At 43.1% G+C, this 115,343-nt stretch carries 112 protein-coding genes and 1 pseudogene (2 of these 113 only partly in view); 26 read left to right on the top strand and 87 right to left on the bottom strand.

The window, feature by feature from the left end; all coding sequences use genetic code 11:
* From nrdD to FOC72_RS10985, 14 genes are all read right to left on the bottom strand, one after another.
* Window positions 1-2,100, bottom strand: partial view of an anaerobic ribonucleoside-triphosphate reductase gene (gene nrdD / locus FOC72_RS11050; protein ID WP_002894061.1) — the 5' portion only. 96 nt of this gene lie to the left of the window's left edge; the window shows 2,100 of its 2,196 coding nt (coding positions 1-2,100); its start codon is at window positions 2,098-2,100; its stop codon lies off the left edge, out of view.
* 222 nt (window positions 2,101-2,322) lie between these two features.
* Window positions 2,323-3,870: a hypothetical protein gene (locus FOC72_RS11045; RefSeq protein WP_002894063.1), complete on the bottom strand. Its 1,548-nt coding sequence runs from the start codon at window positions 3,868-3,870 to the stop codon at window positions 2,323-2,325.
* Between the two features lie 38 nt (window positions 3,871-3,908).
* Window positions 3,909-4,052, bottom strand: coding sequence for a hypothetical protein (locus FOC72_RS11040; RefSeq protein ID WP_002894066.1), 144 nt, complete (start codon window positions 4,050-4,052; stop codon window positions 3,909-3,911).
* A 130-nt stretch (window positions 4,053-4,182) separates the two neighbouring features.
* Window positions 4,183-5,718: a cardiolipin synthase gene (gene cls / locus FOC72_RS11035; protein ID WP_002894068.1), complete on the bottom strand. Its 1,536-nt coding sequence runs from the start codon at window positions 5,716-5,718 to the stop codon at window positions 4,183-4,185.
* Between the two features lie 194 nt (window positions 5,719-5,912).
* Window positions 5,913-6,392, bottom strand: a complete 480-nt coding sequence (locus tag FOC72_RS11030; protein WP_002894070.1) for an SP_0198 family lipoprotein — start codon at window positions 6,390-6,392, stop codon at window positions 5,913-5,915.
* Window positions 6,393-6,449: 57 nt separating this feature from the next.
* The gene (locus FOC72_RS11025; protein WP_002894072.1) at window positions 6,450-7,682 is read right to left on the bottom strand and encodes a bifunctional folylpolyglutamate synthase/dihydrofolate synthase; all 1,233 of its coding nucleotides are present in this window, start codon (window positions 7,680-7,682) and stop codon (window positions 6,450-6,452) included.
* Window positions 7,683-7,862: 180 nt separating this feature from the next.
* Complete coding sequence (locus FOC72_RS11020) at window positions 7,863-8,174, bottom strand: DUF1292 domain-containing protein (protein ID WP_002894073.1); 312 nt, start codon at window positions 8,172-8,174, stop codon at window positions 7,863-7,865.
* 24 nt (window positions 8,175-8,198) lie between these two features.
* Complete coding sequence (gene ruvX / locus FOC72_RS11015; protein WP_002894074.1) at window positions 8,199-8,618, bottom strand: Holliday junction resolvase RuvX; 420 nt, start codon at window positions 8,616-8,618, stop codon at window positions 8,199-8,201.
* The gene (locus tag FOC72_RS11010) at window positions 8,618-8,884 is read right to left on the bottom strand and encodes an IreB family regulatory phosphoprotein (RefSeq protein WP_002894075.1); all 267 of its coding nucleotides are present in this window, start codon (window positions 8,882-8,884) and stop codon (window positions 8,618-8,620) included. The genes ruvX and FOC72_RS11010 overlap by 1 nt, the downstream gene beginning before the upstream one ends.
* A gap of 178 nt (window positions 8,885-9,062) precedes the next feature.
* Window positions 9,063-9,605 carry a hypothetical protein gene (locus FOC72_RS11005; protein ID WP_002894076.1) on the bottom strand — a complete coding sequence of 181 codons (543 nt, stop codon included), beginning with the start codon at window positions 9,603-9,605 and terminating at the stop codon, window positions 9,063-9,065.
* 105 nt (window positions 9,606-9,710) lie between these two features.
* Window positions 9,711-10,283 carry an SP0191 family lipoprotein gene (locus FOC72_RS11000; RefSeq protein WP_002894077.1) on the bottom strand — a complete coding sequence of 191 codons (573 nt, stop codon included), beginning with the start codon at window positions 10,281-10,283 and terminating at the stop codon, window positions 9,711-9,713.
* Between the two features lie 135 nt (window positions 10,284-10,418).
* Window positions 10,419-10,817, bottom strand: coding sequence for a transcriptional regulator Spx (spx, locus tag FOC72_RS10995; protein ID WP_002894078.1), 399 nt, complete (start codon window positions 10,815-10,817; stop codon window positions 10,419-10,421).
* A gap of 85 nt (window positions 10,818-10,902) precedes the next feature.
* Window positions 10,903-12,051 (bottom strand): recombinase RecA, encoded by a 1,149-nt coding sequence (gene recA / locus FOC72_RS10990; RefSeq protein ID WP_002894079.1) that lies wholly within the window; start codon window positions 12,049-12,051, stop codon window positions 10,903-10,905.
* Window positions 12,052-12,108: 57 nt separating this feature from the next.
* A complete protein-coding gene (locus FOC72_RS10985; protein WP_032914005.1) occupies window positions 12,109-13,365 on the bottom strand; it encodes a competence/damage-inducible protein A in 1,257 nt (418 codons plus the stop codon).
* 270 nt (window positions 13,366-13,635) lie between these two features.
* Between FOC72_RS10985 and FOC72_RS10980 the strand changes: the two genes are divergently transcribed.
* Window positions 13,636-14,046: a helix-turn-helix domain-containing protein gene (locus FOC72_RS10980; protein ID WP_002894082.1), complete on the top strand. Its 411-nt coding sequence runs from the start codon at window positions 13,636-13,638 to the stop codon at window positions 14,044-14,046.
* 766 nt (window positions 14,047-14,812) lie between these two features.
* On the opposite strand, the gene FOC72_RS10975 is transcribed toward FOC72_RS10980, so the two are convergent.
* The 4 genes from FOC72_RS10975 to FOC72_RS10960 all read right to left on the bottom strand — a co-directional run bounded on the left by FOC72_RS10975 (window position 14,813) and on the right by FOC72_RS10960 (window position 18,312).
* On the bottom strand, window positions 14,813-15,304 hold the full coding sequence (locus FOC72_RS10975) for a hypothetical protein (protein ID WP_002894087.1): 492 nt from the start codon (window positions 15,302-15,304) through the stop codon (window positions 14,813-14,815).
* Window positions 15,301-15,924 carry an ATP-binding cassette domain-containing protein gene (locus FOC72_RS10970; RefSeq protein WP_002894088.1) on the bottom strand — a complete coding sequence of 208 codons (624 nt, stop codon included), beginning with the start codon at window positions 15,922-15,924 and terminating at the stop codon, window positions 15,301-15,303. The genes FOC72_RS10975 and FOC72_RS10970 overlap by 4 nt, the downstream gene beginning before the upstream one ends.
* Window positions 15,924-17,906: a bacteriocin-associated integral membrane family protein gene (locus FOC72_RS10965; protein ID WP_002894089.1), complete on the bottom strand. Its 1,983-nt coding sequence runs from the start codon at window positions 17,904-17,906 to the stop codon at window positions 15,924-15,926. Before FOC72_RS10965 ends, FOC72_RS10970 begins: the two co-directional genes overlap by 1 nt.
* Window positions 17,907-17,973: 67 nt before the next feature.
* Complete coding sequence (locus FOC72_RS10960) at window positions 17,974-18,312, bottom strand: hypothetical protein (RefSeq protein WP_002894090.1); 339 nt, start codon at window positions 18,310-18,312, stop codon at window positions 17,974-17,976.
* 389 nt (window positions 18,313-18,701) lie between these two features.
* Here FOC72_RS10960 and FOC72_RS10955 point away from each other — a divergent pair, with 389 nt between their 5' ends.
* Window positions 18,702-19,550, top strand: coding sequence for a helix-turn-helix domain-containing protein (locus FOC72_RS10955; RefSeq protein WP_002894091.1), 849 nt, complete (start codon window positions 18,702-18,704; stop codon window positions 19,548-19,550).
* Window positions 19,551-19,559: 9 nt separating this feature from the next.
* On the opposite strand, the gene FOC72_RS10950 is transcribed toward FOC72_RS10955, so the two are convergent.
* Complete coding sequence (locus FOC72_RS10950; protein ID WP_002894092.1) at window positions 19,560-20,132, bottom strand: DNA-3-methyladenine glycosylase I; 573 nt, start codon at window positions 20,130-20,132, stop codon at window positions 19,560-19,562.
* Window positions 20,133-20,141: 9 nt separating this feature from the next.
* A complete protein-coding gene (ruvA, locus tag FOC72_RS10945; protein ID WP_032914006.1) occupies window positions 20,142-20,732 on the bottom strand; it encodes a Holliday junction branch migration protein RuvA in 591 nt (196 codons plus the stop codon).
* A 169-nt stretch (window positions 20,733-20,901) separates the two neighbouring features.
* On the opposite strand from ruvA, the gene FOC72_RS10940 reads away from it, so the two are divergent.
* On the top strand, window positions 20,902-21,408 hold the full coding sequence (locus FOC72_RS10940; RefSeq protein WP_032914287.1) for a helix-turn-helix domain-containing protein: 507 nt from the start codon (window positions 20,902-20,904) through the stop codon (window positions 21,406-21,408).
* A complete protein-coding gene (locus FOC72_RS10935) occupies window positions 21,392-21,913 on the top strand; it encodes an RDD family protein (protein WP_002894097.1) in 522 nt (173 codons plus the stop codon). The genes FOC72_RS10940 and FOC72_RS10935 overlap by 17 nt, the downstream gene beginning before the upstream one ends.
* A gap of 35 nt (window positions 21,914-21,948) precedes the next feature.
* On the opposite strand, the gene mutL is transcribed toward FOC72_RS10935, so the two are convergent.
* The gene (mutL, locus tag FOC72_RS10930) at window positions 21,949-23,892 is read right to left on the bottom strand and encodes a DNA mismatch repair endonuclease MutL (RefSeq protein ID WP_032914008.1); all 1,944 of its coding nucleotides are present in this window, start codon (window positions 23,890-23,892) and stop codon (window positions 21,949-21,951) included.
* 184 nt (window positions 23,893-24,076) lie between these two features.
* On the opposite strand from mutL, the gene FOC72_RS10925 reads away from it, so the two are divergent.
* Complete coding sequence (locus FOC72_RS10925) at window positions 24,077-24,517, top strand: LytTR family DNA-binding domain-containing protein (RefSeq protein ID WP_002894100.1); 441 nt, start codon at window positions 24,077-24,079, stop codon at window positions 24,515-24,517.
* Complete coding sequence (locus FOC72_RS10920) at window positions 24,514-24,984, top strand: DUF3021 family protein (protein ID WP_002894101.1); 471 nt, start codon at window positions 24,514-24,516, stop codon at window positions 24,982-24,984. The genes FOC72_RS10925 and FOC72_RS10920 overlap by 4 nt, the downstream gene beginning before the upstream one ends.
* 48 nt (window positions 24,985-25,032) lie before the next feature.
* On the opposite strand, the gene mutS is transcribed toward FOC72_RS10920, so the two are convergent.
* Both mutS and argR read right to left on the bottom strand, forming a co-directional pair.
* The gene (mutS, locus tag FOC72_RS10915) at window positions 25,033-27,582 is read right to left on the bottom strand and encodes a DNA mismatch repair protein MutS (protein WP_002894103.1); all 2,550 of its coding nucleotides are present in this window, start codon (window positions 27,580-27,582) and stop codon (window positions 25,033-25,035) included.
* Between the two features lie 78 nt (window positions 27,583-27,660).
* A complete protein-coding gene (gene argR, locus FOC72_RS10910) occupies window positions 27,661-28,098 on the bottom strand; it encodes an arginine repressor (RefSeq protein WP_002894105.1) in 438 nt (145 codons plus the stop codon).
* A 300-nt stretch (window positions 28,099-28,398) separates the two neighbouring features.
* On the opposite strand from argR, the gene argS reads away from it, so the two are divergent.
* Window positions 28,399-30,087 (top strand): arginine--tRNA ligase, encoded by a 1,689-nt coding sequence (gene argS / locus FOC72_RS10905; protein WP_002894109.1) that lies wholly within the window; start codon window positions 28,399-28,401, stop codon window positions 30,085-30,087.
* 31 nt (window positions 30,088-30,118) lie between these two features.
* Here the strand turns inward: argS and nrdI are convergent, their stop codons facing one another.
* From nrdI to malQ, 4 genes are all read right to left on the bottom strand, one after another.
* Window positions 30,119-30,607 (bottom strand): class Ib ribonucleoside-diphosphate reductase assembly flavoprotein NrdI, encoded by a 489-nt coding sequence (gene nrdI, locus FOC72_RS10900; RefSeq protein WP_002894111.1) that lies wholly within the window; start codon window positions 30,605-30,607, stop codon window positions 30,119-30,121.
* 62 nt (window positions 30,608-30,669) lie between these two features.
* Window positions 30,670-31,188 carry an ABC transporter permease gene (locus tag FOC72_RS10895; protein ID WP_002894113.1) on the bottom strand — a complete coding sequence of 173 codons (519 nt, stop codon included), beginning with the start codon at window positions 31,186-31,188 and terminating at the stop codon, window positions 30,670-30,672.
* Between the two features lie 181 nt (window positions 31,189-31,369).
* Complete coding sequence (gene glgP, locus FOC72_RS10890; RefSeq protein WP_002894115.1) at window positions 31,370-33,631, bottom strand: glycogen/starch/alpha-glucan family phosphorylase; 2,262 nt, start codon at window positions 33,629-33,631, stop codon at window positions 31,370-31,372.
* Between the two features lie 33 nt (window positions 33,632-33,664).
* Window positions 33,665-35,176: a 4-alpha-glucanotransferase gene (malQ, locus tag FOC72_RS10885; RefSeq protein ID WP_002894118.1), complete on the bottom strand. Its 1,512-nt coding sequence runs from the start codon at window positions 35,174-35,176 to the stop codon at window positions 33,665-33,667.
* A 435-nt stretch (window positions 35,177-35,611) separates the two neighbouring features.
* On the opposite strand from malQ, the gene FOC72_RS10880 reads away from it, so the two are divergent.
* On the top strand, window positions 35,612-36,595 hold the full coding sequence (locus FOC72_RS10880) for a LacI family DNA-binding transcriptional regulator (protein WP_002894119.1): 984 nt from the start codon (window positions 35,612-35,614) through the stop codon (window positions 36,593-36,595).
* Between the two features lie 117 nt (window positions 36,596-36,712).
* Complete coding sequence (pulA, locus tag FOC72_RS10875) at window positions 36,713-38,791, top strand: type I pullulanase (protein WP_002894121.1); 2,079 nt, start codon at window positions 36,713-36,715, stop codon at window positions 38,789-38,791.
* Between the two features lie 35 nt (window positions 38,792-38,826).
* On the opposite strand, the gene FOC72_RS10870 is transcribed toward pulA, so the two are convergent.
* From FOC72_RS10870 to hisS, 17 genes are all read right to left on the bottom strand, one after another.
* Entirely contained in the window at window positions 38,827-39,762 is a 936-nt protein-coding gene (locus FOC72_RS10870; RefSeq protein WP_002894123.1) for a YitT family protein, read from the bottom strand.
* Window positions 39,749-41,503 carry an aspartate--tRNA ligase gene (gene aspS, locus FOC72_RS10865; RefSeq protein ID WP_002894125.1) on the bottom strand — a complete coding sequence of 585 codons (1,755 nt, stop codon included), beginning with the start codon at window positions 41,501-41,503 and terminating at the stop codon, window positions 39,749-39,751. The genes FOC72_RS10870 and aspS overlap by 14 nt, the downstream gene beginning before the upstream one ends.
* Before the next feature lie 169 nt (window positions 41,504-41,672).
* Window positions 41,673-41,885, bottom strand: coding sequence for a hypothetical protein (locus tag FOC72_RS10860; protein WP_002894127.1), 213 nt, complete (start codon window positions 41,883-41,885; stop codon window positions 41,673-41,675).
* Between the two features lie 150 nt (window positions 41,886-42,035).
* Window positions 42,036-42,923, bottom strand: a complete 888-nt coding sequence (gene ifs, locus FOC72_RS10855) for an NAD glycohydrolase inhibitor (RefSeq protein WP_002894129.1) — start codon at window positions 42,921-42,923, stop codon at window positions 42,036-42,038.
* Entirely contained in the window at window positions 42,924-45,524 is a 2,601-nt protein-coding gene (locus tag FOC72_RS11595) for an NAD(+) nucleosidase (RefSeq protein WP_002894131.1), read from the bottom strand.
* Complete coding sequence (locus FOC72_RS10845; protein ID WP_002894132.1) at window positions 45,521-45,964, bottom strand: hypothetical protein; 444 nt, start codon at window positions 45,962-45,964, stop codon at window positions 45,521-45,523. Before FOC72_RS10845 ends, FOC72_RS11595 begins: the two co-directional genes overlap by 4 nt.
* 1 nt (window position 45,965) lies before the next feature.
* Complete coding sequence (locus FOC72_RS10840) at window positions 45,966-46,628, bottom strand: hypothetical protein (RefSeq protein WP_002894133.1); 663 nt, start codon at window positions 46,626-46,628, stop codon at window positions 45,966-45,968.
* Window positions 46,625-46,957, bottom strand: a complete 333-nt coding sequence (locus FOC72_RS10835) for a hypothetical protein (RefSeq protein ID WP_002894134.1) — start codon at window positions 46,955-46,957, stop codon at window positions 46,625-46,627. The genes FOC72_RS10840 and FOC72_RS10835 overlap by 4 nt, the downstream gene beginning before the upstream one ends.
* Window positions 46,958-46,975: 18 nt before the next feature.
* Window positions 46,976-47,359 (bottom strand): hypothetical protein, encoded by a 384-nt coding sequence (locus tag FOC72_RS10830; RefSeq protein ID WP_002894135.1) that lies wholly within the window; start codon window positions 47,357-47,359, stop codon window positions 46,976-46,978.
* A 16-nt stretch (window positions 47,360-47,375) separates the two neighbouring features.
* The gene (locus FOC72_RS10825; RefSeq protein WP_002894136.1) at window positions 47,376-48,017 is read right to left on the bottom strand and encodes a hypothetical protein; all 642 of its coding nucleotides are present in this window, start codon (window positions 48,015-48,017) and stop codon (window positions 47,376-47,378) included.
* A 25-nt stretch (window positions 48,018-48,042) separates the two neighbouring features.
* Entirely contained in the window at window positions 48,043-52,458 is a 4,416-nt protein-coding gene (gene essC, locus FOC72_RS10820) for a type VII secretion protein EssC (RefSeq protein ID WP_002894137.1), read from the bottom strand.
* 2 nt (window positions 52,459-52,460) lie between these two features.
* A complete protein-coding gene (essB, locus tag FOC72_RS10815) occupies window positions 52,461-53,720 on the bottom strand; it encodes a type VII secretion protein EssB (protein ID WP_080557377.1) in 1,260 nt (419 codons plus the stop codon).
* 1 nt (window position 53,721) lies between these two features.
* Entirely contained in the window at window positions 53,722-53,961 is a 240-nt protein-coding gene (locus FOC72_RS10810) for an EsaB/YukD family protein (RefSeq protein ID WP_002894139.1), read from the bottom strand.
* A gap of 1 nt (window position 53,962) precedes the next feature.
* Window positions 53,963-54,421 carry a type VII secretion protein EssA gene (essA, locus tag FOC72_RS10805; protein ID WP_002894141.1) on the bottom strand — a complete coding sequence of 153 codons (459 nt, stop codon included), beginning with the start codon at window positions 54,419-54,421 and terminating at the stop codon, window positions 53,963-53,965.
* A 6-nt stretch (window positions 54,422-54,427) separates the two neighbouring features.
* Window positions 54,428-57,430, bottom strand: a complete 3,003-nt coding sequence (gene esaA / locus FOC72_RS10800; RefSeq protein WP_032914012.1) for a type VII secretion protein EsaA — start codon at window positions 57,428-57,430, stop codon at window positions 54,428-54,430.
* 223 nt (window positions 57,431-57,653) lie between these two features.
* Window positions 57,654-57,941 carry a WXG100 family type VII secretion target gene (locus FOC72_RS10795; protein ID WP_032913686.1) on the bottom strand — a complete coding sequence of 96 codons (288 nt, stop codon included), beginning with the start codon at window positions 57,939-57,941 and terminating at the stop codon, window positions 57,654-57,656.
* 167 nt (window positions 57,942-58,108) lie between these two features.
* Complete coding sequence (gene hisS / locus FOC72_RS10790) at window positions 58,109-59,389, bottom strand: histidine--tRNA ligase (protein ID WP_002894145.1); 1,281 nt, start codon at window positions 59,387-59,389, stop codon at window positions 58,109-58,111.
* A 180-nt stretch (window positions 59,390-59,569) separates the two neighbouring features.
* On the opposite strand from hisS, the gene FOC72_RS10785 reads away from it, so the two are divergent.
* A complete protein-coding gene (locus FOC72_RS10785) occupies window positions 59,570-59,911 on the top strand; it encodes a metal-sulfur cluster assembly factor (protein WP_002894146.1) in 342 nt (113 codons plus the stop codon).
* Between the two features lie 82 nt (window positions 59,912-59,993).
* Here FOC72_RS10785 and ilvD read toward each other — a convergent pair whose 3' ends face one another.
* Window positions 59,994-61,697 (bottom strand): dihydroxy-acid dehydratase, encoded by a 1,704-nt coding sequence (gene ilvD / locus FOC72_RS10780; protein WP_032913747.1) that lies wholly within the window; start codon window positions 61,695-61,697, stop codon window positions 59,994-59,996.
* Window positions 61,698-61,985: 288 nt separating this feature from the next.
* Here ilvD and rpmF point away from each other — a divergent pair, with 288 nt between their 5' ends.
* Window positions 61,986-62,168, top strand: a complete 183-nt coding sequence (rpmF, locus tag FOC72_RS10775) for a 50S ribosomal protein L32 (protein WP_002894148.1) — start codon at window positions 61,986-61,988, stop codon at window positions 62,166-62,168.
* Window positions 62,169-62,183: 15 nt separating this feature from the next.
* Window positions 62,184-62,333, top strand: a complete 150-nt coding sequence (gene rpmG / locus FOC72_RS10770; RefSeq protein ID WP_001265622.1) for a 50S ribosomal protein L33 — start codon at window positions 62,184-62,186, stop codon at window positions 62,331-62,333.
* A gap of 90 nt (window positions 62,334-62,423) precedes the next feature.
* Here rpmG and FOC72_RS11590 read toward each other — a convergent pair whose 3' ends face one another.
* Window positions 62,424-62,597, bottom strand: a complete 174-nt coding sequence (locus FOC72_RS11590) for a hypothetical protein (protein WP_002894150.1) — start codon at window positions 62,595-62,597, stop codon at window positions 62,424-62,426.
* Window positions 62,598-62,625: 28 nt separating this feature from the next.
* On the opposite strand from FOC72_RS11590, the gene FOC72_RS10765 reads away from it, so the two are divergent.
* On the top strand, window positions 62,626-63,240 hold the full coding sequence (locus FOC72_RS10765; protein ID WP_002905604.1) for a CadD family cadmium resistance transporter: 615 nt from the start codon (window positions 62,626-62,628) through the stop codon (window positions 63,238-63,240).
* A gap of 11 nt (window positions 63,241-63,251) precedes the next feature.
* A complete protein-coding gene (cadX, locus tag FOC72_RS10760; protein WP_032913687.1) occupies window positions 63,252-63,590 on the top strand; it encodes a Cd(II)/Zn(II)-sensing metalloregulatory transcriptional regulator CadX in 339 nt (112 codons plus the stop codon).
* Window positions 63,591-63,901: 311 nt separating this feature from the next.
* Here cadX and FOC72_RS10755 read toward each other — a convergent pair whose 3' ends face one another.
* The 24 genes from FOC72_RS10755 to FOC72_RS10640 all read right to left on the bottom strand — a co-directional run bounded on the left by FOC72_RS10755 (window position 63,902) and on the right by FOC72_RS10640 (window position 89,224).
* Window positions 63,902-64,453, bottom strand: coding sequence for an ATP-binding protein (locus FOC72_RS10755; RefSeq protein ID WP_002894152.1), 552 nt, complete (start codon window positions 64,451-64,453; stop codon window positions 63,902-63,904).
* 116 nt (window positions 64,454-64,569) lie between these two features.
* On the bottom strand, window positions 64,570-64,794 hold the full coding sequence (locus FOC72_RS10750; protein WP_002894155.1) for a helix-turn-helix transcriptional regulator: 225 nt from the start codon (window positions 64,792-64,794) through the stop codon (window positions 64,570-64,572).
* A gap of 2 nt (window positions 64,795-64,796) precedes the next feature.
* Window positions 64,797-65,393 carry a hypothetical protein gene (locus tag FOC72_RS10745; RefSeq protein ID WP_002894158.1) on the bottom strand — a complete coding sequence of 199 codons (597 nt, stop codon included), beginning with the start codon at window positions 65,391-65,393 and terminating at the stop codon, window positions 64,797-64,799.
* 197 nt (window positions 65,394-65,590) lie between these two features.
* Entirely contained in the window at window positions 65,591-66,625 is a 1,035-nt protein-coding gene (locus tag FOC72_RS10740) for a SepM family pheromone-processing serine protease (RefSeq protein ID WP_002894161.1), read from the bottom strand.
* Window positions 66,626-66,676: 51 nt separating this feature from the next.
* Window positions 66,677-67,567, bottom strand: a complete 891-nt coding sequence (locus tag FOC72_RS10735) for a hypothetical protein (RefSeq protein WP_002894163.1) — start codon at window positions 67,565-67,567, stop codon at window positions 66,677-66,679.
* A 48-nt stretch (window positions 67,568-67,615) separates the two neighbouring features.
* Window positions 67,616-68,500 carry a hypothetical protein gene (locus FOC72_RS10730; protein WP_002894166.1) on the bottom strand — a complete coding sequence of 295 codons (885 nt, stop codon included), beginning with the start codon at window positions 68,498-68,500 and terminating at the stop codon, window positions 67,616-67,618.
* Window positions 68,501-68,690: 190 nt separating this feature from the next.
* Window positions 68,691-69,290: a glucosaminidase domain-containing protein gene (locus FOC72_RS10725; protein WP_002894168.1), complete on the bottom strand. Its 600-nt coding sequence runs from the start codon at window positions 69,288-69,290 to the stop codon at window positions 68,691-68,693.
* A 35-nt stretch (window positions 69,291-69,325) separates the two neighbouring features.
* Entirely contained in the window at window positions 69,326-70,138 is an 813-nt protein-coding gene (locus tag FOC72_RS10720) for a prepilin peptidase (protein WP_002894169.1), read from the bottom strand.
* Entirely contained in the window at window positions 70,135-71,199 is a 1,065-nt protein-coding gene (locus FOC72_RS10715) for a VanW family protein (protein ID WP_002894171.1), read from the bottom strand. Before FOC72_RS10715 ends, FOC72_RS10720 begins: the two co-directional genes overlap by 4 nt.
* A gap of 7 nt (window positions 71,200-71,206) precedes the next feature.
* On the bottom strand, window positions 71,207-72,295 hold the full coding sequence (locus tag FOC72_RS10710) for a PRC-barrel domain-containing protein (RefSeq protein ID WP_002894173.1): 1,089 nt from the start codon (window positions 72,293-72,295) through the stop codon (window positions 71,207-71,209).
* A gap of 55 nt (window positions 72,296-72,350) precedes the next feature.
* Window positions 72,351-74,051 (bottom strand): SSA_2305 family type IV pilus system protein, encoded by a 1,701-nt coding sequence (locus tag FOC72_RS10705; protein WP_420794750.1) that lies wholly within the window; start codon window positions 74,049-74,051, stop codon window positions 72,351-72,353.
* Window positions 74,052-74,339: 288 nt separating this feature from the next.
* A complete protein-coding gene (locus tag FOC72_RS10700; protein ID WP_002894176.1) occupies window positions 74,340-75,926 on the bottom strand; it encodes a hypothetical protein in 1,587 nt (528 codons plus the stop codon).
* Window positions 75,910-76,491 (bottom strand): PilN domain-containing protein, encoded by a 582-nt coding sequence (locus tag FOC72_RS10695; protein WP_002894178.1) that lies wholly within the window; start codon window positions 76,489-76,491, stop codon window positions 75,910-75,912. Before FOC72_RS10695 ends, FOC72_RS10700 begins: the two co-directional genes overlap by 17 nt.
* The gene (pilM, locus tag FOC72_RS10690) at window positions 76,491-77,903 is read right to left on the bottom strand and encodes a pilus assembly protein PilM (protein WP_002894179.1); all 1,413 of its coding nucleotides are present in this window, start codon (window positions 77,901-77,903) and stop codon (window positions 76,491-76,493) included. The genes FOC72_RS10695 and pilM overlap by 1 nt, the downstream gene beginning before the upstream one ends.
* 40 nt (window positions 77,904-77,943) lie before the next feature.
* Entirely contained in the window at window positions 77,944-79,407 is a 1,464-nt protein-coding gene (locus FOC72_RS10685) for a type II secretion system protein (protein ID WP_002894181.1), read from the bottom strand.
* Between the two features lie 12 nt (window positions 79,408-79,419).
* On the bottom strand, window positions 79,420-80,796 hold the full coding sequence (locus FOC72_RS10680) for a VWA domain-containing protein (protein ID WP_002894183.1): 1,377 nt from the start codon (window positions 80,794-80,796) through the stop codon (window positions 79,420-79,422).
* A 17-nt stretch (window positions 80,797-80,813) separates the two neighbouring features.
* Window positions 80,814-81,308, bottom strand: a complete 495-nt coding sequence (locus FOC72_RS10675; protein ID WP_002894185.1) for a hypothetical protein — start codon at window positions 81,306-81,308, stop codon at window positions 80,814-80,816.
* Between the two features lie 132 nt (window positions 81,309-81,440).
* On the bottom strand, window positions 81,441-81,932 hold the full coding sequence (locus tag FOC72_RS10670; protein WP_002894187.1) for a prepilin-type N-terminal cleavage/methylation domain-containing protein: 492 nt from the start codon (window positions 81,930-81,932) through the stop codon (window positions 81,441-81,443).
* A 72-nt stretch (window positions 81,933-82,004) separates the two neighbouring features.
* Window positions 82,005-82,463 carry a type II secretion system protein gene (locus FOC72_RS10665; RefSeq protein ID WP_002894189.1) on the bottom strand — a complete coding sequence of 153 codons (459 nt, stop codon included), beginning with the start codon at window positions 82,461-82,463 and terminating at the stop codon, window positions 82,005-82,007.
* 141 nt (window positions 82,464-82,604) lie between these two features.
* Window positions 82,605-83,114: a prepilin-type N-terminal cleavage/methylation domain-containing protein gene (locus FOC72_RS10660; protein ID WP_002894190.1), complete on the bottom strand. Its 510-nt coding sequence runs from the start codon at window positions 83,112-83,114 to the stop codon at window positions 82,605-82,607.
* A 121-nt stretch (window positions 83,115-83,235) separates the two neighbouring features.
* Window positions 83,236-84,462 (bottom strand): type II secretion system F family protein, encoded by a 1,227-nt coding sequence (locus tag FOC72_RS10655; protein WP_002894191.1) that lies wholly within the window; start codon window positions 84,460-84,462, stop codon window positions 83,236-83,238.
* Between the two features lie 3 nt (window positions 84,463-84,465).
* Complete coding sequence (locus tag FOC72_RS10650) at window positions 84,466-85,530, bottom strand: type IV pilus twitching motility protein PilT (RefSeq protein ID WP_002894192.1); 1,065 nt, start codon at window positions 85,528-85,530, stop codon at window positions 84,466-84,468.
* Between the two features lies 1 nt (window position 85,531).
* Window positions 85,532-87,214, bottom strand: coding sequence for a GspE/PulE family protein (locus tag FOC72_RS10645; RefSeq protein WP_002894193.1), 1,683 nt, complete (start codon window positions 87,212-87,214; stop codon window positions 85,532-85,534).
* Window positions 87,215-88,336: 1,122 nt separating this feature from the next.
* Complete coding sequence (locus FOC72_RS10640; RefSeq protein WP_002894194.1) at window positions 88,337-89,224, bottom strand: cation diffusion facilitator family transporter; 888 nt, start codon at window positions 89,222-89,224, stop codon at window positions 88,337-88,339.
* A 169-nt stretch (window positions 89,225-89,393) separates the two neighbouring features.
* Between FOC72_RS10640 and FOC72_RS10635 the strand changes: the two genes are divergently transcribed.
* Window positions 89,394-89,915, top strand: coding sequence for a TetR/AcrR family transcriptional regulator (locus tag FOC72_RS10635; RefSeq protein WP_002894195.1), 522 nt, complete (start codon window positions 89,394-89,396; stop codon window positions 89,913-89,915).
* Window positions 89,916-89,953: 38 nt separating this feature from the next.
* A complete protein-coding gene (locus FOC72_RS10630) occupies window positions 89,954-91,120 on the top strand; it encodes a CynX/NimT family MFS transporter (RefSeq protein WP_002894196.1) in 1,167 nt (388 codons plus the stop codon).
* 148 nt (window positions 91,121-91,268) lie between these two features.
* Here the strand turns inward: FOC72_RS10630 and FOC72_RS10625 are convergent, their stop codons facing one another.
* The gene (locus tag FOC72_RS10625) at window positions 91,269-91,850 is read right to left on the bottom strand and encodes a DNA-3-methyladenine glycosylase (protein ID WP_032914017.1); all 582 of its coding nucleotides are present in this window, start codon (window positions 91,848-91,850) and stop codon (window positions 91,269-91,271) included.
* Between the two features lie 280 nt (window positions 91,851-92,130).
* On the opposite strand from FOC72_RS10625, the gene FOC72_RS10620 reads away from it, so the two are divergent.
* From FOC72_RS10620 to FOC72_RS10610, 3 genes are all read left to right on the top strand, one after another.
* Window positions 92,131-92,526 (top strand): hypothetical protein, encoded by a 396-nt coding sequence (locus FOC72_RS10620; protein WP_002894198.1) that lies wholly within the window; start codon window positions 92,131-92,133, stop codon window positions 92,524-92,526.
* A 162-nt stretch (window positions 92,527-92,688) separates the two neighbouring features.
* Window positions 92,689-93,435 (top strand): DeoR/GlpR family DNA-binding transcription regulator, encoded by a 747-nt coding sequence (locus FOC72_RS10615; RefSeq protein ID WP_002894199.1) that lies wholly within the window; start codon window positions 92,689-92,691, stop codon window positions 93,433-93,435.
* Between the two features lie 32 nt (window positions 93,436-93,467).
* Window positions 93,468-94,295 carry a Cof-type HAD-IIB family hydrolase gene (locus FOC72_RS10610; protein ID WP_002894200.1) on the top strand — a complete coding sequence of 276 codons (828 nt, stop codon included), beginning with the start codon at window positions 93,468-93,470 and terminating at the stop codon, window positions 94,293-94,295.
* A 30-nt stretch (window positions 94,296-94,325) separates the two neighbouring features.
* Here FOC72_RS10610 and FOC72_RS10605 read toward each other — a convergent pair whose 3' ends face one another.
* From FOC72_RS10605 to FOC72_RS10580, 6 genes are read right to left on the bottom strand one after another with little or no spacing between them, the layout of a single operon-like run.
* Window positions 94,326-94,811 carry a GNAT family N-acetyltransferase gene (locus FOC72_RS10605; RefSeq protein ID WP_002894201.1) on the bottom strand — a complete coding sequence of 162 codons (486 nt, stop codon included), beginning with the start codon at window positions 94,809-94,811 and terminating at the stop codon, window positions 94,326-94,328.
* Between the two features lie 40 nt (window positions 94,812-94,851).
* Entirely contained in the window at window positions 94,852-96,120 is a 1,269-nt protein-coding gene (dltD, locus tag FOC72_RS10600) for a D-alanyl-lipoteichoic acid biosynthesis protein DltD (RefSeq protein ID WP_002894203.1), read from the bottom strand.
* A complete protein-coding gene (gene dltC, locus FOC72_RS10595) occupies window positions 96,113-96,352 on the bottom strand; it encodes a D-alanine--poly(phosphoribitol) ligase subunit DltC (RefSeq protein WP_002894204.1) in 240 nt (79 codons plus the stop codon). The genes dltD and dltC overlap by 8 nt, the downstream gene beginning before the upstream one ends.
* 19 nt (window positions 96,353-96,371) lie before the next feature.
* A complete protein-coding gene (gene dltB, locus FOC72_RS10590; protein ID WP_002894206.1) occupies window positions 96,372-97,616 on the bottom strand; it encodes a D-alanyl-lipoteichoic acid biosynthesis protein DltB in 1,245 nt (414 codons plus the stop codon).
* Window positions 97,613-99,163, bottom strand: a complete 1,551-nt coding sequence (gene dltA, locus FOC72_RS10585) for a D-alanine--poly(phosphoribitol) ligase subunit DltA (protein WP_174606305.1) — start codon at window positions 99,161-99,163, stop codon at window positions 97,613-97,615. The genes dltB and dltA overlap by 4 nt, the downstream gene beginning before the upstream one ends.
* A 19-nt stretch (window positions 99,164-99,182) precedes the next feature.
* A complete protein-coding gene (locus tag FOC72_RS10580) occupies window positions 99,183-99,314 on the bottom strand; it encodes a teichoic acid D-Ala incorporation-associated protein DltX (RefSeq protein ID WP_002894209.1) in 132 nt (43 codons plus the stop codon).
* A gap of 258 nt (window positions 99,315-99,572) precedes the next feature.
* On the opposite strand from FOC72_RS10580, the gene FOC72_RS10575 reads away from it, so the two are divergent.
* From FOC72_RS10575 to FOC72_RS10555, 5 genes are all read left to right on the top strand, one after another.
* On the top strand, window positions 99,573-99,911 hold the full coding sequence (locus tag FOC72_RS10575) for a PadR family transcriptional regulator (protein ID WP_002931639.1): 339 nt from the start codon (window positions 99,573-99,575) through the stop codon (window positions 99,909-99,911).
* Window positions 99,886-100,485 (top strand): DUF1700 domain-containing protein, encoded by a 600-nt coding sequence (locus FOC72_RS10570; RefSeq protein ID WP_002894213.1) that lies wholly within the window; start codon window positions 99,886-99,888, stop codon window positions 100,483-100,485. The genes FOC72_RS10575 and FOC72_RS10570 overlap by 26 nt, the downstream gene beginning before the upstream one ends.
* On the top strand, window positions 100,478-101,518 hold the full coding sequence (locus tag FOC72_RS10565; RefSeq protein ID WP_002894214.1) for a DUF4097 family beta strand repeat-containing protein: 1,041 nt from the start codon (window positions 100,478-100,480) through the stop codon (window positions 101,516-101,518). Before FOC72_RS10570 ends, FOC72_RS10565 begins: the two co-directional genes overlap by 8 nt.
* Before the next feature lie 144 nt (window positions 101,519-101,662).
* Window positions 101,663-102,616 (top strand): S66 family peptidase, encoded by a 954-nt coding sequence (locus FOC72_RS10560; RefSeq protein ID WP_002894216.1) that lies wholly within the window; start codon window positions 101,663-101,665, stop codon window positions 102,614-102,616.
* Window positions 102,609-103,262: an HAD family hydrolase gene (locus tag FOC72_RS10555; RefSeq protein ID WP_002894217.1), complete on the top strand. Its 654-nt coding sequence runs from the start codon at window positions 102,609-102,611 to the stop codon at window positions 103,260-103,262. Before FOC72_RS10560 ends, FOC72_RS10555 begins: the two co-directional genes overlap by 8 nt.
* An 83-nt stretch (window positions 103,263-103,345) precedes the next feature.
* Here the strand turns inward: FOC72_RS10555 and FOC72_RS10550 are convergent, their stop codons facing one another.
* The 3 genes from FOC72_RS10550 to FOC72_RS10540 all read right to left on the bottom strand — a co-directional run bounded on the left by FOC72_RS10550 (window position 103,346) and on the right by FOC72_RS10540 (window position 107,951).
* Window positions 103,346-104,605, bottom strand: a complete 1,260-nt coding sequence (locus FOC72_RS10550; protein ID WP_032914022.1) for a carbohydrate-binding domain-containing protein — start codon at window positions 104,603-104,605, stop codon at window positions 103,346-103,348.
* Between the two features lie 19 nt (window positions 104,606-104,624).
* Window positions 104,625-105,338: a polyphosphate polymerase domain-containing protein gene (locus FOC72_RS10545; RefSeq protein ID WP_002894219.1), complete on the bottom strand. Its 714-nt coding sequence runs from the start codon at window positions 105,336-105,338 to the stop codon at window positions 104,625-104,627.
* A 189-nt stretch (window positions 105,339-105,527) separates the two neighbouring features.
* Window positions 105,528-107,951: a YhgE/Pip domain-containing protein gene (locus FOC72_RS10540; RefSeq protein ID WP_002894220.1), complete on the bottom strand. Its 2,424-nt coding sequence runs from the start codon at window positions 107,949-107,951 to the stop codon at window positions 105,528-105,530.
* A 283-nt stretch (window positions 107,952-108,234) separates the two neighbouring features.
* Here FOC72_RS10540 and FOC72_RS11690 point away from each other — a divergent pair.
* Both FOC72_RS11690 and FOC72_RS10525 read left to right on the top strand, forming a co-directional pair.
* Window positions 108,235-108,560: pseudogene (locus tag FOC72_RS11690) on the top strand (DUF4947 domain-containing protein).
* Window positions 108,561-108,792: 232 nt separating this feature from the next.
* A complete protein-coding gene (locus FOC72_RS10525) occupies window positions 108,793-109,323 on the top strand; it encodes a TetR/AcrR family transcriptional regulator (RefSeq protein WP_002894223.1) in 531 nt (176 codons plus the stop codon).
* A 103-nt stretch (window positions 109,324-109,426) separates the two neighbouring features.
* Here FOC72_RS10525 and FOC72_RS10520 read toward each other — a convergent pair whose 3' ends face one another.
* From FOC72_RS10520 to FOC72_RS10490, 7 genes are all read right to left on the bottom strand, one after another.
* Window positions 109,427-110,371, bottom strand: a complete 945-nt coding sequence (locus FOC72_RS10520; RefSeq protein WP_002894224.1) for a 3-oxoacyl-[acyl-carrier-protein] synthase III C-terminal domain-containing protein — start codon at window positions 110,369-110,371, stop codon at window positions 109,427-109,429.
* Window positions 110,372-110,471: 100 nt separating this feature from the next.
* The gene (locus FOC72_RS10515) at window positions 110,472-111,731 is read right to left on the bottom strand and encodes a F390 synthetase-related protein (protein WP_002894225.1); all 1,260 of its coding nucleotides are present in this window, start codon (window positions 111,729-111,731) and stop codon (window positions 110,472-110,474) included.
* On the bottom strand, window positions 111,700-112,527 hold the full coding sequence (locus tag FOC72_RS10510) for an MBL fold metallo-hydrolase (protein ID WP_002894227.1): 828 nt from the start codon (window positions 112,525-112,527) through the stop codon (window positions 111,700-111,702). The genes FOC72_RS10515 and FOC72_RS10510 overlap by 32 nt, the downstream gene beginning before the upstream one ends.
* On the bottom strand, window positions 112,502-113,533 hold the full coding sequence (locus tag FOC72_RS10505) for an NAD-dependent epimerase/dehydratase family protein (protein WP_002894229.1): 1,032 nt from the start codon (window positions 113,531-113,533) through the stop codon (window positions 112,502-112,504). Before FOC72_RS10505 ends, FOC72_RS10510 begins: the two co-directional genes overlap by 26 nt.
* Before the next feature lie 198 nt (window positions 113,534-113,731).
* Window positions 113,732-114,343, bottom strand: coding sequence for a 30S ribosomal protein S4 (gene rpsD / locus FOC72_RS10500; protein WP_002899562.1), 612 nt, complete (start codon window positions 114,341-114,343; stop codon window positions 113,732-113,734).
* Between the two features lie 262 nt (window positions 114,344-114,605).
* Window positions 114,606-115,328 (bottom strand): ABC transporter ATP-binding protein, encoded by a 723-nt coding sequence (locus tag FOC72_RS10495; RefSeq protein WP_002894233.1) that lies wholly within the window; start codon window positions 115,326-115,328, stop codon window positions 114,606-114,608.
* Window positions 115,328-115,343 carry the 3' end of an ABC transporter substrate-binding protein gene (locus FOC72_RS10490; RefSeq protein ID WP_032914025.1) on the bottom strand. 983 nt of this gene lie beyond the right edge of the window, so only the last 16 of its 999 coding nucleotides appear in the window; the start codon falls outside the window, past its right edge; it ends in the stop codon at window positions 115,328-115,330. The genes FOC72_RS10495 and FOC72_RS10490 overlap by 1 nt, the downstream gene beginning before the upstream one ends.

Genomic DNA, 115,343 nt, shown 5'->3' with positions numbered 1-115,343 from the left:
ATTTCCTAAGTAACCGCAGGTCCGCTTGACCACATCGACCATCTTGGGATCGCTGTTGCCGCAGTTTGGACAGGTGAAGCCCCGCTCGGTCGGCGTGAAATCTCCCTCAAAGTTACACTTGTAACAGCGGTCAATTGGCGTATTTGTTCCTAAGTAACCAACTCGGTCATAAGCATAGTCCCAGACAGCTTCCAACGCTTTTGGATTTTGTTGCAGAACAGGGTATTCACAGTAATGGATAAAGCCACCTGAGGCCCCCACTTCAGGATAAATCTTCTCAAAGTCCAGCTTTTCAAAAGGCGTTGGATTCTTACGCACATCGTAGTGGAAGGAGTTCGTATAATATTCCTTGTCAGTAATATCCGGAACGACCCCAAACTTCTCTGTATCCAAGCGACAGAAACGGTCAGTCAGACTTTCAGATGGCGTCGAGTAAACAGAGAAATGATAGTCATACTGCTCGGACCACTCTTCCACCCGGCGCTTCATATCTTTGACAATGGCAACTGTAAAGTCCTTGGCTTCAGGATTGGTCTCCCAATTACCGCCATAAAAGACTGCTGCCACTTCATACAGGCCGATATAGCCTAGGGACACCGTTGCACGACGGTGAGTAAAGAGCTGGTCTACCTGATCATACTTGCCCAAGCGTTGGCCAAAAGCCCCATACTGATAAAGAATCGGTGCATTGGCTGGACTGGCTTCCTTGGTCCGCTCCACACGGTAGACCAAAGCATCTTCAGCGATATTCATCCGCTCGTTAAAAAGTTCCCAGAATTTATCCAAATCCCCCTCGGATTCAAGGGCAATCCGTGGCAGATTGACAGTAACGACACCTAGATTCATACGGCCGGAGTTGACTTCCTGGCCATTTTCATCCTTCCAGCCTTGTAGGAAAGAACGGCAGCCCATCGGTACCTTGAACGATCCAGTTAAGTCGATAATCTTGTCATAGGAAAGCACATCTGGATACATGCGCTTAGTGGCACACTCCAGAGCCAGTTCTTTGATGTCATAGTTAGGCGTTCCCGGCTCGAGATTGAGCCCACGCTTAAGGGTGAAAATCAGCTTAGGGAAAATTGCTGTGCGGTGCTCACTTCCCAGTCCCTTGATACGGATATTGAGAATGGCCTTCTGAATTTCCCGCTCAAAACGATTGGTTCCCAGACCAAAGCCTAGCGAAGTAAAAGGAGTCTGACCATTAGAGGTAAAGAGAGTATTAATCTCATACTCTAGCGACTGCATGGCATCGTAGATGTCCTTCTTGGTCTTTGCCCAGGCGTATTCTTCCTGCTTATCCGGCAAAACCCATTGCTCCGCATCCTTGAGATGCTTTTGATAATTAAGCTCAGCATAGGGCGCCAAGACCTCGTCAATCCGATCGGCCGAACAGCCACCGTACTGGCTGGAAGCTACATTGGCAATAATCTGCGAGATTTGCGCTGTCGCAGTCTGAATAGACTTGGGACTCTCTACTTCTGCATTCCCAATCTTGAAGCCATTTTTCAGCATGCCGTCAAAGTCAATTAGACAGCAGTTAGTCATAGGCGTATAAGGGCTGTAGTCCAAATCATGGTAGTGGATATCCCCCTTCTGGTGGGCGTTGGCCACATGAGGCGGCAGCATCTTAAGGCCGATGGATTTGCCAACAATCCCAGCTGTCAAATCCCGCTGGGTATTGAAAACATCGCTGTCCTTATTGGCATTCTCATTGACCACCGTGCGATCTTTGTTGAGGAGCTTGTCAATGGTAAAGTTGATATCAGTCGCTTTTGAACGCTCAAAATCCCGTTGGGTGCGGTAAGTGATGTAGTTCTCTGCAATGGCATATTCCTTGGCATTCAAAAGCTCATGCTCAACGATGTTCTGAATCTCATAGATTTTGACATACTTAGCGAAGCGACTGCTGATTTCTGCCACAATGCGGTCTGTGATAGCTTCCAGCTTGGCTTCCAGCATCGGATTCAACGGACCGACTTCCTGAGCTGCCCGCACCATAGCCTTATAAATCTTTGACACATCAAAAGCCACTCTGCGGCCATCCCGCTTCTCCACATAAATCGCCGGAGCAGTTTCAAACTTCTCTTCCCTTAAAATCATCACGAACACATCCTTTTCTCTGCCCTTAGGACAAATCAAGTCTCTTTAAACCTATCGCTTGCTAAGAAATTTCCAAGAAATCTCCGACAGCAGTTCATCCAAAGAACAGTATTTTATAAATAAGTCGATACAAGACTCATTATAGCACGTTAAAATTAAAAATCAATATGTTGTGGCAAAAAAGTTATTTTTTCTTTTTATACACAACATATTGATTTTTTACTACTTAAGTTGATAAAGCTTGAAATGGTCGAGTTTGAGGTCAGATTCCTTATAATTTTTGGAAATTAGCTGTTTCACATCCGACAGCAGTTTGACATCATTGTTAACCAAAATATACTTGGGCTGACTGTTTTCCAGTCCATTCTGAAGACCCAAACGATTTTCAGCCGTTCCCACATACAAAGTTGGAGACAAGAGAGAAACAGCAGATAGACGGCCGCTCTTTTGATACAGACTAGCCGAGTTATCCCATGCATAGATGGTATCCCCATCCTTGGTCTTTTCCTTAATATACTGAGCCGCTTCACTTCTTTCAGCAGATACACCGCTGGAAAGGATATACTCATTCACCAAAGGATAGCCAATCAGATAGAAAATGGCTACGAGCGGCAGAAAGAACTGGCCTGAGAGATAGGAAGTCCACATCGTAGGACGACGGCGATCCCGGCGATGACGCCCTGGTGCCTGCTGCTTGCCTTTATTGAACCACAAAGCAAAAAGAATCATGGCAAAAGGTAGGGCAGGAAGCAGTTGATAACTGCCCTGATCTGGCAGGATAAAAGCCGCAAAGACAGTAATGAAGAGCCCTAGCAGACCGATAAAGCGCAAGACGCGCAGGCTGGTTGCTTGCCCCTTTTCCCTTGAAAAGAGATTGGCACCCAAAGCAGAAATAAAACCTAGACCAACCGTCAGCAAGCCATAATAAATCAAATTAGAAAGGCTATGACTGCCAATCAAGCTGATGGAATCCCAAGCATAGGTCACCTGACTGATAGCCTGACCAAAGGTTTGATTGGCAACAGTAAAGTAGCCGATAGGATAAAAAATCACTGAGAAGCCAAAGAGACCAGCTAAAAGCTGATAGACGCCTCGAGCCGCACGCTTGGCTGCGATATTGTAGACCAAAAGTACCAGAGCAGTCAAAGAATAGAAGACTAGGCTGGAAACCGGATCAATCATAAAAGCAAGAGCTCCAAAAGCTCCATAGACAATGAACTTTTCATCCTTGATTGAATCCTGCAAATAGCGCACCAAAAAAGATAGATTCCAAAAAATAAAGGGCAGAACAAAAATACTAGAGTAAAGACCGCCAAATCCAAGGGCAAAGACTAGCAGGTAAAAGAGCAGCAAGAGGCTGCGTGATAGATCCTGTTTAGGCTGCAAGAGCACCAAGGTCTTGTGCAGGAAAAGTCCAGCCAGCCACAGAGCCAGCGTCTGAAAGACCATCCACAAAAGCTGTCCAAAAGCCAGACTGCTGGTCCAAGCCATCAGATAGTAAAGCAGACCACTGGTCCCATATATTTGCGAATAAGGCACCTGCCCCTGAGTCATGGCCCAGCCGGCATAGAGATTCTGACTTTGTAAATTCGTTGCTAGATTGGTCAAAAAAGGATTGACCACACTCAGCAAGCTGATAGCCAAACTACATAAGAGAGTCAAAAAATAGGGCGTCGGCTCTGGCTTAGTAATTTTTTGCTCAGACCTTTCAGCCCTAGTCAGCTGCTCCTCTGAAACCTCTAAAACTTTTTCTTCCGTTGTATCATGCATATAAAATATTCTCCTTGATATCAGTCCCATCTAGTATATCAAATTCCTGTCCTCCTGTCAGCTTTCTCTTGACCCTTCTTCTGAGCATTATAGCTTCTAGCCAGCTCCTCCAGTTCCCGAAAACAGCGATATTCTCTCGTTTCATAGGCAAGTGGCTGACTGGAAATTTCCTCCATTGTCATCTTAAAAAATTCCTTTATTTTTTACATTCGTAAAAACAGAGCAAAAATCCATCCCTATATAAAAGCAAAAATCTGAGACTTCTGCCTCAGACTTTCTGTATATTTCTGCAGAATTTGCCCACATCTGGCATTAGAGCATAGGGGCAAAGAGCTGCATGATTTCTTTGATAAGGCGACGATACCAGCTGCTATCGAGATTTTCAGGAAGAATTTCCTCAGAAGCCTCAAAAATGGCTTCAAAATCTTCCTTGATAGCTGGAATACTCTCCGTATGGTACATCAGGACTGCATTTTCATAATGATGCACTAGACTGCGGTAATCAAAGTTAATCGTCCCTACCACGGCAAATTCATCATCGGCCACCACATTCTTGCTGTGGATAAACCCTGGCGTGTACTCAAAAATCTTAACCCCCGCTTCCATCAGATCCGGATAGGCTCCGCGGGTAACAATCTGAATCAGTTTCTTGTCCGGAATGAAAGGAGTCACGATGCGGACATCCACTCCCCGCATAGCAGCATTCTTGATATCCTCCGTCAGGTCATAGTCAATGATCAGATAAGGCGTGGTAATGTAGACATAGTCCGTAGCCTGACTGATGATATTTTGATAGACTGTTTTGCCAACCTGACCCTTATAAATAGGCTTAGGCCCGCTGCCATAGGGAATGTAAAGCCCTTTGCCTCCGACAGCTTTATTTTCCAGATGGTACTTGTCAAAGTCTGTGATTTCCCCGCGGTTGATGTACCAGTTCATGAGAAAGAGCCGCGTCAGAGCCTTGACTGCCCGACCTTCCAAGCGCACACCACCATCTTTCCAGTGGCCAAAACGGACGATATGATTGATATACTCGTCAGCCAGATTGATACCGCCAGTGTAGCCGACTTGACCGTCAATGACCAAAATCTTGCGGTGGTCACGGTTGTTATAGGATACCGTCATCCGCGGAATCACCTTGTTAAACTTATAAGCCTCGATGCCCATCTTGCGCAGCTTACGCGTATAATCACCAGGCAAAGTGGCCATGCAGCCAATATCATCATAGAGCAGCTTGACTTCAACGCCCTGCGCAGCTTTTTCGACCAAGATTTCCAGAACACTGTCCCACATCAGCCCTTCATCGATGATATAAAATTCCAGAAAAATGAATTTCTCAGCAGCCCGCAGATCAGCCAGCATGGACTCAAACATCTCCTCACCGATGGGAAAATAGCGAGAAGCTGTACCGTCATAGACATCCGCATTATTGTCCATACTCAGCAGCGACTTAATAATACCATAGGCCGACTTGTTTTCTTTTTTCAGCTGGACACGGAGATCATAGCTATTGTCCTCTCGAAATTTCATGGAGTCCATATTTTCCAGCTGAATCATTTCCTTTTTAGACAGCCGCCGCTCGCCAAACATCAGATAGAGTAGGAAACCAAAGACCGGCACCACGGCAATCAAAAGCCAGGTGACCTTGCTCTCAGGCGGCATATTGCGGTTGACAATCGCTAAAATAGTTCCGATATACAAGAAAACAATCATCGCCACCGACAGCCAGTTGGGTGCAATCCCATTAAAATAGAAGAACGCAACAAAGACAAAGGCTAGCTCCAGCAGCATAATAATGATGCTGAAACCGTATTTTGACATTAATAAGCGGAATTTCCTGAAAGTCATACACTCTCCTATCTCATTGCATATATTCTAGTATATCAGTAAAACTGCCTTAAAACAACGTTTATATCAATGCAAATCGTATTTCTAGCTGATGAAAAATCAAGAACAGCATTTGAACACCGATATCCTCAAAATTTCAATACAAGATTACAACTGATAAAAGGAAAAGCCCTATTTAAGACAGGGCTCTTTCATCATTGTTTTGTAAAGACCAGTGTGTCGTCATCATAAGGCTCTTGGGAAAGGTCCTCGATTGTCAGCTGATTGCCCTCAATGCGATAGCGTTTGACGTCATCCCCAATGATCATGGTCTGGTTGGTAGTATCAATCTGAACCTGTTCAATCTCCTGCTCACCATCCGCCTCAACCTTGGTCAGCTGGCCAGTGGTGCCTGAAATCTGCAAGGTCAGCTGATCACCTTCATGACTTGTATGGTAGCTGCCATCCAGCTCGCCATTGGCTGCTTGCTCGGAAGAGGAGGCTGAAGCAGATGAGCTACTATTGGCCGCACTAGACGTGCTAGCTACTGACGAAGACTCTGCTGGCTTGCTAGAAGCGGCTGACTGAGACTGAGAGGAAGGTGCCGTCTGGTTCTGATTAGAACCGCAAGCTGTCAAGGCCAAAACAGCCGCAGCAGTTAGACCCGAAAAGATTAACTTTTTAGAAATTGCCATAGTATTCTCCTTTTTCTTCTGTCTTTATTGTACCAAAGCAAGACTCTGGCGGTCAATTTATAAACTTGTCAAATAAGCTCTGACTTCCGCAATAAAATAGAGGGACCCCGTAATGAAAAGCAGCTGATTATCGTTTTGCCTCTCCTTAAAATTCTGAATAAACTGCCTATAATCCTCTATGTAGAAGAAGCCTTCCACTTCAGCTTGACCAAGGGAATCTCCATCAGAAAAGGAAGTAACCGTCAACTGAACATCTGGCAGAGCCTCTCGCAGATAAGCCAGCATAGCGCTATAGTCCTTACGTTTGAGAGCACCGAAAAGAAGCAGGCACTCTTTGTCATTCTGGCTCTGGATAAACTCTACTAACCTTTCCAGCGCAGGAAGATTATGGGCCCCATCAAGATAAATACCTGGGCTGGCTTCTTCCAAGCGCCCTGCCCAGCGAGTCTCCTGCAAGGCTGTCCGAATCTTAGCAGAATCTATTTCCCACCCCTGCTGCTGCATGAAGAGCAGGAAAGCCTGCAAAGCCAGCGCTGCATTTTCCTCCTGATAGCCTCCCTTGAGTCCCAGTTCAAGATTGGATAGGGTCCTAGTCGAATTGGAAAAAGTCTGATTCGTCAGAGAAAAATCGCGACCATACTGATAGAGTTCTATTCCTAGCTCCTGAGCTCTCTGCTCACAAACCAATCGCGCTTCCTCTGGCAGCGGCCCGATGACCGCTGGTCGTCCCGGCTTGAAAATCCCTGCCTTTTGCTCCGCAATCGCCGTCAAGCTCCTTCCCAGAGTCTCCTGATGGTCCAAGCCCACGGAGCTGATGGCCGCAATATCTCCCGTAATGACATTAGTCGTGTCCAAGAGTCCGCCGATTCCCACCTCAATCAGGGCTATGTCCACTTCCTGCTCCTTGAAATAGAGAAAGGCAATCAAGGTCAGAATTTCAAAATAGGACAACTGGTCATGACTTTTGAGCAGTTCTTGCTCCATCTTTTGCACCTCTTGACCCAGACGGATAAAATCAGCTGGAGCAATCGGTTGACCGTTAATACAAATCCGATCGTGAATACTAATCATGTGAGGCGAAGTAAAACTTCCTGTCTTGCGACCATGCTCCGCAAACAGCCGACGCATGAAAGCAATAGTAGAACCTTTGCCATTTGTACCCGTTACATGAATCGTTGGAAAACTCTGCTCAGGATTTCCCAAAAGAGCTACAGCCCGCTGCATCCGCCCTAGACCCGAACGAAAGTTTAGACCAATTCGGCTGTTCAGCCATTCTTCAATTTCATTCATTTTTTTACCTAAAAAAGAGCAGCGAAGCAGAACTCAAATCTGAATTGCAACTCGCTCCTCTTTCTAATGTTTATGATATGAGATGGAAAATAACCAAGCCTTGGCTACTTCCTTCCTCTGTCAAGTTTAGCTAGCATCTCGCCTGCGCTTGTCTTTTTTAGAAACGAGGCTAGGCCAATCTTACTCTTCCATAAAGCTGTTGAAGACTTCTTCAATCATATCCCATTCAGCATCTGAGTCCTCTGGGATTGGCTGCAGGTCGCCTTCTGTACCATCTTCATTTTCGGTAAAGGAATAAGCTTGAATCTCTACTTCACCATTCTCATCTTCTTCCGCATTGGCCGGAATCAAAAGAACATAATTCTTGCCAAACTCTTCCTTGCCGTCAATGGTCAAAAGAATTTCAAATAAAGTTTCGTTCCCTTGCTCGTCAACCAAGGTGATTAATTCGCGCTCTTCATGCTCGTGGTCATGGTTATGATCATGTGTCATACTAGTGTCTCCTTCATTTCTTTTCTAAAAATTTCGATCCAGATAATTCTGCAAAATCAGCTGCGCCGCCAGCTTATCAATAACTTTCTTACGCTTGCTGCGGCTAATGTCCGCCTGCTCCACCAGCATGCGCTCAGCAGCCACCGTCGTCAGACGCTCATCCTGATAGTCAACCGGCAGACCAAACAGCTCAGAAACCCGCTGGCCATAAGCCTGACTGGCCTCCACTCGAGGCCCGCTGGTATTGTTCATGTTCTTAGGCAGGCCAATAACAAACTTATCAACCTTGTACTCTTTCACCAGCTCGCCCAAGCGCTCTAAGCCGAATTCGCCCTTTTCTTCATGAATCGGAATAATCTCCAGTCCTTGAGCCGTAAAACCAAGAGGATCACTAATGGCAACCCCAACCGTTTTCGAGCCCACATCTAATCCCATAATTCTCATTAGAGATCGACGCCTTGTCCTTTCAAATAATAACGAACCAACTCCTCAACAATCTCATCGCGCTCGTATTTGCGGATTTGATTGCGAGCATTGTTATAGCGAGGTACGTACGCAGGATCGCCACTGAGTACGTATCCCACGATTTGATTGATTGGATTGTATCCTTTTTCATTGAGCGACTTGTAGACATCGGTCAAAGTCTCGCTAATTTCCTTTTTATTTGAATCATCGAGATTAAAACGTACTGTTTCATCTGTAAATCCCACAATTACACCCTCTTTCTTTAGAATATCCCTATTATAGCATAATTATAGGCTTTTCACAAATTTAATTCACCTGAATTCTCCCTAATTTTTCAATAAACTTCAGCTAATATTTATCCAAAGTCTGACTCTGAAATCCAGCAAAAATCCAGCTCTCTTCAGAGAACTGGATGGAAACTTCCTAATTTGAAGCGGGCACTTCCACGCCGTCGCTTCCCTTAAACTTATTCAGCAATTCTTCTGGAGTCAGGGTCTCGATTTGCTCAAACAGCTGCGCGTAGTTTGGAAGCTTTTTGGCTGCTTCGTAGTCTAGATTCTCCGGATCGATAGTCATCTCCAGAGAAATCTCTTCCGCTGTCATATCTGTTTTCAAATCAAGACCGGTGATATTCACCGCCTCTTTCAGCCCCAGTGCTTCCTCGATCAAAGACAGCATTTCCTTCTTTACAGTGGAAACATCCTGTTTTGACAGAGCTTCCTTGATGTTGTCAGGAATAGCCTTGCTGACATGTAGGACAACCTTATCATACTTCTGTCCGCTGTAGCTGACTGTTAAGATTCTGGTTTCTTTTCCATGTTCTAATTGCTTCTCAGTTTTATAGGACTTAGTGACAATATCTCCTTTTCCAGCCCCTCCCTGTGAGGATGAACTGTTATTTGACTGCTGACTGCAAGCTGTTAAGATTGCCAAAGCTGCCAGCAAAAAGACAATTAATTTTCTCATGTCTTATCTCCTTCAATATTGAGCTGATTTTATCATATCATTATAAAATCGGCGCTGTCAAACTGATTGTCACTCTGTCATTAAAATGTAATAAAAAAGAGCAGCTTATTTCTGCTCTTCTGCTCCATTCATCAGGAGATTGTTGATATATTCTTCTGGCGTCAGCTTAATCATTTCTTTGAGCTTGAGATTTTGAAAATAAGGCATAGCCGCTGCTTTTTCGATATCCAGACTCTCAAAGTCATAGGTAGAAGTCATTTTCAGCTCGTTCTCATTCAAAATTGTCACTGAACCGCTAAAGCCTTGAAGTCCACGAGCCTGCACATAGTCTGCATCCTGCTCCAGTGACTCATTGAGAGACTTCTGCGCTTCCTCCAGCCCCATCTGCTTGATGGCTTCTTTCATCTCATCATCAGTCGCAGTCAGCCTTTCAATAACCAAGCGTTTAAAATGCTCTCCCTGATAAGTCACTGTCTGGCTCTGCTGGTTTCCTCGTTCATCCTTTGGAAAAACAAGTGTCCGAGTAATCACTTCCTGCTGCTTGGCATTATCAATGATAGGCAGATTATTGCTGATTTCTTTCTTGTCAGCCGCATTCGAATTTGTCTCTGTCTTTTTATGTCCACAGCCTGCTAACAACGCCACACTCAATCCCAGTCCTAATAAAATTTTCTTCATCTTCCATCCTCCTCAGAGATATTGTATCACAGTTCTGCTCCTTGTCAATCCATCCAGTCGCCAAAGCCCTCTATCAACCGGAACAAAAAGAAGAGCCGAGATTCTCTTCCCGACTCTTTCAGTTATATTCAAAGATTAGAGAGCTGCCCGCAGACGAGCTTCTGCATTTTCAACATTACGAACAGAACGTGGCAGAAAAGCACGGATATCATCTTCTTTGTAACCAACTTGGAGACGTTTATCATCCACTAAAATGGGACTTTTCAAAATACGCGGGGTCTCCATGATGATGTCAAGAACTTCGTTGACACTTAATTCCTCAATGTCAACACCCAAACCTTTAGCATAGCGGTTTTTTGATGAAACAATGCTCGCGATACCATTTTCTGTTTTGGTTAAAATATCCAGAAGTTCCTCTTTGGTGATGCCTTCTTTGCCTAAATTTTGTTCTTTATAAGTTAATTGATGAGCGTTTAGCCAGGTTTTTGCTTTTTTACAACTAGTACAACTTGAGACAGTATAGATTGTGATCATGTAAGTACTCCTTTCGCTACACGATACTAATATCGTAGTCTATTATATCACAAAAACCATCGGTCTTGCGACCTATTTTGCAAAATTACTCTTCAATTTCGATGGCATCGTCCAAATCCAGAGTCACTTCTTCCATCGTTTCCACAGGGCTTTCAGCCTTGCTGCCAACCACTTCTGCCAAGTCATCGCCTTCAATCAAACCATAGCGTACACGAACCTGGCGGTCAATTTCGTCAAAGACTTCTGGATGATCAGCCAAGTACTTCTTAGCATTTTCAGATCCTTGACCAATCTTTTCATCATTGTAGGAGTACCAAGCACCCGCTTTTTTGATGATATCCAAATCAGTCGCAATCTTAATCAACTCACCTGTCTTAGAAATACCTTCTCCGTACATGATTTCCACGAAGGCTTCTTTGAATGGCGGAGCTACCTTATTTTTAACAACCTTGATCTTGGTTTCTTTACCAACATTAGTATCCTTCTCATCGCCAGTTCCCTTGATTTGAGTATTACCACGGACATCCAGACGGACAGAAGCATAGAACTTCAGTGCACGGCCACCTGGTGTTGTTTCAGGATTACCAAACATTACGCCAACTTTTTCGCGCAGCTGGTTAATGAAAATTGCAATCGTCTTCGTTTTGTTGATAGAAGCAGACAGCTTGCGCATAGCCTGACTCATCATCCGAGCCTGCAAACCTACATGGCTGTCACCGATATCGCCATCGATTTCTGCACGCGGTACAAGGGCTGCAACTGAGTCCACAACCACCAAGTCCACCGCACCTGAGTCAATCAGCTTACCAGCAATTTCCAGTCCCTGTTCTCCAGAATCAGGTTGAGACAGCAGCAACTCATCAATATTAACACCCAGAGCAGCCGCGTATGACGGATCCAAAGCATGCTCAGCATCGATAAAGGCTGCGATACCACCTTCTTTTTGCGCTTGAGCAACGGCGTGAAGAGCAACTGTTGTCTTACCAGAAGACTCCGGACCGTAAATTTCAATAATCCGTCCCTTAGGGTAACCACCAGCACCAAGGGCAATATCCAAGGCCAAAGAGCCTGAACTCATGACTTGAACCTTTTGCTCTGCCCGTTCGCCAAGACGCATAATGGCTCCCTTACCAAAGTCCTTTTCAATGTTTTTCAAGGCATTATCCAAGGCTTTTTGGCGCTCATCGCCGAATTTCTTTGAGATTTCGTCTAATTTTTTTTGTTTCTTTGCCATTTATTTCTCCTGTTTTTTCTAAAATGTCTTTTGGCCATCTGTTAATTATACCAAAATTCAGCTATTTAATAAAGTTTTTCGTACTAGGTTGAAGGCGTGCAGAACAGCAATTTTCCGCACATCACGACGACTGCGTCCAGCAATATTGACCTTAATAGTTTCCGTTCCTGAAGCACTAGCTAAACCGATAAAAACGGTCCCTGCAGGATGATCTTCCAGTGAATCTGGGCCTGCCACACCTGTCAAACTGACAGCTAAGTCGCTTTCGGTCAGCTTTCTAGCCTGCTCTGCCATTTTCCCTGCCGTAAAAGCTGAAACAACTCCATGCTCCTCCAAGTCTCCCAACGGAATATCCAGCATCCGGCTCTTTTCCTCCATGCTGTAGGTGACAAAGCCACCTGAAAAAATGGAAGAGGCTCCAGCAAAATCAGCCAAGGTCGCTTGAAAGAGGCCTGCTGTCAGACTCTCCGCCGCCGAAATCGTCTTCCCTTGACTCTTCAGCAACTCAAAAGCCACCTGTGCCAAGGAATTGTCATCGCCGTAACCATAGAAAATCTCTGACAAGGGCTGTCCCTCAAAAGTCTTATATGCCAAAATTTCCTTTTCCACAGCCTCAAACTTGGTGTCAGCTTCTGCCTGACTCAGGGCCTTGGTGGACAGTCGCAGGGTAACCTCTCCCGTCTTTGCATAAGGAGCAATAGTGGGGTCACTCTGCTGCTCAATCATCTCTGACAAAATAGTCACTAGCTGACTCTCGCCAATACCAAAGAATCGCAGCACCCGTGAATACAGTTTCTGACCTGTGGATAAGAGGGGAACCAGCTCATTATTGACCATAGGTTTAAGCTCGCTAGGCGGGCCAGGCAGAACTACATAGGTCACTCCGTCTGCTTCTAACAAGCCTCCGACAGCTAAGCCGGTCGCATTTGGTAACGGCGTCGAGCCTCCGACTAGCTGGGCCTGACGCTCATTATTGGGAGTTCGAGCATAATCCGGTCGACTAGCAAAAAAGCGATCCAGCTTTTCCACAGCCTGTGAGTCAAAATTGAGCTCGCGCCCTAAGAACTTAGCCAAGGTCTGCTTGGTCAAATCATCTTCCGTAGGCCCCAAGCCTCCTGTCAGGATAATCAGATTACTGCGCCTTTGGGCAATTTCCAAAACAGAGAGGAGACGATTTTCATTGTCCCCCACTGCTGTTTGAAAATAGACATCAATCCCCAGACTCGCCAGTTTTTCAGATAAAAATTGGGCATTGGTATTGACAATCTGACCCGTCAGAATCTCGGTGCCCACAGCAATAATTTCTGCTTTCATAGAACCTCCTACCTTACTATTCGGAATTGGCTTTATTTTATCACAAAAAATCTTAAAAAAGTTGATTTTCATTTCAGGAAATAAAAAGAACTGTCAAGCTCCTTGACAAACTTGTCAACATGCTGTGGAAAACTTTTAAGAATGACTGATGTTATGCAGAATAACTGGATTGTTAGGAAAATGCTATTGGCAAATGGTTTCATTATTTTTATAATAAAGATGAAAAAAGGAAATCCTCTAAATATTTTTATTTAAAGAAAGGAGATCACCATGAAAATTTCACAAGTTCTCAAAGGCATTCGTCAACAAAATCAACTCACTCAGGAGACTTTGGCAGAAAGGCTCAAGGTTTCCCGCTCTGCCATTGCCCGCTGGGAAAGCGAAAAAGGTATCCCTGATATTGGAAATCTCATCGCTATCAGTCGGGAGTTTGATATCAGTCTGGACACACTCATCAAGGAGGATGAGCGCTTGGAGAAAAAGGTTATCGAAGACAGCAAGGCCAAGAAATGGCACTATTTGGTCATTTTCTACCTCTTCTCCGCTTTGGTTGAAATTGCCATCTTTGCCTATTTACACCATATCTTTATGGCTGGCTTCCTCATTTCCACTCTCTTTATGCTTTTCTTCGAGCTGCGCATCTTTATCAAGGAAAAGATTTGGATGCAGAAGGATAAATAAACAAAATTCCTTGGATGTTAGAAAACCAAGGAATTTTTTCTATGAAATAAGAAACAGAGTCACCCTATTATGAGACATATGAAAGAGAGCAGGCAAGCAAAGATTGCGTTCGCTTTTTACATATAAGATAGCAAAGAAAATTTCACTAGAAAATCGGCAAATTGTTTGACTCAATTCTGTTAAAAAGAGATGTCTAAAATGTAAAGTCGCAAAGAAAAAGAGGAAAGTAAAACTGCAATCACCTTGTTCAGATACTTACCAAAAAAATTAAACATGATAGAATGCTGAATGTTTTTACATAGACATTAGACAAACTTCCTTGCCATAAAACAAAAAGCAACCAAGAAAAGATTCCTGCACCTAAGAGAATGGTCGCATCCAACCAAAGAGAACGCTTAAAGTCCCGATCAAAGAGCCCTAGACTACGCTGAACCATGGCTTTTTTGATATAAAGCATCTTGACTGCAAAAAAGAGGACTGCAAAAACGAAGAATAGAGTCCAAATTGCCAGAGAACGTAAATTCATAAAAAGAAAATTAACAGGTACTAGATACCAAGGAAGATCCGCACCTGAATAACTAACTCCAAGCTGCTGCATTTCAGTTTCTAACTCCGCTGGTAACCCTTTAACATATCCGACTCCTTTTTACTAAATTTGTATCAAATATCTTCCTGATTAGTATGAAAAAATCCGATAAAGCAATCATTTGTATTTCAAAAATTTATTGGAACTTTTGTCTTTATGCGTTTGTCGTGTCATCATAAATTATTTTTTAAACGCTTCGTATAGTTTTTTATAGAACTCTTTCTTTTCTTTTTTTTGATTATTAAACTCTTTTTTGCCGTAATCAAAATTCGCTACTGAAAATCCCTTGCCATCATCAGAAAAAGTGAAGAATTCTATCCCAATCAATTTATTATTTTTAGCATCTACTACAGTAGTTCCTAAATTATTGTTAAATTGTTTAACTTCTTCTTCACTAACCCCAAACCCCATAGCAGTGCCATCTGCAATAATATTTGAAAACACTTCTTCTGAAGATGCTACTTCTTTGACAGATATTAGATAGACAGCATCTTCTGTTTCTACTTGCCTTACCTTATCCCATCTTTCGGTATCATTCGAAGAGATTGTATAGACTGTTAAATCCACCGAAGGTTTATTGGAATTTTCTTTTTTAATCACTTGTTTGCCAATTAAGACGATTGCGAGTATTCCAATGACTAGTAGCAAACTAATATAAATTTTCTTTTTCATGCCTGACTTCCTATATCTTTTATATCAATGATAACATCAACTTTACTATATACAGCTGGATCATGCGTTGCTATAATAACATAATTATTCTTGGCTGCTTCACTCAATAATAAGTTGATGATTTCATTCCCAATCTCACTATCCAAGGCTCCTGTAGGTTCATCCGCTAAAATAATTTTACGCGGTTTCATTAACATTCTTGCAATAGCTACACGCTGAGCTTGTCCCCCAGACAATTCATATATTTTATGTTTTAAATAGTCCGTAGAAAGGCCTACTTTTTCAAGTATCTCAGATATAATCTTTTTGTCTTTATTGAGGAGTTTTAAATTATCATATACTGTTTTGTTTTCTATCAAAGAATAATTTTGGAATACATACCCAATAGTATTTTTAAAATAGGTTCTTTCTTTGGTTTTCCAAATATCCTGTTTATCAACTAACACTTTTCCACTGTCAATTTTTTCTAGCCTTCCTATAATGTTTAGCAAGGTACTTTTACCTGAACCCGAACCGCCAATCAAGGCGTAGCTTTTCCCAGCTTCAAAGGTTAAATTTAAATCTGTAAATATTTCTTTTGAGCCATATTTTTTTGTAACATTCACAATTTCAATTGTCATTAGTCATCCCCTTTTAGAATTTGAGTGTATCTATCAGATAATTTTCTGAAACTTATTATTATTGACATCATTAAAACCGTTAAAGAAGCAAGACCAATATACAATAACTCTATTTGTCCTGTCATGATAAATGTCAATAAGATAACCATTATAATCGTTATCATAAAATATTTTAGACTTGAAATGGCCATACCTGTTTTCGATAGGCCTAAAATGATTTTTTTGACATAGTCATTCTGTTTTAAGGCAACAAACATTTGAGCATATTGATAAATGAGTAGAAATACAATTCCACAAATAATTATTTGCAGTATTTTTGAAAGGAGAATTTGGTGCTCTAAAGATTGAATATTAAGTTTCACAGTTTGGTAAACCTCGACTGGATTGATTGAAAAATTCAAACTAGCACTCAAATCGTTGATGTCCTTAATTGCTTCTGGACTAAAAAGTGAGTTATATATGATATTGCTTGCCAAAATAAAATCGTTAGTTTCTACCATTTTATCAGTATCTAATACAACCACTATATTACTCTTACTATTTGTCACACTTTCCAAAGGTAGATTATCTTTATTTTCAGGGACACTACTGCCATTTTCATTGAAATAGAAAAATTCTTGCCCATCAGGAATGACTTGCACCGTAAGATCATCTTTTGTATAGTTTGTACCAGTAAATTGTTCTGCTACAACCGTATTCTCGATTGATGCCTTATTCTCTTTAAATTTATTAGGAATATAGATGGTTGCTATTTTATTATCTAAAATACGATAGTTTGTTCCATTAACTTTATTTTGTACCTTAGCACCTGTTTGATTGATATAAACCAGCTCTTTATTAACCTCTGGATTCGTTATCCCATCACTTTTTAATTGCTTAGAAAAATCTTCTGTAACATGAGAAGTTTTCATAAAATCTGGAACATAGGCTGAAGATGATTTGATATATATAAAATCCAGTTTTTTTAAGGCTTTAGCAATCTCTATATACTTAGCTCCTGAGTCATTTGCTTCTTCTCCATTAGTAACAGATTCATTTTCAATACCCAAAAACTCTAGTCTTTTCCAATCTTTTACTGCACTCCATGGTTCTAAATGCTTTATCTGTATATTTATCTTTGATTGACTAGCCTTTGTTTCCCGTAAAAAGACTCCTGAAACAACTATTATGCTAGAAATAACCGCAAGCCATACGATAAAAATGAGGCTGTTTTTGGCCTTATTTTTTATAATTTCAATAGGTTTTTCAACCTTGATAGTCAACCAAAATAGAACAAAGGTGATAGCATCAATAATTTGAAAAATTATAAAATTGGTTAGAAGTAGAGAGAAGAATAACTTGGAACTATAGGTGAAGAGACCACTCCCCAGAAAAGAGCCATAGAAAACCATCAATAAAGCAACTATAATCAGCTCAAAAGTAACAGAAATTAAATAATCCTTTTTTAGGTTATATACAGGCAATCCTAAAGAACGTCGTATCACTCCTTCTTTAATCTGTCTCGCTCTAACAACAAATAAAACAACTAATAAGGTTAAGTAAATTGAAATCATTAACAAAAATCTTAAAGAGCCAGTAAATTGTATCATTCCTCCCATATACCAAGGGTAAGCCATATATACTACTTGCAGACCTGTAGACGTAAGTTTTTTTAAACCATTTGAATCTATTTCCCCTAGAGTATAGTACATCCCTGTTATCGGTATAGACTTTAATTGTTCATGGCTGGCATCATCAAGATTTATATAAGTCAACTGTCCTGAATTCTGAACCACCGGCTTGTATATTTTAACTTTTTTCTCTTCTGATAGGCCACTAATCATTTGATATATTTCTTCATTAGAAAGATTGCTTTTCCCTTGAATGGAGAAGGCACCATCAATTGGTAAAGGTATTGGTTTTTGAGTATCACTAATACTAACCAGACCAATGGCAGCAATTAAGCAAAAAAAGAGTCCTATAACACCTAATTTTAATTTCATAAGCTCCTACCTATATTATAAAAGACCCTATAATATTATTGGGTCTTCCAACTTTCATAAACTATTGTTAAAATTTAAAGTAGTTCCAATGTGCATTTAATCGAACATCATTCCAACTTTTTGTTGAACTTGACATTGCCCATCCATATTTTTGAGAATCAGATGACTTAACAGTTCCCCAAAGATTAGTTATCGAAGATTTTGAACCAATATTATTCGGAGATTTAACATAGTAATTAGAATAACCATAGTTATCATTCACACCATAATTCCATTCATCAATAATCGGATATGGGGCTGGATATGCTACTTCTGCACTAACGATACTAGTCATAGTAGTTAGCCCAAAACCTAAAGAAACTGTAGCTAATAAAGCTAATGTTTTATTTTTAATTCTTATTTTCATAACTACACTCCTATATTGAATATTTTATAGTTTTTAGAGAATATTTTACCTTTCCAATTTATAGCTTAGCTAGTCACAATCAACGACCCCATTGGTCTCACCTTCTTTAATTTTATAGATTCTAATTTTTAAATATATATATAATTAATCTTTGCCTACTTTTTTGAATTATTTAGTCCATTGGACTCGCCCCTTTCCTATGCTATTTACTTTACCACCATGACCACCACCATGGAAATACACTTGTAGTAATTATTGACATTACTGCCAGTAAAATTAAATTGTACACTATTTTTTTCACATTTGCTCTCCTTTTTATTTCATGATATACTATTTTAAAATATTTTTTCAAAATGTAGCTTTTAGTAACATTTTAAAAAGGAGTTCTTATGCGTTGGGATTATGGAAAAATCTATAAAGAAATTAGGAAATCAAAAGGGTTGACTCAAGAAGAAATTTGTGGAGATTTTTTAGCTCGCTCAACTTTGGCACGAATTGAAAGCGGGCAAGTTGTGCCAAAGTTCGATACCATGATTTTTTTACTTCGCCAGATAGATATGACACTAGAAGAATTTAAATACATTTGTGATTATTATCAACCTAGTCAGAGACAAAAAATTTTAAATTCTCTTTATAACCAAGGTGAGTCTATTGTAGGGACGAAAAGCTTGTTACGATTAAAGAGAGAATGCGAGGCATATCTATATAAACATTCCGATATTCCGATTAAACATGCTTTAGATAGCATCAATATTACTATTCATCTGAGACAAAATGGAATTTCTGAGACAAAAGAAATTAATGCTACTACCAATAAAATTTGGGCGTATTTAGAGAAACAGGACACTTGGTATGAAAGTGATTTTCGACTTCTTTCTACTATCCTTTATTTCTTCCCTTTAGAAAATATCAAACAATTTACCCAAAAGATTTTAAATAGCATAAAAAAATACAAATCATTTCGCTATGGGAATAATGTACAAATCGGACTCTTAGTCAACCTTTCTACCATCTATCTTTATAATGGATTAAAGAGAGAATGCGCTGAAATTACTAAGTACATTTACGATTTGTCAAAAAAAGAAAAACGTTATGATTCCCTGGGACTTTCACAGATTCGACTTGGAATTTGCAAAAATGATAACGAATTAATAAAAAAAGGGATTGCCCTACTACAACTTGCCGATGAAAAAGAGCTAGTAAAATCGCTAAAAGAAGAAATTGAAAAATACCGCTGAGAGTCTTTCTCAAACGGTATTTTTATGTGGATTGAAATCACAATCATTTTCATGGTCATTGATAAGGCCAGCTGCTTCTAGGAATGAATAGACACAAACAGGACCGACAAATTTGAATCCTTGCTTTTTCATCGCTTTAGACATGGTTTCTGACAGCTCTGTCTTAGCTGGCGCTTCCTTGTAGTCCAAAATTTCATTGTCAATCGTTTTGAAGTCTACAAAAGACCAGATATAGTCACTAAAAGAGCCAAACTGCTTTTGAACAGCCAAAAAAGCTTGGGCATTAGCCCTAGTTGCATAAATCTTCATCTTGTTACGGATAATGTTGGGATTATCCAACAAACCATCCAGATCTGCATCTGTCATCTGAGCAATTTTCTGGGCATCATAGAAATGAAAAGCTTCCCGAAAAGCCTGACGTTTATTCAGAATGGTCTCCCAAGAAAGTCCAGCCTGATAGGTCTCCATGCAGAGCAATTCAAATAACTTCTGATCATCGTGAAGGGGCTCGCCCCACTCCTCATCATGATAGGCCACATACAAGGGGTTGTTCATTTTTACCCAGCCGCAGCGTTTGGTCATAGCTTTCTCCTATTTCACCAACATCTTGAGAGCTGACTTGATATAGTTTTCTGCTGTATCCGTCGTTCCCTCAAAGAATTTCTTGATTTTCTTAAGTTCAGCAGCCTTGTACCCCAGAGCCAGCATGGCTTCCATAGCTTCTTCCAGCTCCTGATTATCCACAGTCTGGACGGGTGCCTTGCTTTCTGCCAGACCATCCGCCGCCACTACCTTGCCTTCTAAGTCCAGCACCATCTGCTGGGCTGTTTTCTTACCAATCTTAGGAAACTTGGTCAGGTAGGTGATGTTTTTCTGCTCAATGGCTTGCACTAAGCCAGCATTATCATCCGCCGCAATAATAGCCAGGGCAGACACTGGCCCAATACCTGAGACTGAAATCAAGCTGAGAAAGAGTTGCTTCTCCTCCTCAGTCGCAAAGCCGTAAAGGAGCTCCGCATCTTCTCTCACCACCTGGTGCACATAGACCTTAGCTTCCTGATGAAGCTGCCCTGAGTAAGCATAAGGGTTGGCCACATGAAGAATATAGCCGATAGAGTTGACTTCCAATACGATGTATTTGGCTGTTATTTTACTGATGATTCCTTTAAAATATTCGTACATAATCTTCCTTCTTTTTGTATCATTTTGCCTATCTAGTATATCATATTTTCTGCCTGGAAACTGCAAACAGAAGTGCAACCAGCGGTTGACAAAATGTACAGGAAGCTGTATTCTCAAGATAACTAAAAGCTGTTAGGATAGAGTTAGCAAAGAAAAGGAGGCTGCGATGATGAAACTCGCTGATAAATTATTTGAACTAAGAAAAGAAAAAGGCTGGTCACAAGAAAAGCTAGCTGAACAAATCAATGTCTCTCGCCAGAGCATTTCCAAGTGGGAGTCTGGCCAAGCGCTGCCAGAACTCGAAAAAATTGTAGAGCTGAGCAAGATTTTCCAAGTGACGACAGATTATCTGCTTTTAGAAGACAGCAACAAGCCGGAAATAAAACCCGTCCTCTCGGAAGATGAAAAAGATCGCTACTACAAAGAAGTGAAATCTTATGGCTTCTGGCAGGTTCTGTATATTTTTGTATCAGCCTTGGCTATTTTTCTCTTTTTCGCAGGTTCTAGCTTTCCAGCAAAATTCACTGCTCTAGTCTGGTTGACCTTCTTCCTCTTAATCGCATCCACAATGGCTATTAACAAGGCGCTAAAGATTAAGAAAAAGTATTTGGACAAGGTTATAGGCCTTGATGAGGATTCTAAGAAAGAAGGTGCTCAAGATGAAACTAAAAACTGACAATCCCATACCTGTCAAAACGCGTCTGAAAGAGCTGCTTGGAGACTGGCTCTTCATCTTGGGCTATCTCATTGCTCTTTTTTTACTGGCTATGGGCTTTTACAATCTGGTTCTAGGAGGCATTCCTGCATTCACTGAAGCTCAGAGCCAACTTCTGGCTTTTTCTAGCTCCGTCCTGCCTCTAACTATCATCTTTGCTTGGCTAGACTATAGAAAAGGAAGTTTTGGCAAGCGTTGGGCAGGTTTACAGTTGGTTTACAAACATAGGAGACTTTCCCACAGCCTTTTGCGCTCTGCTATCAAGTTTTTCCCTTGGCAACTGGGACATATGGGAGCTATCCGTAATGCTTATCAAGCAGATACCCTGTCAATTATCTTGTCAACTTCAGCAGGTATTCTCTTCTTGATCTTTCTGCTGATGGGACTACTTCGCAAGGACAAACGCCATCCAGCTGATTTGCTTGCTGGAACGCAAGTTCAGCTCAAAAATTCAAAACAGCTCTAGTTCTATGACTAGGGCTGTTTGATCTTCTATAGAGTTTAGTATTTCCCCAACTCCCGCAGGCTAGTATGATTTTCCTGAATGCGGCGAAACATTTTTTCCATATCCGACTTGGTAAAATTGACTAAGACCGGTCGGCCGTGTGGGCAGTTGTAAGGATTGTCACACTGGGACAGCTGAAAGAGCAAGTCACGCGCAGAGTAGTCATCCAGACTGTGATTGGCCTTGATGGAGCGTTTGCAGCTCATCATAATGGCCAGCTCTGCTCGATATTTCTTGATAGAAACTTCCTTGGTCAGGAGAAGCATATCACACATCTCATAGATACCTGCTTCAATCTCCTCTTCCTTGAACCAAATGGGATGCTCACGGAGGATAAACTGATTGGCTCCGTACTCCTCTAAAAAGATGCCAGCATCTTCTAACAGCTCCATCCGCTGCTTGATCCGCAGTATATCGTCCGCTGGAAATTCAAAGATATAGGGCACTAAGAGCTGCTGCTGGCTATTGTCCACATCTCCAATCTTCTCCCGATAATACTCATACTTGACCCGCTCCTGGGCAGCATGCTGGTCAATAATGTAAAGACCACCCTTGCCCTGAGCAAAGAGATAAGTGCCATGCATCTGGCCGAAATATTCTAACTCTGGGAAGCTTGACTTCTCTTCCTGCTCCAACTTATCCACAGCCCGCTCCAGACTGACCTGATCAAGCTCTGGATGGTCTAGTTGGTCATAGCTAACTGGCTTTCTCTCTGCAAATTTGACCGAAGTTGGTTGTGGCTCTGCTTTTTCATTTGTCGCTTCATGAATAGGCTCCGCTGATTCTTCGAAGGATAGCTGCTGCTCGGCCACCTGTGGCTTGAGGAAGAAGTCATTCTGCTCCTTATCGTAGTAGAGGCGATTTTCTTTCAGCGGGAGGCTGGTCTGTTCGGGCTTAGTCGCACGCTTAACAGTTGATTTGGCTAGATTTTCCAAAGCATCCGGGATAAGATCCTGCTCCTTGAGACTGGTTGCAATAGCTTGCGAAATCAAGGCCATGAGTTCCCGCTCTTTAGAAATTCGCACCTCTTGCTTGGTCGGATGGACATTGACATCGGCCAGATAGGGGTCAATCTGAATATTGATGACCGCGAGTGGAAAGCGACCTACCATAAGCTTGCTGCCGTAGCCGTCCAAAATAGCGCGATTGAGCAGGAAATTCTTAATGTAGCGGCCGTTGATGAGAATGGTAATATAATTCCGATTCGCACGAGTCAGCTCAGGCAAACTGACATAGCCACTCACTTCAAAATCCAAATCCGATGCAGAGATTTCCACCATTTTCTTAGCTGTTGCCAAACCATAGATTCCTGCAATAGCCTGACGCAGATTACCACTGCCGGCAGTCCGTGTCATTTCGCGGCCGTCACTGATAAGGGTGAAAGCCACTTCCGGATGGGCCAGACTAAGCCGATTAATCACATCAACGATATGGGACAGCTCAGCCTGCTGGCTCTTCATATACTTGAGCCGGGCTGGAGTATTGAAGAAGAGATCTTCAATCTTGATTTTCGTTCCCACTGGACTGCTGGTAGGCTCATGCTCTTCAATCTCACCGCCTTGGGCAACTAGCAGGGTTCCGTGCTGGCCGGCTTCAGTCGCTGTCTCAATGGTGAAACGCGAAACAGAAGCAATGGAAGGAATGGCCTCACCACGAAAACCCAGTGTCCGAATCCGAAAGAGATCCGCTTGTTTCTTGATTTTACTGGTAGCATGGCGGCGAAGTGCCAGAGGGACATCTTCGTGGTCTATGCCTTCACCATTATCCGTTACCTGGATAGTCTTGAGTCCAGCCTCCTCTATTTCGATGGTAATCTGACTTGCACCCGCATCAATTGAATTTTCCACTAGCTCCTTGACCACGCTGCTAGGCCGCTCAATGACTTCACCGGCCGCAATCTGATTGGCTAGAATTTCTGGAAGTTCGATAATTTTTGACATCTTTTTCTCCGTATTTGTTCTGCTATCTATTATAACACATTGGGCTCTTTCTATCAGAAGGGAACCTTTTCTCAACTACTCTGCTCACAAGCCAAACCATATAGACACAAATAGCTGCCACATAGACAAAAGGGCTTGTTTTCGCTGCCAAGTTGCGGTTTAATAAAGGTGAAAGGAGGAAGTTATGAAAGTTAAGCTAAGAATCGATTCTCAAGTCACCGAAGACTCCGTCAGCATTGAGGCTCGCCTCATGACAGAAAGCATTCAGGAATTGGTCCACTTTGCTCAACATCTAGGCAAAGAAGACAAGATTCATGTCAAGAAAGAAGACGAAATCTATCTGCTGAACGCTAAGGAAATCCACCGAATCTATACAGAAAATCGCCAGGTTCAGGTTCGAACAGCAAAAGACAGCTATCGAGCTCAACAAGCTCTTTATCAATTGCTGCAGGTCCTGCCGGAGTATTTCCTGCAGATTTCTCAGTCAGAGATTATCAACAGCCGGCAAATCAGCCATCTCAAGCTGACTCCAAATGGCCTCATTCAAATATTTCTGAAAAACGGCGATCAGACTTACTCGTCCCGCCGCTATCTCAAATCCATTAAAGAAAGGTTGAAATTATGAAAACTCGTCTTAAAGAACTCTTTTTCGGAGGGATTGGAGGGATTTTCATCGGTCTCTTCTTCTCCATGATTGTTTCTTATTTTTACAATCCAGCTTATCTACCGCTGCACCCTCGCTCTCCTACCGGCCACTTCTTTTTGAGCCAGCATGTCCATGTTTCCCTCATCATGCTCTACTGCCTGCTTATCTGGTTTATCATGGGAGCTATTTTCAGATGGAGCGGAAGCTTCTTCCAAAGAGACTGGAGCATCCTGCGCTCCGTCGTTAGCCACTATGGTGTGATGATTCTGACCTTTGCACTTTTGGCTAATCTAGCTGGATTTTTCCCAAGAGAAAAAATACTTAGCCTGACACTAACTGCCGTCGGGGAATTCACCCTCATCTATCTAATTATTTCAGGTGCCATCTACTACCGCACTTACCGCAACATTCAAAAAATCAATAGCGGTTTGTCTAGAAAATCGTGAGAAATAAAAAGAGCAGACTTGTGAAATTAGCAAGTCTGCTCTTTGTTTTTACAACTTCTTCTTGAGCTCGGCCACTGCTGCCATGACTTCCAGGGGAGTCATATTGTAGATGTCCAAGTCTCGGAGTTCAGTCAGGATTGGATTTTCCGTTCCTTCTGCGAAAAGAGACATCTGCTCCGCCACTTGTGACTGCTTCGGTCTGGATGCAGCAGGAAGCTCTGAGCCTAGTCCTGTATCCTGACTCTCCAAATGGCTCAAAATGTTGTCCGCCCGCTCCAGTAATTTCTCAGGAAGTCCGGCAATCTTCGCCACATGGATTCCGTACGACTTGTCAGCCGGACCAGGCTCAATCTTATGCAGGAAAGTCACCTGTCCGTCCTTTTCCAATGTTGCCACATGGACATTTTCCAAATGCTCCAAGCTATTCTCTAAGGCTGTCAGCTCATGATAGTGGGTAGCAAAGAGGGTCTTGGCTCCAGTATAATGATGAATATGCTCAATAATAGCCTGAGCCAGCGCCATCCCATCGTAAGTCGCTGTCCCACGGCCCAGCTCATCAAAGAGAATGAGCGAACGCTCGCTGGCCTGTCGAATGGCCCGATTGGCCTCCATCATCTCCACCATAAAGGTGGACTGGCCAGATACCAAATCATCCGCAGCACCGATACGAGTGAAAATCGCATCGAATAGCGGCAGACTGGCAGACTGAGCAGGCACATAAGAGCCCATTTGTGCCATAATGACGATGATAGCCAGCTGGCGCATATAAGTCGATTTCCCGCTCATATTCGGCCCGGTAATCAGCTGGATGTCCGTTTCCTGGTCCAGCAGAATACTATTTGGAATGTAGCTTTGGGCACCCATGACCTTTTCCACAACAGCATGCCGACCTTTTTCAATCTGCAGACAGCGCTCTGCAGTAAAGACGGGGCGCACCAAATGTAGTTGCTCTGCTACCGCAGCAAAGCTCTGCAGGACATCTACAGCTGCCAGCGTTTGTGCCAAGGCCTGCAAGCGCTGGATGTATTTGCCAGCTTCCTCGCGAATCCGCATGAAAATCTCGTATTCCAAATTAGCAGATTTTTCACGCGCCTCCAACATCTCTCCCTCAATCCGGGCCAGCTCCTCCGTTCCGAAACGCTCCGAATTTTTCAGGGTCGCCTTGCGGAAGAAATGACTGGGCACATGAGCCAGCTGAGAATTGGTCACATGGAAATAGTAACCATCTTTTTTATTATAATCAATCTTCAAATTGCTGATGCCACTGTTAGCACGTTCTTTGACTTCCAGCTCCGCAATCCATCCAGTCCCCTCCCTCAGCACAAGCCGATACTGATCCAAGGTTTCATCAAAACCGGTCTGAATGATATTGCCCTCAGTGATGATATGGGGTGCATCCGGCGAAATGGCCGAGCTAATCAAGCCCGCCAACTCTGAAATAGGATCCAAACCCTCAATCAAACGAGCTAGATGCGGGCTGCCGATTCCTTGCAAGATAGCCTTAATCTGAGGCACATTGCCCAATGTTGCTGCCAACTGCAGCAGATCCTTGGGATTGGTCTTGCCAAAAGACACCCGACTAGCCAACCGCTCGATATCATAGACTCCCTTGAGGCTCTCCGTCAAATCACTCCGCTCAAAGAAATGATCCAGAAAAACCTCGACGACATTCTGCCGCTGGCTAATTCGCGCTTCATCAATCAGCGGACGCTGGATCCAAGAGCGCAGCATGCGGCCGCCCATGGCCGTCTTAGTCTCGTCCATCAGCCAATAAAGACTGCCGTGCTTCTTGCCCGAGCGAGCATTTTCTGTCAAATCCAGACTCGCCTTGGTGGCATAGTCCATTTGCAGAAAGTCCTTGATTTCATAATGCTGAGCCTTCTTTAAATGGCTGAGCTCCCTCATCTGGGTCCGGTGCACATACTCCAGCAATTTCCCCGCTGCCTGACGTTCCATCGGAGACAGTTCCTCTCCCAGCAGCTGGACATCATCCAAGGCCGTCTGTACATAGGACAGTAAAAGGTTCATCTGCCCAGCCAAGACCTGCTCTTCAGCTTCTGGCAAGGCATAGCCCAGCACCACTTCCCTAGCCTTCAAATTACGGATTTCCCCGCAGACCAAGGCAAAGTCCTCTAGACTGGTCACCTGAAACTCACCGGTCACCAAATCCATATAAGCCAGACCATAGAGGCCATCTGAGTAATCCAGAGCCACCAGAAAGTTATTGGCAGAGTCCGGCTTACTGGAGTCCACCACCGTCCCCGGAGTGATAACCTGAACAACCTCCCGCTTAACAACTCCCTTGGCTTCCTTGGGATCTTCCATCTGCTCCGCAATCGCTACCTTATAGCCTGACTCGACCAAAACATCAATATACTGCTGTGCCGAATGATAAGGAACTCCGGCCATGGGAATGGGATTTTCTGCATTTTTATTTCGGCTAGTGAGAGAAATCTCTAAAATCTGGGCGGCATTGACCGCATCATCATAAAACAACTCATAGAAATCCCCCATCCGAAAGAGCAAGAAAGCATCTGGATAGTCCTTTTTGATATCCAAATACTGCTGCATGCCTGGCGATAACTTTTCTACTGCCATCTCTATCCTTTCTAAAAACAAACGAGGTCAGGACATCCGTCTCAAACCTCTCCATTTTTCCTGAAAAAACTGTGACTCTTACATCACTTCCTGTATTTGCTCTTCAATCTCCTGAGCAGCCGCCTGATCCCGGCAAACCACTAAAAGAGTATTGGCACCCGCAACGGTTCCCAGAATACGGCTATCAAACGAGTTATCCACAACATTGGCCAGCACTGTTGCCTCTCCCAGGCCCGTACGAAGAACCAGACTAAACTCTGCCCTGGCTACACTCTCCACATGCTTGGCTAAAAACTCTATAAAATCAATCTCTTCAGTCTCATGCGCCAAAACATAATAAGTCAGCCCCTTCTTCTTAACCTTGGTCAGGCCAATTTCACGAAGGTCACGCGACAGGGTAGTCTGCGTCACATAAATCCCTTGCGCTTCCAGACGATCCTGAATCTCCTTTTGCGTTCCTAGCTTTTCCTCCTTAATCATCGTTTTGACTAACTGATGACGGTCATTCTTTCTCATTTTTACCTCATTATTGAATATTTAGAAGCTGCATTCATGAAGAATACTCCATCCGATGAAAAACTGCTTCTCCATCAATCTAGGCAAAGATTTGCAGGAATACTGAGAATAAACAAAAAACTTTAACCAAGAGTGTCAGAGAAGGAAGCATTTAGATGGAAAACTCATCTATAAATACAGGTTCTTATCCCTCTTATTATATCAGAAAAATTCCTATTAGCCCAAAAATTATTCCCAAAAAAATTGAAGATTCCTTGAAAAATGTGATAAAATAATAACAAAAGACACAAAGGAGCAAATATGGATAACAAACAGTTGATTGCCGGCGAATTGGCCAAGGTTATTGACAGCCTTGATCAAGACACTATTTTAAATTTATTGGAGCAGCCAAAGAGCTCTGAACTTGGCGATATCGCCTTCCCAGCCTTTTCTCTGGCAAAGACTGAGCGCAAAGCTCCTCAAATCATCGCTGCTGATATCGCTGAAAAGATTGATACAGCGCATTTTGATAAAGTCGTTGCGACTGGTCCTTATGTCAACTTTTTCCTCAGCAAGGCTGAAATTTCTGGCCAAGTCATCAAAGAAGTCATCAAAGACGGAGCTGACTACGGCCAGCAGAACGAAGGAAATAATCAGAATATCACCATTGACCTGTCCAGTCCAAACATTGCCAAGCCTTTCTCAGTCGGCCACTTGCGCTCTACTGTTATCGGTGATGCTCTTTCCAACATCTTCCGCAAGATTGGCTACAACACCATCAAAATCAACCACTTGGGAGACTGGGGCAAACAGTTTGGCCTCTTGATGGTAGCTTATAAGAAGTGGGGAAGCCAGGAAGCTGTTGAAGCCAACCCTATTGACGAGCTCCTCAAACTCTACGTGCGTATCAATGCCGAGATTGAAAACGACCCATCTCTGGATGAAGAAGGCCGCCTTTGGTTCAAGAAGCTGGAAGATGGCGACCCAGAAGCAACTGAGCTCTGGCAATGGTTCCGCGACGAAAGTCTGACAGAATTCAACCGTATCTACGAACTCCTAGGTGTCGAGTTTGACAGTCTAAATGGTGAAGCTTTTTACAATGACAAGATGGACGAAGGGATTCAAATCCTTGAAGACAAGGGTCTCCTGCAGGAATCAAAAGGAGCTAGCATTGTAGACTTGGAAGACTTTAACCTTCCGCCTGCTATGATTAAAAAATCAGACGGTGCTACCCTCTACATCACACGGGATATTGCAACAGCCATCTACCGGGCTCGCACATACAACTTTGTCAAAAATGTCTATGTTGTAGGTCAAGAGCAGGCCAACCACTTTAGACAGCTCAAGGCCGTTCTGAAAAAGATGGGCTTTGACTGGAGCGACGACATGATTCACGTTGACTTCGGTCTAGTGACTAAGAACCGTCAAAAACTGTCTACACGTAAAGGAAACATCATCCTCCTCGAACCAACTCTGCTGGAAGCTATCAGCCGGGCTAAGAGCCAGATTGAAGCTAAAAACCCAGATTTGGAAAACAAGGAAGCTGTTGCTCGCGCAGTTGGAGTCGGAGCGGTTAAGTTCTACGACCTCAAAACCGACCGTCGCAATGGTTACGACTTTGATTTGGAAGCCATGGTTTCTTTCGAGGGAGAAACAGGTCCTTACATCCAGTATGCTTATGCTCGTATCCAGTCTATCCTGCGCAAGGCTAACTTCCATCCAGATGCAAAGGCTACGTACAGCCTAAACGATCCAGAAAGCTGGGAAATTATCAAGCTGCTCCAAGACTTCGGCCGTGTTGTCAAGCGTGCTGCTGATAACTATGAGCCATCTCTGATTGCCAAATACGCTATTAGCTTGGCTCAAGCCTTTAACAAATACTATGCACACACGCGGATTCTGGATGAAAGCCCTGAGCGCGACAGCCGTCTGGCTCTCAGCTACTCAACAGCTGTTGTCCTCAAAGAAGCTCTGCGTTTGCTGGGAGTAGAAGCCCCAGAAAAGATGTAAGCTTGATTTAGAACATCAAAAAACGAAAACCTCACTGGTTTTCGTTTTTTTCAATATGATAGAGCTCCTCAATAATCCCCGCAACTTTCTTAATGTCTCCCAACATGCCACGCATTTCAAAATCAGCCAAAACCGGAAATCCGAAGCGCTCTGAATATTGCTTGGCGGTCAGACAATATTGGTTGTTAAAGTTACGATTGCCACTGCCAATGACCCCCAAACACTTGCTGGCATTCTGACCATAGGCAATAAAGTCCCCTACATCGGTTGTCAGAATTTCTACATCGCCATTGTCCACACCATTGCCACCCTCCAGATAAGTCGGCAAAAAAGCGATAAAAGGATTGTCCATTTCAAAAAAGGGCTGCCCTTCCTTTACCATGTCTTTGATATGAATCTTCTCTACTTCTAGGCTTGGATGCTGCTCCAGCAAATAGTCTGTCAGCCGACGGACGAAACTCTCTGTATTGCCGCTCAGGCTGATGTAAACCAAGGAAACCTTTGTCATTTTACTCTCCATTCTAAAAAATAACAGATATTGCTTCTTAAAATTGTAAGCACTTATCTGTTATTTGTCAAATATTATTCGCTTGCAGCTAGTTCCGCTTTTTCAGCCTCTTTCTGCTGCTGAATTAACTTAAAGATGACGATGGAAAGATAAATTAAACTGATAACAAAGCCAAGCACTGTTCCTAAAAGAAGACTGTTTGAATGCGTTGCAACGTTCTCAGGGCTTGTAAATACCTTGCCAACAATCCCTTTCGATGAAATATAGACGTAAACCTGAGATAGCAAACTGACTAGTATATAAACGATATAGCTAATATTAGCCATCTGCAGATTTTTTCTAACCAAAAAGACGATAGATGCTATTAACAGAGCCGTCATAACGAAAAAAATCAGCATATTCATTCCATTGCGAAGAAATTCAAAATAAAGTTTATTAAACTGATTTGTCTGATCACTTAACTCTTTTGAGAAACCGATTTGTGTATAATCTACCTCAGAAAACTTTGAGAAAAAACGGCTCCATACTCCCAGTAAAGTTCCGATTGCTGACAAGACCAGCAAAACATAAAGATAAATTGGTTTCTTTTTCATGAACGCCTCCTGTAAAGAAATATTTTCACTTATTATACACCGAAAAGAAAAAGCTGACAAGACCAAGAGGCTTTCATCTTTTCAGAAGCCCACACAATAGCTAAATCCTTATTCATATCTTCGATTAAAAAATCAAAGCCGAAACACTGCTGTCTCGGCTTTTGTTTTGATTTAAAGAATATTAGCTATTCAAGTGCCATACTTCTTCTTCGTATTGAGCGATAGTACGGTCAGATGAGAAGAAGCCAGCTTTAGCGATATTGACGATGACTTTGTCCATCCAAGCATCGCGGTCTTCGTAGTCCGCCAGCATGCGCTCTTTCACTTGGATATAGTCTTCCAGATCCAGCAAGGTCATGAACCAGTCCTTGCTAATCAGCTCATTGTAAAGACGTTCCAAGCGTTCAGCTTTACCGACTGCCAATACTTCATCGCTGACGATAAAGTCAACCAATGGCTTGATAGCTTCGCGCGCATAGTACTCACTAGACTTGTAAGCAGATTTTGCGTAGAGGTCAATAACAGTCTCAGAATCTTCACCGAAGATGTAGATGTTGTCTTCGCCGACCAGCTCTGCAATCTCAACGTTCGCTCCGTCCATAGTACCAAGAGTCAAAGCACCGTTAAGCATGAACTTCATGTTACCAGTACCAGATGCTTCCTTAGAAGCCAGGGAAATCTGCTCAGAAATGTCACCAGCTGCAATCAAGAAGCTAGATGCTGTAACGTTGTAGTTTTCTACCATAACTACTTGCAGATGTGGAGCCACTTTAGGGTCATTAGCAATCACTTCTGACAAGCAAAGAATGAGGTGGATGATGTCCTGTGCAATTGTGTAAGCAGGAGCAGCCTTACCACCGAAGAAGACAGTGATTGGACGAGCAGGGATGTTACCAGCCTTGATGTCCAGATACTTGTGGATAACGTACAGAGCGTTCATTTGTTGGCGCTTGTACTCATGCAGACGCTTGATTTGGATATCAAAGATAGAGTCTGGATTGATTTCCACACCTTGGGCTTCCTTCAAGTGACGAGCCAATTTACGCTTGTTGTGAGCCTTAATGCCTTCCAATTTTTCTTTAACATTTGCAGCGCCAGTGAATTCCAACAAGCCTTCGAGCTTAGTTGCGTCATGGTGCCAGTCGCGACCCAGCAACTCATCCAGATAATGAGACAGACGTGGGTTGGCATGCATGAGCCAGCGGCGGAAAGTAATACCGTTGGTCTTGTTATTGAATTTTTCAGGGTAGATATCGTAGAAGGCTTTGAGCTCAGAGTTTTTTAGGATTTCTGTATGCAGAGCAGCAACCCCATTGACACTGTATCCGTAGTGGATATCCATGTGAGCCATGTGCACACGATCGTCTTCATCAATGATTTGCACTGCTGGATCTGCGTATTTAGCTTTAACGCGCTTGTCAAGCTCTTTGATGATTGGTACCAGGTGCGGTACTACTTCTTTCAAGAATTCCAGAGGCCATTTTTCAAGAGCTTCTGCCAGAATTGTGTGGTTCGTATAAGCAGTCATCTTCTGTACGATGGCAATTGCTTCATCCAGATCCAAACCACGCTCAGTCAAGAGACGAATCATTTCTGGGATAACCAGAGATGGGTGGGTATCATTGATTTGGATGACAGCATAGTCTGCCAAGTCGTGCAGGTTGCTGCCTTTTTCAATCGCTTCGTCAATAATCAGCTGAGCACCATTTGAAACCATAAAGTACTGCTGGAAGATACGGAGCAATTCCCCTTGCTTGTCACTATCATCTGGATAGAGGAAGAGGGTCAAGTTGCGAGCGATATCTGTCTTATCAAAGTCAATACCGTCTGTGATGATATCTGCATCCACTGAGTCCAAATCAAAGAGACGAAGACGGTTCTTAGTTTCTGTCTTGTAGCCTGGCACATCAATATCATAAAGAGTAGATGTCAGAGTGAAGTGAGCAAATGGCACTTGGTAGCTGCGGCTAGAGCGAACCAACCAGTTTTGCTCAGTCAGCCAGAAGTTAGGAATAGTTGTCTGTTCGTTGTTTTTCAAAACCTGTTGGAAAAGACCGAAATGGTAGTTCAGTCCTACACCATCACCATTGAGACCAAGTGTCGCAATAGAGTCCAAGAAGCAGGCAGCCAGACGGCCCAAGCCTCCGTTACCCAGAGACGGCTCCAACTCAACTTCTTCTACTTCGATCAAGTCTTTACCAGCATCTGCCAACTCTTGCTTCACATCATCGTAAAGTCCAAGATTGATCAAGTTGTTAGACAAGAGTTTACCAATCAGGAACTCTGCTGAGATATAGTAGAGTTTTTTCTTACCAGTGTTGACTGGCTTTTGAGCGCTGGCTAATTTAGTGTAGTTCAAAAGAGCCAGGTAGAGTTCTTCGTTGCTGCAATCAGCAAGATTTTTTGAATAAGTATTTTTGATATAAGTTTGTAAGTTTGACATGATTAATCCCTTCAAGCCTGATTCGGCTGTTCTTTATTCGTTAATTAAATCGGTATTCATACGACGGTAAGTCTTGGTCAAGCTGTAAAGCTCACCTTCGACGATTGGATTCAGCTCTTCAGCTGTCATCCGCCAAGTCCAGTTGCCGCCAATTGTGGATGGATAGTTCATCCGTGCCGCACTGTCTAATTCCAGCAGGTCTTGCATGGTCGCAATGGCCATAAAGCTGACTGAAGCAAAGATTGTACGCAGCATTGCATGAGGTACTGTTTCGTACTCCTTACGGTTGGTGTACTGTGCCATGTACTGGCGAGTAGCGTCGTCAATCTCATCCTTGTACCAGCCCAGAACAGTATTGTTATCATGGGTTCCGGTATACATAACTGAGTTGTTTGGCGCCAGATGCGGGCTGTCGATGCTTTCATCATCAGGATTGAAGGCAAATTGCAAGATCTTCATTCCTGGGAAACCAGTGCGCTCGCGCAGCTCGATCACTTCGTCCGTCATAAAGCCTAGGTCTTCTGCGATGATATTCAAATCACCCAAGGCTTCCTTAACCGCTGCAAAGAGCTTGTAGTCAGGACCTTTGACCCACTTACCAGAAGCAGATGTTTCTGAGCCAGCAGGTACTTCCCAGTAAGACTCAAAGCCGCGGAAGTGGTCGATACGGACAATGTCGTAAATCTTGAAGCTTTCACGCAGACGCTCAATCCACCAAGCATAACCATCCTTATCCATAGCTTCCCAGTCATAGATAGGGTTGCCCCAAAGCTGGCCAGTTTCTGAAAATTCATCTGGCGGACAGCCTGCCACACAAGTCGGCTTACCAACAGCATCTGTCTTAAAGAAGTGCGGCTGTGCCCACACATCAGCACTATCAGCTGCCACATAGATTGGCATATCTCCGACAATCTCGATGTGATGTTCATTAGCATAGGCTTTTAATCTTAACCACTGCTTAAAGAAGAGATACTGGGTTACACGATGATAAGTTAGCTTGTCAGCCAGCTTCTCACGGTATGAAGCGAGGCTAGCAGCCTCACGGCGGCGGATAGCTTCATCCGGCCACTCTGTCCAAGCTAGATTATCAAAATGCTCTTTGATAGCCATGTACTCAGCGAAAACTTCCAGCCAAGCTGCATTTTGCTTCACAAAGTTCTCATAGTCAGGCAGATCGCCTGCTTTCAAGAAGCGAGCTACTGCTTTTTCCATGATTGGACGGCGAGCATCGAAAATCTTTGCATAATCCACTTTTCTAGGATCATCTCCGAAATCAGCTCCCTTAACATCTACCTCGTTCAGCAAACCTTCTTCTATCAGAATATCAAAATCGATAAAGTAGGTATTTCCCGCAAAAGCAGAGAAAGACTGATAAGGAGAGTCACCATAACTGGTCGTTCCCAGTGGCAAAATCTGCCAATAGCGCTGCTTGGTGCGAACCAAGAAGTCTACAAAATCATAAGCACTTTGGCCAAAAGATCCGATACCGTACTTGCCCGGAAGGGATGAAATGTGCATGAGCACGCCGCTTTGACGTTTTTTCATTTTGTCACCTCGTTATTTTTCCTCTACGCCTTTTCATTTTTACTTAATGCAAACGTTTGCGTCGACTTGATTATAACCTATTTTTTTTTTAAGTGCAAGGGGTTTTTGAGATTTTTTTCAATTTATTGGTTAATGGATATAATGCTCTTTTAGGACTCTCCTACTGCCCCAATTGTTTACCATTTTTCTCTTCTTGCAAGCGTTCTCTTTTTGTGTTAAAATGTTCTTACAAACAGAAAACGTTTGCGTTTACTGAGAAACTGCTTTATACTTGCTTTTTCAACCATAATAGTTAGGCAAAATCACTGATTATGATAGCCATTTTGGGCATAGGTTTGCATGACTCATAGAAAGCAAGTGCTTCTACTAGTGGGTTTAAAATAGTTGATGTTATAGAAAGGATTTCCAGCAAATGCAGGCCTTTAGGAGGTTTTTATGCGAGTTACTATCAAAGAAGTCGCAAAACTAGCAGGCGTGTCACCCTCTACTGTGACCCGCGTCGTGCAAAACAAATCAACCATCAGTGAAGAAACCAAAAAACGGGTCCGTGCTGCTATGAAGGAACTGGACTATCATCCCAATCTCAATGCCAGAAGTCTGGTCAGCCAATCCAGCCAGGTCATCGGCTTGGTCCTGCCGGACGACTCAGATGTCTTCTATCAAAACCCTTTCTTCCCAACTGTATTGCGGGGGATTTCTCAAATCGCTTCTGACTATGACTATGCCATCCAGATCAGTACTGGGCAAGATGAAGAGCACCGCTTGGAAAATCTGAAGCAGATGATTTTGGGCAAGCGAGTTGACGGACTGATCTTCCTTTATTCTAAGCAGGACGATCCTTTGGTCGACTTTGCAGTCAGAAACAACTTTCCTTTCCTTATCCTAGGGAAAGCTGTCTCACCTTTCATCTCTCTAGTGGACAACGACAATATCAAGGCTGGCTATGACGCAACCAGATATTTCCTTGACAAGGGCTATCAGAAAATTGCCTTTCTGGCTGGGAATAAGGAGCTGGTTGTTTCTCAAGATCGTTACACAGGCTACAAGCAAGCCCTGAATGAAGCAGAACGGCCTTTGGATGAACGCATTATCAAATTTGCCTTCGGTTTCCTTCTGGAAGACAACAGTTACAAGATTATGGAGGAGCTGCCGCTAGATGAGATTGAAGCCATCGTGACCTCTGATACCTTGGTAGCAGAAGGAGCCCTGCACTATCTCAAAGATCAGGACTACCATATTCCCATTATCACCTTTGATTCTCTCAAACCACGGATTGATGTGGATGCTTATATCGATATCAATGCCCTTGAGCTTGGGAAAGAATCCTTCCGGACCCTCTTCCAAATCATCAAGGACAATAAAGAAGACAAGCAAATCTGCTATCGCCAGTTGATCCCGCATAGCATCAGCACTCGCTAATCCGAGTGCTTTTGCTCATTTATCAACGATTCACAGAACGGCCTTGTCCCAACCCAGGGCAGAGCCCAAACTCAAAACAATTACACGAAGAGAAACCGACAAAGAAAGAGGAAAAACATGGCCTTTCGTATTTTTCAAGCCTATTTAGATGACGAAAACATCATCACCATCGAACTGGAAAAGAGCTTTGAAGCCTACTCCATCCATTTTACACTGGAAGACAAGCACAGCTCCAGCCCTTTAACCATCAAAAACATCAACAATCAGGAAGAGCGAATTATCTACACCGTGTCGGCTAATGAGCCCATTGACCTGACGCAGTCCTACAAGGTCTATGACCAAGACCGCAATCATACCGACCTACAGTACCGACATATCGTGAAAAAGCCTACTTTCGATGAGATTTTTGACTATGCAGGCGACGATTTGGGAGCTCAATACAGTCCCCAAGCCACCGACTTCAGACTCTGGGCGCCGATTTCCGAAAAAGTCCTCCTGCATCTGAAAGACCAGGTCCACCATCTCAAACGTCTGGATAAGGGAGTCTGGCATACCCGGATTGAGGGAGATTTAGAGGGAGCCTCCTATTCTTATCTCCATAAGATCAATGGCAAGTGGGTAGAAGTCCATGATCCCTACGCCCTATCCTCAGATGTTAATTCGGGCAACAGCTATGTCATTAATCTAGACAAGATTAAAAAGCCTATCAAACGAGCAAAAACACAGTTGAATCCGACAGAAGCCGTCATTTATGAAATGAGCGTCCGCGATTTCTCTATGCAGAAAGAAGCTGGCTTCTCCTATCCCGGGAAGTTTGCCTCGCTGAGCGAATCTCCAGTCGTTCACGGCCAGAAGTTCGGTCTGGACTATCTGAAAGAGCTGGGTATCAGCCATGTGCAGCTCATGCCCGTCTATGACTTTGGCAGCGTTGATGAAAAGCATCCAGAGCTCGTCTACAACTGGGGCTACGATCCTGTCCAGTACAATGTCCCAGACGGCAGTTTTGCCAGCGATCCGCGAGACCCTTATGCCCGCATCAGAGAGTTGCAGGCGGCCATTTCTGCCTACCACAATGCTGATATCAGCGTCATCATGGATGTGGTCTACAATCATGTCTATGATGCCAACAGCTATGCTTTTGAAAAAATCGTGCCCGGCTATTTTTTCCGTCTCAATGACATGGGCTACCGGACCAACGGAACTTTCTGCGGCAATGATGTAGCCAGTGAGAAGGCTATGGTCCACCGCTATATCAAGCAGTCGGTCAAACAATGGGTCAGCCTCTATGGCTTTGACGGTTTCCGCTTTGATCTGATGGGGATTTTAGATATCCAAACCATGCAGCAAATAGCCGACGAGCTCAAGGCGCTCTATCCTAACATCTATCTCTATGGTGAAGGCTGGCAGATGGATACTGGACTGGCAAGTGAGCATTTGGCTCATCAGTACAATGCTGCCCAGCTTCCGGATTATGGGTTTTTCAGCGACCATTTTCGCGACAGTCTCAAGCAGACCATCGCCCAAGGCCGGCAAATCGAGAGCAAGACTCCTGCCAGTCAGCTTGAAAATGTCCTGACAGCCAATGTCGGCCTAAAAGGCGAGGCTCACTTCATAGCGCCCCAGCAGGCTATTAATTATGTGGAGTGCCATGATAATGCAACGGTTTTTGACTACTTTGATATCGTCAACCCTGCTATCACCTTGCGGGATCGGCTGGCCAATTCGCGGCTGGCTCTCCATCTCGTTCTGCTGGCCCAGGGCGTACCCTTTATCCACAGCGGTCAGGAATTTTTCCGGACTAAAAATCTGATTGACAACACCTACAATATGCCTGACGAAATCAATAAACTAGACTGGCTGCGCTCCCTGCATTACAAAGAGGATATTGCTTTTCTTAAAAAGCTGATTGCCTTTCGCAGGGCACACCCGCTACTGCATCTAAAGACCAGCACCGCTATCAAGCAAGCCTGTCAGGTCAACTGGCTGACAGACAGTTTATTGGAGTACAAAATTCAAGACAGGAAAGAGAGCATGACCATTGTCATCAACTTTGGCAACCAAGAGGCTGACTACGAAAATAAAAACAAGCAAAGATTGCATCTCCAGTATCCAGCCATTGATGTCCAAAAACCAATTGCACCGCTAGCTGACAATTACAGCCTAGCTGGCAAGCAGTTGATTGTTTTGAAATCATAAAAAAAGAGACTAGGTCTCTTTTTTTTGTGTACTATTCACTCCTCCACAAAAAGTCCCAAGATATGGACATTGTCTGCAACGGAGACAAAGGCAGCTGGGTCTGTATGCTTCATGATTTGCTTGAATTCATTAAACTCAGCTCGGGTAATAACTGTCACCAGAACAGCTTTTTTCTCATGATTATAAGTTCCCTCGGCGCCATGAATAACTGTCGCCCCACGATGCAGCTTGTTGTGAATCTTATCAATCACTCTGTCTGGATGGCTGGTGATAATCATGGCTTGCATACGCTTCTGCTTGGTAAAGACAGCATCCGTCACCCGGCTTGATACAAAAATAGTAATCATGGAGTACAGCGCATACTCCCAGCCAAAGGTCAAACCCGCAATCAGCATAATAATCCCATTGACAATCAAGGAAATATTCCCGACATTCCGGCCCGTTTTTTTCCGAACAGTCAGACTAACAATATCAGTCCCACCGCTGGAAATGCTGGACTTAAGGGCAAAGCCAATCCCCGTGCCCATGACCACACCACCGAAAAGGGCGTTGATAATAGGATTATCAGTCAAAGTCACTTCTGGCACAAACTGGATAAAAAGCGAGCTCATGGTAACCGTGATAAAGGTGAAAATGGTAAACTTATGCCCAATCTGGTACCAGGCCAGAATCATCAGTGGAATATTGATGGCGTAAAAAGTCACAGAAACCGGAATGGTAAAACCTAAGAAACGAGTACTAAGGGCAGTAATGACCTGCGCCAGACCAGTCGCCCCGCTGGAATAAACATGCCCCGGTTGAAAGAAGAAATTGACTGCTACAGCTGACAAAAAGCCATAGACAAGCGAGGCAGAAATCTTCTCATCGTACTTCTCACGCGAGATACTCTTTAAAGACCGCAAAATCTTAAAATTATAAGCAAACCTGCGGACATAATAGCGAAAGAGTTTATAAAAATTAGTCTTCTTCATGTGCTTCCACTTGTAAACTTAATTCCTCTAGTTGAGCGACCGACACTGGACTAGGTGCCTGTGTCATTGGATCAGAAGCCTTATTATTTTTCGGAAAGGCGATGACTTCGCGGATATTTTCTTCACCAGCCAGCAGCATCACAAAGCGGTCCAAGCCCAGAGCCAAGCCACCATGCGGTGGAAAACCATAGTCCATAGCCTCCAGAAGGAAGCCAAACTGCTCAGCAGCTTCTTGAGCTGAGAAGCCAAGTGCCTTGAACATCCGCTCCTGCAAGTCTTTCTGGTTGATCCGAAGACTGCCGCCGCCCAGTTCATAGCCATTGAGGACGATATCATAGGCCACAGCCCGCACCTTGCTCAGGTCGCCTTCCAGCTCTTGCTCAGAATCTTTCTGAGGCAGGGTGAACGGATGGTGGGCACTCATGTAGCGCCCCTCTTCTTCTGACCATTCAAACATGGGCCAATCCACCACCCAAAGGTAGTTAAATGTATCAGGGTCAATCAAGTCCAGCTCTTTAGCCAAGCGTACACGAAGAGCTCCCAAAGCAGCGTTTGCCACTTCCAAAGTATCAGCCACAAAGAGAACTAGGTCGTTATTTTCAAGCTGTAAAGCTTCTATCAACGGACTTGTCAAGTTTGTCAAGAACTTAGCAACAGGGCCAGCCAGCTCACTATCAGCTACTTTCACCCAAGCAAGACCTTTAGCACCATGCTGTTTTGCTTGCTCTGTCAACTTGTCGATATCCTTGCGAGAGTATTTGTCTGCAGCATTTTTCACCACGATTGCCTTGACAGCTGGTGCTTCTGAAAAGACCTTGAAGTCAACTCCCTTGACAAGATCTGTCAAGTCCTGCAACAACATCTCAAAACGAGTATCAGGCTTATCAACCCCATAAAGAGCCATTGCATCATCATACTTCATACGCGGGAAAGGTAGAGACACCTCAATACCCTTGGTCTCTTTCATCACACGAGCAATCAAGCCCTCTGTAATGTCCTGAATCTCCTGTTCAGACAAGAAAGAAGTCTCCAAGTCCACCTGAGTAAACTCTGGCTGGCGGTCACCTCGCAAGTCCTCGTCCCGGAAGCATTTAACAATCTGGTAATAACGGTCAAAACCAGCGTTCATCAAGAGTTGCTTGGTAATCTGCGGGCTCTGGGGCAGAGCGTAAAAATGTCCCTGATGGACCCGACTAGGCACCAAGTAATCACGCGCTCCTTCTGGCGTTGACTTAGATAGGAAAGGCGTTTCCACATCAAGGAACTCCAGCTCATCTAGATAATTGCGGATAGAGTGAGTCACCTTGGCACGGAGCTTGAAGTTTTCCAGCATCTCTGGCCGGCGCAAGTCCAGATAACGGTAACGCAAACGCGTATCGTCATTCACCTCAATGCCGTCTTTGATTTCAAAAGGCGTCGTCTTAGCTGTATTTAAGACAGTCAGGTTTTCCACATGCAGCTCCACGCTTCCTGTCGCCAGCTTGTCATTGACCTGCTCACGCGCAGCCACCTTACCTGTCACCTCTAGCACATACTCACTGCGCAGGCTTTCTGCGGTCGCCATGACTTCAGCAGCCACTGTCTCAGGATTGATGACCAGCTGCATAATGCCTTCGCGATCGCGCAAATCAATGAAAATCAGACCGCCCAAATCCCGACGGCGGGCTACCCAGCCCTTCAAAGTGACTTCCTGACCAACATGGTCCTTGCGGACACGCCCAGCATACATAGAACGTTTCATCTTTACTCTCCAAATTTTTAATTCTGTTACTATTTTACCACAAAGCGCCTAAGAAAGCCCTTCTGTCCGTTCTTTTTCTGAAAAATATTAAAGCTTCACATGACTAATGCTGACAATTATGACAAAAGGCCTGAGGCAAAGACCCCAGACCTACTGTCTACTCTATAGATTATTCCTTTTTCTTGCTATCCTCATAGAGACTAGGCGCAAACGCTTTTGTCACCATGGCTGTCACAAAGCGAAACCCTCCCGCTGCCAGACCAAAAATCGGCGCCAAAGCACGGAAGAAAAAATCCCCCCTCATAAATAAACAAAGCAGACCAGTAATCACAAAGATAGCCAAGCCCTGCACCACAACCACCGATAATATTTTCTTCATCATTCCCTCGACTTTCTATAGACTATTATAGCATAAGGGGGCATAGATTGAGAAAGTTTTATATTCTAAAAAAACAACAGGATAAAAACGAGTGAAAATAGAAATTTTGTTCAGGAGTGTCTAAAAAGAGAGTGAAGATTCACTCTCTTTAGATTAATCCGGTAATTCTACTTTCAAACTCATATCTGTGTTCTGTAATGTCTTCTGAGCAGCAGCTAGAAAAGCTAATCCGTTATCAGAAGGGGAGTATTGAAAGGTGATATTGATGACTTTTTTATCAAAGTTATCGCCGTATCGTTTCACATACTGTTTGCTTTCGAGGAAATAGATATAGTTATTGAGTTTTTCTTGAAGTTTAAAGAGATGCTCCTCTTCTAATGACTCAATCCATTTGTTTTCATCAATCAACAACAACTCTAGATGGTCATCAGAGACACCTATAGCATCTATACTTGTAACATCTAGTTCAATTTTCTCAACTTCTTTAATCGGTTCTACCACTTTAGGTGGATTGTAGTATTTTTCCTTGAATTCCTTAAGAATCTTCTCTACCTTTTCTTCATCACACTGCCTGTATTCTGGATTACGATCTAATACATTACACAACCCTTCATAGGTATAAGTACGTTTCTGCTCATCTGATAGGTGGGAAGTACTTTCTATAATATTTCTTACTAATTCATCTGTCTCAATAACAAATGGAATATCATGATAATTCGTTACAAACCATTTTTGATTAGAAATATATTGAGTGACCTTCTTTAATTTCATTAAATCATTAGATAAGCTAAAAACTTTCAAGATATCAAAGGTTCTTCGAGCTATATCCCTATCACCTTCCACATACAAAGGATATAAGCAATATTCCATTAATACCCCAATATCTGTACTATCAAGTTCATAAGAATCTCGTTGTCGAAAACGATACTTAGCTTCGGTCCCTAGAAAAACTTCAGCTTCTTTCCCTTCTTTCATTATTTCACGATAGTCTTTTACAAAATTTTGATAATTTTCTTTATTTTTCAATTTATATGTCTTCATTTAGTTACTCCATTGATTTATTCTGAAAATTCCTTCAACTTGCTCAATTTTATCAGTGCCTGGTTTATAGACACGTGGATTTTTGATTTCATAGTATCCTTGATGTTCAATAGCGGATAGAAAGTCATCGTAAGAGTGTCCCTTCATATCAATTGACGGCATAAGCAATTCGCTCTCAGACATATTAATGTTAGAACCAGCCCAGGTTTTCGCACCTGGAATATTTAAAGACGAAGAACCTGGTGTATCCCCATTTGGAAATTGTATCCAGCCTTTTTTATCCATATTCTTGACAAGTTCCGGACTGTACTCATATTGAAACATACCTGTATCGTATGTATCATCTCCAACTCCTTTGACTGTCGCAATTTCATGACCTGATTTCAGAGCTCCATTTTTATCATACAAGAGGGCAGAATCTTCTACAATACTTGTTGTGAAGTTTCCTTGGCCAATCCCATCTTGGGTTACACGTCCTACAGAAGAACCATATTCGCCAAAAGCATAATTTTTAATACTTATCCCGTTTACAACAGAGGAAGCTCCACCTTCTAAATAGGGTTGCTTAATGGCTTCTTTGTATGCTTCTGGATAATTGTACTGTCTAGCCTCATACATCTTGTAAAAGGTTTCTTTATTTGGAACTGCCCCTTCTTTAACAGCACGTTCCGCATACATATCAAAAGTTTCCTTAAAGGATGCCTGCTTCTCTGCTGTATTCCATCTATATTCCTGACTTGCAAGTTCATCGAATTTAGCAAAGGTTGCTTTTTTGATTTCTGGTGACACATGTTCAATTGAAATGTCCGATGTTTTTTGAGAGATAACCTCAATTCTAGTCCCAGGTTCAATCTTAGTACCACCTACAAAGCGACCTTTTCCTTCACCTACGATAGTACCGCCATATTTCGATAGATTATCCAGAATATCTTGGCGTTTAATGGATAAACCATCTTTTGCAGTTGTATAATCTTGGATACGAATTTTACCAGTTTCATCTATACCGACCGCTTTTAATTGGATACGTTGAATTTCGCCTGCTGCATTACGAGTCTCAACAGTTATCTTAGTCTCGACATCATTTAGATTTGTCTTGAACTCATCAATCTTTTTAGTTGAAAACTCTTTATAGTTAGCAAAATTTGGTTCAGATATGTTATTTTTAACCTTCGGTACATCCACATCACTTGGCTTGACTCCGCCAATAGCCTTAGTTGCACTGTCGCCTGATACTTGCTTAACCTTCGGTACATCCACACTGACTGTTGGATGGGGTTTCAGTTTGGCCAGGGTCGTATCAGCTGGGCTAGCTTTCAGATGCAGGTCTGGTCTACTACTCAAACGTACATTAGCTGGGTCCAGCTTGGGTATTTGCTTGCTTTGAAGTGGGACATCCAGATGAGATGCTTTAGCACCTGGTAAGTCCACATCCAAGTCTGGCGTGCCTCCACGACTGAACTTCCCACCAAAGTAATTACTAGCCTTGCCTACTCCAAAGCTAGCGACTTGCCCAATCACTAAATTCTGAATTGCTGAGCTCGGATCCTGATCAGTCGCGGCTGCATAGAAAACCTTTGAGACATCATTGGCATCGTCCGCATACTTTCCTAATGTTGCCAAATTCTTCAATAAGTTTGGACCCGATGTGCCAAACTTCGTCAGATAAGCTAGTGAGCCCATGGATGCCAAAGTCGTAGCTGCATCTATCCCAGCCCAAACTCGATCCTCAGTTGAAAGACGATCGCCTGTTATCATAGTCTGACCTGTCCACGCGGAGTATGCATTATCCGCAAATAGATAGGCACCACTTGCATAAGTTAGTGTCAAAGATGCTCCAGAAGTAAAGGGAGCAAAGATAACACCTCCCGCTGCTGCTAAAAAAGCTAAAGCCTTTAAGCCAATATCAACTTTCTGCAAAGTATCCTTATTTTCTTCTTGAAAGCGACTAGCTTTCAACCCCTGATAATCAGGTATTTGGCTTGGGAAATACGCCTCAACAATATCTTCTGCACTTTTCCCTTCTAAATTCTTTATTTCTTTATCAGTCAGCTTATCTTTTTGAGCTAGATAGGCTTTTGCTGCCTGTAAGCGAGTCTCATAAACATCCTTTGCCGCCTCAATAGGACTAGCCTTCCCATCTAAAAGTTCGTGTAATTTGTACGGTTGGGGATCATTATAAGCTCTCTGTTCAAAACCATTTGGGCCTGCCTCTTGCTTATATTTAATCGTATCTTTTTTTGTATATTTACTCTCGTAAGGTTTTTTATCTCCATTGACATTGTTTAGACTCTTAAATGCATCATCCATTCCTCGGGTGAACTTATTGTCAATATTTTGCATGATGTCTGAGTGGACTTTCTTCGCGCTATTTAACATATTATAAATGCGCTGAATCGATTTGTCGAAGATACTACTATCTTTTTTTACACCTAAGGCGGCTTCCCCCTTCTGGGTATATAGGTCTTCAACACCTTCAGACTTTACAGTATTCCCAGCAGCTTCGATATTATCCATGATATCACTCATTGAGCTAAAATAATTATATGCTGGATCTGGTGCTTCTGTGGAAAAGTCTGGTTGATTAGAGTAGTACTTTGTCATTTCTGTGCTCCTCCCTCAAGACTCTTTCTATATTCTTGGTAATTACGCTTAATCTGGTCAATAGATCCTTTTGGATCCCGTTTAATAGCTTCCTTGTCTTCTGCTTTTGCAGTTGGATCGTTCAAGACTAGATTGGCAATTGAGGTTGCTAATACTTTGTCCATATCAATCATCGTATCATAAGTATTTTTTGAATGTCGGTAGAGTACTTCACAAATGGTTTCAAACTCTTGTGCTTTTAGGTGATAACGGGATAAACCACCATTACTATCACCCTTTCCTATAAAATCGTGAAAGGCGCCTTCAGACGAAAGGTTGGGAAGATTTGATCTAACACTTTGAATTTTTGTAACAATTTGTCCAGCCATATTGACCATATTTAAACTATGATAAATAAGTTGTTCTTGATCTGACAGAACTAATTTAATATCTACTGGCATATTACAGACTCACTTTCAATTTTTTTATAATTTGCTCTTTCAGTTGATCACTGTCAATTGACCGCCGGATTTGCCTATAGAAATCATATTCATAAAGATGGTTATCGTTTTTTAAATAGATGATATCCTGTGTGTCTTTTGACAATTCGTTAACTCGAATTCGAATAGCTTCATCATTTCCGTGATGAAGCACCAAGCTCATGAAAGCTTCTTCTTCCCATTGAGAGTGGATATAATCTTTCACGGTGTCATCAATATTTTGTAAAACGTTATGACTTTCCATCAAAAATGCTAGAAAAACTGCACATCCCGCACGATCAATTTGAAATTGATTTTCACCAATTTCTATAATGATAACTGCCATTCTCTTGAACTGATCAACCCCTGGAGCATAGAAAAACCGTTGATCAACTTGACAGTGATAAGATGCTTTATGATACTCTTTCAAATAAGCTCCATACATCGCGCATTCCTCTGTTGGCTGATTGTCAACTATAAGCCCAAGCTCCTTTAAATCTTCAAAGCCCTTCTCCAAAACCCATAAAAGATTTTCTTTTCGGGTTCCTGTCCATTCAGCTGGAGCCGGAAGCGGAAGAAATATTAAATCATCCGAATAATCATTAAATAAATGTAACGTATATAAAGCTTCTAACGTAAATATCATGCGTTATCAATCTCCTTTATTACATGAGAACTAGATATAGAACCAAGCAATTTTTTAAGACCTGATACAGCTGTTTGAAGTTCTTTTATACTCTTTCCATAATCAGTCCGATATAATTTAACAAACCTTTTCAAGTCCAAGTATTGATTTTTACTTTCACCTTTCCATTCTGTCTCATTTGCTTCAAGGCCAGATAGTTCGGCATCAATATCTGAAAGAAGACTTTTGATTTCATTTAATTCACTTATTACAGTTTCTATCTGACTATCATCATATGTAACCACATTACTAGTATAGCTATTATCAATAGCATTTATATTTGTATCCATAAGCTTCTCCTCTTACCACTAAAGTTGTTCCCAAATTAGTTTTCCTTTATTATAAGCAGCTTTGTTACGGCTGATAGATTTTTCTAAATCTGCGATTTTCTCTCCTAATGTCACATATAAGTCTTTGAAAGATGAGTTGGCATCTTTCACAAAATCAAGATACTCTTTTACAGTTTTTTTATCCGACTCCAATTTAGACTTTAGATTAGATAGATAATGATATCCTTCATTCCCATCAATCTTAGAAATAGCTTTTTCAGATAATTCTATATAATACTGATAGACACTAAGATCAATATCCGTATCTAATCCATGATTTTGAATCGAATCTCGTACTCTCTTATACTTATCTTGCTTAGCTTTATCACTATCGATCTGAGCTTTCAAACTAGCATCACTCATTTATTTCTGTCTCCTTCTAGTTTCCCGATTGTTCACCTGATTGTTTCTCTTTCAAGTCTTGCATGGATTTATCTATAACCTTTTTCACGACTTCATCATCTGTACCATATATGTGAGGATATGAACTACCAGTATCGCTGTTAGATTGGTTCGTCTGTTCTTCTTCTGTTCCAGTTGATGATTGCTCTGTTGAAGAAGAGTCTGAACTAGAAGATTCAGAGGAAGTAGTTGAGGTAGTTGGCGTCGATGAGTCAAAATTTATTTTAGGCCTATCATTGAATTCTCTCACGTTAATATCTTGTTGCTGAACTGGCCTATAAAACATAGCAAAGGTCAAAAGCAAAATGAACGTTGCACCAATGCCAGCCAGTGTTCTTTGGGTTGCTTCTTTACTAAGAAGCTTCACTCCTTTTGGACTCAATTCTTTCCAATCTGGATGCTCCTCTTCAATAGATTTTTTTTGTTTCAAAAAAGGAACAATAAGAAATTGATTTATAGATCCTAAAGTCACTATTGAGGCTGAGAAGAACGGTACGTATCTGGAAGAACTGAATAGAAGCATACAATAAAGAATAGAAGATAGGATAAAAAGACAAAATATCAAAAAAAGTCTGATTCTATACTCTTTTTTTATTTGCAAATACTGTTCCTTAGACATCTTAATCACTTCCTCGTTTCTTTGGTTATTTTGTAATTTTTAGTTTTACTTGCACGTTCTGATAGTGGAAGTAAATTTGATCATCTAACAGTGGCTCCTCTCGTCCCATAGATGAGCGAGTAAAGATACTTTGATCACTCATTTTCATAGCTATGAGAGCTGTGTCTAAATGAGCTTTCATGTATTTAGTTATGTCTGTATAACTGGCAAGATATGTTTTGTGGGTAACAAAGATGAAATGAAGTCCTACTCTCTGTCCTTCCTCTATTAGGAGAGCAAGCTCATTAGGTTCAATGTTACTTTGCGAAACAAACTGTGAGACATCCGTTATAACAACAAAATGTTCAAAAGTACTACGTTGTTTTCTAGCCATAAGAACCCTTTCCTTCAAGGACTCAAGTGTCGAACGGCAATCCATATCATAGCCTATATAATTACCTACATTATCTGAAAACTGACTGTGTTCCGCAATTGAATCAAAAATGGTAATCATCTCTTTGTTAAACATATGAAGCAATATTCTTATCATATGGTTTGTTACAGCAGTCATAGCAGTATCTTTATCAGATAACACGAGCAGATGTTTAAATTTACTAAACGGCAGACTAACCGTCTGAACTTCTTCAAATTCCACACCAATTGGTAGCTCGTGATTCTCAATGGCTTCCTTAGTGGTCGGTAGATTCATAAATTCATCAATCGTCAGCTCCTCTGGTACCATCGGAATGGCACTTGGTCGCTGTCCGGTCCATGCTTCTTGGAGAGAAGCGACTTCTTGACGCAGGTTGTTAAGGACTTGCGCATCATTGGCACCCGCTACTGGCAGAGCCAGCTGGATAACATCGACCTCGTCACGCTTCATGAGCGCTCGGCCCTTGATGTCTTCCATCGTTTTCGCTAGTGGGGTAGAGCCCACGATAGAGCGGACTTCTCCTACATCATTCTGTGGCAGACTCAGCTGGTGCTTGAAGTTGGCGTAGAACTGCGCCCGAAGGTTGGACTGACGGCCCGCTGTCACCAGGAGGTGAACACCGATACTGAGACCTTCACGAGAGATCCGCACCAAAAGTTTGAAGAGCTCCGCTTCATAGGCTTCTTCCTTCATGGACTCATAGCTGTCCAGTAGGATGACAATCGCCGGCTCTTGCTGACCGCTAGCCTGACGGTAGAGCTCCAAGGTACCAACACCGTAGTCCGACAAGAGCTTCTTACGCCGGTTGAGCTCCCGCTCCATGATACGTACAAACTTGGCAATCTTCTCCGTCTGATCCAAAAGCAAAGTATCGGCTACCTGCGGTAATTGCCCCAGTGGTGCCAGACCATTGGTACCGAAGTCCATCAGGTAGAGCGTGACATCTTTGGGACTGAACTTGCGAGCCAAGTCCATGGCAGCACTCTGCAGGAAGGTTGTCTTCCCCGTACCAGGACTTCCGTAGAGCAGGATATGCCCATCCTTGGACAAGTTGACAGAGACAGGTTCTTGCTTCTGTGCCTGCGGGATATCCGCCATTCCGAGAAGGACAGAGACCGGCTTCTTTTGCTCCCAGACTTCCTTCGGCTGGATAGGTTCCAGCTCCTGTAGGGTCATCCGCTCTTTAAGCGGTGGCAGCCATGGCTGCGGTACTGGTGGGATCTGCTGGCTCTCTGTCAGCAGTTGAATCTGACTGACAATAGCCTCCAGCTCCGTCGGTACTTCCTTGATATCTTCTGCTAGGTCAAGACCTGACAGGTCTTGATTGAGCACTTCGTATTGTCCTAGGTCATTGATCAGGTAGATGGTATGGTCTTCAATTCCCATCTCATCCTTATCCGGCTGGTAGTCTGCCCCTGACCAGGCTGACTGGAAGAGTTCATAGACTTCATTATTGCCGACCTGCAGATAGGCACGGCCAGTCTGAGTAATCTCTGCCGCATCCGGCGTCTTAAGCATTTCCATCGAGTCCGTCCGGTCTGCCACCTTGAGCGCCAGCTTAAAGCGGGAATTGGACCAGATCTGGTCATCCACAACCCCAGAGGGCTTCTGAGTAGCCAGAATCAAGTGTACCCCGAGGGAACGTCCGACCCGAGCGATAGATACCAGCTCCTTGATAAAGTCAGGCTGGTTGACCTTGAGCTCCGCGAACTCATCCGAGATGAGGAAGAGATGGGGCAGGGGTTCGGTTGCTTCCCCGTTCTTAAATTTCTTTTGATATTGGTTGATATGATTGACTTCAAACTCTCTGAAGAGCCGCTCCCGACGGTGAATCTCCGCATTGATGGAAGCCAGCGCCCGCATGGATTGGGCCCCGTCCAAGTTGGTAATGGTTCCCAAGAGATGGGGCAGGTTCTTGAAGAGGTTGGCCATTCCCCCACCCTTGTAGTCGATGAGCAGGAAGGCCACATCGTGCGGGTGGAAGTTGACGGCCAGACTCAAGATATAGGACTGGATAGTCTCCGACTTCCCGGATCCAGTTGTCCCGGCAATCAGCCCGTGCGGGCCGTGAGCTTTTTCATGCAGGTTGAGGTAGACCAGGTCTTCCTTACCCCGCAGGCCGATAGGCACTGCCAAGCTCTTATACGGCGCATTCTGTTGCCACTTTTGCAAGACTTGCAGGTCTGAGAAGGTCTCTGCCCCATACATCTCCATAAAAGTCACAGTATCAGGGATCGAGCTCTTGAGATTCTGTAAGTGATTGAGCGGCGCCAAGGTCCGAGCGATTCGCTCCTTGTCATAGCCTTCTGGGAAATGATCCAAGCGGAAGTCAATTTCTCTAAGGATTCCTTCTTCCATGACCAGATGACCAGTGTTGCGGTCCTTGATATTGACAACCGTCTTAATATTCTCAGACAGAGAGCTCATCACATCCTGCACGAAGATCAGTGAGCAGCCCAGGTCAGTCGGATCCTCTGTGAAGAACTCCATGATGATATGGTCGAGAATCAGCTTTTCATCTGTGACCAAGACCACATAGTGAGGGCTGTAGAGTGTCGTCTCCTGCCGGGTAGCTTCTTCCTTCTGCGCCTTGCGCAGTTTAAGGATTTGGTTGAGGCTGTTTAGGACCTGATCGTGCGTCCGTTGATTATATACAAATCCACGGACATTCAGCTCTTGTAGAGTCGCATGCGGCAGCCAGCGCAGCCAATCCCACTGGTCGCGCTCCTCCTCTGGCATGATGGTAATTACCTGCACATCGTGGTAGGAGTGAAAGACCGCCAGCTGCATGACCAAGAGCTGGAGCTGTTCCAAGACCAAATTGCGCGGACCGATATAACCGACCGGCCCATGGCTGAGATTAGCCACGATAGGAAGATCGGGAATCTTCTTATGCCGAGTGTAGAGAGCATAGCCCTCCTCTTCCAGCGCATCTTTCTTGCCGCTCCGCTCCTCTTGACCGTAGGTCAGCTTATAGGAGGTTGGCACCTGGCCAAGTCCCAAGCGATAGTAAAGAAAGTCAAAGTGTAGCGGTGTCTTCTCGTAAATGCGGTGGCTGTAGTCTGTCACCAGACCCGTTAATTCGTTAATATTTGGGAAATGGTAAAGCATGCCATCACGCTGCTCACGTTCCAGCTTGTTCAGCTCAATAGCCTTGTCTTTTAAATAGAGGTGATAAAGATCAATGCGCTCTTTCTTGTCTTCCTTGAACTTCTTGCGGTTTTTGAAGAAACCTCGAACCGAAAAGATAGCACTGGCGATTGACATAGTAACTGTAACGAGGATATAAATTCCCCGCGGCTGAACCAGTGTAATCAACACCGTCACCCCAACCATGAGAAGTGGCGGCACAATCAGTCTCAAGAGCTCATCATTGGGCTTTTGAGGCTCCTTGCTTGGCGGAGCAATCTGAATCTTGTCCTCTGAACTCCGATAGATAATCCGCGGTGAGCGGTGATAGTCTGGATAGTCTGGATAAAAACCATGGCGAGAAGCGCCCCGCAAGGTCAGGTTAGAACTGACCGTAGCTGGACCCGTCACCCAGATTTCTTCTGGATAGACCTTGAGGCAGATACCTTCCAAGCTTAGCTCGTCACCGGCCTCCAGCTGGATTTGGTCTCCCGTCCACTCAACGTGATTGAGATAAACTTGACCTCGCATCTTGGTTAAAAACCAAGAATCATTTGTTCGCTTCAAGAGCAATTCCAAAGGCGCTTCCAGACTGATGGCTGCGCCCTTCTGGTCGCTGATGAGTAACTCTTTTCTGTCCAGCAGGTCATAAACAGCCGGTTCTGAATCAGATTGATACAAGGTGAGATTACCCAAGGTTAGACCGTCAGTTACAACACCCGTTTCTTCCCCCATCTGATAAAAGACTTGCCCTTCGGCTAGCTGAAGCTGGATAGGAGTCTCCTGATGAGGCAGGTAAAGCTGGGCCTTCTCACTAGCTGCTAAGAGAACTTTCTTGTCCTCTGTCAGTTGCAGCTCATAGCGCAGATGGTCTGTATAGATGATGATTGTCTTGCTCATACTTACTCCTTCGCGCTACTGCTAGACGACGCTTCACTGCTGGAGGAAGAGCTTGCTCCTGAAGAACCTTCCTCGCCAGAAGCGCTTGAGCTAGAATCACCAGTCAAAAGCTCCTTACGGCTATCCCAGTATTTCTTATACTCGCCTTCCAAGGACTCAAGCTTAGTCTCCCGATCCTTACCAGACAAACTATCGTCCTCACGCACTTTTTTCATCTCCTGCGTCAAGGCATAGATGATCAGATCTGAGTCATTAATCCGTTTGGCTGTGTCCAAAGCATCTTCAAAATCATTACGTCCAACTTGAATCCAGTAATTGAGATACAAATCATCTGATTTTAGTGTGACATTGTTCAGGATGACCTTACGCTGATCATCAGAAAATTCCAAGCCCTGGATATAAGAGTAGGCTAGTTCATATTTCTGTGTATTCGGCAGGCTCTTAGGAGAAATTCCCTCCAGTTCATCGATGACCTTGCTATAGTCCACTTTGATAAAGGCAGTATCCGCCTGTAACAGCTTTTCCTTGAAAGGATTCTGTATGAAAATCAAATAAATCAAAGGAATGGTCAAAATCACAACAGCTGCTGTCAGCCAGATGGTCGCCAGTTTGAAAATCTTATGCTGGCGCTTGGAGACCAGTGTCTGCTTCTCTGCTTCTTCTGCAGCCTTTTCCTGATAGGATTTCTCCAAAACAGCAACCGCATCTTCCAGAGTCTCAGCCTCACGCAGTTCCACTAAGAAATCTGGCAGAGTTTCTAGCTCTAGCGAGCCCTTGTAAAGCTCCATAAAGTCCAGATCTGCAAAGAGCGTCACCGCAAAGCACTTAGCCTGACGCAAAAAGTCCTCCCGAGAAATAGCCTGAGGTGTCATGATGCCGGGAATACCGCGATAGGCAATCTTCGCCTGTGCATCCTTGGTAATAAATAGATTGCTAGGATGCAGCAAAAAAGTAACCGGCAATTCCAGTGCCGCTTCCAAAGCAAACACATTGAGAGCCAGACGAATCCGCTCAGAAATCGTGCGCTTTTCAATCTCTTCCTTGGACAGCCCCAAAGGCTCAATCTGATAGGTGAAGTAGACACTATCATGGTCGGCCTTAGTCTCTTGCTCCAAGAAAAGTGGATGATGCAGGTCCAAAAGCAAGAGCTCCCGCAAATCCTGCGTTGCCACATCCGAACGCTTAAGCGTTAAGCTCCAATTCTTGTCATTTTTTTCATAGATAAATTCTTGTTCAGCAAATACAAATTTTTCCTCAGTCACCTTAAATCTCCTCAATCTCTACTAAATCTCCCGTTGTGACTGGATAATCAGCCAAAACCTTGCCCTCATCTAGTATCAACCCCTTGTTAATAATCCGCAGCTGATACTTATGGCGCTTTCCTTCGATATTGAAAATCTGATCAATCTCCCGAATGAAGCGACGGACCTCAATCCGCTTAGGAATGCGAATATCCACGTCCTTATCCCGCAAACGGAGGGTGATATTGATATGTCCTTCCATGTTATACTTCTCCCTTACTGATACGATAGCTGACAAAGACAGTCATACTGACCAAGAGCATGGCTGCTACAAAGTAGACCACTCCTGGCAGAAAATCATCCCAGCTGCTCTCTTCATCGCTTTTCAAACTCGTCTGCAGCTTGGACAATTTTTCCGTTCCCGGCTGAAAAAGCTCCTTGGAATGGTAAATATCCGTTGGCCCCTGTATAGCAGAAAACAGTTGTCCCGCTTCTGTGGCCAACTGTTTGTTTTGATACTGCTTCATTTCCTGAATTTTTTCCTGATTTTCAGCAACGAAAAGAGACTTGGTGCCTTCCGATTGTGCACCAAAGTTCAGTTCTTGCTCTTTTTCAATCCGCGAATTATCTATCTGCAGACGATTATCCTTTAGCTCATCTGCGGCGACAGACGTCACCGCAAACGAACTTAGGAGTAGGAATAAAAACAGAATTCTTTTCATACTCTTTTAAACTTCCTCAGTTTTTAATGTTCTAGTCTTGACAAAGATATTAGCTGCAACCAACAGAGCCAGCAAGACAATCAGACCAAAGATGGCAAAGAAGCCAGCGGTCTTGCCGTCAAAGTAACCTGACAGCATGCCTTCTAGCACAGACAAGGCATTCAAGCTCTTGATAAAGGCTGGGAAGCCAGTCAAGCTAGCTGTCGTACCAATGGCACTAGACAGGTAGACAAAGCTGATAATCATGAAGAAAGCTAAGCCCATGCCCACCACGCGCAGATGCTTGAGGAATAAATACTGCCCCTGAATCAAGACAAAGCTAGCAACCACAATCAACAAGACCCAAGATGGAACATATTCCTTGCCGATGTGAAGCTGCATACTGGAGACAATCCCAATGACCAGACCAATCGTCAGAGACAGGAAGCCTAGAATGCCCACAGTCGTAATATCTGTATCTTGTAGTTTATTAAGTTTAAAGCGGTCTTTAACCTTGCGTACAATGTTCTGTGTTGCAAAGAGATAGGCCGTAAAGAGACTGACAATCTCCAACAAGAGAATCCAAGTAAATGGACGGTAAACATTGACAGTCGCTTTGACAGATGAAGAAGACTGAGCAACTGGATTAGATAGGAAGTCCAACAATACTTCATTAGGAACCCCGTTTTCATAGGCATTATTAAGAACCTTGACAAAGGACTCCACAAAGTTGCCATTATCCTCCAATTCCTTATTGAATTGCCCCATCAAGCTTTCAGCATTCGCAGATAGTTTCTCTGTCGTTCCTTGCGCATTTTCCAGCTCACGATTGAAGCTGCTGAAGATCTGGTTGACACTATCAGCTGCCTGCACATTGGTCTGTGAAGAAGACTTAACGCCAGAAGTTGAAGACAGCAAGGATGAGAATTCTGAATTCAGAGATGACAAATCGGTGTCTGTCTTTTTCAATGCATCCGTAGAGGAGACTCGAGAAGTTCTCATGTCTTCCAATTTCTTCGTCAATTGATCATACAAATCCATCTGTTCCCTAATGTTTTTTGTCAGAGCCTCGTTGCTATCCTCAATCTGTTTAAGATTAGCTGCCAAGTCTGGACCCAATTCGTTCAGCTTATTCAGAGCTTTATCCAATCTCTCTTTAATACTTTCTTTAGGTTTTGTCTGATTATCTTTATCCTGATCTTTATCTTGATTTTGGTTCTGCTTTTCAGGTTTATTTAGACTAGCTTGATAGTCATTAAAGTTACTTTGAACAGCATCAAACATCAGATTAGACAAAGCCGTAGACATATCTTCATTTTTGAGTTGGACAAAAGCAGCATAGGAATCCATTGCGTTTTTAGCTTTTTCATAGGCATCAGAAAGCTCCTGTACCTTAGCACCGTAATCTGCTGCAGCTTTCTGCGCAGCCTGTACATTAACGGGTGCACTCGTAACCGTGATGCCATTCAGGGAAATGTCAATGGAACTATCAACTGAACTAGCTGCGGCAGTATTATCTACGCTGAATTGAACAGTAAACTTAGCATTTTCAGCTAAAGTAATTTCCTGACCATTTGTCACTTGTTCATTATTGTAAGTAATGGTTTGAACCGTTACACCTGCTGGTGGTTGGACAGAAACTGTAGCCTTGCTACCAGGCTGAGCATTGACTTGACCGCTGGCAGAGTTAGCCGCTTGCTCTGCAACTGCTGCTAGATTTGCTAACTCGACTGCCCCACTGCCCCTCTCTGTTGTTAACTTATCAGCCTCAAGGCTATCAAAGCCATGAGTAGAGATGGAAAGGTCAAATTTCATCTCGCTTGGATAGCTGCTTGGCACCCTTTTGATAGCTTCTATAGCTTGAGCTTTCAAATACTCCTCATAATTTTTCAGGACTGCTGAATCATTTTTCCCAAGCATTGTTCCCAAAGTAATTGATGTGTTTTCGGCAACGCCATAGTAGGATGCTAGTTTTTCCTTAACAAATCCTTCAATGTTTTCTTTAGTTGTATGCTCATCCAATTTATCACGTTCATCTTTCAAGCTACTGGTTAAAGCTGCTATTTGAGCATTCATATCACCAGTCAGCTGTGCATAAGACTTATCTGTACTTTCAGAGGCTCCTAATTGCTTAGTCAATTCTCCCAGTGTTTTTTCCAAGTTAGTATAAAGTTCTTGAGTATTCTTATGCACAACTTGCTCATCCATCGCAATCAGCTGTTTCATGAAATCTTCGTAACTAGCCTGATCACTGACCCGCTGTTTGAGAAGGCTATCAAAATTCTTTCCATAAGTGGCCTGAGAATTATCCAAGTCATCGAAAGCCTTAGCATAAGTTTCCAGAGTCGTCTTCAGAGAGTTATTGGCTTCGACAGATGAGGCAGACATACTAACCAACGTTGGGAAGATATTCTTAGAGCCAATAGCAGACTCCAACAAGTTGGTTCGATAATTGCCAATATTGGTAATTTGCACCTCTGAACTAGCCTGCACATTTTGCTGAGCTGTATATAGATTGCTCAAGATGCTTGCCATATACATATCAACCAACTGGCTATTCAGATCTGCGATAATATCCTTAGCCAGATTATTAGCTTCATTTTCAATCTGCTGATTTCCAGCAGCATTGACCTTATAAGTAACGATTGTCCGATCTGCGCTGATAGCATTAACATCTAACACCTTCTCTGAAAAGTCACTTGGAATCGTTACGACCAGTTGATATTTGCCATTTTCAAGACCAGTATCCGCAGCTCCACGCGTCACAATATACCAGTTTTGAGAGTCATCTCGTTCCAGATTCTTGACATAGCTAGCACCAAGATTGTACTCTTTCTTGTCAACCTTGACAGCCCGATCCTCATTGACAACCGCAACATTTAGTTTAGTCTTTTGGTCAGTGCGAATCTTGCTGTCCCTAGCAGTGCTTGTATTCTTCTGCACTGCTACATTCAGCGTCACCACTGCTGCCAGCAAGGCGATGACTAAAACAACATTTCCTATATATTTAAATAATTTTTTATTTCCCATGGATACTTTTTCTTTTTTCTTCATTTATTTTTTACATAAGGAGCACTCAAAAAAGACACAGATAGCCCTAACATTCTAATTCAAATACTGATCCAGATTGTTAGAGCTTGTCTTGACATTGTAGCAGTTTTATTATTTGATATGAAAGAAACCGCCATTTTTTCATTTTTAATCTTTACAAAAATAGGAAGGCTCTCGCCTTCCTAAAGCCGTTATAACAAAATTAGTGAATTTGTGCAGCGATATCTTGGTCAGTTTGCTCAACGATGTCAGCAACTTTAATCAACTGAGCATTGATATCTTGGAGCAATTGTGCAAATTCTTTGATTTTTGGAGACAATTCATTGAATTGTGCTTCAAAGCTATCAAATGCAGAACCATCCCAGTTATCAGCAATAATTGCTTGTTCATTAGTCAATGTGGTCAAAACTTGAGTTACATTTTCAGAACCTTCAGTGTATCTGTTTGCAGATGTACGAAGTTCTTCTGGAGTTAATTTAATTTGTGCCATAGTTGTTTCTCCTTTAGCAAATTTATACAACAAAAACATTATATCAACAATCACTTTAGGTTTCAAGCTTTTAAAGATATTTTTTTAGAAAACATATTGACAAGTTGTCAACCAAATTCATTCAAACATCTGATACTATAACGTTTTCTCCTGTTAGAATTAAGCCTTTAAAACCCCAATTTCTCAAAAATAAGCTGATAGTTTTCTTGGATTTGGTCTAGGCTAACAGTAATCTCCTCACGATTATGATTGTTCTTAACAGTCACCTGACCGCTCTCCACTTCGCTTTCCCCCAAGGTGATAAGAGTTTTGGCTTTAAAGATGTCAGCCGACTTAAACTGAGCCTTGAGCTTGCGGTCTAGATAATCCCTTTCTACCGCAAATCCCTGTGCGCGGAGAGCCTGCACTAACTCCAAAGCTCTGCCATTGGCACCAGCTCCTAGAACGGCTACATAAACATCCAGAGCAGTTTCAATCGGCAGCTCTACTCCTTGCTTGTCAAGTACGAGAAGTAGGCGTTCTAAGCCCATACCAAAGCCAACACCTGGCGTTTCAGGGCCACCAAAGTAAGCCACCAGCCCATCATAACGGCCGCCAGCACAAATAGTCAGCTGACTGCCAGCCACCTCTGTCGTAAACTCGAAAATTGTGTGATTATAGTAGTCCAAGCCACGGACCATGTTGGTATTGATGACATAAGGAATCTGTAAGGTCTCTAGCATGGAGCGAACAGCCGCAAAATAGGTACTGCTCTCCTCATCCAGATAGTCCAGAATAGACGGAGCACCTTCTACAGCCGCCTTGTCCTCGGGCTCTTTAGAATCCAGCACGCGCAGCGGATTCTCCTCCAAGCGACGTTGGCTATCTGCTGATAGGCTAGCCTTCAGTGGGGTCAGATAATCAATCAAGGCCTGACGGTAAGCAGCTCTGCTCTCAGGATTCCCCAGCGAGTTAAGCTCCAAGCTGACATTGGTAATGCCAATATCCTTGAAAAATTGAGCCGCCATGGCAATCATTTCTACATCTGTAGCAGGATTGCTAGATCCAAAGCACTCTGCACCAATCTGGTGAAACTCCCGCAGACGGCCAGCCTGAGGCCGCTCATAGCGGAACATAGAGCCCATATAATAGACTTTGACAGGCTTTTGCACTTCAGGAGCAAAAAGTTTATTCTCTACATAAGAACGCACCACGGGTGCTGTCCCCTCTGGACGCAGCGTGATATGGCGGTCGCCCTTGTCATAGAAGTCATACATTTCCTTGGTCACAATGTCTGTCGTATCCCCGACCGAGCGGCTGATGACCTCATAGTGCTCAAAAATTGGCGTGCGGATTTCACCGTAATTGTATTTTCTAAATGTCTTGCGGGCAAAGTCTTCTACATACTGCCACTTGGCTGATTCTTGAGGAAGAATGTCCTGAGTTCCTTTAGGTTTTTGTAATTTCATCTTCTGACCTCCGCCTTCTTTAGTACTTATATTCTATCATAAGTCCGCCATTTTGAGGAGCCCGAAAGGGATTTTTCATTTGGAAGAACTAAATCCGTTTTCATGTTCCAAAATAGCTTGAAAAAAAGTCTGAATTGTGAGAAAATAAAAACAATTCAACTCAGATAGAAGGGGATAGCCATGAGAGACGATATCAAAATCAATGATCGAGCAGCTGCCATTCAGGATAAATTGGTGGAGAAGCTCGAGCGTATTTACGATCCGGATGTAGAGCTGGATGTCTATAACTTAGGGTTGATTTATGAAATCAACTTAGACGAAAATGGCCACTGCAAGGTTGTCATGACCTTTACCGATACAGCCTGTGATTGTGCTGAGAGTCTGCCCATCGCCATCATGGACTCTCTTAAAAAAATCGATGAGATTGAAAGTGCCTCTGTCAAGGTTACTTGGTCTCCTGCTTGGAAAATCACCCGTATCAGCCGTTTCGGCCGCATTGCCTTAGGGATCAGTCCTAGATAAGAAGACGACTAGTTCATCTACATTTAAAATAAAAATATCAAACCCGCTAGAAAAACTAGCGGGTTCTTTTATCATATATAAGCTATTTCTTGCCGGTTTCTTCTGGTTTCCAGAAGTCAGTAACAGCACCTTTAGCTGCAGAGGATACCATGTGAGCATATTTACCAAGTACCCCGCGACTATAAAGCGGTGGGATGGTCGTTTCTGCCTTGCGTTTCGCCAACTCTTCGTCAGAGACTGCCATGGAAATTTCCTTGGTATCTTGGTCAACCGTGACCATATCGCCTGTACGAAGATAGGCAATCGGGCCACCATCCTGAGCTTCCGGAGCAATGTGTCCGACAACCAGGCCGTAAGTACCACCTGAGAAGCGACCATCTGTTAGAAGAGCCACCTTGTCTCCTTGCCCCTTCCCTACGATAATAGACGAAAGTGACAGCATCTCTGGCATACCAGGGCCACCCTTTGGTCCAACGTAGCGAACTACAACCACATCGCCATCGACCACTTCATCGGCCAGTACCGCATCAATAGCGGCTTCTTCTGAGTCAAAGACCTTGGCCGGTCCGACGTGACGGCGTACTTTAACACCAGAAACCTTAGCAACAGCGCCGTCTGGAGCTAGATTACCATGCAAGATGATAAGCGGACCGTCTGCACGTTTTGGATTTTCAAGCGGCATAATGACCTTTTGACCTGGTGTCAGATCAGCAAATTCTGCCAGATTCTCTTCCACAGTCTTACCTGTACAAGTAATGCGGTCACCATGCAGGAAGCCGTTCGCCAAGAGATATTTCATCACAGCCGGCACTCCACCAACCTCATAAAGGTCTTGGAAGACATACTGACCGGACGGTTTCAAGTCAGCCAAATGTGGTACCTTCTCTTGAATGACATTGAAGTCATCAAGCGTCAGCTCAACATTGGCCGCATGCGCCATGGCCAGCAAGTGCAGAGTAGCATTGGTCGAGCCACCCAGAGCCATGGTAACTGTGATTGCATCTTCAAAGGCTTCACGTGTCAAAATATCAGATGGCTTCAGCCCCATTTTCAGCATTTTTACAACAGCACGACCAGCTGCTTCGATATCCTCTTGCTTGTCCTTGGACTCAGCAGGGTGAGAAGATGATCCTGGCAGACTCATGCCTAGAACTTCAATAGCCGTCGCCATAGTATTGGCCGTATACATACCGCCACAGCCACCAGGACCAGGGCAGGCATTACACTCAATGCGCCGCACTTCCTCAGCTGTCAAGTCACCATGGTTCCATTTCCCGATTCCTTCAAAGACAGAAACCAAGTCAATATCCTTGCCGTCCAGATTCCCCGGCGCAATCGTTCCGCCGTAGGCAAAGACAGCAGGAATATCCATATTAGCAATGGCAATCATGGAGCCAGGCATATTTTTATCACAGCCCCCGATAGCTACAAAGGCATCCACATTATGCCCACCCATTGCAGCCTCGATGGAGTCTGCGATGATGTCGCGTGAGGTTAGAGAGAATCGCATCCCGGGCGTTCCCATGGCAATCCCATCCGCAACCGTAATAGTTCCGTACTGAACTGGCCAAGCACCCTCTGCTTTGATGCCTTCCTTGGCTAGCTTGCCTAAATCATGCAAATGGATGTTACAAGGTGTATTTTCCGCCCAAGTGGAAATCACCCCAACAATAGGCGTTTCAAAATCTTTATCAGTCATCCCCGTCGCTCGAAGCATGGCACGGTTAGGAGATTTAACCATACTGTCATAAATCTTACTTCTGTGACGAATGTCCTTATCTGTCATATCTTTCCCTTTCATTACAGTAATCTTTGTGCTTTATTATACCACACTTAGGCTGTATTTTACAGAAGAAAATTTTTAAATTTTCAGAAGATTGGGAAAATATAGAGGCGGATTTGAAACTTTTTCCTATCAAGTAAAAAGAAGACAACTAGAAGATAAGGTTTTTCTCAAAAAGAAGAAAAAATCTGTCAAGTAACTTTACTTTACAAAAAAGTTTTGTTATACTGTTAAAGTTGATGAAAATCATCAAATTGAATCGAATTCATAAACTAAAAGGAGAAACAAACAATGGCAGTACCTGCACGTCGCACTTCCAAAGCGAAGAAAAACAAACGCCGCACTCACTACAAAGTGACAGCTCCAACTGTAACTTTTGACGAAACTACTGGTGACTACTCACGCTCTCACCGTGTATCCCTTAAAGGATACTACAAGGGCCGTAAGATCGCCAAAGCTGCTGCAGCAGAATAATAGAAGGGAGCTACCATGCGCGTAAATATTACACTTGAACACAAAGAATCTGGTGAACGCTTGTACCTTACTTCTAAAAACAAACGCAACACACCAGACCGTCTTCAATTGAAGAAATACTCACCAAAACTTCGCAAGCACGTTGTGTTTACAGAAGTGAAGTAAGCATTCAATACGAATCAATACAGAAGAAAAACGCTGATTTCAAGCGTTTTTTCTTTTTGCCAAATGCGATATATTGCACTGTATTTCAATTCAAACTCTACCTTTTTCTCTACCTTTTTTAGATAAATATATCATCTGGATATTGAAGTTAAGCCCTGCTATAATTTCTATGGCAGGGCTTTTTAATATTTGGTACACTACCTTCTTATCTATATTTTGATGGAGCTGAAGTTGACATCTACAAAGTTTAATGTTAAAATACATTCAAAAATATATTTGAATGAGGTGTTTTATGGTTCAAAATGTTGTTACTTCAATAATCCTGTATTCTGGGACAGCCGTAGACTTACTTATTATCCTAATGTTATTTTTTGCCAAAAGAAAAAGCAGAAAAGACATCATTAACATCTATTTAGGACAATTTCTAGGCTCTGTTAGTCTAATATTCCTAAGTTTGCTTTTTGCATTTGTCTTAAATTATATTCCTAGTAAAGAGATTTTAGGTTTACTCGGTTTGATTCCAATTTTCCTAGGCCTCAAAGTTTTGCTTTTAGGAGATTCTGATGGAGAAGCTATTGCAAAAGATGGTTTGCGAAAAGACAATAAAAACCTGATTTTTCTAGTCGCTATGATTACTTTTGCAAGTTGTGGCGCTGACAATATTGGTGTCTTTGTCCCATATTTTACCACCTTAAATTTAGCGAATTTGATAGTGACTTTACTTACTTTTCTAGTCATGATTTATCTCTTGGTTTTTTCTGCCCAAAAATTGGCACAAGTCCCTTCTATTGGAGAAACCTTGGAAAAATATAGCAGATGGTTTATTGCCGTTGTTTATTTAGGATTGGGGATATATATCCTGATTGAAAACAACAGTTTTAACATGCTATGGACTGTGTTAAGCTAGGAGAAAATATTATGAAAAAAGATAGTATCTGCCAAGTGAATGTTATAAATCAACAAAATGTTACAACCGCAACGAACTACCTTGAAAAGGAAAAAGTCCAAAAATCACTTCGCATTTTATCAAAGTTTACCGATAATAAACAGATAAATATCATCTTTTATCTCCTTGTTGTTGAAGAACTCTGTGTCTGCGATATAGCCTGTTTACTAAATCTCAGTATGGCATCTGCCTCCCACCATCTTCGTAAACTAGCCAATCAAAACATCTTGGATACTAGAAGAGAGGGGAAAATTATATATTATTTTATAAAAGATGAGGAAATCAGAGATTTTTTTAATCAACTAGGATAACAACTATTTTTACTACTTTTCCATGATTATATATAGGACTTATCTATGAAATTTTTTGATGAAAATTACTCACAAGAAAGACCTACTCGTAGCAAATGTTTAAGAAAAAAGTATAATTTAAAGCAAACCGACTTGGACTATAAAGAAATTATTTTCTAAGATATTACCAAGTTTGTTGATGATTTGTTTTACCACTGCTTCAGCTCTATTATATTTAGAGATTTAGAAACTGTAGATAGAAGTGAAATAATTGAGATAAAGAAAAGCCTTTGAAATCAGTATTTCAAAGGCTTTTTTTCTTTTATTCGTTCTTAAACAAAAAATCGATCTTCTGTTTTTATGAGATTCACAGTTTCTCTGATATCTAACTGATCCGTATAAAGGAAATGCTCCTGAGTAATATTTTTAGCTAGAAACTCTTTTCTAGATTTGATTGATAAGTCACCCGTTCTTTCTATTTCATTTCTGGATAGGTCCCTTTCTTTAAGCTTTTCTTCTTCTGCCAGCAATACACAGTATTTTAATCTTGTTTGTCTGGCCTTTAAAAAATCTGTAATTTTTTTGATTTGTTCCTCGAATATGACATAGTCTATGATGATAGTCATGCTTCTATTAAGTAAATTGCTGGTAAGACTAATGATATTGTCCCAGAATAAATCCATGTAGTAGCCATCGTCTTCCCAAGGTGCTACTAAGCCGCTTTTAACCATTAAATAAATCATGTCGCCTTCTATCACAGCACTCTTGTCAAAAGAATAGGCTAATTCTTTACTGACACTGCTTTTTCCAACACCTGGAGGACCCGAAATGATATAAACACAATTTTCCAACCTAATACCTCTATACTCTACATACTTGCTCATATTATAGCATTTTTTGGAAAAAGATAAAAACGATGATTCATATACAAATTGAATACTCTAAGCAGCAAACTGCCTAGAGTATTCTGGTTTATGTCACTAGCAGGTCTCGAAAAGAATTATGCCTCCTCTTTCTGTCTGAGTTCAAAGAGATCTTCCACTTTAAGGTTAAAAACTTGAGCAATTTTGAGAGCCATTTCCAGCGAAGGGTTGTAGCGGTTATTTTCCAAGTGCAGAATTGTCTCGCGCCTCATGCCGATGCGGTCGGCTAGCTCCTGCTGGGTCATGCCCATGGATTCGCGAACGGATTTGAGATTAGTAATAATCTTGCTTTCTTTGGCCATGGTTATCCTCTCCGTTCTAAGACAAGATAAACAACTGCAAAGATGCAAATCAAAGCAGCTATGCTAATAAAAATCTGACCCATGTAAAGAGTGAAAGAACCCATGTATCCAATGATAACTGCTAGGATCATCAGTGCGCCTAGTATAAAGACAAACATCAAGCTAGCTGCCTTAGCTAGATTCGCATAGAAGCGTTCGTCTGGAGTTTCCTTGACATTTTTCAAAGAGAAAAAACCAAATACAATCACTTCAATAACGAGGCCAACTCCCAAAATCCATTCTTTAATGCCAGATCTTTCGCTTGGGGTCGCAACCCAAATTCCTACTGTATAAAAAATGGTTGCTGCAAACAAAAGCATCGTGTACAGCTTAGCAGACAAGTCAAAAATAGTCTTTCCCTTACCTTTCTGACTCTTATGAGGCCATGGTTTCATGTGCAGCCAGCCCCAAATAGCTACAATCTGACCTATCCCTGACAGACCAACAATAACTAACTTGGATCCCCAACTAAGATTAGAACCAAATAAAACAGAAAAATCAATAAAGAGAGCTGCGGCAATCATCGCAATGAGGCCACCCGTTTTTTGACTTTTTTTCATGATAGACTCCTTTCCTGGTGTTAGAAATATTTAACACTTTTTATGTTATAAATATATCACACAGCGATTTGGAAATCAAGTATTTATGTGTTAAGGTGTCAATTATTTGAAAAAATTCTATAATAAAAACCCTCGCCAGATAAATAACCAGCAGGGGCTTGTGTTTCTATTGACTACTCATAGAGTAGCAAAGTCCCTTATTCCATCTCTCTGAGATAGTTCAAAGCTTCGTTGAAGGTTTTGACAGGGACGATTTTCATTTTACTCTTGATTTTGATAGAAGCACGAAGTGCCTCATGGTAATTAGAGCGCAGCTTGGGATTGTACTGGGCAATATCGGCGTCAATGGTGTCATCAGGAACAAAGAAAATCTCCGCGCCTGCCTTATCGGCAGCCATGACTTTCATCTCTATCCCGCCAATCCGGCCAACATTTCCCTTGTGGTCAATCGTTCCAGTACCAGCAATCGTTTTTCCTTTGGTAATGTCTTCAGACACGAGCTGGTTGTAAAGCTCCAGACTGAACATGAGTCCACCAGAGGGACCTGCTACACCGTTGCTCTTAAACTCTGTCAGAGGATTCATGGCAACACTGGCTTTAGAACCCAATTCGATTCCCAAACCAGGCTTACCAGTTGTCTCATCCACAATCACAGGACCGCTAGCCAAACCGATTACACCATTACGGCTGTACTCAATTGATACCACATCGCCGACTGTCCGCTGTTCCATCTGATCAACGATGTCGTATGGGCTAGTGTAAGTCTGATTGTCAATCTTTAAAATCACATCGCCTCGCTGTAACTCCTTTGACAGAGGCGTCTCGCTGCTGATACCACCTACGTAAATCTCTTTATGCCTAATCTCAACTGTACGACCAGCAGCCTGATAAGCCACCTGCAAGGCATTGAGATGGGAAGAGCCCATAGTGCTGTTCTCTCGCTCTTCCCGTCCCTTTTCCTTATCGAAATAGTTTTCAGGAACAGAGACATACTCTGTTTCCAGCCTGTAATTAGGCAGCAGAGTCAAAAAGAGACTGAAGACTCGGGCCTTGGAAACACCAACAGCCATGACATAGATTTTACCTTTTCCTTTATCAGTTCCTCCTTGAACTTGGACAAAGTCTTTGGCATTCAAAGCCGGCCTCACGGTCTCTAATTCATAAGGGAGAGGAATAAAGCCTATCCCAGTTAGCACCAAAGCTGTTATTAAGATTCTTGTTACTGATTTCATATCCTTCCTCTTGTTTCTATCAAGTATTATCTGGTCTTGCTACTTCCTAAATTAATCACCAAAATCCACCACTTCTGCATCATTTTCCATCAGAGTATCAGCAAAAACTGTCCGAACAACCAGAACAAATACACAGTAAAAGCTACTGAAAACTAGGACAGGAATCATCTGAATCAGGCCAAGTAAATCATCCAGTTCCCCCAGCAAGGGACCAATATACTGCCTTATCAGATCCATCAGGAGATGAGTACCCAGCCCAATCAGCCCACCAAAAGAAGCTAGAAAAAAGCTGAGCAGAACATAACGACCCCTGCGCTCCTTCATCAGCAGGACTGACTTTCTCAAACAACCATAAAAAGAAAGCGGCTTGGCCAGATTGTCTCTGGAGCTAGTATCCTGAATGATATAAGACAGCAAAAAGAAGTGCGAATCAACCAGATAAGTGAAGAGCAGGTAAAAGACCATGAACAAGAAAGGAAAGAGAAACTGGAAAATCACAATGGCCTCTGGACTTACTGCCCTCCGATAAAAGGCAAAGAGACTAGCCACCCCAAGATTGATGCCAATTGCCGACCAACCCATGTACAGAATCAGAACCTGGACTGCACTGACAATGAAGGAATAAAAGAGGCGAGTAAGCAAGCCATCTGAGATACTGTACCAAACCGCATAGCCAAAATAGAGCTTAACCATCTGCGGATTTCGTATCACTGTCAAGGCAAATTTATTGACATAAGCAAAACCGAAGGCAATTATAAATGCCAAACAAGTCAAGACTAAAATGGACCGGTAAGACCAACTCGAAACCAGCGGAAAAAGAAACCAGCCCAGCACTGCAAGCGGGATTCCGACCAGCAAAAGGCCTTTCAGCCAGACAAAATAATATTCTGTAACAAAAATCCAAGCTTCTCTGAAAACCCTTGTTACTTTTACATCATTCATCGTTCATTATCCTAAATCCTAAAACCCTTTCTAATTTTTTCATAAATATTAATCTCCAAAATTAACTATTTCCCGATCATAAGACATCAGGATGTCAGCCATAACCGAGCGGGCTGCCAAGGCATAAATCAGCAAAAAGCCATTTATCATACTAACAATCATTCCCACAATATTAGACACACCAGCACTAAAAAGTAAACTCAAAACTTCTATCAGACCCAATACTACAGGAATAAGCTTTAAGACAAGCTCTACCAGTAAGTAACGCCCCCTCTGACCATTCATACGAGAAAAGGACTTGCCCAAGCTGCCAAAGGCTGACAGAGGACGCAAGAGGTTATCAGAGGAGTTGGTATCTTGAATAATATAGGGCAACAAGAAGAAGTGAGAGACGATAAAATAACTGTAAAACAAATGGAATACCAAGTTAAACATTGGTGCTATTAAAAAAAGCAGGAAGAGCATGCTAGCTATCTTCTCTTGATTTTTTGCAACCCAAATCATCCAAGTTCCCATATTCTCTTGAAAATTTGCATCTGTCATCAAGAGATTATAGAAGTATACAATAAGAAGTAATATAGCCAAGAAAAACATGAAGACATAAATAGACATAGAAAGCAAACGTCCAAAAAAGCCATCAGAAATACTGTAGCCAACAGCCCTCCAGAAGTTTCTTCGCACCATCTGCGGATTACGAACCATGGTCAAGGAAAACTTATGGATATAAGCAATCACAAAAGAACATAGAAATCCCAGCAGAATTATACTTGGAAGAAATGTAGAAGTCAATGGAGAAAAAAATAGAATTAACAGCCCCAGAATAAAAAACGGCAGTTGAATGATAGCAAGCCCTGCTGTCCATACAAAAAAGTAATCAACAGTCAGTCCCCAGGCTTCCTTTAAAACATCGCTTACATCAAACTTTCTTTTCATAAATCCCCTAATTAAGTCATTTTTTCGCCATAAAAGACGATGTCGCAGAAGCAAGTTTTTATTTTTTAGTCCTGAGAGGATGATTAGGAATTTTTAGAGCCCAGAGAGCAAGAAAAACCCCGTCAGTCGCCTCACCAAAAGAAATTCTTTCTATAATAAAGCAAGCTGAGACATGATTGTCCCAGCCACCTTAACCTTTTTTCAAAAAATTTCGAATACGAATCATAATCTTGCTTGACCAAGTTTTGTCAGATGCGTATCTTACATTGATAGCAGCCATGCTCTTACCATTGTAGAACTGACCGCCAGGCTTGAGATAGTGCTCGCTAAGATAGCGGGCAACGGTATCTATACCATCGTCAAATGTTGCGAAATTTCCTGCACTGGAAAAAGGACTGGAGTCATAAGCCATGAAACCAAACAGGTTGTGCTTGGCCTGAGCAATCTGACTGCGGCCGTAATCCGATTCGTGAATAGCCAGCCCTACGAGAAAAATTGCATTAACTCCATGATCTTTCTCTGCTTTTTTGAAAGCTTTTCCCAATCCAGCCATCGGCGTGCCAGCCAAACGACTATCAATGAAATCGGCTGACACTGTGCTTGGCACTGTTACATCTTCTGAAAAGACGACTGCTCCTGTTTTCTTGGCCTGAAACTGATCTGACACCTGCACTAAAGATGGATCCAGACTGGCCTTTTCATTTGCCGCTAGGCGGCTGACAGGCAGCACACTGCCTGAAAGGACAGTAGCTGTCGCTAATGCTATGATAACTTTTTTCTTCCTAAACATTTTTTCTATCCATTTCTATTGTCGCTTTTGGTTTCCTAGATTCCTCCCCAGAAATATAGGATGACCGCCATGATGCTCATAGCAGGACCAAAAGGGACTTCTTCTTTCAACTTAAATTTGAATTTCTTAAAGATGGTTGCGATTAAGAGAATCGCTCCAGCCACAAAGAAAGAACCATATCCCAAAATCAGCGTATTCAAGGGGCTAAACCAACTGCTCAGGGCAGCTAAGTAGAGAATATCTCCCATCCCGAAGGCCTCTTTCTTGTAATAAGCCTTGGCCCCAAAATAAATGAGAGAGTAGAGACCAGCGCCGACTAGCAGCGAAAGGAGCAGTTCCCAATTAAACTCACTGGTAAAAAACGTAACAGCCATGCGGCCCAGCCAGAAAACCAGCAGAACCGAGTCCGAGATGTACTGAGTATCAAAATCAATATAACCGATAATGAGACAAAGCGACACCAAAAGACAGGCTGAAACAACCATCCATGGCCCCTGATCTTGAAAGATCAGATAAGAGGCCAGCCAGAGCAGACCCGTCAGGAGCTCCACAATGAGATAGCGCGGTGAAATCGGCTCCTTGCAGTGCTTACATTTAAAGCCCTGCATGATAATCGACACAACCGGAATCAGCTCCACCGAAGTCAAGACATGGCCGCAGGACGGACACATAGACCGACCTTTGGCAATGCTCTTTTCCAGTGGCACACGGTAGATGACGACATTGAAAAAGCTCCCAAATACGACACCTAATATAAATACTAAACTTGCAATCATAATTTTTCCCTTTTTATACTCTTTGAAAATCTCAGGTGACAATGTCAAACTTCGACTTCCCTTGAGTATCACTTAGATGCCAGAATGATGGATACTTGCCCCTCCTCCAAACTTAATGAAAATACCATATCTGTTTCTGTATTGTTTTGAATGGTCAATTCGGTCAAACCTTCAGCAGGCGTTCCGATGTTGAAATACTGTCCTCGATAGGAAATAACATTGGTCCGTGAAAAGGCGAGCTGCTGAATGGCATCTACAATCTGCTCAGCACCCTGACCGTAAACTTCTTTATTATCCTTGCCCTTGACTGGCAGATAGCCAGACTCCGCATTCAAAGCTCCCAGCAACTCTGAGATAGACTTGGTCTCACCAGGAGCCAAGTAAATATTCTGCAACTTGTAAAAGGCTGTCTTCATGTTTTGAGCTTGGGCAGCGTTGGTCGGCAGTGGTACTTCCTTACGCTCTATAAAGTGCGTATATTGGCTCAGAAGCTCACTTTGATCTTCTGCTTCAACAGGCGTACTCTCAACCTTGACATCATCAAATTTACCAGTCTTGGCAATCTCCTCAGATGCTTGGATAAAAGCAGCAGGGTCAATCTTATAGCCGTTAGACTTGTCTCCCACCTTTACGTTAGACTCGCCGTCCATGACCAGATGATTGGTCGTTGGAAGCTGACTGAGAACATCAGGATGGGCAGCCAAGACATCGTTTAAAGGTCTAAGCCAAAAAAGACGGTTAGGATAGATGGAAATCTGTAGATTTTCCTTGGTATCAAAAAACGGTGTAAACTTATCCCAGACTGTCTTGGCTGAGATATTATCCAGCCGCTTGAGCTCTTCTTCTGTGAAATAGCTCAGTCCTAAAAAGCGCATATCTACAGAGAAGTGTTGCCCCGTAGATAGCTGAAAAGTCGCCTTATAGGGCAGTTCTCTGTAAACTTCAATCTCAGCTTCGCTCCGAGAGCGAACCTTCATAGAGGGGCGGCCATTGATACTCAGGTCAATCGTTGGATTAAAGACAAAAATGACATAAAATAAACTACCCAGCAGAAAGGCAGCAAGTGTCGCTGCTGGAAGTAGTTTTTGATATTTTGATGAAACCTTTCTTTTTCTTCTTGACATGAATCTCATCCCAACCTTATACTACGCATTCAGCTAAGCGGATAAGGAATTTACGGTCGATACGGCGAAGAAAATCAATGATGTCATCTGAAACAGTATCTCCGGCATTCAGGATAACTCCTCCATCTGCATTAACAAGATCTTTTTGCAGTGTTTTGCCTACCAGAAGACGTTTTTGCCGATCGATAAAGTCGTTAACAGCTTTCTTTGCTCCTGACTCTTCTTCAGCAACTGGCGCTGTGCTGATAGTTGTTTCTACTTCCTCAGCAGGGGCTGCCAATACTTCTTCCAAAGCAGCATCCAGACTCAGCGCTGCATCTGTTTCTTCAACTTCTTCTTCAGCTGGAGCTGTTGTTTCTTGTACCAAGTCTTGAACTTCTGGTTCTTCTGCTGTCTCTACGACTGCTTCAGAAAACTCCAACTCAGGAGAAGCAGCTCCCAGACCTACAGCAGCCAAGGCCTCTGTCAAATCTGTCGCAACTTCTTCTTTTACATCTACTTTTTCATCTACAACTGGCTCGAATACAGGTGCTTCAGCAACTACTTCCTCAATTTTTTCGGCAGGTTTTGCAGCTTCAGTCTCATGGAGCAAATCTGCTGCAGCCAGACGGCCCATCTCTACATCTGCTTCAAGATGAGGAGCTGCCTTTTTTTCATCATTAAGGATGATATACTCTTTACCAATCATCAAGATGCGTGATTTAGGAATCTGAATTTCCTCGCTGGCATCTTCAGAATTAACCACCAAGTAGCCAATTTCATTCTTTTCATCAATGTGATAGTCAACAACAGTTCCCACCTTGTTTCCATCAATTGTGATAACAATTTCGTCAAAGACACTACCCTGCTTGTCGTTTAAGACCTTGAGATCTGCCTCTTCCAGCTCTTGAAAGACTGAGCTGTTCTCTACCATGACCGCAAAGTCACCGATACCTTGGATGTTCTTGCTAGACAGCAAGGCAAAAGGTTGTTCAGACTGCTTTGACTTAATGACAAAAGTCAGATTGACCCCTTCGTCAACAAAGACTTCATGGACTTCACCCAGTCCCATCCCTTTTTCAATCTCAATGACAACGGTCCCTGTGATTGTTTTACAACTTTTCATAATTTCCCCTAAAACCCTTCTAATTGATTACAATCAATTGTATGTTTATATAGTATTAATTTTTCACGATTTTGTCCAGCATGTTGAATGCTTCTTGACGAAGATTTTGATCTGAACTGCCTTGGACAATTTCTTTCAGATAGTTCTCAGCTTCTTGAACTGCATTAGAAGCCAATAATTCCTGACTTTCCAGTAGAAGGAATTGGAAATAGACTTCTTTATCTCCCGTAGTTGCTGCTTGTCTTGCTTCTGCCGCTTCCTCAGCTTTGAGGATGTCAGTGATTTTCTGAAGCAAATCTTCTTCTGTTTCATCTACAGCCGGAACGACTGGAGCTGCTTTGATTTGTGCTTCCTCAGCTTTGAGGATATCAGCAATTCCCTTGAGCAAATCTTCTTCTGTCTCATCTGCAATTGCTTCTTGAACAGGCTCAGCCTGTGTCCAAAGAGCGTCTTCAGAAACTGATTGAACAACTGCTGGTTCAGCTGCTTTTTCAAATTCAAACGTTTCTGCTGCAGGTGCGAAGTTACTTTCTTCCTCCCAAGTCTCTGCCACTTCAGCAGTTAAATCTTCCTCTTCAGCCCCAAGCAAATCATGCTGAATCTGGCTGAGAATATCTTGATAGCCCTGAATATCAGCACGATCACGGCTAACCATAGACTCTTCAGTAGCAGAAAATTCTGGCTCTGCAGCTGCTTGACTGAAGGCGGAATCCATTTTAGCTTGTGGCTCAGTGTCTGAGTCAGCAAAGAAGAGAGATTCTAAGCTGTTTGCTGCTCTCGACTCTTCTGCTCTAACTGGCTTGATATCTCCCGTAGCAGCAAAAACATCTTCCAGGCTGTTGCCTACTTCTTCTGCCACTGGCTGCTGAGCTTGTTCTTGCTCAGTGAAGAATTCTTCCTCATCTTGAGAAACAACACCTGTCACCTCAACCGCCTGCGGTCTGAAGTTGCCATAGCTAGACTCCGTATAGGACATCGGTCTAATCTTAGACAGAACAGCTGTCTCAAAGGCTGGATCATCTATATCTGTATAGCCTTGATTGCCGGCTGCATTTGCTTCCGTAGGCTGAATCAGAGAGTTGGCCACCTTAATCTTAGTAGAGCCCTTGCGATGATGAAGCAGAGACTGCAAAAATTCATCATTGGCCTTTTGTGAGCTGTGGTCCATACCGACCTCAGCTGCCGCTAGCTGACTGTTTGGCTCGTACTCTCCAAAGGCAGGAGCTGTAGCCAAGTTATCAACAGGGTAGAGAGGTTTTACTTTCTCAAATCTTGTCATATCCTTTTTGATAGAACGGTCTGCTAGGGTGCGACCAGAAGCAGATACTCTCTGCCTTGCCGGACTTTCCTCAGCCTGAACCCTTTCTTTACTTTCCTTTCTCATCCTACCGGTTGAAGCATTGGAAAAGTTCAAATCTCTAGCAGATGACAAGCCTGCGCTCGTCGCTTCCACTTTTTTGCGTGAGCTCTTGGCATGCTTCTGGCTTCTGCTTCGCGCAGAAGCAGTTGCTCTCTTCTTGACTGGAGCTAGCTCCTGTGAAAAGAGCAGCACCATATAGACAGCCAAGGCCAAGGCACAGAGCCCAACAAAGGCTATGCCGGGAACTTGTTGAAAGAGGAATGGAGCACCAATCGCAAATAGCATGACCCATACTACGAGAAAAAGGCGCTTTATTAATGAAATCCTAGAAACAAATAAAATGCTAATCGTATGCAGCGCTATTAGCCCTGCTCCAAAAGGTAAAAAATATGCCATTTGAATATTTTCGACACCCCCCACTTTCTAAATGATATTAAACTTTTTCAATGCAAAACCAGTCTTGATTTTGTTTTTCCATAAACTCCATTAAAACCCAGAATAGACTCGGGCGTCTATTCTGAGTTTGCTTGTATTATACTTCAAATATCTCTATGTTTTAGTTTACTATAAATGCACCGTGAATACTAGTCTAATAACTTGGTTTTTGGCATTTTTTTAAGAAAAATTTACACATGCTCTTGAAATTTTAAAGCATAGACTTATTTGGTATTTTTTCAAAGTATTTTAGCTAACTACCAAGTTGTTCACAGATAGGTTATCCAGCTTCATAGTCGTTTCAGGACTTTCTCCGCTTGGAGTTTCGAAGTAGTAACCTACAATAGTCATTGGATAGCTGAATCCTGGAATATTTTCAGGATCGAAGCTAACTTCTCGCCAGCCAGTCCAGCTGTTGGGACGAATGACGTGAAGATAAATCTTCTGCCCACTGGCATTCTTGACAATCAATCCAATCTTGCCCTGCCATTGATTAGACAGAGATAGAGAGAAGCTGATAGCATCAGGCTTATTGTTCAAGGATACATACGGTGCTGCAAATTCCATTTCATACATAGTAGAAGACTTGGTTGCTGGAATCTTAACCACATTGGAACCTGAACCCTCAAGAAAGTCCGTATTGTCAACTGTCACATCATATTGATTGCTGCCGCCTGACTGAATCAGCTTCAGTGGTGATTCAAAGCGGTAGATAGTTGATGAATTGTAATAAGCTGACAGACCATCGTTCCGACTAGACTGAGTGCTAAGCTGCTCCAGATAAGACGGAGCTAGATTGGTACTGCTGTTAGCATTCGCGCTGCTAGTTGTATTGGTTGTTGCGGCCCCCAAACTGCCCTTATTGCCAGTTGCATCTGTGCCGCCACCAGCTGTTGTTACAGATATAGAGCCTGCCTGCCAAGTCGGAATCGCAAATGGAGACTCCCAGTTAGCAAACTGAATAGGCGTCTTATCGACATTACTCTCCAGAGTCACATAGCGCTCGACGTCTTTAACTTGATAGAAACGCAGCTTGATTTTACCACTGGTTAGATCAGGGTTTTTGTTTTCCTCTGTGCTAGATAGGCTTTTCTTTCCGCCCAATTCCAGTTCGCTGGAAACGATTTTTTGTTGATTGCCATCAATCAATTCCAATAATTTCAGAACCTGTGTATAAGTTCCTTCGAACTCAATGTCCGCTGTCATCTGAGTGATGTTGGTATTATTGGTCGTTCCGTTCCCTGGTGTCGCTGTATTAGCTGCAGTTGTTGTTGCAGTATTCGCATCAGATGAAGAACTGCTGCTAGATGAAGACGAGGACGATGTACCAGAAGAGCTAGAGGTCGTACTGGATGAAGAAGACGTCTCACTCGAGCTTGAACTGCTAGTCGTACCAGAAGAGTTGGAGTTTTGACCCTTAGACGAAGTCGCAGCCAATCCCTCCTGCTGGAGTTCCAACTCTGTGCTCTCAGTGTAGTTGACAGACTTGAATTTAATACCGCTTTCGTTGACTAGCTTGTCAATCAAGAAGATGAATTCCCCTTGATTGGTCGTACCATAGTATTTCTTAGCCTGATCCAGAGTCTTAGCATTCAGAGTTTGGAGCTGTTTGGTAAGAGACTTTCTCTGGCTAATCTTGGCATTCTTGCCTTCCAACTCTGTCGAGATAGTTGCATGCTCTTCAGCTAACTGCGCCATCCGTGTATAAGAATTTGTTACCAGATACCCACCACCAGCAAGTACCGCTACTCCTCCAACACAGGCCAACAATTTCTTGTCACGCTCATTTAAATTACTCAGGATTTTTTTCTTTTCTTTCTCATTTTTGCTCTTCATTGAAATCTACATCCTTCGTCAAAATTTTAATGTTAAACTTGTACACTGTATTGTTATCCTTTTCCTCGCGAGTAATGTTGTCCACAAAAATATGGTTAAACTTCTCAGACTTACGAAGCTCTTCCTCAAACTTAGCGATAGAAAGATGCTCTTGAGATGAACCATTGATTTCTACATTGTCGTTATTAATCTTGATATCGTCAAAAACCAGGTTCCGTGTCACGTTTTTATTAAGGAAGTCCATAAAGGCTTTGTTTACTCGATGCAGGCGGCGGAAATCACCTTCCAGGCTGGTAAAGAGAAGTTCGTCATTCTTGACCGTAACAATCTTATCTTCAGTCTCAGAGACTGCCTTCAGCTCTTGAGCCATCTCTGGACTCTTAAGCGTCTGCTCCGCTCGGTCAATCTCGCCCTGGAGGTGCATAGCGCTAAACTGGAAGAAGCCAATCAGCACAATCATAATCGCTGCAATCCCAGCAAAAGCGGAAATAGCAGCAAGTTTCAGTGGACTAGCCTTAGCCGGTGCCACATGATATTTTGAAAAGTAGTTTAAATCTCTCCGCATTAGTTCGCTCTCCTAATCAACATGGCTGTAGCTGGAATGAACTCCGCATTAAACTCGGCAGAACCTTCCCACAGTACATTCTCATAATCTACGTTATCAATTGAGATGAATTCCCGATTCATGCTCTGCTTCAGAATAGCTGCCAACTGCCAGCAAATGTCCTGGTCACCAAAGACGTAGAAGCTGTCAATGTTGAGACCAGTTGACCCGCTAAAGAAGTTTTCAGTATTGAGAATGTGGTTCTTCGCATCAGCCACCCACTCATCCAAGGCCCTCTTCAAGAGACCTGTATCCAGATCATCTGAAGCCACTGCTGGAAGCTTCTGCAATAGGCTAGCGTCGTCTGCATAGTTTAGGATGTCCTTGTAGCCACGGTTGAGATAGTTACTGGTCACAAACTTGCCTTCTGAGTAGAGATAAACACCAATGAAGCTCTTGCTCAGATGTACCATGCCGACATTTTCCTTGGTCAGCTTCTTGGCGCGATTGTTAACCGCCTGAACGCGTTCCAGCCATTTTTCAAAGGTATTAGATTGAAGGTCAAAGACATAAGGTGTCAGCTTCAAATTCTCAGCCAAGCCCAGATATTGCTCTACCACGCCTTTTGGCACAGCATAGACCATGAGTGAGCGAGTATCTTCATCAAGCGGAAAAGCTGAATTAGACTCCTGCTCTTGAAATTGAATAACATAAGAAGTCGGATCAATATCCAGGTATTGCTGGAGCTCGTAAGATACCAAGCCCTCAATATCCTCATCATTCTGCACACTAGCTGCCACATCAACCGAACGGGCGATGATATTGGTATTGCCCAGAGCAAAGAAAGCATACTTAGCAGTGATAGCATGCTGCTCCATCAGGTCGCTGATAATGTTTTTGAGAGTAATCGGGTCGATAATCTCACTATTCAGTACAACACCTTCTGGCAGATTGGCAGACGCCATTTTGATAATCTCCAGCTCATTGCGCTTCTGTCTAGCAACAACCAGATAGACTGATTCGTCAGTGAAGTCAATGGCCATCAGATTGCCCTTGATTGGTTTACCAAACATAGTGTAAGGTGCATGCATTCTAGTAACCGGTTGGCTCACTGCACCACTGCCTTTCTTAGCAAAGAGCGAACGATTACCAGACTTAGCAGGAATCTCATCACTGCCACTATTCTTAGAAAAGAGCGGCTTGTTGAGCTTGGTTAAGAAGCTCCCTTTTGCTGTTGACTTTTCCTCATCGTCAAAGTCTTCTTGACGATCTGACTTGATTTGAACTCCTTGAATAGATAAGTGTTCTTTATGTTTCCCTTTTGATGAGAAGAGCGGTTTATTTAATTTTCCTAAAAATGAACCTTTTTTCTCATTATCTTCTTCGTCCAGAGCTCTTCTGCGCCCCTTGGACGAAAACATATTTTTTGCCATAATCTCCTAATCTCCCTTATTTTTCCTAAAAACTATTTCCCTATTGGCTCGCCTTATACTTATCGCGGAAGTATTCAGCAAGTTTTTGTATATTGCTGTTATTCAAACTTTCAGTATAAACTGCAAACTCATTAATGTAAGTATTGCCACCAAAGATAATCTGACCACTACTAATATTATGGGTTACCCCGCCTCTGTTTAGTGCAACTGTTTTATTATAGACTGATTGTCCATTGATAAAAATTTCAACACCTAAAGCGCCATTCTTCGCAGCACTGCGCACTTGTATAGAATTATCATTACTGTAGTCTAATTTAACATTTTGTATATATTCCTGACCACCGTTATTAGCTGTAGTTGTATCTACTGTTTTAATAGCAATTCTACCATCGTTTTCCAGATTAATCCCCCAAGTCAGAGTATTATCCAACTTATAAGTTAGAAGCGGTCCAGTCTGCTGACGATTCCCAATCAATACAGAAGTCGTATAGCCATTATTAAAATTATGATTACTAAACTGCATCGTACGACCGTCAAGTGCAATTAACTGCCGAGCTTGGTTAATTGCAGGCTCTTTGTAATTCAGAACAGGGATAGTCGCACCATAAGCAACATCATTAAAATAATCTCTTACTTCTGTATTTGTGTGCGGTTGGTTATCAGTTGGTATAATCGCAGTAGAGTTTCTATTCTTTAGCAGAGCCAAGTCAGCATCCGTATGAAGCCGTACATTCTGTGTAACCGGCAGCCCCATAATCCAGATGCGATCAGCTTCCTGATAATTTCCTACCCGTCCATAAGAGTTAATAGCTCGGGCAGCAAAAGTCAGGTATTTCCCCCTCATATCATCTGTAATATAAATACCAGTCTCTAATTTTGATAACGGTTGGAAGTCGGTCGGCATCTCTGGAAGAACCAGCTGAGATACAGTGCCATCACCAGTTTTTCCTATCGTCCCTACAGGAACAATACCAGATGAACTTGTACCTATGCTGCGATCACTGAGGAACCAGCCAGATTCTGTATAGATTCGAGCTTTACTTTTTTTCTGAATATCAGCTGTATCTACCTTGCCTCCAGGAGTAGTTATCCCCTTACCAGCATAATAATATCTTTTCCCACCAGGTATGCTAACTTTCATATCAGGAATCCCTAACGGAGTCTCGATTGCATTCGCTGCAAAAAGATGAATTTTTTTGATTTTATCATTATAAGACAGATTTGTACCTTTTACATCGATACTCTGCTTGGTTCCATTACCGATTTGGTAGGTAAAGGTTTCAATATCTGTTCCTGTACCTTCGTGTTTCTTGCTTTCTGCCAGTTGTTTCTCGAAAGACTCCTGAATATCAAAGTTGATAGCATTCTGACTTCGCTGACGAAGAATATTATTAAAACTCCCAGAAAAGAAGGTCAAGAACCCTGCCGCAATAACTCCAATCAGAATCAGAGAAACCAAGACTTCGACCAGTGTAATCCCTCTGTGTCTCTTTAATCTTTTCATCTCTGCTCCCTTCTACGGCCCTGATACAAACCACAAATCTTGCTGAATCTGCTTTTTAATATCAGAAAAGGTCTTTTGCAAGGCTTCTTTATTCGTAGCTGACACATATTTAGTCTCCATACCACCTTCTCCGATTTTATCTGTCAAATTTTGACCATAAGCGATTTCATGTTCCAAACCTGAAAAACCAATGACATTAACCCGTTTAACACCAACACCATAGGCTTTAGAAACTGCACCAGCATAGTCTATTGATGCATCTCGAATATCAGGGATTTTCGAGGTATAATCATATCCTAAACGACCATAATTAAAACTAGCTGGAACATTTGACGAAAGTTCAAATAAAACATTATTAAAATGCTGAATTCCTTCTCTCTTCATTTCAAGGCCTCCAGCCTGTCCTTGTTGGTTAACCAAATAAGCATTTGGCACTCCATCGGTCAACAGCACCACATATTTAAGCTGAGCATGTTGTTTCTGTAAGCTGACCATCCCATAGCGAAGCCCATCTCCAGGATTGGTCACCCCACCGTCTGACTTCAAGTTTTTAATACTTTCTTTTATCGTACCAGCCTCTCTATCTAATTGAGAGAAGGCTGCTTGTTTATAACTTCCAGTAGTTGAAAAAGTTGTTAAATTAACACTCACATTCCCAACGCTTTGAAGCTCATTTATCATTATCTCAGCTTTATCACGTAAAATATCCATTCTGCTAGGGTTGTTCGAAGTAGGATTTGCTCCATTTAACGCACCCTTCATAGAACCAGAAATATCAAAAACAAAAGAAACGGCAATATTCATCTGACCTTGAATAGGGTCAGTTCGATAAGCAATAGCAATCCCTTTCTTGCCTTTAGCAACTTTAGAGAAGACCTGCTTAGTATTGAGAGCTGATATAGCTGTATCAATACCTAACTTGCTATTGGTATCTGGATATTTCCCTGTCAGATTATAGCTAATCAAGCGGTTGTCCTGATAAGCACCTTCTGTCTTAAACTCCAAGTCCAACTTCATATTATAGAGAGATTTGGTTCCCAGCTCGCTGACATCCCAATCCTGTTTTTCCTTATTCCAGACATAGTTCAGAACCTTCTTGCCATCAGCAGATAGGCCGATATAGCTCCATTCTCTGGTTAGTCCTTGCTTGGAACCTTTGAACTTGGAATCATCCAAGATAAAGATTGAGGTTGCCTTACCAACGGTCCTATCCACGTACTGCATGGAGGTTCGCATTTCCGCTTGGATACTCGCTTCACGCTCGATCAATTCTCGGCTGGAAAACATGGTGTTAAATATAACACCAATGATGAGTGCTATCATGCTCATCAACATGATAGCCATAATCATCTCGACTAGGGTAAAACCTTTTTGTATTTGTTTCATCATTCCTACCTAATTTATTTTTACTTCTGCGCCGATCTCAAATGTCCTTCTTCCGAGCGAATTCCTTTTGTGTCAAAGTTGAAGGTTACAATATGCTCGTAATAGTCATTACTGCCAGCTAATTTTGACTTCGATTTAATCGTGATATTATAATTTTCTGGACCAGTCAAACCATCTACAAGCTGTCCATTCATCTCGATTTCTGCTACACTGCCATCCTTAAAGGTATGGGTTGACTTAATCGGCTCTGTTGAAGGTTCTGTGCTACGCGCTCGTTTATCAAATTCTTCATAAACTGATGACGGATTTCCGTCAACAGGGTCTAGATAAGCACCCCATGCCAACTGTGTACCAGAAGTCGCTGTGTACTTGGCTTTGAGATAGTTATACATGCGTTGAGTCTGGCTTTGCCCTGTATCCACGATAGAAGCCAAAATCCCAATCATAGCAACCAGAATCACAATGGTTACGATAACCATGGGAAGTGTAGAGCCCTGTCTTTTTTTTCCTTTCATTATAGTATTCTCCTAATATTTCTACTTTTGATATTGCCAAAATAGTTGTCACAGTCTGACAACTACTTTGGTAATATCCGACTGCTAAAGCAGTCGGAGTAGAGAAATCTCTATATTTAGATGATTTGATGATTAGTTGTTTCCAGTTGCTGCGGCAGTTGTTGTCGTATTAGTACCGTTAGCTGACCAGTCATACTTCCATTGTTTTTGATTTTTATCACCTGCTTGTTTGCCAGATGGGATAAAAGTAGATGTCAAAACATGGTTTGTTGAGTCAATTGTATGAGCCGTGTTTTTGTCATTCTTAGCCAGAGCATCTACAATCTTAGTTGAGTCGCCTTTAGCATTTTTAGAAATGTATGGTGCTAGTTTTTCAAGAGTGATTTCACCTGGATTGGTTGGATCATCTTGCGCGCCGATATAAGACTGGATTGCTGACACCAGCTCACGGTGTTCTGATTGAATACGTGAACGACGTGCATTATCTTGGAAGGAAGTAATAGCTGGAATCGCTACAGCTGCGATGATAGCGATAATGATAATTACCACGATCAACTCAACCAAGGTAAAACCTTTACCTTTTTTCTTCAAGTCCTGACGGAATTTTTGCAATTTGTTTAACATTTAAATATTCTCCTATTTTCTTTTTATCTTTATTTTTCGCTGAATATCAGCTTAGTTTTAAATTTAATTGGGCTAGTTGGTATTTGAACCACTATATCTCCAATCGTAAAGCCAAGTTTTGTCCTTGGTTTTATCAGTTCCCGCTCCTGAGGGATGGAAGGTCGAAACCAAAGTTGTTCCATCAATTTTATGTGCTGGCTCCGCATCATTCTTAGCAAGGGCATCCATAATCTTAGTTGAATCACCCTTGGAATTTTTAGAAATGTATGGTGCCAATTGTTCCATTGTAATTGACTTTACAGTTTCTGGGTCATCCTGTGATCCGATATAAGACTGGATAGCAGTTGCCAACTCACGGTGTTCCGATTGAATACGTGAACGACGTGCGTTATCTTGGAAGGAAGTGAGGGCTGGAACCGCTACAGCTGCAATGATAGCGATGATGATAATCACCACAATCAACTCAACCAAGGTAAAACCTTTGCTTTTTTTCTTCAAATTATGACGAAATTTTTGCAATTTGTTGAGCACTAACTTCTCCTAATTCTTTTTCACAAGGGCTGTTGAGCAGCCTTTTAATATCTCTCAAATGTAGGGTTTTAATTCATCTTTCCTTAGATGATTTGATAAGTATTACCACTTTTAGAAATAGCCTAACTAGAAATTACTTCTTTAGTTAGCATTTACACCATTTGCTGACCAGTCATACTTCCATACTTTATCTTTTGAAGCATCTTTAGCGCCTGATGGCTTAAAGGTAGAAGTCAAAATATGGTTTGTTGAGTCAATTGTATGAGCAGTTGCAGTACCATTCTTAGCTAGAGCATCTACGATTTTAGTCGAGTCTCCTTTGGCATTTTTAGAAATGTATGGTGCTAGTTTTTCAAGAGTGATTTCGCCTGGATTAGATGGATCATCTTGTGCTCCGATATAAGACTGGATAGCTGATACCAACTCACGATGTTCTGATTGGATACGTGAACGGCGTGCGTTATCTTGGAAGGAAGTGATAGCTGGGATAGCTACAGCTGCGATGATGGCAATAATGATAATTACCACGATCAACTCAACCAAAGTAAAACCTTTACCTTTTTTCTTCAAATCCTGACGGAATTTTTGCAATTTGTTTAACATTTTGAATAGATCTCCTATTTTTTCACAATTTTTACTATTTTCGCCCACAGGGGCATTTGTTTTGTTCCTAGCTGGGAGACCCTACAAACTCCCAGCATCAGAACGATTTCCTAACTTTTTGTGCAGAGCAGTTGCCCTGCTACCTCCTAAACTTTTCTGAAGCGCCTTCCTATTGGTCAACTCCAGATCCTGCATCCACAGCATGAGCAAGCTCAAACATTGGCAACATGACAGAGGCAACGATACCTCCGATGATAACCCCCATGACGATGATCATGGCTGGCTCCAAGAGTGAGAGCAGCTGCTTGATAGCTGTTTCAAGCTCTTCTTCATAATAATCTGATGTCTTGACCAGCATGGACTCCAGAGACCCAGACTCCTCACCGATTTTGACCATCGAGAGCATCATAGGCGGGAAGAGACCGGTTGAGGTAATCATCCCTGTCAGACGTTCCCCTTTTTGCAGACCTTCATTGGCGATCTTCATCTTTTCAATGACGACAGCGTTGTTGGTCGTTGCAGCAGCAGACTCAATAGCCTCGACCAGAGGGATACCTGCACTGGTCAGGATAGCCAAGGTGCTGGCAAAGCGTGCAGTGACAATCTTCTGCATTGGCCCCTTGATGACCGGCAGATTAAGCTTGAGCCGATCCAGCTGGTAGCGACCTGCCTCTGTACTGCGATAGCGTAAGAAGAGAAAGACCAGAATCCCTGTCACACCGAAGAGGATGTACCATGAAGAGCGGACAAAGTTACTAGCTGCTAGTACGATACGCGTTGGCAGCGGCATAGCCATCCCACTCTGCTCAAAGATTCCTGAGAAGCTTGGGATAACGACATAAAGCAGGGCCAAGACTGCAGCCACAGCCAGAAAGGCTAGGACTGCGGGATAGATCATGGCTCCCTGAATCTGGCGGCTGGTCTTGAGCTCTTTAGTATAGTGCTCAGACATCTTTTCCAGCACCTCGTCCAGCTTACCAGTCTTTTCACCGGCCTGCACCATACGGATCAGGAGATCGGGAAACATCCCTTCCTGATCTAGCATGGCCTTGGACAGCTGACTACCTTCTTTTAGGCTCTTGCTGACGATTTTAAGGCTAGACTTGAGATTCTTTGAAGTAGCCTGTTGCTCTAGGATGTCCACTGCATTATTAAGAGGAATCCCTGACTCCAACATAACCGACATCTGCTTACAGAAGAGCGATATGTCCTTGAGCTTGATCTTCTTGCTTTGAAAAAGGACAATCTCCTTAGAACCCATGACCTTTTCTTCGACACTGATTGGCTTCCCTTTGAGACGGATCCGGTTGACTGCGTCAGTCCGGTTAGGAGCGTCCACCTCTAGTGTGACGACCCCTTGCCGAGTGTCTAAGTATTTACAAACATATACTGTCATGCTCTAGTACCCCACTATTCCTAGGGATTTTTCAACTTGAGCGCGGTCTACTGAGTAGGACAGCAGAGTTCTTTGGTCGATAACATTGCGACGGTAGAGTCCCATGAGCGAAGTGTCCATGGTAATCATGCCTAGCTGAGCCCCTGTTTGGATTGGCGTCAGCAGCTGGTGGGTCTTCCCTTCGCGAATGAGGTTGCGAATAGCGGGTGTTCCCAGCATGATTTCAAAGGCAGCTACACGACCTTTGCCGGTCGCTGTACGCATAAGCTGCTGCGATACAACCCCTTCCATAACGGCTGAAAGCTGTACGCGGATTTGCTCCTGCTGCTCGGCTGGAAATACGTCGATAATCCGGTCCATGGTGTTTACGGCACCGACCGTGTGGAGAGTTGACAGAACTAAGTGACCTGTTTCCGCCGCACGCAGTGCGATTTCAATCGTTTCCTTATCCCGCATCTCACCGACTAGGATGACATCCGGGTCCTGACGAAGGGCACCGCGGAGAGCATTGCCGAAGCTCTGCGTATCCGCTCCCAGCTCACGCTGGTTGACCAAGCACTTATTATGCGTATGCATGTACTCGATCGGATCTTCAATCGTGATGATGTGCTCGTCCCGCAAGCTGTTCATGTAGTTGATCATGGTTGCCAGGGTCGTTGACTTTCCGCTTCCTGTTGGCCCGGTAACCAATATCAGCCCCCGGCGTTTCTCAGCCAGCTTTTTGATAACTGGTGGCAATCCCAGAGATTCCATAGATGGAATATCCTTGGGAATGACCCGCAAGGCAATCCCGCAGTTGTTTTTCTGCTTAAAGATATTGACCCGCAAGCGATAGCCATTGTCGACCTCGTAGGCACAGTCCACTTCACCGACTTCTAAAAGATGAGCAATCTGCTTATCATTTAAAATGTGCTTGGTGAAGCGAACCGTGTCTTCGTTGGTCAAAATTGTATTGTTGAGTTGTGTTAACCTCCCGTGCAGACGCATGGTTGGCTCAGCGCCAACCGTGAAGTGGATATCTGATGCACCCGCTTCAATCGCCTGCTTAATTAACTCATCCAAATTCATCCTAAACTTCCCCTTCTAGACTAAAGGCAATCTTCATTGCTTCTTCAATCGTTGTAGTCCCCTGTTTTGCGATATCAATGGCCTCCTCCGCCAAGTCTCGCATACCATTTTTCTTAGCTTCTGCTCGAAGCTGTGCTGTTGTTCCACCATCATTAATTAGTGATTTAATCTCCCTTGTCACCGCCATGATTTCGTGGATAGCTATACGTCCATAGTATCCCGTACCGCTACAGTAGTTGCAGCCGCGTCCGCGATACAAGGTGTCTCCCTTGTGAATACCGATACCTGCATGTTCATTTGTTTCTACAGTGTACTCAGTCTTACACTTAGGACAGATGCGCTTAATCAAGCGCTGTGCGATAATACCGACAGTCGCCGTTGAGACCAGATAAGGCTTGATGCCCATATCGACCAAACGGTTGACTGTACTAGCTGTGTCATTGGTGTGGATAGTCGAGAGAACGACGTGACCAGTGATAGCGGCCCGAACCGCGATACTAGCTGTCTCTTCATCCCGAATTTCCCCCAAGAGAACGATGTCCGGGTCCTGACGCAGGATACTTCTCAAACCACTCGCGAAGGTCAGTCCAGCTTTGTTATTTACCTGAACTTGGTTGACCCCTTCCAAGCGGTACTCAACCGGATCTTCAACGGTGATGATATTTTTTCCTACATCATTGAGCTCACGGAGCGCTGTGTAGAGAGTGGTTGTCTTTCCGCTTCCTGTAGGACCAGTCAGCAAGATAATGCCTTCTGGCGCCTTAAGAATATCTTCAAAGAGCTTCTGATTGGTTGGCGAGAATCCCAACTCCTCTTTACTGAGGAGAGTTGCATTCCGGCTCAAAATCCGAATAACGATTTTTTCACCGAATACAGTAGGCAAGACTGAAACCCGCATATCGACTTCTTTGCCGTCGATAGTTGTCTCAATCCGTCCATCCTGAGGAATCCGCCGCTCGGCAATGTCCAGACCACTCATGATCTTAATCCGTGTCGCAATGGCTGAATGAGCATTGGCTTTCAACTGCATGTTTTCCACCAAGGTCCCGTCAACCCGGAAACGAACACGAACAACTTTTTCAAAGGGCTCAATATGGATATCGCTGGTCCGCGTCTTGATTGCCTGACTGATAATCGAGTCAATCAAACGCACAACCGGAGCGTTTTTGATTTCGAGATCTTCTTCGACGATCTCTTCATCCACATTAAAACCTTCGATTTCGGTCGCTGCCTGTTGGGCTTCTTCTCCTTTGGAATAGTATTGATCGATATACTTCTCAATATCATCCCGAAAAGTTACATAAGGTTCTACCGCCATCTTAGAAACGATTTTAACGTCGTCTAGGGCGATATAGTTGCTTGGGTCTGCCATCGCAACTACTAACTTGGGTTCTTCTCCCTCTTCCCCATCTGTGAAAGAGATCGGAATCAATCCATGACGTTTAGCAACTTTTTCTGAAACCTTCTCGACAGCTTCCTTTTCTATCACAAACTGTGATAGATTGACATGAGGTACACGGTAATAGTAACTCATGACTTTCAGCATATCTTCTTCTGTCACATAGCCCTTGCTGATTAGATATCTCTCTAACTGCATGTTTGATTGTGGCATATCTTGAAGAATTTCTTCTTTTTGAGCTGCCGTTATCAGATTGAATTGAACCAATATAGCGATTAGTGCCATTTGTTTCTCCTGTCTGTGATTTTTTTGTAAAAATCCTTCAATTCTTTCTATGCGTTAATAGATAACAGCTTTCTTAAAAAAATCTCCCTCGCTTAAAGTTTCCTTTAAGGTTTCTTTAAGCTTTTTAAGTTAGGCTAGTACATGGAAAATTTACCAATAGAACCAAACTTAATGTTTTAAGTTAGATGCTTTGAGCAGTATCTCCATTTGATAAACCTAGTAAACAGTCCTTAAACCAATCCTAGGATTGACAAGGGCGTTTTAGATTTGTCAAAAGGGGCGCAAAAAAAGCAGATGCCAAAAACATTTGTTCTTGCGTTCTTAAATACTATACAAAGCAAGTTCTCTTGCAAAATTTCTCATGCTTTTAGATGCAGGTTAAACCGTGTGTGTGTGAAGTTGGTTTAACCCGAATCATCAAGCAGCCAGTGCCATAAGATAAGAATTCTTGTCTTATGGTTTTTTCTTTTTACCGATATGCATATTTTGGTAGGAAATGCTAGGAACAAAAGCTTTATTTGCTTTAAAAAACATTTACCTATCACAGTATATGACATAATTGACATCTTGTCAACAGGTTTGCCTCGAAAAAAATGATTGCATTTAAAAAAATGTTTAATTTTGATAAAACCTTGTTATATCAAGCTTTTTGACACTTTTTTAAAGCGTTTTTTTACTTCGAGGATAAAAAAACAGCAAATTTTTTTGAGGAAATTTCCCCTTTACTGCTTCTTTTTCAACCTTCAGATGGACAGTGTGACAGCATCTGTCCTCTTCTAATCGGTAGTCGATATGCTTAGGAAAGGCGCTTCAGGACAAGGCTTAGCAAGCTTTGCCTGTTTCTTCCTACCCAATAGTATATGCTAAAGAAAAAGCATTGTCAATGCATTTGCATTTTATTAGATGTAAAACCTATCTAAAAATGCACAATGTACTCAGCTTGTCTATTTTTTATAGAAAAACCACAAAATCAAAAAGCTAGAATTTTCAGACAGAGAAATAAAGAAATTAAATAAGAAGAAAATCATAAAAATAGAACCAGTTAAGCGATGGAAATTAGACTGTAAAACGAAAAAACAGCCCGAAATATCGGACTGCAGAGATATGTTTACAGTAGTACTATTAAGTATGAGGTTTTAAATCGCCCTCTCCACCTATACACCACTCTTCATGCTCTTCCAAGCTGCTATCCGTCTGGATAGTGATTTTGTTGATGCCATAGGCTTGCAGTTCTTGACGCAGAGTGGCTTGGGTCTCGGCCAGCAGGTCTGGATTTTCAAGACAGATATGGATCATAGCAAATTTTTCCAAACCGTCTGTGGTCCAGACATTGAGCTGGGTAATAGCCTGAACGTTTTCAATCGCTAGAATTTCCTGATAAAGCTGACTCAAATCAATATCGCTTGGGATGTGATCCAGAAAAATCTTGATGTTTTCCCAGAACTTAGGCAGGGCCTTGCTGAGGATGAAGCCCGCAATGAGCAGGGAGAGCAGTGGGTCAAGAAAATACCAGTCAGTAAAGCGCAGAACGATGGAGACTAGGATAACAGCTACCCAACCCAAAATGTCCTCTAAGAAATGGAGACTGAGAATAGACTCATTATGACTGTGTCCATGACCATGGCCGACTACCTTGCTGGCTGCTAGATTGACTATAATGGCAAAGATACCCAGCACCAGCATGCCGTCATAATTGACCTTTTCAGGCGCAAAGACCTTGGGTACATTTTCGATAATCACCAAGGTCGAGCCGACCAGCAAGATGACCGAGGTCAGCAAGGCTCCCAAAAGGCTGTAGCGCTTGTAGCCCAGAGTGTATTTCTTGTCTTCTTTTTTATTAGAAATTTTTTCAAAAAGGGTAGAGAGTCCGATAGCCATCGCGTCTCCTGTGTCGTGCACAGCGTCGGCTAATACAGCGCTGGAATTGAACATGAAGCCAAAGATAAACTCAAGAATGGCAAAGGAAAAGTTTAACAGAAAGGCAATAGTCATATTTTTACTAGATTTCACGGCAGCCTCCTTTCAGTTTAGCAAAATTTATAGTATAATGTAATCAAAACGGAACACCTTGTTCAGTTTTCTTCATCTTTATTATCCCTTATTCTCAGAAAGGAAACAAGAAGCAATTGAGGGGCTTTGTCTGTTATTGAACAATCCTGCTCTTTTGTTCCGAAACACTATGGACAGACGAGTCAAGAAATCACGCGCAGCTATTTACCAAGCTTTTATCAGCCTGCTGCATCAAAAAAGTTATGAAAGCATCACCGTGCAAGAAATCATCGACCTGGCAGACGTTGGCCGGTCGACTTTTTATGCCCATTTCGATACCAAGGAAGCCTTGCTAGAGGAGGTTTGCCAAGACCTCTTTCAGCATACCTTTCTTGAACGTGACGACGGCAAGGATCTCTTTGAAGCAACCGCCCATATTTTCAAGCATTTCCAAAAGAATCAGGACAAGATTGCGACCTTACTGCTTTCGAAAAATATCTATTTCACCAATCGCTTAAAGATTGAGCTGGAAAACTATCTCTTTCCGATGATTCAGGAACAGCTCCTGCGAAAAAAATCTCAGCTACCAGAGCCTTTTCTGAGAAATTATGTGACTTCTACTTTTGTGGAGACGGTCAGCTGGTGGCTCCAGCAAAAGAAAACATTGCCAGAAACAGTTATCAGCCAGTATTTTCTGGATTTGATGGACTGATTTTATTTTGATATTTATATAGGAGGAAACTTAACTTTATGAAAAAGCAACATTCAAAATTTTTACTTCCAGGCATTCTGATGGTGGGGGTTGTCCTACGGGCGCCTTTTGCAGTGCTGCCCGTTGTTCTGGGCGATATTGCTAAGGGGCTGCAAGTTCCCGTCAACTCTCTGGGACTGCTGACTAGCCTGCCCTTGATCATGTTTGCCCTCTGCTCAGCCTTTTCCCCACGCCTGGCTCAAAAGGTCGGCCTAGAAAAGCTCTTTACCATAGCCATGATTGTGCTGACTCTGGGCTCTTTTATTCGTATTTTTAACCTGCCTCTACTCTATGCAGGTACAATCATGCTAGGGGCTGCCATCGCTGTCTTAAATGTGCTCTTGCCCAATGTCATTCAGGCCAATCAGCCAGAGAAAATTGGATTTCTAACCACGCTCTATATCACTTCTATGGGACTAGCCATCTCAGTCATGTCTCCCTTGGCTGCGCCTATTGTCCGCTTAGCCGGCTGGAAAGGACTGATTCTCGTCCTGACCCTCATCTGCTTACTGGCCTGCTTAATCTGGCTGCCTAACAGTCGGCACAATCACAAACTGACTAGTAAAAATCGCGAGCAGCAAATGGGGAGTCTGCTAAAAAATCCTAGAGTATGGGCTCTGATTGTTTTCGGCGGCCTGCAGTCCTTACTCTTTTATACGGCTATCACTTGGCTGCCGACTCTTGGTCAGTTGGCAGGACTTTCCAATGATGCTACTGGATTCTTGGCCTCTGTCTTTTCCTTTATCAGTCTTCCTCTGGCTATGACGATACCTAGTCTGACAACGCGTCTATCCGCTAAAAAACGCTTAGGAATGATTGCTCTCTTTTCTGTAACTGGTATGGTTGGTCTGGGTATGCTGCTGGTCAAGACAGATTCCTTTGTCTACTGGCTCATCCTCAACCTGCTAATCGGTATGTCCGTCAGCGCCCTCTTCCCCTACCTCATGGTTACTTTCTCGCTGAAAACCAGTACTCCTGAGCAAACCGCTCAGCTATCTGGCTTAGCCCAGACTGGTGGTTATATTCTGGCCGCCTTTGGACCTAGCCTCTTTGGATACAGCTTTGATTTATTCCATTCCTGGACTCCAGCCATCCTCATTCTCATTGGCTTGGCTGCCATCGTGACACTAACACTCTTTTACATTGAGAAGTTTGACAAGATCTAATATAGACGAAAAAACGCTTAGAAATCCTAAGCGTTTTTGCAATAGTTGAGGCACTCTTCCAGGCCCACATCCCGCTCTAAGTGCTCTGGTGTCTACGCTCTCGCATAATTTCTACTACTTGCTCAAAAATATCTGTTTTCTTCATCTTTTACTCCTTCTTCCAAGTATCCTCGTCATCCAGCAGGCCTCGCTTAGGCACTTTTGAGACATGACGATTGCCAGCCACATAAAAGCCTAAGGGCTCCTCCCGCCAGGCATCTGTGCAGGTCACGCCAATCCGCGGACGACTGGCAATCTGATTGGGAGTCAGCTCATGGGCTAATTGCAGACTGGAGGTCTCTAAACTCTGTCCATCAAAGCGCTTATCAATCCCAGCATACTTGGTTAGCTTGCCAGGGCCGTTAGCTATAATTCGGCCATCCGGTAGCTCCAAAGCTCGAATCAGTACGGCTTCGGCTACATTTTCAGCCTTGGTCACTAGATTCAGCATCTGATGGCCATAAATCTGATAAACATACCAGTGACCAGCTGGTAGATACATGGATTCATTCCTAGGGGAGTGGCGCCCTCCAGCTGAATGACAGGCACTGTCCTGACTTCCTAGATAGGCTTCTGTTTCGACAATTCGGCCTAACTTCTGGCCGTTTAGAATCAATTGCATACCTAGCAAAGCTCGCGCTGCTGCAACTGTGTCTGTCTCGATTAGTTTCTGAAAATCTCTTGATAACATAGGTTGATTATAGCATGATTTCTCCATTTAAAGAGGAAAAGAAATGTTGCAAAAATGTTATTTTTCTCCTTCTCACAGACAAGAATTGTGTTACAAAACAATTACATGCTAAATAAGCGGAAAATCTTGGTAAAGCTTATAAAATCTATGTATTGTCTAATTAAATTACTTATATTTTGTAACATTTTTATTAACACAGTATGTTATTTATGTATCAATCCAGTTTTTCATTGCTTCAAATGAAATATTTGTTTAATATTATACTAGAAGGAGGGGTAAGATGAAAAAATTATCTAAAATTTCTTTATTTTTATTACCACTAATTGCACTTTTCTTTTTAGCAGCTTGCGGAAATTCTGCGGATAAGAAGACTGAAGAAAGCTCAAGTTCTAGCTCAAGCGTATCTTCTTCATCTAAAGCTAAGACAAGCTCTAGCAGCACATCTGAAGAAAGCGGTAGTGCCAAAGTCAACGTAAACGGCGGCGATACTAGCGTTAATGTAAATGGCGATGACGAAAGCGGCGATGCTTCTGTGGAAACCAACGGAGACGGTGCTGCTAATGTACAAACTGACAACGCTGGTGTTAGCGTAAATGAAGATGGCGTTCATGTTCAAGGCGGCGGCGTTGATGTTAAGGTCGGCAGCGATGGATCTATCAATATTCAAACACCTTAATTGAAAAACATGTTTCGATTATTATAATTCATAAAAACCGAGTTTCGCTCGGTTTTTTGATTTTCTCCTGTGCATTTCAAAAAACTTGTAAAACATTAAAAAGACTTGCAAAAACTTATCCGTCGTGTTATACTCTATTTAGAAAAGCAAGGAGGGCCAAGTATGTACCAAGAACAACGCTTAGCTGAAATCTTAGAGCTCTTAGCTGAGAAAAAACAGCTGTCAGCCAAGGATATGATTGAGCATTTTCAGGTTTCTAAAGATACTATTCGGCGAGATTTTTCGATTTTGAGCGAGCGTAGACTTGTGCAGCGCACCCACGGAGGTATTATCCCCCTGGATACTAGCCGGCAAATCCCATCCTTTAACGACCGCATCAACCAACTAAATCAAGAAAAAAAGGCTATTGCCCAGAAGGCCCATGACTTTCTCAAGCCGGGGCAGATTGCTTTCTTTGATGTCTCAACCATCGTTCTCCATCTGGCCCAGCGCATCAAGGAGCCTATGACAATCTACTCTCATTCTCTGGATAATGCAATCATGCTGAGCACTCAAGACAAAGTGGACTTTCACCTCTTAGGCGGAAAATTTTATCCCAAAAACCGATTCTACTACGCGCTCAATGAAGCAGAGCTGCTAGAGCAAATTTCTTTTGACATTGCCTTTATCGGGGCAGCCAGTGTCTCTGATGGCCTAGTCAGCTTTGAAGACGAAGCTGATGCTCACCTGAAAAAACTGGCTTTGAAGCATGCCAAGACTAAAATCCTGCTGGCCGAACAAGACAAGTGGCAGAAAGAATCTAAGTACATCCTGGGTCCTGTTAGCGACTTTGACTACTGGATTACGGACCAAGAGCCCAGCCCTAAAGTCCAAGAACTGCTTGGAGACAAGGTTAAAATAATTTATTAAATCGATCCATTAGACACAAAGGAGGAAGAGCTATGACAAACCACCCGATTCGCCTGATTATCAGCGACATTGACGGCACCATTTTGGACGACCAGCATCAAGTAGATCCTAATCTCAAAGACATGATTCCCCTGCTAAGCCGAGAAAAAATCCCTTTCGTTCTCGCTTCTGCCCGCTCTCCTCTAGGCATGGAGCCCATTGCCCGTGAGCTGGGACTGGGAGATAATCCGTTAGCCTGCTACAATGGCGCTCTGGTCATCAAGGGTGATCCGCAAGCTTACGAGACCATTATTGAGCATCCTCTGGACAAGAAAGAAATCCGCACTTTTCTAGAGCTGGTCAAGACTGAATTTCCTAGCGTGTCCATCAATCTCTACTCTGGTAAGGATTGGATCGCTGATCATCTAGATAAATGGGTGCAGATAGAGGCTGAGATTACAGGTGAGCAGCCGATAATTCAGAATGTGTTAATGCCGGTGCTGGATGTTCTAATGCCTGCTCACAAGTTACTCCTCATTGATGAAGCGCCTATCATCCAGAAACTCCATGACTACCTACAGACCTTGGACTTTGCCAAGACAGCCTTCTATCTCTCTAAGGACAACTACATGGAAGTCACGGCCAAGCATGTCTCCAAGGAGCAAGCCTTGTACGAAATTGCCCAGCACTATCAAGTGCCTCTAGAGCAGGTTATGACAATCGGAGACAACTTCAATGACCTTCCTATGCTCCGCCTGGCTGGACTTGGAGTCGCTATGGGCAATGCCCCCGAAGCAGTCAAAACCGAGGCAAAAGCCGTCACCAAAAGCAACAATGAGCACGGAGTTGCAGAAGCTGTAGAAAAGTATGTTTTGATATAACGCAAAAAATCTGCTCTTGAGCAGATTTTTTTATTGATGATAATCATAAGCAAGGCGAGGACTGCCGTCAGCCACATAAATAATGCCGCACTCCCTAAAGCCGTAGTTCAGCACAGCTGTCTGCATAGGCTGATTGTCCGCATGGGTATCGATTCGCAAGTAGGGAATCTGCTGGCGGCAAAAATCAAAGACCTGACGGGATAGGCCTCTGACTTGGCCATTTGAAGCGATGCGATGAATGGTACCGTAAGGCTCCGCAAAATGCCAGGCTCCCTTTTCGATGACCTGATAGGTCGGGTCTTCTCCAATGATAAAGGCAAAAGTGCCGACCAGCTGCTCTTCTTCCTCGACAACAAAGGAATGGCCAGCCGCAATGTCATCCTCAATCAAGCTCGCGCTGGGATAGCCTCCATCCCACTGAGTCGGATTGCCCTGGTCTTTCATGAACTGACGAGCCACATCATAAATCGCCATAATGGCTGGGATATCTTCTATTTGGGACAAACGAATATTCATCTTTCCTCCTTTATAAAAATAAGGCTGGAAAGTCCCAACCTTATTTGAATTCTTCTGGTTTGCCAGTATACTGAGACCATTCCTTGCTGAAGAAGCGGTCATTGATCTGGTAGTTTGGCGCCGGCTGTGGATTGGCTACAAAAGGATCAACAGCCTTGTCAAAGGCCAGCCAGCCATTCCAGCCCATGTGGATAGTGTCCTGCATGAAGTAAGGCTTGTCGCCGTCCTTAGAAAAATCAGCGATGTTGGTAAAACCCTGACTTTCCAGCTGGTAGCGAATCTTGGCAACCGTCCGCTGGTACATTTCAGGACTGAGTCCTGTATACTCCATCCACTTAGAATTGACCGGTGGAATGATGAAGATGACATTGGTCTTTGACTTGGCGAACTGGTCCAGAACCAGCTGCAAGTCGTTGTACTCAGGAGATTTTTCATAAGATTGCTTGGTTTGAAAACCTCTGAGCTTGGCAACCTTGCCGGCCAGACGGGTCTTGTAAAATTGATTGTCTATGCCGAATTGATTGTTATTGGTCTTCTTCTTGGCCTCTGCTGTAGCAATCTCTTCCAAAGCCTGATAGGAGAAGGTGTCTGGCAAATCAGCCATATAAGGCAAAATTCGCTGGTCATAATTTTCATTATTAAGGGCAGCAAAGTTGCTAAAAAAAGCATCTTGACGCTCATTAAGATGAGCCATCATCTCAATATGGCGCTCTTCAAAGTTGCTCAGCTTTTTACCTTCCGACAGCTTCTGGACGCTCTCTGCCATAGCAACATCTGGATAAAGCTGCAAGAGGCGCTGGGCTGCATATTGCGCCGCCGCATCTCCTTGCTGCTGAGACAGATAAGCCGTCAGCTGATCACTGTTGAAGTACTGCTGAAAGGCCGAAGCATCATAGCCAGTCTTGGTAAACCACTGGGGCGACACTACATAGACCGCCGTTTGCCCCTCCAGCTCAGAGGACATCTGCTGCATACCAAAGTACTGATTAAATGATGCTGCCCCGCGCTGGCCTAGAAAATAAGGCCGATAGGAGCGGTTGTATTTCTCAGCCAGCACTGCCGGATGCATGCTATCAAAGCGCAGCCATTCACTAGAGCCAAAGAAGGGAACAAAGCGCATCTTCTTATCGGTCAAGGCTGTCACCTTCTTGCTGCGGCTCTTGAAGTTTTCTGCTGTAAGGGTCACTGCCGAGCGCTTCTCTGCTTCTATATCATGCTTTTTATCAAGCGGATAGAAGAAAAAGAGCAGGGCAACCATGGCCATGGCGCAGAAAACCGGCCCCAGAATCAGCCAGAGTCGTTTAAGCATTGCGAAGCTCCGTTACGCCTTCAACGATTTTATTGGCTGTGTTCCAGTCATCGCGGCCAAACTCTGACACTGGCACGCGGATATCAAAACGGTTTTCCAGCTCAACAATCAGTTCGACCGTTCCCATACTGTCTAGGACACCAGCGTCAAATAAATCCTCGTCCATCATGTCTGACACATCTTCCATAAATAGTTCTTCAATAATTTCAATTACTTCTGCTTTTATATCCATTTTTCTTCCTCATTCATTTTTATTTTTTAAACCAAAGCTCATTTAAAAATCCAGAAAAGATCAAAAATGAGAACATGACTGCGTGAAAGGTCACCACAATCCCCAAAGCTTGAGTCCATTTATTGTCTGGCAGAGGCGGAAGCCCCTTAGCCTTGCGCTCTTTGTTTAGGGTTTTCTTCTTGCGCAGCCAGACATCATTGACGACCAGCCCAGCTCCATGGAAGAGACCGTAGGCGATATAGTACCAAGTCACACCATGCCAGAAGCCCATAATCAGCATGTTGATCAGATAGGCCACACTAGAGGTCGTATTGCGGTTTTTAAAGACCTTATTGCGCATCAGGACCATGACCAGCCGCATAAAGACAAAATCACGGAACCAAAAGGACAGACTCATGTGCCAGCGATTCCAAAATTCTTTCAAATCGCGTGAGAGAAAGGGCTTATCAAAGTTGATAGGGCTCTTGATTCCCATGAGATTGGAAATAGCTAGCGCAAACATCGAATAACCGGCAAAGTCAAAGAAGAGATCCAGACCAAAGACATACATAACGCCCAGAGTTCCTAGATTAAAGAAACCGCCGGTATAGAGAGCGTAGGTCTTGACATGCCCCAGCAAGAGATGTCCAAAGATATGGGCTAGGATAAACTTATAAAGGAAGCCTAGCATGATATACTTGACAGACTGCTCCAGCATATCCAGCAGCTCATCGCGATCAGGAATGTTCAAATAGTCTTCATTGAAACGTTTGAAACGATCAATAGGACCGCTTGAAAAGGTCGGCATGAAGAGCAGGAAACGCAAGAACTCCCAGAGCGTGAACTCTGTCAGAACCCCATCGCGCATCTCAATCATCATCCCTACCGAGCGAAAGGTCAGATAGGAAATCCCCAAAAAGCCAAAGAGGGACTGATGACCGCTGATCGCGGGCTCTAACTTAACAAGCACAAGCGGCAGAACCGCTAGCAAGGTATGCAGATAAAAGATCCACTTGCTGTCCCGCGACCGGCGATAGAGCTTGTATGAATAAACCCAGACTATCTGCCAGATGACATAGCCTAACAAAGCACAAAGCTGCGCCAGACTGGGACCTGTCAGCATCAGGACGATAAAGACCAAGCTGACCAAGGCTTCATAAAGGGGGAAGCGTTTCTTAAAGAAAAGTCCGACAAAGATTGGCAGAACTGCTAGAACGATATAGACAAAGTAAACTGGATTGCCGTAGGGTTCCAAGTGAGGCAGCTGTTTCAAGAAATCCATCATCGCTTATTGACCTCGCTAATCAGCCCCTTGATGTCAATCTTGCCATTTGGAGTCAGAGGCAGGGTCTCTCGATAGAGAAACTTGGACGGCATCATGTAGGACATCATGATATCCTGCAGATCTTCCTTGATTGCCTTGGTAATATCGATTTCCCGCTCAAACTGCTCAGCTACACCGTCTTTGAGAATGACATAGGCCAGCAGATTTTGGACCTTGTGGTCCTTATTGTAGCGGGGCACGGCTACTGCAGACTCAACGTATTTCGATTTGTTCAGGTTTTGTGACACATCCTCCAGCTCAATACGGAAACCATTAAACTTGATCTGGAAGTCCATCCGGCCACCGTAGAGCAGCAGGCCTTCATCTGTCATCGAGCCGACATCTCCTGTATGATAGGCTGGCAGACCTTCAAATTCAAAGAAGGCTTCAGATGTCTTCTCAGGATTATTCAGATAGCCTTTGGATACGGCTGGACCGCAGACGATGATTTCTCCCTGCTGGCCATTCGGCACCTTCTGCCCTTCTTCGTCAATGACAAAAGTCGGAGAATCCGCCTTGGTATAGCCAATCGGTAGGCGCTTGCAATTTTGCAACATCTCATCTGTCACTGCTACTGCAGACAGGGCCACTGTTGCCTCAGTCGGACCGTAAGCATTGATAATGCGAGCTTGAGGAAAGCGATCACGCAGCTTCTGAGCTGTCTTGACCGTCAACTCCTCTCCGTCAAAGTAGAAATGCGTCAGCTGAGGCAGCTTCTGGCTGTTAAAGTCATCCGACAGCAAGGCCATATCCGCGAAGGAAGGCGTCGAAGTCCAGATAGCAATAGGCAGACTGAGAATCGTCTCAAACAGCTGTTTGAAATCCTGAGTCACTGCCGAAGGCAGGGCAAAAAGAGTCCCTCCCAAGGCCAAAGTCGGCGCCCAATACATGACTGACAAGTCAAAAGAATAAGGAGGCTGAGCCAACATTTGAGGACGCTCCGGAGTCGCAAACTCCTTATCCGTAATCATCCAATTCGTAAAGCTGAGCAAATTATTGTGGGAAATCTGCACTCCCTTAGGTTTGCCAGTCGTTCCTGATGTGAAAATGATATAGTAGTTATCATCTCCCTGAACTGGATGGCTAATCTCATAAGATGCTCCCTCTCTGAAGGCTGTCTGAACTTGCTCCGCACTAAAAATAGGAGCTGCCACATCTACCAGCGGAAAATCATTGATGGCAATAATCAAGCTTGGCTCAGCAACTTCCACAATCGCTGCCACGCGCTCCAAGGCTGAATGGCTGTCGATAGGAATGTAGGCATGACCAGACTTGGTCAAGGCCACAAAGGTAGCCAGCATCTCGTATTCCTGACCGCCAAAGACCACAACCGGAGACTTGTCAGGAAGCCCCAGACGGTCAATCTGAGCCGCCAACGAATCGGAATCCTTCTTTAAGTCGCCATAAGTATGAACTTGACCTAAAATATCATAGACCGGAAAATCTGGCTGCACCTGAGCAAAATGCTCAATCGCTTCAATCATATCTTGTATAACTTTATTTGACATTGTTTCCTACTCTCTCACATTAAAATTCATTATAGATAAAGCCACCCTGACCCTGACCCAGATAGCTAAAGAAATAAAGCAAGGCCAGAAAGATAACAAAATATAGTAGGGTTTGGCCCAAAAATTTATATAGGGTTTGATGTTTTTTCATTGATCTCTCTTATATTTTTAGTTAGACTTACACCATTTTACCATTTTATGGAAGATGTTTTCAACACAAAAGCTAAGGAAGATGTAAAGTTCTTGTAAGGAAGAAAGGTACTTTGATGTTCCTTATAAACAGCCATTAAAAGACTTTTTCAAAAAATATATAAAAATTTTATATATTTTGCTTGACTTTTTTCCTAAGAGGTTGTAGACTATATATAGAAAGATTATATATAAATATTTTACACAAGGAGGTGGTCCTATGTCTTTCCCCACATCATCGGCTTTGATTGAGTTTCTCATCTTAGCCATCCTTGAAAAAGACGATTCCTACGGTTATGAAATCAGCCAGACGATTAAGCTGATTGCCAATATCAAAGAATCAACACTTTACCCCATTCTGAAGAAGCTGGAGCAAAATGACTGCCTCACGACTTATTCGCAGGAGTACCAAGGACGAAAACGAAAATACTATTCACTCACTGCCTACGGGCACGAACAGCTACTCACTCTAAAAGAAGAGTGGCAAACTTATACCATGACCATCAGCGGTATCATAGAAGGGAGCATCCGTCATGACAAGAACCGAGTATCTAGCTGAGCTAGAAAAATATCTAAAAAAACTGCCACGCAAGGACTACCAGGAAGCTATGGATTACTTCACTGAGTACTTCGACGAGGTAGGACCAGAGGGCGAGGCAGCTGCTATTGCTGATCTAGGCAGCCCTAAGGAAGCGGCCCACGAGATTATGTTGAATCTTTTGGACAAAAAAGTCGAGGAAGATAATCAAGACAGCAGTTCATCAAAAAACACTAAGAACATCGTCCAGATTGCTATCCTATCCATTTTGGCAGCACCCTTGGCAATTCCGCTCTTTATAGTAGCAGCACTTTTGACTTTTGTTTTCTTCCTCTTAGTCTTTATCTTTGCTCTCGTCATGGCTATAGGTGCCTTTGCATTCTTTATCTTTGGCATCAGCCTGATCTGGGACACTTTGACAGTGGGACTGACGACATCTATCCCGGCCTTCCTGTTCACTCTGGGGCTCAGTGTTCTAGCTCTGGGACTGTCGGGTATCTTCTACGCAGGCATTTCTCCTGTTACTCAGTTTGGCAAGGCTGGCTTTGTCAAACTAGCTCAACTTTTCGCAAAGAAAGGAGCACGTCATGGCTAACATCAAATTGAAAAAACCTCTTTTATCTGCAGCTATTTTAGCCTGCCTCTTTGGTGGAGCCTTGACCACTATCGGCTCCATGACAGGCGGTGTCAACGACTTGGTCAATTCTGCCAAAAGCAAGGTAAAACTCACGAAAAAAGAAGAAAGCTTCTCTGATCTTTCTTCCCTAAATATTAACTTAGCAGCTAGAAACCTCGTCATCAGCGAATCTCCTGATGACAAGGCTCACTTGACCTATTACCAAAGCGATGGTAACTATCAGATTGATGGAAGTTCGCTTGGAAAAATCACGACAAGTTCTGAAAACGGAAACTTAAACATCAAGGAAGATGGTGCAGGCTCCTTCCACATAAGCGCTGGCATCCGCTCCTTACTCAGCTTATTTGACCAAGAATCTCAAGGAAAGCGTACTGTGCAGCTTTCCCTGCCTAAGGGGACCAAGCTTGAGACATTCAGCGGCAGTTCGTCACTAGGAGATGTTACGCTGTCCAATCTATCAGCCAAAAATGCTGACTTCTCTCTATCCAATGGCTCGTTGACTGTGAATGATAGCCAATTCGCATCTGGTAAATTTAAGAACTCTCTGGGAGAGATTTCCTTTAATAACAGTCAGATTAACTCTGGAAAAATCAATGCTTCTTCGGGTACCATCACTCTGAGCAACAGCCAGTTCGCATCTGGCGAAATATCAAACTCTCTGGGAGAGGTCAATCTAAACTCGAGCAAAATCTCCGACAGTACTCTGAAAATCTCAAGCGGCTCACTGAACTCTGAACAGTTGGAATTAGCTGGTACAATCTCTATCACTGACCAACTGGGCGATATTAATCTGAACTTGGTTTCCGGCAGTTTGTCGCAGCTATCCTTTGATCTGAAAACGGATCTAGGTGAAATTGACATCCCTAGTAGTATAAGTGTAGAGCACTCCAAAGGCCATGAACTTGGTGGCTCTGCCATCCGTAAAGTCGAAAATCCGACAACTACACTTACTGCCAGCGCCCAAAGCGGTAGCATTAAGCTCAGCGAATAAATCATAGAAAAGAATATATACAATCAGGGAGTCCTCAGCGGCTCCTTTTTTGATAAAAATTCCCCGTAATGCCCTAAGATTGCTTTACAGGCCTTGGCCTTTGTGCTATGATATTCTATAAAAATTTATCATAAGGAGGTCCCTATGAAAAAACTCGCACCTGGTATGCACATTCGGGTCGTCAGCCCCTCGTCGTCAATCGAACACATCGGTGGCTTTGAGGCCAATCTAGCCGCCAAGGAGCGCTTGGAAAAGCTGGGTTTTACCGTGTCTTTTTCGGAGCATTATCTGGAAAATGATATGTTAGACTCTGCCTCCATCGAAAGCCGGGTGGCAGACATCCATGTTGCCTTCGCAGATGACTCCGTTGATGCTATTCTGGCCACTATCGGCGGTTTCAACTGCAATGAGCTCCTGCCCTATCTGGACTTTGAGTTGATTGCTAGAAATCCTAAGATTTTCTGCGGCTACTCGGACACAACAGCCTTGCTCAACGCCATCTATAGCAAGACTGGCATGCAAACCTACATGGGGCCCTCCTACTCCAGCTTTAAGATGGATGCCCTGCAGGACTATCAGATCGAGAGCTGGCTCAAGGCTGTCAGCCAGACTTCTTATGAATTGACTCCTAGTGAAAAATGGGGCGACAATGCTTGGTATCTGCCCGATGCCCCACTGACCTTCCATGAGACGGAGTGGAAAGTTTATCACCATGGGCAAGCCCAAGCCACTGCTATCGGCGGCAATCTCTCCACCTTCTCACTCCTGCGTGGAACCCCCTATGCCCCAACAGATGAAAACTATGTCCTCTTTGTTGAAGAGGCGGAGGAAGATGATTATGTGGAGTTTGACCGCAATCTAGCTGCCCTCCTTCAGGCCTATCCTAACCCACAGGCCCTTCTCATCGGCCGCTTTCCAAAAGAATGTCAGATGACAGAGGAGCTGCTTCTTTATATCTTGGATAAACATCCTATTCTAAAGACAATTCCTGTCCTCTATGACTTGGGCTTTGCTCATACTCAGCCACTCTTTACTATCACCATCGGTGCTCAAGTGACGGTGGATACGGAGAAGATGTTGATTAAGATAGATGAGTAAGACATATCATAATTATTGTGGAGGTAGTAAAATGTCAGCTCATAAATGGTTGTTTTTTGACGTTGGCTCTACTTTGATTGATGAAAAAGAAGCCTATCAAGATAGAATTAGGAGAGCAATTACAGAGACAAATATTAACTACGATATTTTTTATGCTCGTATGGTTGAACTGTTTAAAGAAGGCAAAAAGGGAGACTTGGAGACAATAAAAGAATTTAACTTAGAACGTCCCATTTGGAACTCTAATTTGGAGAAATTATACCCAGATGCCCAAGTGGTCTTAAAAGAATTGCACAACCGATATAAAATCGGAATCATCGCCAACCAACTACCTGGCCTAAAAGAACGTTTGAAAAAAATGGGACTATATCAATGGATTGATTTAGTTGCCTCTTCTGCAGAGCTCGGACTTGCCAAGCCTTCCCCTGCCATTTTCACTTTAGCTTTAGAGAAAGCTCATTGCCCTGCTAAACAAGCTATTATGATTGGTGATCGAATAGACAATGATATCATACCTGCTAAAGCACTAGGAATGACAACTATCTGGTTAAAACAAGGTTTTAGTGCTTATTACCAACCCCAACGACTAGAAGAAAAACCTGATTTCACTATAGAAAATTTATCGTCTCTCTTAAGTCTTCTATAAAAGATTGCTTTGCAGAAACATAGCTGCATCCCCGTCTTTTTCATAAATTAATAAGGCAGTTCAAATTGAACTGCCTTATTTTCTTATCGCCCACCAAAACCGCCTTGGCCGCCTGGAGCACCGCCGCCACCAGGTCCACCAGCGCCAGGTCCGTCTGCTGTGATTTCTGTTCGGCTTTCACCATTAACCGTGATGGTACCGCCAGTATAGGTAGCTGTTCCGTCAAAGTCAAAGGCAGATACCGTAGAAGTAATATCCAAGTTTCCTCCTGACATAATGACATCGCCGTTGGAGTCAATAGCATCGGTATCGCCTTCACCGATCTCGACCTTGATATCGCCACCGGTAATCTTGATAAAGATATCAGCTCCAGTTACGTCACTAGCTGCATTAATACCATCATCAGTCGCATAAAGGTCCAGCTTACCGCCGTTAATGGTGACATTGGTTCCTTCCAGAGCTTCTACACTCTTGGAAACTGTAACCGTTCCACCATCAATCAAAGCGATATTGCTAGCGTGTAGACCATCATCACCAGCATTAATCGTGATGGTGCCGGACTGGATATAGAGATTTCCCAGAGAAGTATCATCATCATTGTCTGCATGGATGGCATCTTCTGTCGCTGTGATATCGATAGTAGCGTCCTTGATATTAATAGCTGAAGCAGCTGACAGACCATTCTTAGCTGCCTTGAGCGTATAAGTGCCACCTGTCACCCGCAAGGTCTGCTCAGACTTAATCGCTGTTTCATACTTGCCATCAACTGTCAGACTTCCAGAGCCATTGAGAGTCAGGTCAGAGTTACTATAGATAGCTGCATCTGCATCCGTATTACTGTGATTTGATGAGTCTGAGATTGTGTTTTGGCTGCCGTTAGCCAGAGTCAGGCTTGTTTTACCCGCATTTTCTACTAGAATAGCTGCGTCTGTCCCGCTCATGGTTACACCATTTAGGACGATTTGGACCTTGTCGCTATCACCTGCTTTGACGACAATCTGCACATTTTCACTCGTTCCGGAAACGACATAGGTACCAGCCTTTGAGATTGTCACAGTCGAGCCGGAGACACTAGCCCCGTCACCAGAGGTCTTGGCACTGGATCCACTCAGGTTGATGGTCGTCGCCTTGGACTCATCATAAGAAGCGTCTGAGTCCTCCGAGGCAAAGTAATCAGAAGTATTGGTCTTAGTCTGACTGGTGCTTGTAGCATTAGCAGCCTGGGTAGTGCTTGAAGTTGTAGAACTGCTGGCGTTTGAGCTGCAGGCTCCCAGCACTGCTGTCATCAAAACCAGTGGAATCATCAATTTAATTTTTTTAAGGGTTGATTTTGATTGTTTCATTTTTATTTTCCTATCTATTCTATTTACTGCTGATACAGTTTGCCTTTTTATAAGCAAAGCCATATTTGGAGAAAGAGCTTGGAGACAGCTGGTAGCGATCCATGATCTCGCTGAGCCATAACGGACAAGCTTCTGGAATCTTAACTTCCATGATGACGTGATTGGCTGGCAGGAGATGACCTCCATGGCGACCAGCCAAGAGACTCAAATCATAAGGACGGTAGGTCAGGTCGTGATCAAAGGTAATCCGAATCCGCTCATCCTCAACCCCTTTCATCGAATAACGATTGTAGCCGATATACATCATAGGCTGAATATGACCAAAATGTTGAGTCAGCCAAGCCATTTCCTTATCTATCTGAAGGTCAGTCAGCTGACTGTAATCACCGTCCAGATAGGCTTCCGCTGTCAGCAAATCTGCTGCAAGCCGGCGTTTGGTGACCAGATTCTCCGTCTTTTTCTTAATTTCCAAAAAGACTTGACTATCCTCAGCCGGATGCTCTTGATAGGTTCGCAAGCGAACTTTCTCATCAAAGCAAGGATTTTCCAAAGACTCACGAATGAGCTGATAAGACGGCGTATCGTAGTAGAGATTGTTAATGGTCGAATAAGCTCGCTCATCCTCCACCAGATAGCCTTCAAACTCTAGCAATAAATCCAGCAAGGTTTCCTTGGAAATGATGTATTTGGTTTCAAAGCGCTGAAAATGATGTTGAAAAATTTTTTCTGCCATGGGCTTCTCACCTCTCTATCTTTCTTGAATGTAATGCAATTTTAAAGATGAAAACTTAAAAGAAAGATAAAGAAAACTTAAAGAAAACAAAACATCTCCCTTTTCAGGAGATGTTGGTTAGAGAAAAAGTAAACGAATTACAGATAGACTTTTCATCTACATTTTTACATATCCATAAAAGCAAAAGCCTTAAGCTAGCTGTTTTTTATCTGTTCGATAGACCAGAGTGCCAAGTACCATGAAAAGAACTAAAACAAAAGCAAGGAAGAGGACCTGACTACCAATTTGACCATTCATGGAAATCGTTTGGCGTAAGCCCGATACAGAATAGCTCATGGGCAGCCAAGGGTTGATAACTTGGAAAATCTTACTAGTCAGCTCCAGCGGATAGGTTCCTGCACTAGAAGCCAGCTGTAAGAGCAAGAGAATCAGAGAGGCAAAGGCGCCAAGCTTGCTATCCCAAGTAACCAAAGCGGTCACAAGAGCCATAAAGGTCATGCTGGCTAGGACAATCAAACCAAGGGTTGCCCACTCATGGTTAGCAGATAAGCCTATCAAGTGCACAGCACCATAGACCAAAACACCTGCCACGACGGAAATTACTCCATTTACCTCTATGCGGGCCTTCAGCCAATCTCGTTTCGTCCTAGGTTCTTGCCCCGATGGAAGTGTACTAAAGATGATGTTGGTTGAAATAGCCGCCACAAATAAAGCTACTGAAATCATATAAGGCGCCATCCCAATGCCGTTTTTCTCTACCTTGTTCTCATCTGTCTTGCTCAGTGTCAGAGGATCTGCCAGAGTTTTTGCATTGTCTTCCTTGGTTGAAACAGCCGACAATTTATCACCTGCATCTGAAAGGCTATTGGACAAATCACTTGTTCCCACAGTAAGTTTAGAGAGATTATCTGTTAAAATACTGCTGCCATCAGCCAGCTTCCCTGTTCCGCTCGCTAATTGATTGGTTCCATCTGCTAAGTTCCCGAAACTAGAGGTCAATTCTGGCGATTTATCTGTTAATTGGGCTGCCCCGTTTGCTAATTTTGTTGTATTTGCTAGCAAATCAGGGTTCTTACTTGCCAAAGCTGATGTCCCCTCAGATAGCTGACCGACTGAATTGGTATAGCTTGTCACCCCTTGTTCCAATTGTGTCGCGCCAGTCGTTAGTTTTTCATTTAAGGTATCTATACCTGCAACTAGTTGATTGGCTCCTCCACTTGCTGAACCGAGGCTAGTACTAATCGTTGACAACCCATTATAAAGACCATTTATCATGCTAGATGCTTGGGGTAAGACCTGAGTAGAAGTGCTTCCCAATTGACTAATCTTCGTCTGACTGGTAGCTTTTATCACTTCAAGAGAAGCCCTCATCATATCAACTTCGGATAAAATTGCCTGAGCAGATTGGTCACTTCCCGCTTGACTAGCACTGACTGCTGCATCAATCTCAGCCTTAGCCTCACTAGAAAGTCCTTGATAAGTGCTCGTCCCTTGGACACTTGCTAAAGCTGCAGCCCTAGCATCTTGATTATTATTAATGATAGACTGAGCGGATCCTGCTACACTGGTTAACGAAGTTTCAATGCTGTCTGTTGACACTGCTGAGTCACTTGCTGCAGCTTGAATACTAGCATTCAACTGAGTCAAGCCAGTTGCCAAATCATTCACGTTTTGCTGATTGTTAGCTAAGGTTGTATCTACCGAAGACTTTAATGTAGCCAAGCCAGTGTTCAGATTCGTTACACCTGTCGATAAGGCCTGAACTCCATCTCCTGACTGAGTAAGCTGTTGGACTCCACCCAATAAGTCTGCTGATCGACCCGACAGCTGATTTGCACCTTTGGCCACAGTACTTACACCATTTGCATAAGTGTTTATCCCGTTTGACAAACTATCCAGTCCAGACGATACTTGTGCAACACTCCCAGTATAAGTCTGTAGTCCTGTGTTAAATTGAGCTACACCGAACGATAATTTGCTCGTAGCTTGATTCAGAGTCCTTAAGTTATCTGCAATTGTCTGACTTCCTGAACCTAGTTGTTGGCTGCCAGATGCTAATTGCTGAGCACCATCAGATGCCTTCACCAAGCCATTTTTTAGGTCTCCCATATTCTTAAATAAGGCGTTTGTATAAGTATCAGTTACATTTTGCGCCACCGTCTGCTTCAAAGAAGCCATGGCTGAATCACTCATCTTACCAGCAATAAAACTGTGGCCGCTAGACGTTTGATAGTCAATCTTCATTTGTTGAGGATTATCTGTCAAAATACTGGCTGCACGTTCAGATAAATCACTTGGAAGCGTCACAACCATGTAGTAATCACCCTTTTCCAAACCATTTTGAGCATCTTCTTTACTGACAAAGTGAAAATCCAGATTTTTATTTTCCTTGAGGCTGGAAACAACATCCTCACCTATAGACAAGGTCTTGCCACTAGCAGTTACAGCTTTATCCTGATTGACGACCGCCACTGGCAAGTCCGATACCTTTCCATACGGATCCCACATGGAGCTCAAGAAAATAACATTATACAAGGCAGGAATCATAGAGACTCCCAACATCACAATGATAAAAGTCGGCTTTTTTAAAATAGCTTTCCATTCTCTTAACATGTCTACCTCCTAAAATTATACACAGTGTCCAAATTTCAACAAAATTGATTATACACCAATCAAAAATTAATACAAGCTTATTCTTTAAAAATTAGACACCGTGTCTAATTTTGTTTAAAAAGATTGCTGGGAAGCGGAATAAGTTCGCCCTACTGTCTTTAATCTCTGAACAATCTGTAAATAAAAGGTATTTTCCTATAGGTAGGTACACAGAAAATCAGTTTTATGTTAGAATGCCAAGGTTTATTACCAATCCTATGAATCTGGCGGTTTTGAAGTTCAAATTCCTCAATTTAAAGGATATACCCAAGAAAAAGTCAAAAGTATTCTCGGCGAACCAGAAAAAATAAGCACCGACCTCGCATCTGAAAGCAAAGCACTTGAAGAAAAGAATTAGAAAATCTTAAAAGACTGATTCAGGAGCAAAAAATAAGTACCGAACAAGCGCGTGCTTTCTTAGTGGGTGCAGTTGACATTGCTCAAGCATCAAGATTACAAAACACCTATACAATTTACTCTTATAAAAATGAACAGATTTCTATTATCTTCTCACAGGAAGGCGAGCTACTTTATGTCACTCCTGACCCTGACTACCTCTACTTTAAATAATGTTCATAACAAAAGTCGAGACTTTACTTTAAGCCTCGGCTTTATTATTTTACCAGTCGACTAAGCCTAATCAGATAAAATTTTGACTATCTATGCTTAATTCCGGAATTTAACTCTTTTCCACTGGAAAAACATTTGATATAATAGTACACGGAGAAAAAGAAAAAGTAGTTTGCTATGACGGCTATTCGCTTGAAGAGCAGACTGAGGCTTAGCCTCAAAGGGAGATTTTATGTTAGAAAGCAATAAACGCCGAAAAACCAAGGCTATTATTGAAAGAGCCATGGTTTCACTACTGCATAAGCAGTCCTTCGACCATATCACTACTGTACAGCTAGCTCAAGCTGCTGGCATCAGCCGTAGTAGTTTTTATACTCACTACAAGGACAAGTACGATATGATTGAACGTTATCAGCAAAACCTCTTTCATCAGTTGGGATATATTTTTGAGAATAATCAAGAAGATGTTCAAACTGCGATTACAGAGGTCTTTCAGTTCCTCCAGCTAGAGCCACTCTTGGCTGCTCTTTTGACAGAAAACGGCACGAAAGAGATTCAGAATTTTCTGCGCCATAAGCTGCAGGTAATGTTGGCAGATAGTCTGCAGGACCGTTTTAGTAGACGTGTTTACAATCATTTTGAAAAAGAATACAGCAGAGTCTTTCTCGCCAATGCCTTCTTTGGTGTCTGCCAAATGTGGATTGCTAGAGGAAAAAAAGAAAGTCCTGAACAAATAGCAGAATTTCTTTTGAAAATGCTGTAAGAAGTTGCTGGAACCCAATGGGTTCCAGCTCTTTTCATATTTTGAAAAATTAAACAGGGTGTACAAAACCTCTTTTGGTTCTGTACACCCTATTTTTATTGTATTATAATTTCATAGCCAGCATATTAACTGTCATTCCAGCTGCTGTTCCCATCAGAGCGATGGTGTCCCCTTCCTTGACTAGATTACGCTCCAGAGCATAGCAGAGAGAAAAAGGCACTGCTACTGACACCATATTCCCATAGTCTTGCACAATATTAAGGTATTTATCATCAGGAATACCCAAGCTGCGCATGACCATTGGCAGGGCACGACTGGCCTGATGCGGAATGATATAATCCAAGTCAGACAGACTGAGGCCACTCTTTTCTTTAAATTCTTTAAACATTTCTGGAATTTTTCTGGCAGAGAGCAAGAGAATCTTCTTACCATTCATGTCAAACATGTAGTGAGTCTTGGTAGCATCCGAATACTCCTTAGGCTGAAACGATGTCAATCCACCGCGAATCTCTGTATCGTGAGCTCCTTCAGACCAGGTCCGCTGCAGGCTGGAGATGACCCCTCTCTCTTCCTCTGTTGCTTCAAAAATCAAAGCAGCCGCCCCGTCACTGAACAACTCAAAACTTTCCTTCTGATTGGGATTGAGACCCAAACTTCCAACCTCACTGGACACGATGAGGATTCTATGATACTCACCAGCCTCCAACAAATGAGACATGAGACTCAAAGCCGAGATAAAGCTGGTGCAAGTCGTATTGATATCCATGGCTGGAATGGACAAGCCCTTGGCTACCAACTCATGAATCAGGGCCGCTGTACAAGGAATAGGCTGGACACCCACCGCACTGGCTGACACGATACAATCGATGTCTTTGATTGTCAAGCCCGCTTGCTCTAGGGCTTTTTCAATCGCCTTAACAGCCATGGAAAGCTGGGTTTCTTCATTTTCCACCACTCGATAACGGGTCTGATCCTTAAAAGTCACAGTATTTCTAGGTAGATGCGTACCATAACCAACAATCTTTATATGATTCTTTACTGCTGTCATATTAAACTCCTTCTTGTCAGACTTGGGGCTGCTCAATAGCTAGGTAAACTGCCAAAGCACTTCAGCCTCTGATTCATATGTTTTTCCACTTGGAGCATTCTTAAGCCCGATAGATACGTTTCAACTTACGGCTTCTGTCCCGCTGATAATCTTCAAAAGAAATAGCCGGTATAAGAAAGTCTTTATCAGTCGCCAAATTCTGAAACTGCTGGATAATCTCGTCTTCTCGCTGCTGACTACGATGTTCGATAGCAATGGTCAGCGAGTAGTCCTTTTTCTGAGCGACTTGATATTCTCCAATCCCATCAACCAAGAGCAGACAACGGCGGATAAAGTCTGGAAAGACCTCCACCGACTGACCTGCAGCATTTTCAAACATGAAAATATCATCCGACCGGCCCTCAATCCTATCAATCCGTGTAAAGACCGAACCGCAGGGGCAAGGTTCAGGATTTTCTACCAAGATATCATTCAACTCATATTGAAAAATTGGCTGAGAAGTCCGCTTGAAATCCGTAATAATTGGGTAAAAGCGCCTATCATCCAAGTAGTGCTTATCTACATGGACAATGTCTTCATTTAGATGAAGATTACCGTAGGCACAGCTGCAGGCTAAAAAGCCCTCGGTCGCTTGGTAAACCTGATCCACCTTTTTTAGACCAAATCCTTCTTGAATACTCTGCTGATCTGGCTCTTCCAAAATTTCTGCCACTGATACGACTTTGCTAGGGGCAATCTGCAAATTCCCTGCCTGGACTTGTTTTGCCAGCTCCAAGAGCATTGATGCTGGCGCTACCAAAATCGTTGGCTGGTAAGCATTCAAACGCTCTACATGCTCTTCGGCTCCCTGAAAAGTATCAAAATACTCCAGAGAAATCAAGCCTGAATTGACAGTCTGATAGAGTTGGTTATCTGCCCGAAGAAAGAAGGCTATTTTATGTCCAAAGAGTTTGCCTTTAGGCAGCATCTTGGCCAAGATAGCTGCCGCCCACATACTGCGCTCCTTTTCAGTGGTGACAAACAAGCCTCGGTGACCAGATGTTCCTGAAGACAGGCCAACAGCAATTTCTCCTATCATGGGGCTGAAATCACGTGTCCGCTCGCTCTCCAGAGCCAAGGCTAGTAACTCATCACGATCCAGCCCCTGAGTATTGAGCTCATTGAAATGCTCCATCATAAAGGCCTTATTCATCTTAAAATCTGCTGGAATGCCTGATTTAAAATAAGGCGATTCCTGCTGCAGAAATTCCCGATAGATTGCTAAAGCCTTGACTTGATAGCGTTCTAATGCCTGTCGGTCTTTAAATCGATGCCCCCAGCGCATGACGCTAAAGGTTTTTAGAAATGTTCCTAGTTTCATACAAAATCTGCTCCGCTCTCTCAGCCGGATCATGGCTGACTAGCACCTGATAACCGACAGCAAGCAACTGCCGAAGTAAGGCCACACCGGCCATATATTCTTCCTTGTTATTCTGGATCAGTGACGGCAAGAAACGCATCTGCTCTGTATACGGCAACAGATCCACGCCCCAGCACAAATCAGCTCCGATAAACAGATGATAATCTGGCAAAAAGAGACAAGCTTGCCCAGCAGCATGGCCATCAACTGAAGCCAGATATATACTGCCATCCCCAAACAAGTCAACTGTCTTACGATAGAGGAATGCTGCTTGGACCTGCTGAGGTTCCACTACTTCCAACCGACTCTCAAAATCCTGCGGAAGAAATTCCTTAAAAATCAAATCCTTCAGTTTGGCATGCTGATACGTTTTGAAAACGGTCTTGGTCAGAATGAAGCGGGCCTTGGGAAAGAAAGCGGCTCCGCCGATGTGATCTGGATGCAAGTGCGACAAGATGACATAAGAAATATCTTCTGGCGCAATTCCTTTTTGCTCAAGCAGACGATCTACACGCTCCTCTTCTGACATATCAACAGGCGTTCCCAGACCATAAAGCCAGTATTTAAAATTGGGCTTCAGAATAGCTGGAGAATAGCCAGTGTCGTAGAGAATATAGCCTTGCTCACGATGCTTCAAGAGGAAAACACCAGCTGGAAAAATCATTTTTTTCTTGGCAACTCCCTTAAACATCTGCTGCAAGTGACTGCTGCAGCGCCCAGGGTGAAGATACTCAATTTTCTCGATAATGTTGGACATATTTTGCAATCCCTTCACTGATTGTCAACTTGGGTTGATAGCCCAAATCTCTTACTGCTGCTGATATATCCAGCGTTTGACTGTAACGCATTAAGTAATAAGTGTAAAGAGTCAAAGGTGGCTCTTTTTCAATGTGAAAGAAGCGATAAAAGCTTTCAAAACCCTGTGCCAGAATACCTAGAAAAGCAGCAGGTAACTTAACATAACGTTTACGAACCTGTAAACCATCTAAAGCTTCATCCAGCATATCCTTGAAACTACGGGATTCTCCGTTGGTAATATTGTAAACCTGTCCTTGCGCTTCTGGAATTTCCAAAGCCAGTCGAACAGCAAAGGCCACATTTTCCACACAGGTCATGTCCATCATTTGCTGGCCATTTCTGATGAGTGGAATCGCCAGTTTTTGGCTTAAGCGCAGAATCCTAGGAAAGATACTGGTATCCCCAATACCAAAAAGCCCTCTTGGACGCAAGATAACCGATGGAACTTGAGGATAACTTCGGACAATCCGCTCAGCCATGAGCTTGCTTTTGATATAAAAATTCAGCTCGTTTTCCTGAGGAGCAGCCTCTTCTTTAATAGCAAGTTGATCACGCGCAGCAGCATAAACACTTGGGGAGGAAATATAGACCAGTCTTTGCATTCCAAAATGCCGGCAGGCTTCCATAACCAACTTGGTTCCTACTACATTGGTCTGATAAAACTGCTCCCATGGTCCCCAAATCGTTGAGAGAGCACCAGCGTGTACCACTGCATCCACTCCTTCGCAGGCTGCAAAAATTTCTTCTTCTCTGGTAAAATCACCAGCAAAAAACTCTACTAAAGGACCTTCTAACTGCCGACCAGCCTTCAGATTACGACCAAAAGCTCGCACCTGATAGCCTTGTTCAGCCAGCTCTTCAACAACATACTTTCCTAGAAAGCCAGTCGCTCCTGTCACTAGAACCTTCATCGCTACTCCTTTCATATAATTTTCTGTTTGTGTCTTGTTCCCATTATACACCATTTCAGTAAATCTTCCGTAAAAAAGCTGGAAAAAATCTTTACAAAATGTCACACCTGATTGGATAGGAGCAGAAAGAAATCAACCAATTTCTGAAAAACAGCTGCCTCTTTTCGACCTATTCTTAGTTAGAATCAGCTTTATTAGTTCATTGAGAGTATAAAAAAGAAGCCGGTTTCCCGGCTTCTGAACAAATACAAATTAAAGCATTTTGTTGTAGAATTCAACGATAAGTGCTTCGTTGATTTCTGGGTTGATTTCGTCGCGCTCTGGAAGGCGAGTCAATGAACCTTCTAATTTTTCAGCATCAAATGATACGAATGCTGGACGTCCAAGAGTTGCTTCAACAGCTTCAAGGATTGCAGGCACTTTCAATGATTTCTCGCGAACTGAGATCACTTGACCTGGAGTTACGCGGTATGATGGGATATCAACGCGTTTGCCGTCAACAAGGATGTGCCCATGGTTTACGAATTGACGAGCTTGACGACGAGTAGTCGCAAGACCAAGACGGTAAACAACATTATCCAAGCGACGCTCCAAGAGAAGCATGAAGTTGAAACCAAGGATTCCTTCTTTGATTTTTGAAGCTTGAACAAACAAGTTACGGAATTGTTTTTCACCTACACCGTAAGTGAAACGAAGTTTTTGTTTTTCAGCCAATTGTAAACCGTATTCTGACAATTTGCTGCGGTTGTTTGGTCCATGTTGACCAGGTACATAGTTACGGCGAGCCAATTCTTTACCTGTACCAGTAAGAGAAAGACCCAAACGACGAGCTTGTTTCCAAGATGGTCCTGTATAACGTGACATAAAAATGTCCTCCTGTAAAATATTTTCGAGGAAATAGTCACTTAGAAAGCCCTGATTCGTGCAGAACATTTTCGCCCAAACAGCTAAGGCTACTTTTATAGCTGATGTTCTGTTGACGAGCTCCATGCTTTCCTGCTGCTATTTCACACAAAGGCTATTGTACCATGAATAAAGTCAAAAGTAAAGGGACTTATGCAAAAAATCAAGCCAAAAGGCTTGATTTAGGTTGTTTCTTGAAAGCAAAGGAATTCCGACAGTTGCTTCACACTCCCAAAATCTTCAAAATCTCCTGCTTGTATCGTAACTTCTGCAGTTCCTTATCCTCACTGTCTGACCAAGTCAGTTGGAGATCTGCAACAATTTGCCCAGGCCGATTTTTCAGAATATAGATATGGTCGCTGAGAGCCAGAGCTTCCTCAATGCTATGAGTAATGAGAAGAGTCGTCAGACCCAGCCTACGATGAATATCCAGATACCAAGCGTGCAGCTCCATCTTAGTCAGCTCATCCAGAGCACTAAAGGCCTCGTCCAGAAGAAATAGCCTGTGACCGAACATATAGGTCCGTAGCAGAGCCACGCGCTGCCGCATCCCCCCGCTCAGCTCATGTGGATACTTATCTGCCACATCAAAGAGTCCAAACTCCTTCAAAATCTGGGTTGCCTGCTCCGTCGCTTCCTTTTTTGATACTTTTCGGATTAAGAGGGGCAAGATGACATTGCCTAGCACCGTCTTGTGCTCCAGCAGCAAGTCCTTCTGCAGCATATAACTCACCCGGCCCTTGGGATTTTCCTGCCCGTCTAGGACAATCCTACCCGACTGGACCTCCAAAATCCCAGCAATTAGATTAAAGAGGGTAGTTTTCCCGACTCCGCTAGGTCCCAAAATCGCTACGACCTGGCCTGCTTCTACCTGTAGGCTGATATCTTTCAAAATCTGCTGCTCATCATAAGCATAGCTTACATTTTCAAGTTTAATTTCTGTCATTATTTTATATAATCG

Origin of the sequence: Streptococcus sanguinis, assembly GCF_013343115.1 — a bacterium.
GTDB classification, from domain to species: Bacteria; Bacillota; Bacilli; order Lactobacillales; family Streptococcaceae; genus Streptococcus; species Streptococcus sanguinis_H.
This window is presented reverse-complemented; position numbering and strand designations above follow the sequence as displayed.

Excerpts from the sequence above, each read along its gene's own strand:
- FOC72_RS10670 (WP_002894187.1), bottom strand. The coding sequence starts at position 81,932 with ATGTTAAACAAATTGCAAAAATTCCGTCAGGACTTGAAGAAAAAAGGT.
- aspS (WP_002894125.1), bottom strand. The coding sequence starts at position 41,503 with ATGAAACGTTCTATGTATGCTGGGCGTGTCCGCAAGGACCATGTTGGT.
- FOC72_RS10515 (WP_002894225.1), bottom strand. The coding sequence starts at position 111,731 with ATGAAACTAGGAACATTTCTAAAAACCTTTAGCGTCATGCGCTGGGGG.
- FOC72_RS10950 (WP_002894092.1), bottom strand. The coding sequence starts at position 20,132 with ATGACCAAACGCTGCGGCTGGGTAAAAATGAACAACCCCTTGTATGTG.
- FOC72_RS10650 (WP_002894192.1), bottom strand. The coding sequence starts at position 85,530 with ATGAATTTGGATGAGTTAATTAAGCAGGCGATTGAAGCGGGTGCATCA.
- FOC72_RS10980 (WP_002894082.1), top strand. The coding sequence starts at position 13,636 with ATGAAAATTTCACAAGTTCTCAAAGGCATTCGTCAACAAAATCAACTC.
- FOC72_RS10755 (WP_002894152.1), bottom strand. The coding sequence starts at position 64,453 with ATGAGCAAGTATGTAGAGTATAGAGGTATTAGGTTGGAAAATTGTGTT.
- FOC72_RS10985 (WP_032914005.1), bottom strand. The coding sequence starts at position 13,365 with ATGAAAGCAGAAATTATTGCTGTGGGCACCGAGATTCTGACGGGTCAG.
- FOC72_RS10630 (WP_002894196.1), top strand. The coding sequence starts at position 89,954 with ATGAAAAAGCAACATTCAAAATTTTTACTTCCAGGCATTCTGATGGTG.
- FOC72_RS10765 (WP_002905604.1), top strand. The coding sequence starts at position 62,626 with ATGGTTCAAAATGTTGTTACTTCAATAATCCTGTATTCTGGGACAGCC.
- FOC72_RS10675 (WP_002894185.1), bottom strand. The coding sequence starts at position 81,308 with ATGAAAGGAAAAAAAAGACAGGGCTCTACACTTCCCATGGTTATCGTA.
- FOC72_RS11595 (WP_002894131.1), bottom strand. The coding sequence starts at position 45,524 with ATGACAAAGTACTACTCTAATCAACCAGACTTTTCCACAGAAGCACCA.
- cls (WP_002894068.1), bottom strand. The coding sequence starts at position 5,718 with ATGACTTTCAGGAAATTCCGCTTATTAATGTCAAAATACGGTTTCAGC.
- FOC72_RS10935 (WP_002894097.1), top strand. The coding sequence starts at position 21,392 with ATGAAACTAAAAACTGACAATCCCATACCTGTCAAAACGCGTCTGAAA.
- hisS (WP_002894145.1), bottom strand. The coding sequence starts at position 59,389 with ATGAAATTACAAAAACCTAAAGGAACTCAGGACATTCTTCCTCAAGAA.
- FOC72_RS10520 (WP_002894224.1), bottom strand. The coding sequence starts at position 110,371 with ATGACAGCAGTAAAGAATCATATAAAGATTGTTGGTTATGGTACGCAT.
- FOC72_RS10505 (WP_002894229.1), bottom strand. The coding sequence starts at position 113,533 with ATGGTGTATAATGGGAACAAGACACAAACAGAAAATTATATGAAAGGA.
- FOC72_RS10740 (WP_002894161.1), bottom strand. The coding sequence starts at position 66,625 with ATGAAATCAGTAACAAGAATCTTAATAACAGCTTTGGTGCTAACTGGG.
- FOC72_RS10695 (WP_002894178.1), bottom strand. The coding sequence starts at position 76,491 with ATGCGGAGAGATTTAAACTACTTTTCAAAATATCATGTGGCACCGGCT.
- FOC72_RS11025 (WP_002894072.1), bottom strand. The coding sequence starts at position 7,682 with ATGAATGAAATTGAAGAATGGCTGAACAGCCGAATTGGTCTAAACTTT.
- FOC72_RS10570 (WP_002894213.1), top strand. The coding sequence starts at position 99,886 with ATGACAAGAACCGAGTATCTAGCTGAGCTAGAAAAATATCTAAAAAAA.
- FOC72_RS10925 (WP_002894100.1), top strand. The coding sequence starts at position 24,077 with ATGAAAGTTAAGCTAAGAATCGATTCTCAAGTCACCGAAGACTCCGTC.
- FOC72_RS11005 (WP_002894076.1), bottom strand. The coding sequence starts at position 9,605 with ATGAGAAAATTAATTGTCTTTTTGCTGGCAGCTTTGGCAATCTTAACA.
- FOC72_RS10565 (WP_002894214.1), top strand. The coding sequence starts at position 100,478 with ATGGCTAACATCAAATTGAAAAAACCTCTTTTATCTGCAGCTATTTTA.
- FOC72_RS10620 (WP_002894198.1), top strand. The coding sequence starts at position 92,131 with ATGAAAAAATTATCTAAAATTTCTTTATTTTTATTACCACTAATTGCA.
- FOC72_RS10635 (WP_002894195.1), top strand. The coding sequence starts at position 89,394 with ATGGACAGACGAGTCAAGAAATCACGCGCAGCTATTTACCAAGCTTTT.
- FOC72_RS10545 (WP_002894219.1), bottom strand. The coding sequence starts at position 105,338 with ATGGCAGAAAAAATTTTTCAACATCATTTTCAGCGCTTTGAAACCAAA.
- FOC72_RS10680 (WP_002894183.1), bottom strand. The coding sequence starts at position 80,796 with ATGATGAAACAAATACAAAAAGGTTTTACCCTAGTCGAGATGATTATG.
- FOC72_RS10845 (WP_002894132.1), bottom strand. The coding sequence starts at position 45,964 with ATGCCAGTAGATATTAAATTAGTTCTGTCAGATCAAGAACAACTTATT.
- FOC72_RS10730 (WP_002894166.1), bottom strand. The coding sequence starts at position 68,500 with ATGAAAAGAAAGTTTGATGTAAGCGATGTTTTAAAGGAAGCCTGGGGA.
- FOC72_RS10970 (WP_002894088.1), bottom strand. The coding sequence starts at position 15,924 with ATGACAATTGAAATTGTGAATGTTACAAAAAAATATGGCTCAAAAGAA.
- FOC72_RS10510 (WP_002894227.1), bottom strand. The coding sequence starts at position 112,527 with ATGTCCAACATTATCGAGAAAATTGAGTATCTTCACCCTGGGCGCTGC.
- FOC72_RS10955 (WP_002894091.1), top strand. The coding sequence starts at position 18,702 with ATGCGTTGGGATTATGGAAAAATCTATAAAGAAATTAGGAAATCAAAA.
- ifs (WP_002894129.1), bottom strand. The coding sequence starts at position 42,923 with ATGAAGACATATAAATTGAAAAATAAAGAAAATTATCAAAATTTTGTA.
- FOC72_RS11000 (WP_002894077.1), bottom strand. The coding sequence starts at position 10,283 with ATGAAGAAAATTTTATTAGGACTGGGATTGAGTGTGGCGTTGTTAGCA.
- FOC72_RS10610 (WP_002894200.1), top strand. The coding sequence starts at position 93,468 with ATGACAAACCACCCGATTCGCCTGATTATCAGCGACATTGACGGCACC.
- FOC72_RS10810 (WP_002894139.1), bottom strand. The coding sequence starts at position 53,961 with ATGGAAGGACATATCAATATCACCCTCCGTTTGCGGGATAAGGACGTG.
- FOC72_RS10615 (WP_002894199.1), top strand. The coding sequence starts at position 92,689 with ATGTACCAAGAACAACGCTTAGCTGAAATCTTAGAGCTCTTAGCTGAG.
- FOC72_RS10580 (WP_002894209.1), bottom strand. The coding sequence starts at position 99,314 with ATGAAAAAACATCAAACCCTATATAAATTTTTGGGCCAAACCCTACTA.
- FOC72_RS10960 (WP_002894090.1), bottom strand. The coding sequence starts at position 18,312 with ATGAAAATAAGAATTAAAAATAAAACATTAGCTTTATTAGCTACAGTT.
- FOC72_RS10540 (WP_002894220.1), bottom strand. The coding sequence starts at position 107,951 with ATGTTAAGAGAATGGAAAGCTATTTTAAAAAAGCCGACTTTTATCATT.
- FOC72_RS10710 (WP_002894173.1), bottom strand. The coding sequence starts at position 72,295 with ATGAAAAGTTGTAAAACAATCACAGGGACCGTTGTCATTGAGATTGAA.
- pulA (WP_002894121.1), top strand. The coding sequence starts at position 36,713 with ATGGCCTTTCGTATTTTTCAAGCCTATTTAGATGACGAAAACATCATC.
- FOC72_RS10525 (WP_002894223.1), top strand. The coding sequence starts at position 108,793 with ATGTTAGAAAGCAATAAACGCCGAAAAACCAAGGCTATTATTGAAAGA.
- FOC72_RS10745 (WP_002894158.1), bottom strand. The coding sequence starts at position 65,393 with ATGAAAAAAAGTCAAAAAACGGGTGGCCTCATTGCGATGATTGCCGCA.
- FOC72_RS10870 (WP_002894123.1), bottom strand. The coding sequence starts at position 39,762 with ATGAAGAAGACTAATTTTTATAAACTCTTTCGCTATTATGTCCGCAGG.
- FOC72_RS11020 (WP_002894073.1), bottom strand. The coding sequence starts at position 8,174 with ATGACACATGATCATAACCATGACCACGAGCATGAAGAGCGCGAATTA.
- FOC72_RS10830 (WP_002894135.1), bottom strand. The coding sequence starts at position 47,359 with ATGAGTGATGCTAGTTTGAAAGCTCAGATCGATAGTGATAAAGCTAAG.
- recA (WP_002894079.1), bottom strand. The coding sequence starts at position 12,051 with ATGGCAAAGAAACAAAAAAAATTAGACGAAATCTCAAAGAAATTCGGC.
- FOC72_RS10920 (WP_002894101.1), top strand. The coding sequence starts at position 24,514 with ATGAAAACTCGTCTTAAAGAACTCTTTTTCGGAGGGATTGGAGGGATT.
- spx (WP_002894078.1), bottom strand. The coding sequence starts at position 10,817 with ATGATCACAATCTATACTGTCTCAAGTTGTACTAGTTGTAAAAAAGCA.
- FOC72_RS10975 (WP_002894087.1), bottom strand. The coding sequence starts at position 15,304 with ATGAAAAAGAAAATTTATATTAGTTTGCTACTAGTCATTGGAATACTC.
- FOC72_RS10645 (WP_002894193.1), bottom strand. The coding sequence starts at position 87,214 with ATGGCACTAATCGCTATATTGGTTCAATTCAATCTGATAACGGCAGCT.
- argR (WP_002894105.1), bottom strand. The coding sequence starts at position 28,098 with ATGAGAAAGAATGACCGTCATCAGTTAGTCAAAACGATGATTAAGGAG.
- FOC72_RS10685 (WP_002894181.1), bottom strand. The coding sequence starts at position 79,407 with ATGAAAAGATTAAAGAGACACAGAGGGATTACACTGGTCGAAGTCTTG.
- rpmF (WP_002894148.1), top strand. The coding sequence starts at position 61,986 with ATGGCAGTACCTGCACGTCGCACTTCCAAAGCGAAGAAAAACAAACGC.
- mutL (WP_032914008.1), bottom strand. The coding sequence starts at position 23,892 with ATGTCAAAAATTATCGAACTTCCAGAAATTCTAGCCAATCAGATTGCG.
- FOC72_RS10795 (WP_032913686.1), bottom strand. The coding sequence starts at position 57,941 with ATGGCACAAATTAAATTAACTCCAGAAGAACTTCGTACATCTGCAAAC.
- ruvX (WP_002894074.1), bottom strand. The coding sequence starts at position 8,618 with ATGAGAATTATGGGATTAGATGTGGGCTCGAAAACGGTTGGGGTTGCC.
- FOC72_RS10715 (WP_002894171.1), bottom strand. The coding sequence starts at position 71,199 with ATGAGATTCATGTCAAGAAGAAAAAGAAAGGTTTCATCAAAATATCAA.
- argS (WP_002894109.1), top strand. The coding sequence starts at position 28,399 with ATGGATAACAAACAGTTGATTGCCGGCGAATTGGCCAAGGTTATTGAC.
- ruvA (WP_032914006.1), bottom strand. The coding sequence starts at position 20,732 with ATGTACGAATATTTTAAAGGAATCATCAGTAAAATAACAGCCAAATAC.
- dltB (WP_002894206.1), bottom strand. The coding sequence starts at position 97,616 with ATGATGGATTTCTTGAAACAGCTGCCTCACTTGGAACCCTACGGCAAT.
- rpsD (WP_002899562.1), bottom strand. The coding sequence starts at position 114,343 with ATGTCACGTTATACAGGACCATCTTGGAAACAAGCTCGTCGTTTGGGT.
- dltA (WP_174606305.1), bottom strand. The coding sequence starts at position 99,163 with ATGTCAAATAAAGTTATACAAGATATGATTGAAGCGATTGAGCATTTT.
- mutS (WP_002894103.1), bottom strand. The coding sequence starts at position 27,582 with ATGGCAGTAGAAAAGTTATCGCCAGGCATGCAGCAGTATTTGGATATC.
- esaA (WP_032914012.1), bottom strand. The coding sequence starts at position 57,430 with ATGGGAAATAAAAAATTATTTAAATATATAGGAAATGTTGTTTTAGTC.
- FOC72_RS10965 (WP_002894089.1), bottom strand. The coding sequence starts at position 17,906 with ATGAAATTAAAATTAGGTGTTATAGGACTCTTTTTTTGCTTAATTGCT.
- FOC72_RS10840 (WP_002894133.1), bottom strand. The coding sequence starts at position 46,628 with ATGATATTTACGTTAGAAGCTTTATATACGTTACATTTATTTAATGAT.
- FOC72_RS10880 (WP_002894119.1), top strand. The coding sequence starts at position 35,612 with ATGCGAGTTACTATCAAAGAAGTCGCAAAACTAGCAGGCGTGTCACCC.
- FOC72_RS10495 (WP_002894233.1), bottom strand. The coding sequence starts at position 115,328 with ATGACAGAAATTAAACTTGAAAATGTAAGCTATGCTTATGATGAGCAG.
- dltD (WP_002894203.1), bottom strand. The coding sequence starts at position 96,120 with ATGCTTAAACGACTCTGGCTGATTCTGGGGCCGGTTTTCTGCGCCATG.
- dltC (WP_002894204.1), bottom strand. The coding sequence starts at position 96,352 with ATGGATATAAAAGCAGAAGTAATTGAAATTATTGAAGAACTATTTATG.
- nrdI (WP_002894111.1), bottom strand. The coding sequence starts at position 30,607 with ATGGAGAGTAAAATGACAAAGGTTTCCTTGGTTTACATCAGCCTGAGC.
- FOC72_RS10750 (WP_002894155.1), bottom strand. The coding sequence starts at position 64,794 with ATGGCCAAAGAAAGCAAGATTATTACTAATCTCAAATCCGTTCGCGAA.
- FOC72_RS10835 (WP_002894134.1), bottom strand. The coding sequence starts at position 46,957 with ATGGATACAAATATAAATGCTATTGATAATAGCTATACTAGTAATGTG.
- FOC72_RS10560 (WP_002894216.1), top strand. The coding sequence starts at position 101,663 with ATGAAAAAACTCGCACCTGGTATGCACATTCGGGTCGTCAGCCCCTCG.
- FOC72_RS10825 (WP_002894136.1), bottom strand. The coding sequence starts at position 48,017 with ATGTCTAAGGAACAGTATTTGCAAATAAAAAAAGAGTATAGAATCAGA.
- FOC72_RS11030 (WP_002894070.1), bottom strand. The coding sequence starts at position 6,392 with ATGGCAATTTCTAAAAAGTTAATCTTTTCGGGTCTAACTGCTGCGGCT.
- glgP (WP_002894115.1), bottom strand. The coding sequence starts at position 33,631 with ATGTCAAACTTACAAACTTATATCAAAAATACTTATTCAAAAAATCTT.
- essA (WP_002894141.1), bottom strand. The coding sequence starts at position 54,421 with ATGAAAAGAATTCTGTTTTTATTCCTACTCCTAAGTTCGTTTGCGGTG.
- FOC72_RS10625 (WP_032914017.1), bottom strand. The coding sequence starts at position 91,850 with ATGTTATCAAGAGATTTTCAGAAACTAATCGAGACAGACACAGTTGCA.
- pilM (WP_002894179.1), bottom strand. The coding sequence starts at position 77,903 with ATGGCAAAAAATATGTTTTCGTCCAAGGGGCGCAGAAGAGCTCTGGAC.
- FOC72_RS11040 (WP_002894066.1), bottom strand. The coding sequence starts at position 4,052 with ATGACAATGGAGGAAATTTCCAGTCAGCCACTTGCCTATGAAACGAGA.
- cadX (WP_032913687.1), top strand. The coding sequence starts at position 63,252 with ATGAAAAAAGATAGTATCTGCCAAGTGAATGTTATAAATCAACAAAAT.
- FOC72_RS10555 (WP_002894217.1), top strand. The coding sequence starts at position 102,609 with ATGAGTAAGACATATCATAATTATTGTGGAGGTAGTAAAATGTCAGCT.
- rpmG (WP_001265622.1), top strand. The coding sequence starts at position 62,184 with ATGCGCGTAAATATTACACTTGAACACAAAGAATCTGGTGAACGCTTG.
- FOC72_RS10940 (WP_032914287.1), top strand. The coding sequence starts at position 20,902 with ATGAAACTCGCTGATAAATTATTTGAACTAAGAAAAGAAAAAGGCTGG.
- ilvD (WP_032913747.1), bottom strand. The coding sequence starts at position 61,697 with ATGACAGATAAGGACATTCGTCACAGAAGTAAGATTTATGACAGTATG.
- malQ (WP_002894118.1), bottom strand. The coding sequence starts at position 35,176 with ATGAAAAAACGTCAAAGCGGCGTGCTCATGCACATTTCATCCCTTCCG.
- FOC72_RS10655 (WP_002894191.1), bottom strand. The coding sequence starts at position 84,462 with ATGACAGTATATGTTTGTAAATACTTAGACACTCGGCAAGGGGTCGTC.
- FOC72_RS10575 (WP_002931639.1), top strand. The coding sequence starts at position 99,573 with ATGTCTTTCCCCACATCATCGGCTTTGATTGAGTTTCTCATCTTAGCC.
- FOC72_RS10785 (WP_002894146.1), top strand. The coding sequence starts at position 59,570 with ATGAGAGACGATATCAAAATCAATGATCGAGCAGCTGCCATTCAGGAT.
- FOC72_RS10895 (WP_002894113.1), bottom strand. The coding sequence starts at position 31,188 with ATGAAAAAGAAACCAATTTATCTTTATGTTTTGCTGGTCTTGTCAGCA.
- FOC72_RS11045 (WP_002894063.1), bottom strand. The coding sequence starts at position 3,870 with ATGCATGATACAACGGAAGAAAAAGTTTTAGAGGTTTCAGAGGAGCAG.
- FOC72_RS11590 (WP_002894150.1), bottom strand. The coding sequence starts at position 62,597 with ATGTATTTTAACATTAAACTTTGTAGATGTCAACTTCAGCTCCATCAA.
- essC (WP_002894137.1), bottom strand. The coding sequence starts at position 52,458 with ATGAGCAAGACAATCATCATCTATACAGACCATCTGCGCTATGAGCTG.
- FOC72_RS10605 (WP_002894201.1), bottom strand. The coding sequence starts at position 94,811 with ATGAATATTCGTTTGTCCCAAATAGAAGATATCCCAGCCATTATGGCG.
- FOC72_RS10725 (WP_002894168.1), bottom strand. The coding sequence starts at position 69,290 with ATGTTTAGGAAGAAAAAAGTTATCATAGCATTAGCGACAGCTACTGTC.
- FOC72_RS10705 (WP_420794750.1), bottom strand. The coding sequence starts at position 74,051 with ATGGCATATTTTTTACCTTTTGGAGCAGGGCTAATAGCGCTGCATACG.
- FOC72_RS10860 (WP_002894127.1), bottom strand. The coding sequence starts at position 41,885 with ATGATGAAGAAAATATTATCGGTGGTTGTGGTGCAGGGCTTGGCTATC.
- FOC72_RS10735 (WP_002894163.1), bottom strand. The coding sequence starts at position 67,567 with ATGAATGATGTAAAAGTAACAAGGGTTTTCAGAGAAGCTTGGATTTTT.
- FOC72_RS10700 (WP_002894176.1), bottom strand. The coding sequence starts at position 75,926 with ATGAAGAGCAAAAATGAGAAAGAAAAGAAAAAAATCCTGAGTAATTTA.
- FOC72_RS10550 (WP_032914022.1), bottom strand. The coding sequence starts at position 104,605 with ATGAAACAATCAAAATCAACCCTTAAAAAAATTAAATTGATGATTCCA.